This window comes from Proteus vulgaris (genome assembly GCF_023100685.1).
Lineage (GTDB): Bacteria > Pseudomonadota > Gammaproteobacteria > Enterobacterales > Enterobacteriaceae > Proteus.
In genome coordinates this window covers 1,211,100-1,326,442 of record NZ_CP090064.1, presented here as the reverse complement: position 1 = coordinate 1,326,442, position 115,343 = coordinate 1,211,100, and the positions used below count along the sequence as shown (strand labels likewise).

Sequence of the window (115,343 nt, the reverse complement as noted above, 5' to 3'; positions counted from 1 at the left end):
ATTTTATTTCAAGCTTCTGGTGGTATTGGTAATTTACAAGATATCGCAGCACTTCCAGCATCTGGCGTCACTGGTATTATTGTTGGTCGAGCATTATTAGAAGGCAAATTTACATTAAAAGAGGCGATATCATGTTGGCAAAACGCATAATTCCTTGTCTTGATGTTCGTGATGGACAAGTCGTTAAAGGTGTTCAATTTCGTAATCATGAAATTATTGGAGATATTGTCCCTCTTGCTGAACGTTATGCCAAAGAAGGCGCTGACGAGCTTGTATTTTATGATATTACCGCCTCTTCTGATGGTCGAGTTGTTGATAAAAGCTGGGTGTCACGCGTCGCTGAAGTCATTGATATACCATTTTGTGTTGCTGGTGGCATTCGTTCTGTTGAAGATGCAGGAAAAATTCTCTCTTTTGGGGCAGACAAGATTTCGATCAACTCCCCTGCGCTTTCTGATCCAACATTGATTTCACGCTTGGCAGAACGCTACGGTGTGCAATGTGTTGTCGTAGGTATCGATACTTGGTTTGATGAAAAGACAGGTGAATACCTAGTTTATCAATTCACAGGTGATGAGAAACGCACTCAACAAACACACTGGAAAACACTTGATTGGGTACGTGAAGTTCAAAAGCTAGGCGCAGGTGAAATTGTTTTAAATATGATGAATCAAGATGGTGTAAGACAAGGCTATGACTTGAAACAATTAGCTCAAGTGCGCCAAGTTGCAGATGTACCTCTTATTGCCTCTGGTGGTGCTGGCGAAATGTCACACTTTCTTGATGCCTTCAAATTAGCCAATGTTGATGGCGCACTTGCAGCGTCTGTTTTTCACAAACAAATTATTAACATTAACGAATTAAAACAATATCTTGCAAAAAATGACGTTAAGGTAAGAATATAATGAATAGTGAAACATTAGCGCAATTAGATTGGGAAAAAGTGGATAATCTCATGCCAGTTATTATCCAAAATGCCATTTCAGGTGATGTATTAATGCTAGGCTACATGAATAAAGAAGCGCTAGATATGACACTAAAAAGTGGAAATATCACTTTCTATTCTCGCACTAAGCAACGTTTATGGACTAAAGGTGAAACATCAGGCAACTTTCTCAAGTTAGTCAATATTTATCCTGACTGTGATAATGATACTTTACTTATTTTAGCTAACCCGATTGGACCAACTTGCCATAATGGCACTGAAAGTTGCTTTGCTCCTGCACAAAGCCAGTGGGGATTTCTCTATGAGCTGGAGAATATATTACGTGAGCGTAAAAATGCTTCACCAGATAGCTCGTACACTGCCCGTCTTTACGCCAGCGGTACAAAACGAATAGCTCAAAAAGTTGGAGAAGAAGGTGTAGAAACCGCATTAGCCGCCACAGTTAATGACAGAGAAGAGTTAAGAAACGAAGCCTCTGATTTGCTCTATCACTTAATGGTATTGTTACAAGACCAATCATTATCACTCTCTGATGTCATTGGTTGCCTGCAAGAGCGTCATAAAAAAGCCGAATAATTTCTAGCTAATTAATCCTCTCTAGAGCTACCAAACGAGAAAGTAACATATAAACAAAAAAGCACCTCAACGAGAAATTTTGAGGTGCTTTTATTACTTAGTTAAGACATAAAATAACAAGTATCAGTTGTTATTTATGTCTTGAGCATTACATAGCTTGGCGGAATAACTCGATAACATCACTTTCAGTACCCTGAACAGGGTTAGTGATTGCACAAGCATCTTTCAGCGCATTTTCAGCTAATGTTTTGAAATCTTCTTCTTTCACGCCTAATTCTTTTAGACCAGCTGGAATACCCACATCTTTAGCCATTTTACGAATTTCTTCGATACATGCTTGAGCACCTTGCTCATCGCTCATTGCAGAAACATCAACACCCATTGCTTGTGCGATATCTTTTAAGCGACCCGCGGCGGCTTGGATGTTATAAGCTTGAACATGTGGTAATAAAACCGCATTACACACACCATGAGGTAAGTTATAGAAACCACCTAATTGGTGAGCCATAGCATGTACATAACCTAAAGAAGCGTTATTAAATGCCATACCTGCTAAGAATTGAGCGTAAGCCATGTTTTCACGAGCTTGTGCATCACCACCATTATCAACAACTTTACGTAAAGACTCGCTGATCATAGTAACTGCTTTTAATGCACACGCGTCGGTGATTGGGTTTGCAGCGATTGAGACATACGCTTCCACCGCATGAGTTAATGCATCCATACCTGTTGCAGCGGTTAAGCCTTTTGGCATACCAATCATTAATTCTGAGTCATTTACAGATAAGATTGGAGTGACGTTTTTATCAACGATAGCCATTTTGATATGACGCGCTGTATCTGTGATGATACAAAAACGTGTCATTTCTGATGCAGTACCTGCAGTGGTATTGATTGAAATCAGTGGTAATTGAGGTTTAGCTGAACGATCAACACCTTCGTAATCTGCAATTTTTCCACCATTAGAAGCCACTAACGCGATACCTTTAGCGCAATCATGTGGAGAACCACCGCCTAAAGAAATCACACAGTCACATTGATTTTCTTTCAGCAGAGCTAAACCCGCTTCTACGTTCTCAACAGTAGGGTTTGGTGCAGTTCCGTCATAAGTTACGCTAGAAATACCAGCTTCTGTCAGTAACTTACTGACTTTATCAACAACACCCAGTTGATTTAAAATGCTATCAGTGACGATCAACGCTTTATGAAAACCGAAGTCTTTCATTGAACTTACAGCATCAGCAAGGCAACCAGCACCAATTTTATTTACAGAAGGGATATAGAATGTTGAAACTGCCATTATTGACTTCCTTTTTAGTAATTAAATCTACGTTTTAATATGTTCTATTCTTTTTGTTCTTAAATTGATCATCATCAAAATAATGAATAAATATCAATTTGTTTATCATGTTATTACAGGTAATTAAATAAAGAAGCCCAATTACCCTATTAATTCAATAGGATAATACTATTAACATATTATCATTTGTAACAAAATAATTTGAAAAGCTTATCAAAATAATCAAAACCAGCCATAAACATCACAGCAGAATATTTTTTTTAAAGTCGTATAATGACCTTAAATAAATAACTTATTAATCAGGAGTCATTGATGTCTTTGACTATTTTCGAGCAACTTACTGCTTTATTAGATAAAAACCATGCGACTTATCGTGTAATGGAACACCCTACCGCAGGTCGTTCTGAAGAAGTTGCAAAAATTAGAGGAACACAATTAGGACAGGGAGCAAAAGGACTTGTTTGTCATATAAAAGGTAACGGTATTAAACAACATGTTCTTGCGATATTACCCGCCGATAAACAAGCCGATCTATCAAAACTCGCTCATCAAATTGGTGGAACAAGGGCATCTCTAGCAAGCCCTAAAGAAGTTGACGATCTTACCCAATGTGTATTTGGTGCTATTCCTCCCTTTAGTTTTCACCCTGCATTAAAGCTTGTGGCTGACCCTCTACTTTTTGAACGTTTTGATGAACTCGCTTTTAATGCAGGCACATTAGAACGCTCAATTATTCTTAATACACAAGATTACAAACGTATTGCACAACCTGAATTAATTTCTTTTATTCGCGAAGAAAGCGAGTAATAAAAAGAGCTAATTTATTTTTAACAATTACCCTAGCCATTATTCAGTTAAGGGTAATTGTTATCATGATATCGATTCTTATTGTATATATAGATTTACATGCCAAAAGGTAATATTTAGATTATGTGATCAAAAACCTTGCCGATATTTAATACCAATAATAACTTAAAAAGCAGAATTTATCTCACCAATTCCACATTATCTTACCTTTAACGCCAATAAATGTACGAAATAGATTTTTTTACTATTTTTTTCGATTCAGCACTCAATAATTAACTAAATAGATTTTATGTTATTGACCTAAATTACTCATACATTTAAGTTAGCATCAATAAAAATACAATAATGTAAAATTATATTTACATCTCAGTTATTTCTAACATACAAATAAATATATAAATAATGTACCAATAGGTGCAGGGAAATCTTCATGCAAACTTCAACTCAAAAACAACCGCTTTATAAAGTATTATACGTGCAAGTGATTGTTGCCATTTTACTCGGTATCTTACTTGGACATTTTTATCCTGACGTTGGTGAATCTTTTAAACCTCTTGGTGATGGATTTATCAAAATTGTAAAAATGATCATCGCACCAGTTATCTTCTTAACTGTCGTAACGGGTATTGCTGGTATGAATAATATGAAAGCAGTAGGTACAGTTGCGGGTAAATCCATGGCTTACTTCCTGACTTTCTCTACCATTGCATTAATTATTGGTTTAATTGTTGCAAACGTTATTCGCCCTGGTGATGGTCTCAATATTTCCCCAGCCTCATTAGATGCGAGCAAAGTAGAAAGTTATGTAGCAAAAGCGCATGACTCATCAATTGTTGGCTTCTTAATGAATATTATTCCTGACACGGTTATTAGCCCATTAGTTAATGGAAATATCTTACAAGTACTGTTTGTTTCTGTGGTTTTTGGTATTGCCTTAGCGTCTATCGGTACTCGTGGTGAGCCAGTTCTTAAGTTTTTACAAAACTTCTCTGAACCTGTATTCAAAATGGTCGGTATGCTAATGAAATTAGCCCCTATCGGTGCTTTTGGTGCAATGGCCTTTACTATTGGTAAATATGGTATTTCATCAATCAGTAACTTGGTATTACTTGTTCTGACTTTCTATATAACTTCATTATTATTCGTTCTTGTCGTGTTAGGTGCTGTTGCAAAATATAATGGCTTCTCTATTCTCTCTTTAATTAAATATATTAAAGATGAACTTTGGTTAGTATTAGGTACATCTTCTTCGGAAGCTGCTTTACCTAGCTTAATGCGTAAAATGGAAAATGTAGGTTGTAAAAAATCCGTTGTCGGCTTAGTTATTCCAACAGGTTATTCCTTTAACTTAGACGGCACTAACATCTATATGACCATGGCAGCTCTATTTATTGCACAAGCTACTGGTATCGATCTTTCATTAACAGAACAAATTACACTACTTTTAGTTGCAATGATCAGTTCAAAAGGTGCGGCTGGTGTTACTGGTGCAGGCTTTATTACTTTAGCCGCAACCTTATCCGTTGTACCGAGTGTTCCTGTCGCAGGTATGGCATTAATTCTAGGTATTGATCGCTTTATGTCAGAGTGTCGTGCATTAACCAATCTTGTGGGCAATGCTTGCGCTTGTATCGTTGTTGCTCGTTGGGAAAATGCCTTAGATAAAGAAAGAATGAATGATGTCTTTAGTGGCAGAACATCAAGTGAATTTATTGAGGATGCTCCATTAGCTCCTATTGAAATTGAATCTGATAATGCAATTAAAATTCCAGTGAAATAAAGACCATTTTTTATAATCCATAAAAGAGCACATATGTGCTCTTTTATTTTTTATATTCCTTACCACTACGAATAAACACTTATCTTTTTTATAATTTATTTATTATTTTCTCTTTTTCTCATAGATTATTTCCTGCTTATTTTTATAATTTTTTAATTTATAAATTAAGGACAAATTTGTGAATATATTAAAAGATCTGATAAAAAAACAATATTCTCTAAAACTTTTATTTTTCAAATATTGGCTGGGTGGCTCTGCCATAATAATTCTTAGTAGTGTTATTCTTTTTTATACAGCTGTTGTACCACTCATTCAAATTGAAGTATTTTCTTTAAATATCGCTATTTATTTTGTTGCGTTTGCTTTGGCAATAAAAATACTATTTTCTGTAATCACGCTACCTCGTTTTTTTATCTTAGTGAGAGATACTTCAGAGTTTCCCGCAATACTCGCCTTTATTATTGTTCTTTCTGAATGCTTATTTATTTGTTGGTTAGAGTTTATTTATATTGAAGGATTTATCAGTGGTTCATTTTTCCCTTAAAAACAAATGCAATAAAAACAAATAATTGCAAGCCAATTCCTCCTCTACCTCTCACTACCCATATTTTTTACATTTAAATCATTTTATTCACCAAAAATCAAAGCCAAACACACATAATTTTAAAGAAATACAATAAATTAAAACAAACCATAATTTCATTAACTTATTGATTTAAGAAAAATAAATCTCACAAATGGCGATAAATTGAAATTAAATCTAATTTTTTAGATGAAGAGCACAATATTTGATAAAATCAACTTTATTTTATTGACCTGATTTACTCATACCTTTAAGTTACCTGTCACAACAAAATAAATGTAAATAATAATTTACATCATAATTTCTTTTTTATTTAGTCAATATCTTTCAGTTACAGGGAATTTTTATGCAGACTTCATCCCGCAAGCTCCCCTTTTATCGTGTGTTATATATCCAAGTTATTATTGCTATCATTTTCGGTATTCTATTAGGACATTTTTACCCTGATATTGGTGAGTCATTCAAACCTTTGGGTGATGGATTTATCAAAATAGTAAAAATGATCATCGCACCTGTTATCTTTCTAACCGTAGTGACCGGCATTGCTGGTATGAACAATATGAAAGCAGTCGGAAAAGTAGCGGGTAAATCAATGATTTACTTTCTCACATTTTCTACAATTGCACTTGTTATTGGATTAATCACTGCCAATATTATTCGCCCTGGTGACGGTTTAAATATCTCTCCTGAATCATTAGACAGTAGCCGAGTAGAAATGTATGTCACTCAGGCGCACAGCTCTTCTCTTGTTGATTTTTTCATGAATATCATCCCTGATACTATCGTTAGTCCATTAGTTAACGGTAATATCTTACAAGTGCTGTTTGTTTCTGTAGTTTTTGGTCTGGCATTAGCATCAATAGGTTCACGGGGTGAACCTGTATTAAATTTCTTACAGCATCTTTGTGAACCTGTTTTTAAGATGGTTGGTATGCTAATGAAGTTAGCACCTATTGGTGCCTTTGGTGCAATGGCTTTTACGATAGGTAAATATGGTATTTCCTCCATTGGAAATTTAATGTTGTTGGTAATTACTTTTTATTTAACAGCATTACTTTTCGTATTGGTCGTTTTGGGTGCGGTTGCTAAATATAATGGCTTTTCTATTCTCTCTTTAATTAAATACATAAAAGATGAACTTTGGTTAGTATTAGGTACTTCTTCGTCTGAAGCCGCACTACCTACATTAATGAGTAAAATGGAAAAACTGGGTTGTAAAAAATCCGTTGTCGGTTTAGTTATTCCAACTGGTTACTCCTTTAATTTAGATGGCACTAATATCTATATGACCATGGCGGCATTATTTATCGCTCAAGCAACAGGCGTTGATTTGTCATTAACAGAACAAATTACATTACTGTTTGTTGCCATGATCAGCTCAAAAGGTGCAGCAGGTGTTACAGGAGCCGGTTTCATTACTCTTGCAGCAACATTATCGGTTGTTCCTAGTGTTCCCGTTGCGGGTATGGCTTTGATACTAGGTATTGACCGCTTTATGTCAGAATGTCGCGCATTGACCAATCTTGTTGGCAATGCTTGCGCCTGTATTGTTGTTGCTCGCTGGGAAAATGCCTTAGACAAAGAGAGAATGAATGATGTTTTTAGTGGAAGAATATCAATAGAAAACAAGCTAGATACTGATTTAGTATTAGATGAAATAAATGAAAAAACACATTATATAAAAGCATCTGAACAATAGTTTTTATATTTTTTAATAAAAAATAAAAAGAGAGTATTTAAGCACTCTCTTTTTATTAAATAATCGCCATATATTTTTCCGATGATTTGACTGTCATAGGTAAACTTTGTCGTGCTAGTTGGTAATTAACGGATGATGATCCCGCTAAAGAGATCTATCAAAAGATTACACTTGAATATTGGCGATACAATTTTCCTCAATAGTGTGAAGATTAACAAGACATTAATCCTAAACCTGATTTTTAACGCCTATTTTATCAAGTCTAAATAATGTGGTTAGATCAAAGTAAAACTGGCTATCCTAATGAAAAAATTAAGAATATTCACTGCCCTGTGTGAGTCTACCGTGGTGATAATGATATGCTGGTTTCTTTATCTCATTCACAAGAAATCGTTGATAATATTGAACCTGCCTCATTACTGAATGTGCCCTTTATTTCACATGTTGTACATGAGGAAAAACCTCAATGGCTAGCGAATATTTTTAATGATTTTTTTAATTTTCATTATAAAAATAAATAAAATTTTTATAATTGATGTGCTAAACAACACTTTGTTGCCTCATTCATTCTTACCTACCCGTAATTAATAAGTATTTTTTATATACCACATTGGAAATTTTACCTTTAAGAACTTTCTTATGTTTTCATCTCGCAAAACAACTGTATATTTATACAGCTTTATATGGATTTGAAGTTATTTACTAAACAAAGGAATATATTATGAGTAATGAAATTAGTGTATATAAAATGATGAGCAGTTCCCCTTCTATTTATGCAGAAGTGAATGAAAATAGAGGGAAATTTGATCTATCCCTTATGAGTAACAATGAAGTTATTGAAAAAATCAGCGGCATACAGTGCGGACAGACTTTTTATATCAATGCACCTGGAACTTATACCGTACTGGTTAATTATACTGACGGTAAACACACCTCTAATGAAGTCGTTTTTCAGCCATCAGAATTTATTAAGGAAAAAATAACTCCTTTATTTTCAATGCTAGAGAATAAATTATCTTCACTTTCAGAACCAGTGATTAATGAGAATGATAAATTCTCAATTCAAATAAAAATAAATAAAGGAAAAAAATCAAAATTAGATAAATTACTGAAAAAAGAACGTGGATTTTTTGATTTAGAAAAAGTGGTTATTGATTTATCCTCATTTCAAAAAGATCACCCTATTCACAACTTTGAGTATTATACTTTAAAAAGTACGCTCTCTGTTAATGATGTAAAAATTGTCGCAGATAAATTAGAAGCGGACAGTGATATTGTCTATGTCTCTATCACTCCTGATAGTATTAAATTATTAGAATCTAATAACATAAAACAAAGCGCTTTTAATTTAGATAAAGCGACTACTGAAGTGACACCTGATCTTTCTTATTATCAAAAATATCTCGATGAACCCTATCAAGGTATGAATGTACGAAAGGCTTGGGCTAAAGAAAATACAGGTCAATTAGCTGTAATCCGACATATTGATTTTGGTGTTAATAGTTTTCATGAAGACCTTCAAAATAAAAATATTACTGTTGTTACTAATAATGGTACAACCAAAGAAGAAATATTAAAAAATATTCATGGTACAGGTTCTGTTGGTGTTATATCAGCTGAAAATAATGGTTTTGGAATGACGGGCATTGCTCATTCTGCAAAACTATATTCTTATTATATTCACCAAATGAGTACTGTTTTAAGTGATTCCAGACCTGGAGACATTGTTAGTTATGAATACTGTGCATGGAATCATGAAAAAAAAATGGTTCCAGCATCCATGTATAAATCATTCTGGGATACCATTTATAACCTAACTCAAAAAGGTGTTATTGTTCTCAATACCGCAGGTAATTCAAACGTTAATTTATCTGATCCCTCACAATTTATAGATTACGGTGATAATGGTGGCATATTAGTGGGTGCTTGTATGCCTAATGATGGAAGTAAAGCTGGTTTTTCAAATTATGGTCACTCCACCTCATTAGTGAATTCATGGGGCTTTCAAGTAGCAACTACAGGAGGTGGCTCTTTATATAATCGAGATAATGATCCTACTACCACATATACTGCTAAATTTAATGGCACTTCAAGTGCCGCACCTTTATGTGCAAGTGCTCTTGGATTATTACAATCTCATGCCAAAAGTATGGGCATTATGTTAACACCAGAGAGTATGAGAGCATTATTAAAAAAATCCAGTTACACTGAAGGAGTAAAAGATGGAATTGGTGTTAGACCTAATGTCGATCAATTAATGGGAGAGCTAGATAAAGAAATTCTGGCTCCACTCGTAAATATAAATCCCTTTTCATATTCATCTAATTATTTAAATCTTAATTCTTCATTTAAACTTAAGGAATATAAACTAGAAAACCTTCCATTCTATTATCAATATACGGATTTACCACACAATGGTATTATTGCACATTATCCACAACAAGGTCCTTCTAAATTAGAATGGTGGGATCAAAGTAAAACATCAAGCCAAGTGAAAATTCCAATATCTGATAGTGATGGGAATGTATCTGTATTATATTTAACAGTACATAAATGGAATGATTCTGGTTTATTTGCTATGAATACAGCCGCTGCACCTGATAACTCGACGGGCTCAAATTTCAGAATAAGATTGATATATGATCCTGCAAAAAACACACATTTAAATACAACAAAATACAGTGGGGTTTTTCCTGTTTATATTAACTCTTGGGGGCATCGAGAATATAAATTGCCTGTAAGAATTAATATTCATATAGAATAAAATTAATACCCTACCGTTCTGATTTAATTGAGTTAATAAAAAGGTGCTTAATTTAGCACCTTTTATTATATTTATGGCTAAAGCCATTATAAAAAACTTCACTCAATAAAGTAAGGTTTAAATCAAAAACTTAAAATCTAAATATCTGTGATAATTTCACTTTGTGGTAATCTTGATTTTGGCAAATTGTAATTGAAATCATCTTCTTCTCTATAACCTAATGCAACAATTGTCACGGCATGAAGACCTTTATCATTTAAAGAAAATGTTGAATCTATTTTTGATAGATCAAAACCTTCCATTGGAAGAGCATCTATTCCTAACGTTGCCGCACCTAGTAATAATGATCCCATATTCAAATAAACCTGCTTCTCTATCCAATGAGATAAATCGCCAAGTTGTTTTTCATGTAGATTAACAAAAAATGATCTTGCAAGGTTATTTTGCTCTTTAAATTCGACTGCTGGATACCGTCCTGCTTTATCTTCTAATTCAAGCAAATGAGAGAGATATTCTTCAGTTAATGTATTTCTTGCACACATAACTACAACATGTGAAGCACTTAATATTTTCTCTTTATTGAACTCATATCCACCCTCTGTTGAGCTGGCAATTTTCTGCTTCGCTTCATCCGTTTTTGCGATGATAAAATGCCACGGTTGAGTATTCACACTTGATGGGCTTAGTTGTAATAATGCTTTAATTTGTTCTAATTCTTGCTCAGGGATCACTTTGTTTTTATCAAAATGTTTTGTCGCATAACGTGTTTTCAATATATTTAATAAATTCATTTATTACACCTATTCCAAATAAGACACTTGTATCTGTGCCATTTTAATAATAATTTACCATCTCGCAAGTACGTACAATTTATGTATATAGGGTACAAATGGATACTGTTAAAAAGAATAGATATAACGACTACACCTATGATGGATGCCCGGTTGAAGCCTCTTTAGAGCTGATGGGAGGAAAAGGAAAAGGCATGATCCTTTACCATTTACAGGGAAAAATACTGCGATTTAATGAGCTAAAAAGAAAACTTATTTCAATAACACCTAGAATGCTAACTAAACAGTTACGTGAACTTGAATCTGACGGGCTTATCGAGCGCAAAGTGTATGCTGAAATTCCGCCCAAAGTTGAATATAAACTCAGCGAGGATGGAGAATCACTCTCTCACGTTTTAGCAGCACTACAAAGCTGGGGAGAAGAAAGAGCAATTCCTATATTAAAAAGATCTGCCAATAGAAAATGATAACACTTTCCTTAATTAGAATATTAATTTCTTTAAGAAATTAATATTCTTCTATATTTCTGAGAAAAAACATTTAACATCATTTATAAAATTTAATTTAGGAAAATAATACCCATTAAATGGGTAATTTAAATATAAAATAAAATAAAAACAAGTCTTATAATGATGTAATTTAGATAAATATATTACATAAAAAACGAATACATCTTATTTCTCTATCTTATTATGATAAAAACTTTATTTATATAAAATAAAAACATAATTTATTGATTTTCAATCCTTTAATAATAATTACTCTCTTATAGAAATTCACTATTATTAAGTTGATTTATATAGAAAAAACCAATTTCATTTATTTTAAGATGATATATATATTAGTAAAATAACGTAGTTAATCTGTTATAAAATTATATTCTAGTATTTTTATATAAAAACGTGGCTACTACTTTTATTTATTAATTACTATTTTAGAGAGTTTCTATGAAGAAAACTTTTTTGAGTACATCATTAGCTATCGCATTGAGCTTAACAGTAGGTACAGTATTTGCTGACGATAATACGGGTACTATAAATTTTAATGGTCTATTAACAACAACAACTTGTAAAGTTGATATAGAAGGACAAGGACCTAATGCAACCATTACTTTACCTACAGTAAGTACAAATGTATTAACTCAAGCTGGTCAAGTAACTGGCCGGACTGCATTTAATATGAATCTACACGATTGCGAAAATGTAATTCCTACTATTACTATTTGGAGAATGAATTCAGATTCAAGCGATGTTACTCACAGTCTTGTCTCAGCATTTTTTGAAGCAGGGGTCACCGTTGATCCAGTGACTGGACGACTTAAAAATATGGATACCAGTGCTACAGGTGCTACTTTTGTTAATTTACAATTACTAGATGGTAGTAATAATTTTGCTCCAATTAAAGTTGGTAGTACCTCACAAGTCACTAATACATCTTATGTAGACATTGATTCTGATACATTTTCAGCAACATTACCTTATGCTGTTGAATACTACGCAACAGGTACAACAACTGCTGGTAAAGTTAATAGTAGTGTTGTTTATACTCTGCAATATAAGTAATTGGATATTTATTTTCATTAAATAAAAAAGGTGCTGTATTACCAGCACCCCAAAATATTTTAACTTATTGTTTTTAAAACTTACTCCATCCACTCTGTATGAAATACGCCATCTTTATCAGTACGTTTATATGTATGCGCACCAAAGTAGTCACGTTGAGCTTGGATTAAGTTTGCTGGCAACACTTCTGCACGATAGCTATCGTAGTAAGAAATAGCGGCAGAGAATGTTGGAGTTGGAATACCTGCTTGTACGCCATAACAAACAACATCACGTAAAGCTTGTTGGTAATCGTCAGCGATTTGTTTAAAGTATGGCGCTAACAGCAGATTTGCAATGCTTGCATCTTCATTATAAGCATCTGTAATTTTTTGCAGGAATTGAGCACGAATGATACAACCCGCACGGAAAATCTTCGCGATTTCGCCGTAGTTTAAATCCCAGTTATATTCGTCTGATGCGGCTTTCAGTTGTTGGAAACCTTGAGCATAAGAAACGATTTTACCTAAATACAGTGCGCGACGTACATTTTCAATAAAGGCTTTTTTATCGCCAGAGAATGCTTTAGGTGTTGGGCCTGATAATACTTTAGATGCAGCAACACGTTGATCTTTTAATGAAGAGATATAACGAGCAAACACAGACTCAGTGATAAGAGTAACGGGTACACCTAAGTCTAAAGAGCTTTGGCTAGTCCATTTACCTGTACCTTTATTTGCCGCTTCATCAAGAATAACATCTACAAGGTATTTACCTTCGTCATCTTTTTTACGGAAGATATCAGCAGTAATTTCAATCAGGTAGCTACTTAACTCGCCTTTATTCCACTCAGTAAAGGTTTCTGCTAATTCTTCATTAGTTAGACCTAAAGAGTGTTTTAATACTGAATACGCTTCTGCAATCAATTGCATATCGCCATATTCGATACCGTTGTGAACCATTTTCACATAGTGACCCGCGCCATCAGCACCGATATAAGTCACACAAGGTTCACCTTCAGCAACAGCCGCAATTTTTTCAAGGATTGGCGCGACTAATTCGTAAGCTTCTTTTTGTCCACCCGGCATGATTGAAGGGCCTTTTAACGCGCCTTCTTCACCACCAGAAACCCCCGTACCAATGAAGTTAAAACCTTGTGCTGATAATTCACGGTTACGACGAATGGTATCTTTAAAGAAAGTATTTCCGCCATCGATAAGGATATCGCCTTTATCTAAATGCGGTGTCAATGCAGCAATTGTTTTATCCGTTGCTTCACCCGCTTTTACCATTAATAAAATACGGCGCGGTTTTTCTAACGAATCAACAAACTCTTCAATAGAATAATTCGGAACCAGTTTTTTACCTGGATTTTCAGCGATAACTTCGTTGGTTTTATCGCTTGAGCGGTTGTAGATGGATACAGAATAACCACGGCTTTCAATATTTAGCGCAAGGTTACGTCCCATAACTGCCATACCAACCACGCCGATTTGCTGTTTTGACATGAAAATAACTCCCGTCTGAAAATAAACCTGCCAGTATCAATGTACTGACAATTTGTTAACCTGATCACATAGTAACTCACTCTCTCACTTGGTGGTAGTTATTGATGTAATTGGTATCACAATCTTTTAGACAAAATAAAATTATTCCCCTGCAATCGATAATAAATTATTGAAAATTTCCTTCAAATTGCTCATTATTCCCAAGTCGGCATATGCCGTCTTTATAGAAGGTAAAACAAACTGTATGGAATGGATCTTGGATCCGACGATCTGGGTAGGACTTTCCACCCTAATTGTTCTCGAAATCGTACTTGGTATTGATAACCTTGTTTTTATTGCTATTCTGGCAGACAAACTCCCAGCAAAACTAAGAGATAAAGCACGTATAACCGGCTTATTGTGTGCTCTTGTTATGCGAGTTGTGTTGTTATTTAGCCTCTCTTGGCTTATCACTCTGACAAAACCTCTTATTACACTGTTTGATCATCCTTTCAGTGCAAGAGACTTAATTATGCTGCTCGGAGGGATATTCTTGCTGTTCAAAGCCACTATGGAGCTTAATGAACGGCTAGAAGGTAAAGATCACAACGAAGGGAAACAACGTAAAACGACCAGCTTTTGGTCTGTCGTTGCACAAATTATCGTACTGGATGCGGTATTCTCGCTTGACTCAGTGATAACCGCTGTGGGTATGGTTGATCATTTAGGCGTTATGATTGCAGCTGTTACTATCGCAATGTTCTTGATGATCCTGGCAAGTAAACCTTTAACAAATTTCGTCAATAATCACCCAACCATTGTTATCTTGTGTTTAAGCTTCTTGCTGATGATTGGTTTTGCATTAGTTGCCGAAGGCTTTGGTTACGCCATTCCAAAAGGTTACCTGTATGCAGCGATTGGCTTCTCTATCATGATAGAAGTCTTTAATCAGTTAGCACAATTTAACCGTCGTCGCTTCTTATCTGCTTCTCGCTCTTTACGTGAGCGCACAGCAGAAGCGGTGTTACGTATTATTAATGGTAAGTCTGAATCTTCTGAATTAGATCCTCACACATCTGATTTAGTCTCCAGTTCAGAAGAAGTGTTTGATCCTCAAGAGCGCCAAATGATTGTGCGCGTGCTTGGTTTAAGCCAACGTAATGTTAACAGTATCATGACGTCTCGCCATGATGTTGAATACGTAGACTTAAATGCAACACAAGATGATATCCGCCAATTATTGGAAAAGGACCCCCACTCTCGCTTAGTGATTACTGATGAACAACACAGTGATGAACCTGTTGGTGTGGTTAATATTATTCAATTGTTGAATCAACAATTACGTAATGAACCTCTAAACTTACGTTTATTGGTCACACAACCGTTGATCTTCCCTGAAGGTTTATCCTTACTGCAAGCATTAGAACAATTCCGAAGTGCACATACCCACTTCGCTTTTGTTGTAGATGAATTCGGTTCAGTAGAGGGTATCGTCACGTTAACTGACGTAATGGAAACCATTGCGGGTAACTTACCTGTCAGTTCTGAAGAAAACGATTCTCGTCACGACTTGGTTCAAAATGAAGACGGTTCATGGACTGTAAATGGTTTTACACCACTTGAAGACTTAGTGCTTTATATTCCAATCAAATTGGATGAAAAACGTGAGTATGAAACCTTAGCGGGCTTATTAATGGAACACTTACAACGCGTACCAACCGTTGGTGAAAAAATCTTGATTGATGGTATTGAGTTTGAGCCATTAGAAGTGAATAACCATCGAATTAATAAAGTTCGAATTGTAGAACCTACACCTGAAGACGAAGAAAACGTTGACGAAGCGTAATCCCTGTCAAATAGCAAAATATCCGCCTTTATGGCGGATATTTTTTATCTGAAGATTGTGTCTACTGGAAAATAATATGTATACCAATGTCAGCGTTAAAATAGTCTGGTTAACCTCTGTTGAAGGAGGAAGGCTATCACCACCTCCTTTAGCTGGTTTTTATTATCCAACCACTCAACTACCTTACAACCCAAATAATTGGAGCCTTGCGATTGAAATCACTCACACACAGAAAAAGTCAGAACATTGGGTAAGTGAGGGTAATATGCAGTTTTTAGTTGAACATGCCCCTCATCATTTATTAGAAGAATTAGAAAAATTTGAAATTTATGAAGGCGCTAAAAAAGTCGCTGATGTTTTTATTCACTTTAAGTGATCATGTGCTTCACAGCTTTCTTAAAACAAAAAATCAGACTTTGATACGAGTTTAAGTTATTAAAAGTGAATAATGATCGAATTAATAAAATGCTTTCCAGAGATCTTTAGGATTCGTTTTTTCATTTAAGATATAAGGATCATTAGGGTCTATTTTGCACTGCTCTTCTACTTCCTCTGGCCAAATAGGACGGCGACTGGTTAAGATTGCAATATAGCGAGGAATACTAATAATAAAAATAATTGGAGACATCAATGGCATTAAAATTTTCAACATACCTTTAAATAACGTGCTGACATAAAAGAACGTGAATCCATAACTTTCTTTTTTATTGGCTATCGGTAAACAAAATTCAACTTGTTGAATAATATTCTCAGGCCCTTCTTCCATATAACGTCGAATAAACTCCCAATGATATTTCAGTAATTCAAAATTACCAGTGGAGGCAGGAAGGCAAAAGGTATCAACAATAGTTTTATTATCATCAGCAAGAACATGCCCACTAATATAATAGTCGTTTTTCATACTTTTAGCGTAATCAAGTCCCGTGGTGAAAAATACTTTCTTCCAAGGTACTGAAATAATAGAACCATCAGTGCGAAAGGCGTAAACCATTTGATTTTTACGATCAAAACGTAATGGGTAGTGTGTCCATGCAAACCACTCTGTTTTCAGTAAAGAGAACATAAAAAGCCCCATAGCAAGAAATAGAGATCCCATAGTAATAATATATAATATGATTCCTTTAGATAGTGGGCTAAAAAAAATAAAGTGTATAATGATCCATATTACACCTCCCAAGAATGCAATAGTACCTAAAGAAGAAAAAAGACTCACAAACCCTTTTGAAGAATAATATTTATCCACCATTTCTAGATAATGAGAGTTTATTGCAATGACTTTTATATCAGGAATTAACTCTTCATTTTCTAAATCAATACGATTATTTTGGTCCAATTTACCGGCTATTTCTTCGTTATTTAATGGGCGATTAAGCTTAAATTTTTGTAGTAATCCATAAGAGTCCATTTTAATTATCTCTTTATTTGTTTAAATTTTTAATCTAAAAAGATCTTTTCCGGTAAAATAAAATTGCGTAGTTGCAAGAGTGCGATTGGGCCATCGCCCATTTCTGTTCTTAAAGTGTAATTGAGTGACTGTCCATTTAAGGTTTTCCAACTGACAGAGTAACTGCTGGTGCTACCAGCATAAGGGGCGATATTGGCATCCTCCAATAACCGAATGATGCCCCAGACGCCACGATAATCGCCATAAATACGTGTACCTGTATTGGTGGTGATCCAACTCAGCGATGCACCTGAAGCAACGGTATCAGCTGGCCAAACGAAGCGTTGCCATTGCGGTTGTTGGTTATCATAGATAAGAGATTGTTTATCTATCATTAGGTGGGTTTGCATAATGTCTGGTGATGTACCAGGACGTAACTCAAAGTAAAGACGCGCTTCACCATTCGCAAAAACGACATCCCCGAGATAGCTTAGCTTGTCTAAGGCTTTTAAGAACTCAGGGTTAAAGGTTAAGCCCTGTGCATTTGTGGTATCGGGTACCCAGTGCGTACCTTCTTTATGCAAAACGCCGTTAAGGTGAGTTTCAAGGAAGCGTTGAATACGACCATTATCAGGGCGTAGATATTGCGCCATTAAAGGTAATGAGATTTCACTTTGCGTATTTTTGAGTGGATAGCGACCACCGAATGCCCTATTCCAGTCATTAACAACGGCATTTCGCCATTGAGTGTTAATACCTTGCGAAGTGGGCGCTAATAACTGTTGCCATGCTTGAGACATGGGTTGCACAAGCAATGTATCACCAAAGCTATTCCACTCTTGCCCAAAGCTTGCTGCAATCAAACTGCCGTAATCTTGCGTTTCTGATAAATCGACGGTTTTTCCTTCAAAAACACTTCGAGCCAATGCTTGAGACATGGCTTGTGGATCGGGGGCATTAACAACTTGTTGAAGTTTTAAGCGAACTCGAGTCACGCGTGTGAGGTAGGCTTGTAGGCTTAACGCATCACTGTTTTGCGCTGAAGATTGAGGATCGGTGAAGGCAAGTATTGGTGCAAAAACAGGCTCTAGAGGGCCGGTAAATTCCGCCTTTTGACTAATAACCGGCTGTTGTTCTTTGTTTAATAAATCTTTGGCTGAGTTAACAAAAGAGTCTGCTAGTTTTTCTTGTTGGCGCCCCGTTTTACCTTGATAAGAAAGCGTATTCATTAAGGCAATAATGGGGGATTGTCTGACATCGCTCATTAAGGTGAGTTGATCAATGGTATCTGAAAGACTTTGTGTTTCTCGCCACTGCAAACCATTGAGGAAGCTTAACCAACTGCCTGAAAAATCATTAAAATAGCGTTCTGTGAGATTTTGCTGGAGTTTTTCAGGTGAGATATCAATATCGGTCTCTTTTTGTGTGTCACTTAATACCCAATCTATTTCTTCTCGTCTTTCATAAACGGCTTTTTTAATCGCGGGCTCAATCGACTCTTCCCACGCTTTACGGGTAAAAATACCGGGTACGGTTTCAGTGGTACTGAGTAAGAAGCTGACATCGGTATCCCCCGTCATATCATCTAAGCTCATATCTGCAAAGTTATGCTGTGCCTGTTGTAAGATTTTTTGGTAAAGCGCAGATTCGCCATTACGTTGACCAATTTGGCGAATAAGAATGGTTCGGCTTCCTGCCACTAAAGTACGATTAGGCTTGATTGTCCATTCATGGTGATAAGGCAATTGAGAGGCATAGAAGGTTAATAATTCGGTGCCTAATGTCTGCCATTCCCCCTCTTTTAATCCGTTATAGTCAGGCCAAATGCGTAATGCACTTTCAGTGAAGAATGCAGGATCAATACGGGATGGATCGCTCATCATTAAATAGGCTTTTAATGCTTGATAAGCGGATTGAGCACCTTCAATACGTTCTGCGCTTTCTGGTGGGAGTTGCATAAACGCGTGAAGGTAATTTTCAAGGTGTTGTTGGGTTGAATCGCGCAATAACGGCAACATAGATTGGCTATAAACCGGCCATAGATGACTAAGTAATGCGTTATTACTGCTTAAGCCAAAGCGTAGCCAAAATGGAACAGAAGTTTTTTCTCGATGGCTTAATAAACCTAAGGTTTGTTGTAAGCCATATTGTGCCTGCAAGCGGGCAAATTCAGATTGATGATTGTCTGTTGCTAACTGCGCTTGTTGTTGGCTTTGGGTAATTAATTGGCGATTCATAAAATAAGAAACCACCATACCAATCCCCCACAGTGTCATGGCAGTGGCAACGGTATATTGCAAAATACGTTTTGAGTTTAGCCCTAAAGGTGATGCCTTTAGTTGAGGGGGAAGGTGTGAATTTGCCGTGAGAAGCGCTTTCCAATGGGGATTGGATGTCCATTGATTATTTTGTGATAAAGTTGCAGACACGTTATTGTCAACAGGTGTACTAAAGAGCACACCAGCGAACGGCAAGGAGCGATAACCTGATAAAAGCGGTGCCAAAGTATTGGCGATTTTTTCACATCCTTCATGTTGAAGAAAACGCGCTAATGCTAATAGGTAAGTTTGTGTTGGGTTATGCAAGACAGCTAGTGTGCCTTGTTCCACTAGTGCCGGTAAAAGCGTTTTTAAGTCATTAGAAAGCGTTTCAGATGTCGCTTTTAAAGGGGCTGAATAAAGGACTGTGGGTACTTCATTTGTTGTTATTTCACCGTGATTACTGATATTCCAAAGCCAAATGGGGGCTTGCCAGCGTAATTGACGAAATAGCTGGTGGAAATAACGGCTAGCTGTGTCTGTATTGGTCGGATTTAAGTGATTAAATAAGGAATGACCCAGCGGTTGTTGCGATAAGTTATTTTCTGATACCCAAATAACCGCATCGAGCGGACGACGTCGGCGCAGTTGTTTTAAATCTTGAATTAAATTTTCATCAATACTTTGATGGATATCGCCACCATAGATAAGCAACGTGCCGTTGTTTTCTTGCCAGATGTCCGTTGTTAGATTAGGAGTGAGTTTTTCGATAGATGTCGAGGTGCCGATGAGGAGTTGGATTGTTATTTTTCTGCGCCAGAAAGTGCTGTAGTAATTTTTACTATAGTCAATAATATTATTTATAAAGCTGGTATTAGCATAATCCATCTGGACCTGTGACTTGATATTTTTATTTTCCCCTCTAGCATTACTATAGTTAAACTTCCCAATATATCGAGCAATTATAAATAAAAATGCAATACTAAAAAATACAATAACCATTGTAATTAAAGTTTTTTTTAAAAAAATATTTTCTTGAATAGAATATTTTATTGTGTCAATGGCATTTAGTGAGCATAGCAGGATAAATAAAAAACAAATTACACCAATAAACAGTAGCAGTATAATTACCCATGTTTTTTTAAAATATTTCTAAAATAGAAAAACCTCATATCCATGCCTTTGCTCCGCTATAATATTAATAAGCTTTAAGAAAGCTTAGTTTAATGGATTAACAATTAAAATATTTTTTTTATCAATTAATAGTTGTGGAGATTTTTCTTTAATTAATTGAGTTGTAGTGATATAAACATTCACCCAAGGAGATGCATTATGTGTATATCCGATACTACGATTAATATCGTATAATACAGTGTGACGACTAATATCTGATGATAAAATTTTTATTTTTATTTCATTCTCATGATTATCTTGTAAATTTGTTAGCCATATATCTTTTAATTTATTTTTATCAAGATCGCTCCATATCGCTACAGTATTAATTTTTTCATTAAATAGGTCGAAAATATTTTTATTCTCAACCAATTCTGGACGATGAATTTTTGCTATCCCCTTAATTGGATGATAGTTAGAAAAAGAAAATAATTGTGCAGTAGCTACTTCACTATGATAATTAATAGGAGTATCAAAAGAATAAATATTAATTACAAGTAAAAAATCAAATAATTTAGGGCTATCTAACCAATGATCAATTAAATCTATTTTTACCTCTTCTGTATAGCTAACATAATAGGCTCTTTCTATTCTTTGAGCTAATATCTCATCAATCTCTAGTTTTTCATCATCTGAAAAATTAGAATAGTTAGATGATATTATTATATTAAATTTAGCATCATCAGAAATTTGATATATTTTAGATATTAATGATGGTTCTATTAATAATTTATTTAACCTATTTATTATTCTAGTAACATTATTCTCCTTAATATCAGAAAATTGAGAGAAATAAATAACATTGCCATCTAATTGATATGAAGGTAATAACGATGATTTACCAACCACTATTTGAGTCGATAAATCTTTACAATTTTCGAGATAAGGTAATATCATTGTTTGACTTAATAAGGTTATATATCTCTGTCCAATGATAATCAGATTATCTCTATCTTCTTCTCTTTTTTTATCCCACCCATCAGCTATAAATTGATGCAATATATAAAATAAATATCTGAAAAAACAGAGGCCAACCCACACTAAAAAGGTTAAAAAAGATATTTGTAAAACTGATATCTTTTTTATATTAAGAAAAGGAAAGATAAAGTAATTAATAAAATTAATAAAACATAATAAAAAAACAAAAAACTTTCCCCACGTTTTTATGGAGGGCAGTGAATGGCGTTTTGCTTTTGGTGGTAAAGATGATAAATCAACAGGCATAAGTTTATTGACTCACTTTAGCTTTAGAAAGAGAAGAAATTAATGTACAACCACAGCTACATTTATATCCATCGAAAGCAACAGGAATACCATCATCTAAAAATGTGGGATGACCTTGAGCTATTACAACATTATCATGCCCTTTTTTAGGGCAGTAAACAGCATCACCTAAACGTGCAACACCAATACCATTAAATATCATAGAAGATGATCCTGATAATACATAGCCTCCGCTACTATTCTTATCACCGATGCGAATAATTCCTTTCATTATTTAATACCTTAAAATAGTTTTTAATAAAATGCTTTCCAGAGATCTTTAGGATTCGTTTTTTCATTTAAGATATAAGGATCATTAGGGTCTATTTTGCACTGCTCTTCTACTTCCTCTGGCCAAATAGGACGGCGACTGGTTAAGATTGCAATATAACGCGGGATACTGATAATAAAGATAAGTGGAAACATTAATAACATCAGGATCTTAAATAGTCCTTTAAATAAAGTACATATATAAAAAAAGGTAAAACCATAACTCTCTTTTTTATTAGCTATAGGTAAACAAAATTCGACTTGTTGAATAATATTCTCAGGTCCTTCTTCCATATAGCGTCGAATAAATTCCCAATGATGTTGCAATAATGCTGGATTACCTGTGGAGGCAGGAAGACAAAACGTATCAATTACCGTTTTATTATCATCTGCAAGTACATGACCACTAATATAATAATCAGCACTTATATTTTTCACATAATTAAGTCCTGTAGTAAAAAACACCTTTTCCCAAGGCACTGAAATAATAGAACCGTCAGTGCGAAAGGCATAAACCATCTGATTTTTTCGATCAAAGCGTAAAGGATAATGTGTCCATGTAAACCATTCTGTTTTCAGTAAATAGAACATAAAGGATCCCATTCCAATAAGTGGAAGAATCATAAAAAGAGTAAATATTAAATCTTTTTTAGATAATTGATTGGAGAAAATAAGATCTGTTGTAAATAATAATATACCACCTAAACACATTATGGTTCCAAAAGCACCTATAAAACTAAAAATACCTTTTGAAGAATAATATTTATCCACCATTTCTAGATAATGAGAATTTATTGCGATCACTTTTACATCTGGAATTAACTCTTCATTTTCTAAATCAATACGATTATTTTGGTCCAATTTACCAGCTATTTCTTCGTTATTTAATGGGCGATTAAGTTTAAACTTAGGGTGTAATCCGTAATAGTCCATATTAATGTTGTCCTAATGCTTGTTTAAATTCACTCATTTCCATCTCCATAGTTGGAAAAATAGGAGGTAAAATATATTCGGGATTATCGTTAGGTATTTTTTGCCATAAGCATTGTTCCAACCATTTTTGGATATTATCCTGTCCTTCAATGGCGATATAAATAGCTGCTCCTAACATAAGAATAACGGCGACTAGAGTAATAACCAATCCTATAGGGGTTAAACTAGAAGTGAAGATTAGAAAGATAAACCATAATCCTGCAACTCCAGAAACTAAATATGCTACTGCTAGTCCGCTATTATTTTTTCTAACTTCAACCATATGATAAAAATCAAAAGCAACAGTTACAACGCCCGCCGCTAATCCTAAAAATCGTCCCATAATTTTGGATGCTGTTTCTAAAGATTTTAATCCATTGAAAGTGCGAGTTGTTAACAGACTATGAACTCGAACATATTCTTTAATTCCGGTTTCAATCACACCGAATCCAGTGCCAAGAACCGCAGCTGCCCCGGCATAAAATCGACTATTCTCTTCTAATTGATCTTTCGATAATGTTTTTTTATTTCCAAAATCAGCAGAGGAAAGCACAGCTACGGTTTGTAATATTCCAGATAATACACCTGCCCCCATTAAAGTCAGTGCTTTCCCTGAGCCTGTTGTTAGCTGAGTTTTCCACTGAATATGAAGTTTTTCCTTTGATTCTGAAGTGGTAAATAACATTCCAGCCATTGCTTCTTCTTTTGCTTTTTTAGGAAGATTTTTAATATTCTCCCATTCAGTAATATCTATATCTATTAAATAATTTTGGTTTTTTATATTATAAACATCAAGACCTAAACACTGTTTACGTTTTATTTCTGCTCTGACATGAAATTCTAATAAATCTTTATTAGGCGTTACCCCGCCATTATTAATCGTCATCAATTCGGATACAACATACTTGATAAAATGTTTATACTCACCTGATTTACTAAGTGGAATAATTGCTTTTTTTTGAATAACACCAAGAGTGACTAAAAATGGAAATACTTTTTTTGACTCTAAAATGGTATTCGTACTTTTTATAATAGCAGATGAAAAATTTGCTAAATATAGCCCCATTACACTATCAGCATTAAAACCAGGATTGTTTACTTTATCCACTATTTGTTGCATAGCATCAATTAAACCATTCCATGGTACAGATGTCAGATTAGGGGATTGAAATACTGCCTTGTTAATTTTTTGTATTAATGTTTCATGATTAAAAGCAAGCGCTCTAGCGACAATGTTGCTTTTATCTGTCAGATCTTTTAATAAAGCTTTACTAAATAAATCTCTAACCTTTTCTTTATTTGCCATATTTGCGACAGCATAGCAAACGGTCGCAGTGTATTCCATACCACTTGTAATATCATTTTCATCAAAATTATATAAAAAATAATCTGTTAATTTCTGAGATTCAAACCAATCAATATAGAGTTCTATCCTAGGATTTAATATCCTTTGAGTATATTCGGATAGTCTATTTTTAAACTCTTCCTCAAAAGTATCGAATTTTTTAGTATCATAATATTTTTCATATTTAGCCCAATGAGCTTGAGTTTTTTGTTCTATAACTGATTTTGCTAGAAGTTGCTTTATAATATCGCTATCAGGAGCATCTATCGGTACTTTATATGTATTATCACCTTCGGGATATTTATGAACTATACCATTAGTATCTACACGTACAACGTCAACACTTTCACTGAGATCATTATTTTGAATAGTTTTTGTTATATAATCAGTCTGAAACTTGTTTTTTATTCCTTCTTTTAAACTAGAAATGGTAGTATAAAGCATAGTTTCACGCTCAATATCTTTTTTCTTATAAACATCTTTATCAAGTTCATATTGAATAAGTGCGGATAAATCTTTTAAAATTCCAACAGGATCTTGTAATACTAATATTGCACCATTTGAATGAAAGTTACTATTAACTATTTTTTCAATATCTTTCCCTGATGCTTTTGGTGATGCAAGATATTTTTTATTTAAAGCTATTGCACCATAAATAGCATTAGTTAAGATTGAAGCTGTAAATAGAAAAGATGGTGACCACTGTTTTAATTCGCTTTCTCTTGATTTAAGAAAGTATTCAGAGATATATTCATCGGGTTTATCAAGTCGTAATGATTGTTTTTCTTTATTAGTCTTAAGCCATCTATCCATATTAAATAATTGCATATTTTCTTGATAAAAACTGGGTTCTTCATGTTTTTTTCTTACGACATCAGTCCATTTCACTTCAGACCAAGAAAACCAAAAATTTCCATTTTTTAATGGTGCAGGGAAAATAGGGAGAGTAATAAATGAAGCTCTTGCTAATTCTTCTGGTTTATCAATACAAGGTTTTACTTCACCAGAAAGAACATCATCTGGAGCCTCTCCATTTTGTGGAAGCGGGTAATAGAAGCCATCTTTAGTGACATAATAATTTATCCAGGATTGAGCCAATTCATCCCAAATATTCAAATAGCCAGCACGTAATAAACGAAGAGTATATGCAGTTTCGCCCTGATTATTAATCGGTACTTCAATATTATTCGGTATAACAGGAAGTATATCATTTTGAGACATAATTGCGGGTCTAACGGGTAATATCGGAAACCCATATCGCGTACAAAATTTACAGCCTTCTTGTTTGCTAGAAGAGTCCATTTTATTCTCCATAAATTTCAATTAAAGTGGGTGTCTCAGATTTTATTTCATTCCATTTTAAAATATCTATTTTAAGTATCATTCTTGAAAAATATTTAGGATTTTTAGATGACAAATATAATAGTTCTTTAAAATTATTTTGGAGCCAAAATGCACATTGATATGTTACTCCATAAAACGAAAAATTAATGATATCTTCTTGAGCTATCAAACCTAAATTATTTGCTTGAGTAATTAATTTATTAATTATCTTACTGGTTTTTATTCTTTCAGATAATACTGTTATTCTTGGTAATTTATTTATTATTTGATTAATCAAACCTATTTGGTGAATTTGTGTTAATGGTAAATCAGTCGGTGAGCCTTTTTGATAATTAATATGTTCTGGAAAATATAATGTATTCCATTGATTTTCTAATAGGTAAGTCCAGGATTGAATTAAATGCGTTTTTAATAATAATTGTAATTGCCAAGGTGTTAACATCCAAGATAAATGAAATAAAACTCTAGGATCATAATAGCGTAGTACATAATTTTGTTGTTCATAGCTAATTAGCAACATACTTGCCAGCTCATTTTTTATTTCATTTGCTGATAACTGACTTTCTAAGAGTAAACAAATTTTTGCAGAAGATGAAATTTCTGCCGACTGTTGCATTATTTCCGATATTATAGATTGCCATTCAGATGATGAAAGTTCATGTAGTGATATCAGTGCGGGATAAAGATGTGATTGCGGTTTAAGATGTGAAGAAACGATATCTAGCGTGGGATAACGTTCAACCAGCTCATTTGCAAATGCTTTATCTATAACAGCATATTGATGTTCACTAAAACTTTTAGCTTGTGATAAATAATATTCCATATTCATTCCTTAGCTTAAAGGGATAATTCCGTCGCCATTTTGAGCGGCTTCACTCGCCATTACTTCACAAGCAGTAAAATTAGGATAAGGTGTATTTAATGTTGCAACATCAAGATATTGAAGATTAGCGCTTTTTACATTAAAGTCCCCACCAGTTCCATGTTCAATCTGAGTTGCTTCTATTGTGATATAAGATCCCCCAGATTGGAGGGTTATTTTCTTATTAGCACTAATAATAATTTCATCATTTGTACTTGTGATATTAATTGCCTTTTGGGCAATTAAATCAAGGGCATCTGTTTGTGCTTGAATTTCAATTTTACCTGCTACACTTACTAGTTTTATTCCTAACTCATGAGCAAAGAGTACAATTTTTTTCTTCGCTATTAAAAATAAACGCTTAAGAGATGATATTTCGGTATTTCCTACCGCTGAATATATTTGATTACCATTACTGCTATGCTGAATATGCTTAGGTGTAGAAACAACAATTCCCCCTGGAGCTCCAGCAATTATTACAGGCTCTTTTAATTCAGTAATACTATTATCTAAAAAGGTTGCTTGGGTTTCGTTATCTAAAGCGTCAACTTCTGCTTTTTCTAATAGTATAGACAGCGATTCTGCTGTTGATAATGCATCAGAAAGTTGGCGTTTTATTTCAACAATATTAAGTTGTTGCTCATCAGCCTTAGTTTGTTCTTCTGCCGTAAGAAGTAATCCTTTACCTGCTCTTATTGCTCCCCAACTATCAGTGCGTAACTCAAAACCTTCACCACGTTTATCACGATTGGCATCGACAATATGACCTAAGCTTAACTGAGATTTACCACCATATTCGGTGCTGAGTTTAATATGCTCCTGTCCACGTTTATCCTCCATTCGCAATTTATTATTTGCAGGGGTACGAATCACATTACGAGTGTTGTTTCTATCCGTTACATGATCGGGATGACGCGAATCATGCAATACATGGGCGATGTAAGGCCGGTCTGGGTCGCCCTCATGAAAGGCGATAGCGACTTCAGTACCTTGAATTAACGGAAAATGCATCCCGTAAGTGTCACCGGCATAAGGTTTTGCCAAGCGTACTGGCATACTTTCATAGCCCATGGGTTTTTCATCACGGTCAGCATCAAATTTTACCCAATAAAAACCGTGTTCATTTTGGTGAGCGTAAATATCGTTATCTTTTGCACTCGTAATACGCGCAGTCAGTGTGCCTGTAATAATTGGACGAGGTTTAACAACTGGACGCCAACAAAGTGTTTCACTATAAGGAATGGCATTAAACCGCACTTGTAGTGCTTTTTCTCGACCACCACTAAAGCGTAAGCGAGTGATTAAAATCGGTGATTGAAACACAGACGGTAATGATGAAGGTATTGCGTTATCCGTGATAGAAAGCACTTGTAGTGGTGATAAAAAGTCAGCATTGCTTTCACCTTTTAAGCGAGTTTGTCGAGTCAGAAAACGTTCATGATCGAGTCTTGCCCAAAAGTTAGCAGTTTCTGCTTCAGGTGTGAGTTTATCGCCACGAGTAAGATGTCTTGCTTGGTAATGATAAACTTCACCATAGTGAATTTCATCACCTTCACCACGTGTCATATCCGTTACTACTGAAATCAAGGTGTCTTGCGCTTGACGATGGTTATAGTCTTTGGTGAATACATTCTGTTCGACCACTTGATGGTGTAATGATAATCCCCATACGCTTTCTTGGTGGTTATCGTTCATACCGGAAGGGCTATTGAGAGGTAATGTTTTATCAAAGATATAAGCACTTTGGCGATCGGCAAAACGGATGACTTCGGTTTGTGTTTGGTCTTGCAAATAGAATGAGTAAAAAATACCAACTTCACTTAATAGTCGTTCTATAAATTGACGATCACTCTCATTGTATTGATTAACTTGCTCACGCTTGGGATATTCATTTTTAAGTGTAAATTCAAATTCCCAATCTTTAAAATTATGCTCACGTAAAATTTGGCTTACAACATCAGGCACAGATTGATTGAGGAAAAATCGATGAGAGCGGATTTGATGACGTAATAATGCAAAGACAGGCTCAATAACGAGTTGATAACGCGCTTCATCCACCGAACCTGATAAACGCCGAAATTGTGTGATAACACCATGAACTTGCTTAGTGATGGGCTCTTGCGTTGCCAAATCGGTAATACTGTTAATTGGCGGTGTAAAAGATAGCGTTGCACTACGGCGCAAGAGTTGTTGTGGCTGTAAATCTTGAGTTTGGCAAGTAAAGGTAATTTGATAATGGTAGGTATCACTTATTGCTTCGCGTCCAGTGAAGTGTTCTACATCAAATAAAACATCACATCCTTGTACATTAAGATAATAGCGATTTTGTCCATTGTACCTGGCCATATTCTCCATTTTTACATTCTCTTTTTTATGTATTTAATTGATCAGTAGTGTATTTTTTAGTGGTTATTCACTGTGAATTACCCTATTAATCACCATAAAACACGCTACCGCCCTTTGCTGTAAACCAAAGCACATAAGGCGTGATTATCAATTCATTATCCATAGCATCATTTTTAGCCAATAAAAAAGCGTATTTAATAATACTTACCAGTGATTTAAGCCAAACATACCACGATACATAAAATAAATTAAACCTATTTATTTTTAAATGTGATTTAACAGTAAAAAAATAGGAATAAATAAGTAGTTACTCTTATTTATATTAGTAATATATTTACAGTTAATTTTTTACTAAATTTTATCAAAAAATAATGTTACCAATTAAATACAATCAGTTACAAATAAAACAATACAAATTTAATACAACATGGGATATTAATAGAGTATTTAAAATAAAATTTAATTATATATATAGAATTTTGAATATAAAAATATTTAATCACTCCAAATAGGAGTAGAATAAGATTTATTATATTTATTTATATATTTATGAGTGTGATGAGAAAGAATAAGGCAGAATTTTTAAATTTTATTCAATAAAAAACGGGCTTTGTTCAATTACAAAACCCGCCAATAAAATTTAAAACAATAAATTTAGATTAATTTAATAAGTTAATAATTAACCTAATGTACTTGGTACAAGAATTTCAGTCGCAACAATAACAATAACCAGTCCTACTAATACTGGTACAGAAACACGTTTCATCACTTCAAACGGTGAAATTTTCGCCATACCTGATACCGCAACCACAACACCAGAAACCGGTGATAATGTACGGCCTAAGTTTGAAGCTTGTAACATTGGAATAGTTAAATAAGCTGGGTTAACACCCATATTGCTTGCTAAACGAGGAATTAATTCAACGAAAGCATAGAATGGCGCGTTACCAGAGCCTGTTGTCATCGCCGCTAACATGGTAATTAATACCAGTGCAATCATCATCACAATCGCACCTGAACCTAATGACTGAGCACCTTCGATTAATGCATTAATAAAGCCAACTGTTGTTAAACCTTGAGCAAATACCCCTGCTGCGACTAATAACATAACAACTTGAGCAAATGCATCTGCCATACCGCGGTAAGCAACTTCTAAACCTTCAAAAACTTGTTTTGCGCTAAAGCTACGAATAAATTCGATCACAGCCGCTAAAATCATACAGATAATAATAATGGCAACAATATGAAGCTCTGGTAACCATTTACCATCAAAAACGAGAACACCGATAATTGGTGTAAAAGGTAAAATCGCATAGAAACTTGGTGCGTGAGTTTTGATTTCATTCACGTCTAACATTTCAGTTTCAATGTGCTCTTTGCGGTCAAGGTAACGTTGCCAGAAGAAGTGCGCAATGCACATACCAATAATTGCAGCAATAGAGATAGGCAATGTGGTTTTAAATGCGAAGTCAATCAGCGGCATTTGAGACGCTTCAGCGGCTAAAATAACATCACCTGATGTTGGCGCTAAAATAATTGAGGCTGGAGACGCACAAATTGCAGCAGCAGCACCGCGACTAATTCCCATATTCACCATGACAGGGAACAGCGTTGCCATTAATAACACACCTAAACCTGTTGCCGATGAAACAGCCAGTGACATCAAACATGCAACAATGTAAGCCGCAACCATCAGCAGATAAGGTGAGTTGATCATTTTCAGCGGGCGTGATGCTAATTTAACAACAACATCATTAGCACCGATGTGTGTCATATAAGAAGCAAAACCACAAAGTATCATGATCATCATACCTAAATCGCCACCACGGCTCATTAGTAGATTTTTCACATACTCAACAATATCGATTAAGCCATAGCCTGTCGCAGTTGCACTTGCAGGTAAAACAGCTCTTCCCATAATAACGCTGATGATCAGTAATAACAGACCACCTGTCATTAGAACACCGGTTGGTGAATAGCCTTTTACAATATAACGTCCAACGCCTACAGCAACTAAGGCGCCGATAAGAATTTCAATCATTTATTTATCCTGTCTAAAGTAGTCATTTATAAAATGAAGTTTTTTATTTTTTATCATCATTTTTGCGTTTAGTGCGATTGACACACTCTGCCCAAAGGCAACGTTGCAGTGTATGACATATATCAAAAAAAACGACTATTTTTTTGCATAGGTATAGCACGAATGCTTACTTTTCATTCAAAACATAAATTAAATGATAGATATAAAGCAAAAAGCACACAATTATCAAAATTGTGTGCTTTTATTAAGAATGTGATGAAGTTAAAAATCGTGAAATTAAATTTTCTTCAATAGCTGATTAAGTGCTTTTACTTCTGGGCTTTCAGCATCTTGCTTATTCAGCCAATTATCGATGGCTTGTTTCGCTTTTTGCTGTAATTGATCGCGCAATAATTTTTCAACATTGAGTTCATATTGCACCGCATTCCAATCTCCATAAAGCCTTAATGGAATATCAATTTTAGCCAGTTGGCGAATAAATTCATTTTCTTTACCCCACCCTTTTTTAATATTAACCAATAATGTTACATCAAGATCATGACGCTGAAGGTTAACTTTACCCTGCCCTTTAATTTGATAAGCATCCGCTTGGGCATCAAGAGAATTAACCGTCAATTGTCCTTTGGGTGTTAATTTAAATTGGGCAATGACATTATCTGCTTGGGTGTAACTTTCTATATCTTCAGGATAAATCACTTTATCTGTCGCTTGAGCAACTGATTGCTGAATAACCTGCGGTACATTTAATCCCTGCATTTTAAATTGGCTAACAGATGTATTGAGCGTACCTTGCCAATAATTATAAAAGGCTTTTCGGTTATATCCTGCACCTTCTAAATTCCCTTTTGCCGAAATTAATCCACTGAAATTTTCAGGTTGATTAAACACACGCAATAGTGGCTGTAATGGAATATTGTTCATTGTGACATCCATGCTGATATGTGCTGGCACAATGCTTGTAGAGATAACTGTTGGAAGTGAGAAATCACCTTGAAGGACTTGTCCTGTCAAGGTTTGAATATTTAGCGAATTAGGATTATTTAGCGCATCAAGTTTAAAATTATTAATCTCTAACTCTTTATAAAGCAGCTTATTCAATGCCAATTTCAGCGTAAATTCAATATCACCCCAATGCGTTAAATCATATTCTTTATTTTCAATAGTCACTGAAGTAATAACTGGCTTGGCCATAATCGTGGCATTAGGTGCTGGAGCCGCGTGTGCAGTATTAAATAATGAAAATGATGATAGTGTCTTATTATCTTTAAGGGACAATAATGCAGTTTCAGTTGTTTTAGCCGTTGCTAACTCTGGTAACAACGTATTTAAATTTAATTGTTCACCTTTTAAATCAACTTGATAACGTGTTTTATTTGCAAACTCTGCACTAACACTACCTTGTAATTGACTGTCATTAGCAGTTAGATTTAGATTATCAAATGAAATTTTTCTCACACCCTCATTTTGGATCATAAAATCTGAGGTTAAACTTCCTGTTATGCCATTTTCAGGGATTTCCACACCGGATAATGCATAATCTAGCTGTGTGATCGTACCGTTGATTTGGTAAGGATAGCTGTTCATATCAGCATTAGCGGCAACATTTAGCGTTATCTCACGACGATCACGATTTACTTTCGTGCTCATCTCTAGATTAATTTGTTTTTTATCATCTGTTTTCAGCGATAAATTAATATCACGCAAATTAAGTTGCTCACCATCTTTCATCTGCCAAATAATTAAGCTGTCTGAAATTTTGACTTTGGCAATATTTAACTGCCAATTATTCGCTCTTGTTTCAATCACAGGGTGAGAAACATCTTTAGGCGTAGAAGGAGAAACTATTTTAGGGATAGCCTTACTTTCAGGTGTTTGACGTACTACAGCACCTTTAAGCATGACTTCTTTTACTTCAAGTTGATGAGAAAGAAGCGGTAATAACTCAACATCCAGACGCATATTATCCGCAGTAATTAAAGGCATTTCAGCACCAGGTGCTGTCAATGACATTTTACCACTGATAATGCTCAGTTTTGGCCAAACATGCCAACGCATATCATCTTGTAATGTGAGTTTATAACCGCTTTGTTTTTCAACTCGCTCAACAAGATATCCACGGAAATCATTAGGGTTAATGAGTAAAACTAATGCTGTTAAGCCTGCCAAAATAACCACAAGCAAAATAGCCAGTGTTGTCAAAAACCTTTTCATATAATTACCCGTTTAGTAAAATCTGATAATGATGATTATAAAGATAGTTAATCTTCACTAATTCGACTACCTACCGCACCTTGTTGATTTTTATATTTAGCATCTTGACGACGATTATAAGGTCTATCGGCGGGGCCAGACATAGGTTCAAAACTTAATGCACCAATCACCATGCCCGGTCTTAATGCAAGAGGCAGTTTACCTGAATTAAAGAATTCTAATACGATTTGCCCATGCCAACCAGGATCAATACGATGTGCAGTAACGTGCACCATCAAGCCTAAACGTGCTAATGATGAGCGTCCATCTAGCCACCCCACCACATTATCAGGTAATGTGACTGATTCTAGTGTCACAGCCAATGCTAATTCACCAGGATGTAAGTAAAACGCCTCACCTTCAGGTAAAACAATCTCATCACTCATCACACGTTCTAATGCAGCATTCACTTCAGCTTTTGGACCACTCAGATCAATATAAGCGGCAGTATGTCCTTGGAAAACACGAAACTGGTTTCCTAAGCGAACATCTGCTGTTGCGCCGTTAATTCGCTCGACAGGCGGGCGAGGCTCAATGACTAATTTACCTTCATCCAGCCACTGAATAATATCACGGTCGCATAATCGCATTTTATTTCCTTCTTCAAGTTAATTAGGCAGTTTCATCATGCATGAAAGCTGCCCATAAATGAACCTATTATTCGCAGAACTGCCCAATTTTTGCTTTCAGAATATCAATCGCAACGCGGTTTTTACCCCCTCTTGGCACAATAATATCGGCATATTGTTTAGAAGGTTCAATAAACTGGAAGAACATCGGACGAACAGTTTTATTATATTGTTCAATGACTGAGTCTAAGCTACGTCCACGTTCATTTACATCACGTTTAATTCTACGCATTAAGCAAATATCTAATGGCGTATCAACAAAGATAGAGAAATCCATCTCTTCGCGCAGGCGCTTATCTGTTAATAACAAGATGCCTTCAATAATAATAACTTTTTTAGGCTTAAAAGGGATGGATTCTGTTTTGCGAGTGTGAGCAACGTAGTCATACTGAGGGAGTTCGATGGCATTTCCTGCTTTTAGTTCACACAAATGCTGGTATAAAAGTGCATGATCCATCGAATTTGGGTGGTCATAATTGACCTTATATCGTTCTTCCATCGTTAAATCACTTTGGTCACGATAATAACAATCTTCTGGTATCACACCGATATTATGATCACCTACTTGTGCTCTTAATTCACGGTAAAGCGTACTTGCAATAAGACTTTTACCCGAAGCAGAAGCTCCAGCGATACCTACAATTGTGCACTGATGTGCTGTGTCAGCCATAATCAAAAACCTGGTTTGAAATAAAAAGAGGGATAACGTAATAATATGTAAATATTACGCTAGCGCAGATTATAGTTTTGAAATCACTCTGGTTCCAGCGTAAAACCAGAAATCTATTTGTTTTTTATCAAAAACAGCCGGAAATCACATGTAAAAAATGGAAAGCCAAATGACTCTCCATTTTAATCAGCAAATAATATCAGGCATTATTTTACTGCGATTACACTGCGCGGAAAGAAATTTCCGTTGGAATTGCATCACCATCCCAATACATTTGAGCAGAAACGGTTGACGCTATTTCACGATAAATATCAGCAAATTCACCTTCTGGATCACGCATCACTGTTGGCTGTCCACGATCTAAATCTTCACGTAAAGAGATATGAAGAGGAACTTGACCTAATAATTGGCAATGATATTTCTCCGCCAATTTCGCCGCACCACCTGTACCAAAGATAGGTTCAAGGTGACCACAGTTGCTACAAATATGCGCACTCATGTTTTCAATAATACCTAATACAGGCACATTGACTTTCTTAAACATGACAATCCCTTTCATTGCATCCACCAGCGCAATATCCTGAGGTGTTGTTACCACAACGGCTGCAGTTACAGGGATATTTTGGGATAAGGTTAATTGAATATCACCTGTTCCTGGTGGCATATCGATAACGAGATAATCTAAGTCAGGCCACAACGTATCTTGGAGCATTTGCATTAACGCTTTGCTCGCCATAGGACCACGCCATACCATCGCATTATCATCAGTCACTAAATAACCAATAGAGTTAGACGCTAATCCATACGCCATAATTGGCGCCATATGTTGTCCATCAGGAGACGTTGGACGCTCCATTGTGGTACCTAACATATTAGGAATAGATGGACCATAAATATCCGCATCAAGAATACCTACTTTAGCGCCTTCTTGTGCAAGGGCTAATGCAAGATTAACAGCAGTACTTGATTTACCTACGCCACCTTTACCAGAACTCACCGCAAGAATATTACGTACACCATTAACGCCAGGCAGATCATTTGCACGACGTAAGGTTGAAATATTATGCTTGAGTTTCCATTCAATTGCTTTTGCGCCTGTGATGTCACGAAGTTCAGTTGTCTTTTCTTCGATTAGCACTTGGAAAGGTTTTTTCCAAACAAATGGCATCACTAATTCGATATGAAGAACATCGTCAATCATCGCACATTGATGTAATGCTTTTAGAGAAAGCAGATTACGTTTCAATGTCGGGTGTTCAAAAGTAGACAAGACACCTGAAACTTTTTCGTTCAGAATCTCAGGGGTGGTCTGCTCGGGGGATTTATCACTCATCCCGGCTCCTCTCGTTTTCATTATTTATTAAATATATGAGTGTATCTATCATATCAGATAGTAGATGACTACGATAATGCCTTACCTCAATTTGCCAACTGAAATTTCTCTTGCAAAAACTCCATTATTGCCCTAGCGACATCATGACGGATCGGTTACCATCAAAGTCCCTTTTATTAATTTTATGGAAGTAAGATCCTTACTATGTCTCACGTCGCGAATAAATTATTGGTAACCTGCGCGTTACCTTATGCTAACGGTTCAATTCATCTCGGTCATATCCTTGAGCACATTCAGGCAGATATCTGGGTCCGTTATCAACGAATGCGCGGCAAAGAAGTTCATTTCATCTGCGCTGACGATGCCCACGGCACCCCAATTATGCTGAAAGCTCAACAATTGGGTATAACTCCAGAAGCCATGATTGAAGAAATGAGCAAAGAGCATCAGCAGGATTTTGCAGGCTTCAATATCAGTTATGATAATTATCACTCTACACACAGTGAAGAAAGTCGCGAATTATCGACAAAAATTTATCTAGCACTGAAGAAAAATGGTCACATCAAAAGCAAAACAATTTCTCAGCTTTATGATGAAGAAAAAGGCATGTTCCTACCTGACCGTTTTGTAAAAGGCACGTGCCCTAAATGTAAAGCACAAGACCAATACGGTGATAACTGTGAAGTATGCGGCTCAACATACAGCCCAACAGAATTAATTAATCCACGCTCTGTCGTTTCAGGATCAACACCTGTAATGCGCGAAACAGAACACTACTTCTTTGACTTACCTGCATTTAGTAACATGCTACAAGCATGGATCCGCTCAGGCGCACTGCAAGAACAAGTTGCGAATAAAATGCAAGAATGGTTCGACAGTGGTTTACAACAATGGGATATCACTCGTGATGCGCCTTATTTCGGTTTCGAAATTCCAGATGCACCGGGTAAATATTTCTATGTATGGCTAGATGCACCGATTGGCTACATGAGTTCATTCTTAAACTTATGTGAAAAACGAGGTGATTTAAGTTTTGATGAGTTTTGGAATAAAGACAGCAAAGCTGACCTTTATCACTTTATTGGTAAAGATATCGTCTATTTCCACAGCTTATTCTGGCCAGCTATGTTAGAAGGCAGTGAATATCGCAAGCCGACAAACCTGTTTGTTCACGGTTATGTCACTGTAAATGGCGCCAAGATGTCTAAATCTCGAGGCACCTTTATTACAGCTCGTGCTTATCTTGATCATTTTGATGCTGATTGCCTGCGTTATTACTATGCAGCAAAACTTTCATCACGCATTGACGATATTGACCTAAACTTAGAAGACTTTGTTCAACGTGTTAACAGTGACATTGTTAATAAAGTCGTTAACCTTGCATCGCGTACAGCAGGTTTCATCAGCAAGCGATTTGATGGCAAATTAGCGGATTCTTTAGATGATGCTAAACTTTATCAACACTTTGTTGATATGCAAGAAACTATCGCACAGTCATTCGAAAATCGTGAATTTGGTAAAGCTGTTCGCGAAATTATGGCATTAGCTGATGAAGCTAACCGTTATATTGACGAAAAAGCACCTTGGGTAGTGGCTAAACAAGAAGGTCAAGATGCTCAGTTACAAGCAATCTGTACTATGGGAATTAACTTATTCCGCATACTGATGACGTACCTGAAACCAGTTTTACCTTCACTGACAGAACGTTCAGAAGCATTTTTACAAACCCAATTAACATGGGATGCACTTGAACAACCACTGTTAGGCCAAGAGATCACTAAATTCAAAGCATTGTTTAACCGCATTGAAATGGATAAAGCCAATGCAATGGTTGAAGCATCAAAAAGCACCATTGCACCTGTAAAAGAAGTCACAGGCCCATTAGCTGATTCACCGATCCAAGAAACCATCAACTTTGATGATTTTGCAAAAATCGATATGCGTATTGCTGAAATTAAACAAGCCGATTTTGTTGAAGGCTCAGACAAACTACTGAAATTAATTTTGGACTTAGGTGGTGAAACTCGCCAAGTATTCTCAGGTATTCGTACGGCATACCCAGATCCTAAAGTGTTAGAAGGTCGCTTAACGGTAATGGTGGCAAATTTAGCACCTCGTAAAATGCGTTTTGGTATTTCAGAAGGCATGGTAATGGCAGCAGGCCCTGGCGATAAAGATATCTTCTTACTCAGCCCAGATTCTGGTGCAAAACCGGGTCAACAAGTGAAATAACAACCAAGATTCATTTGCCAAATAAATAAATGGCGGGGTTCTATTAGAGCCCCGCTCTTTTTTTATTGTGATCCATAGCACACTTTCAAAATCGGTGTATGATAATTCTGTTAGTTGATTTGGGACACTTACTTATGAAATCTAAACGGGCACGATTGCAGATTACACTTTGGCATTATCTACGATCTTTTTTGGTTCTTTATCTTTGTCTTTTTGCAGGTAATCTTATTTCAGCCCTTCTACCCTTCGCGGTTCCTGGTAGTATTGTTGGCTTATTGATCCTTTTTGGTTTACTTGCTTTCCAGCTTATTCCGTTACGTTGGGTTAAACCTGGCGCCAATATCCTGCTAAAAAACATGTCATTGCTGTTTATCCCTATCGGGGTAGCCGTAATGAATTATTATGATTTACTTAGTCAGCAGCTCTTCCCTATCGTTTTAGCCTGTGTAGTCAGTACCTTTGGTGTTATGGCACTGGTTGCTTACTGTTCACATTATGTCCATCGTGAGCGTATTATCGTAGGTTCAAAACCAGATCTAGTTGAAGATGTTATTGAAACAAAAGAAAAAGATGATGATAAAGCATTAAGTGAGAAGAAAAAATGTTAGTGTTAATGAATATATGGTGGTCACTTCCTTTAACCATAATTATCTTTTATTTATCACGTAAACTTGCTGCTCGTTATAAATTACCTATATTGAACCCTTTACTTATTGGTATTGCGGTTATTATTCCTATCCTGTTAATTACACACACTCCTTACGAACACTATTTTGCCGGTAGTCGTATTTTAAATGATTTATTACAACCTGCCGTTGTTGCTTTAGCTATCCCGCTTTATCAGCAATTACACCAAATTCGCGCACAGTGGAAATCACTGATAAGCATTTGCTTTATTGGTAGTGTTGCAGCCATGGTCAGTGGTACTGCGATTGCCTTATGGGCGGGCGCAACCCCAGAAATTGCCGCATCAGTCTTACCTAAATCAGTCACAACACCTATCGCAATGGCAGTTGCAGACTCCATAGGTGGTATTCCTGCAATCAGTGCTGCATGTGTTATTGCAGTAGGTATTTTAGGTGCCATTTTTGGTCACACTCTATTCAAGATATTGCGAATTCCAACTCACGCCTCTCGGGGTCTAGCGATGGGAACCGTTTCACATGCAGTGGGAACAGCAAGAGCTGCTGAAGTGGATTATATCGAAGGTGCTTACAGTTCATTAGCATTAATGACCTGCGGGATTATTACCTCTTTACTTGCTCCATTTATCTTCCCTATTATTTTGCATCTTTATAGTTGATATCTTTCTTACTCTCCATTCTTAAATCCCCGATTTAATTAAATTTATTTCGGGGATTTTTACTATAAATTTGAGATACATCTCTCAATTAATGAATTTGTTGCAATTGTTTCATTGAAAATATGATTTTCATCACATATAAGAATGGGTAAAGATGCCTAGAATCTTATAATACAGAAAGATTAATGGGAGACTCATGTATGCATACTCGTTTTCAGGCAGTTTGGTCAGATTTATCCCCTCAGTTACAACACGCACTTGCTCCTTATCTTGAGCAGGATGAATTCCCTGCAATGTTTACGGCAGAGCAGGTCAACGCCATAAAAACACAGTTACAATGTAATGATGATGCCTTAGCCCTCGCACTTTTACCGGTTGCTGCAGCTTGTGCTGTTGCACCTATCTCTAACTTCAAAGTAGGTGCAGTTGCGCGTGGTGAAAGTGGTAATCTCTACTTCGGTGCCAATATGGAATTTGCTGGCGCACCATTACAACAAACAGTCCATGCCGAACAAAGTGCGGTAACTCATGCATGGCTACGTGGTGAATCTCGCTTAATTTCAATCACCGTTAACTATACACCTTGTGGTCATTGTCGCCAGTTTATGAATGAACTCAACAGTGGCACCCATATTCAGATCCAATTACCTGGTAGAAAAGTAGCGACATTGGGGGATTATTTACCTGATAGCTTTGGTCCGAAGGATCTCAATATCACTTCTTTATTAATGGATAAAGTTAATCACAGTTACAAAATTGATAACCCTAGTGAATTAGCACAACAGGCGCTACAAGCCGCCAATCGTAGCCATGCACCTTATAGTGAGTCTCACAGCGGAATTGCTGTTCAAATGAAAAATGGCAAAATTTTCCAAGGTAGCTACGCAGAAAATGCCGCATTTAACCCAAGCTTACCACCATTACAAGCCGCATTAATTTTATTAAATATGGCGGGTGAGAGTGTGATGGAAATTGAATCTGCGGTCTTAATTGAAAAAGCAGAAACAATTTTAACGCAATGGGATGCAACTCAAGCCACATTAACGGCTTTAGGTTGTCGCCAGATGCAACGCATCACTTTGTAAAAAGTTTTAACTTATTCCTCTAAAAATCTCTCCTAAAAAAGCATCAGCATGTAAATTTTGCTGGTGCTTACCAGAAAAAGTTGTAACAACTGTATCTATCTCTCATTTCTAAGCATAAAAATCATAAAAAAATAACATAAGCTGTACATATTTTTATTATTTTGTAGGATCTACTATTGTCATGTGACTAACTGCCTTACAAGAGTATTTTTCATGGAACTGGAACACGAAAGTAAACGCCCTCTCTACATCCCGTATGCAGGCCCAATCCTGCTTGAATTTCCCCTGTTAAATAAAGGTAGTGCTTTCAGCGAAGAAGAACGCAGCACCTTTAACTTACATGGTTTACTGCCTGAAGCAGTTGAAACCATTGAAGAGCAGGTTGAACGCGCTTATCGCCAATATCTTGATTTCAAAAACGATAACGACAAACATATTTACCTAAGAAACATCCAAGACACCAATGAAACTCTGTTTTACCGTTTATTGGAATCTCACCTTACTGAAATGATGCCAATCATTTACACACCAACAGTGGGTGAAGCTTGTGAACATTTCTCTGATATTTATCGTCGTGCTCGTGGTTTATTTATCTCTTACCCTAACCGCGCCAATATCGACGATATGCTGCAAAACGCCACTAAACAAAACGTAAAAGTCATTGTTGTCACTGATGGCGAACGTATTCTTGGTCTAGGTGACCAAGGTATCGGCGGTATGGGTATTCCTATCGGTAAACTCTCTTTATATACTGCGTGTGGGGGTATCAGCCCGGCGTACACACTGCCTGTTGTACTTGATGTTGGTACTAACAATCCACAACGTTTAAACGATCCACTATATATGGGATGGCGCCATCCTCGTATTACTGGTGATGAATATAACGAATTCGTTGATGAATTTATTCAAGCTGTTAAACGTCGCTGGCCAAATGTTTTACTGCAATTTGAAGACTTCGCGCAAAAAAACGCGATGCCTTTACTAAACCGTTATCGTGATGAATTATGTTGCTTTAACGATGATATTCAAGGCACTGCGTCTGTTACCTTAGGTAGTCTTATCGCGGCTAGCCGTGCTGCGGGTCGCCAATTAAAAGACCAAACCGTCACTTTCTTAGGTGCAGGCTCTGCAGGTTGTGGCATTGCTGAGCAAATCATTGCCCAAATGAAATCTGAAGGCTTAAGTGATGAGCAAGCGCGTGAGCGTATCTTCATGGTTGACCGTTTTGGTTTATTGACAGACAAACTGCCAAACTTACTTGATTTCCAAAGCAAACTTATCCAAAAAAGTGAAACCATTGCTGATTGGGAAATAGAAAGCGATGCTATTTCGCTGTTAGAAGTGGTGAAGAATGCAAAACCAACTATTTTGATTGGTGTTTCAGGACAAGCAGGTTTATTCACTGAAGAAATTATTCGTGAAATGCACAAACACTGTGAACGCCCTATCGTGATGCCATTATCTAACCCAACTTCACGTGTTGAAGCACGCCCTGAAGATATTATCAATTGGACAGATGGCCAAGCTTTAGTGGCAACGGGTAGCCCATTTGCACCTGTAAAATACAAAGATAAAGAGTATCCAATTGCACAATGTAATAACTCTTATATCTTCCCAGGCATTGGGTTAGGTGTTATTGCCTGTGGTGCTAAACGTGTGACTGATGCCATGTTAATGGTTGCAAGTCGTGCATTAGCTGATTGTTCACCAATGGCAAAAGAGGGAGATGGCTCACTATTACCTTTACTGGCTGATATTCAACAAGTTTCGCGTTATATAGCAAAACAAGTTGCAAAAGAAGCACAAGTTCAAGGTGTTGCTACTGTTACCTCAGATTCAGCATTAGAAGAAGCCATTGAACGCAACTATTGGCAGCCTGAATACCGTATTTACAAAAGAACGTCATTCTAAATCGTTTTAAATACTAAGTACCATTCTGAAAAGCGCATCATTACTTAATATGAGGCGCTTTTTTCTTGCTTCCCTATCTTTGCTCAAGTAGCCTTAACTATTATGAAAATCATTTTTTATTTGCGTCATTAAGGCAAGGACATGCTAAAACGCCTCATTTATCTTTTTCTCACACTTTTTATTCTACTTGCAGTCACTTTGATTGCCTGCGATCGCTGGATCGGGTGGAAAACAAACCCTTATATTTTTGAAGATATTGATAAATTACCCGCCAAAAAAGTGGGCATGGTGTTAGGCACATCAAAATATTATACCAGTGGTTACATTAATCAATTTTATCAATATCGCATCCAAGGCGCAGTTAATGCCTATAACAGTGGTAAGATCCAATATTTATTATTAAGCGGAGATAATGCAAAGCATAGCTATAATGAGCCTAATACGATGCGTAAGGATCTCATTAAAGCGGGTATTCCGGCTTCTCGTATCGTAATGGATTTTGCAGGATTCAGAACACTTGATTCTGTTGTGCGGACAAAAGAAGTCTTTGGTACTGATGGTTTTACTATTATTACGCAACGTTTTCACTGTGAACGAGCCGTTTTTATTGCTCTAGAAAAAGGAATTGATGCGCAATGCTTTGCGGTTGCATCCCCTAAAAGCATGTTTAAAGTACGTATACGTGAGGTGTTTGCCAGAGCAGGTGCAATGATTGATGTATATATTTTAAATCGAGAACCACGCTTTTTAGGGCCTCCAGAAACAATTCCCGCGATACAATCTATTCCTGATAGCATTAAAGGATATCCCGCAGTTTCACCAGAGGAAGTTGAATCACTTCCTCTAAGTGACAATAATAACGAGAAAATCTAAAAGAATTGCGCTAATTTTGCGGCTGATTTACGCCAAATCCACTCTATTGGGCCTTGTGGAAAATAGCGTAGCCAAATTACGGCAAAAGCAATGTTGATTGCCCAAATAACGACTACAAAAGGCATCAGTTCAGGTAAGGTAAATTGGTTAAATAAGCCCATCCGCTGAAACAGGATAATACCGATAAGACTTTGCATTAAATAGGTCGTCAGCGCCATTTTTCCTACACAACGTAAAGCATAGGCAAAATAAGAGTGGCGAATTATATTCCAACTCCAATAAAATAACGCAATATATCCCAAGCTTTGTATAACTTGGATCAACATAGTTAAAGGCTGTGCCCAAACCGCTGCCCAGCGATAATTCCAATCAGAAAAATAATCCACCAGCACAATCATTGTTTGTAAGCTTAAACTGATTGAGAGAAAACAAAGTGCCACATAACCATAATGTGTACGACTAAATTTCTGTTGTAACCAGCCCGATGCCATTAGCGCAGCACCCATCAGCATTGCGCCAAATAAAAACCAACTATATTGACGCACCAAATTAAAAACGAAAATACTTAACTCATTCAAGCGATAATAAATACTATTTAAATAAGGCCCTGTTTTCCAATCGGATTCAAGCAGTTGGGAATATGGTGTGCTGTACCAAACCGTATCAATAAAATCACGATAATAATAAAACAACATACCTAAAATAAATGCACCACAAAAATAGAGTATCGCCCCCAATATAAATTGGTTCTTTATCGTTATTGATTTGATAAAGACAAAAACAAATAAACCACATACACTATATGGAAATAAAATATCACCTTCCCAAATAAATAGCGTGTGAATAACACCAATCAACGCTAACACAACTAACCGCGATAAATTAAAGCGTGTTCCTTTACGTAGTAGCAGGTAAAGCGTACCACCAAATAGTAATGCAAAAATAAAGAGGAACTTACCTTGGGCAAAAAGGTTTAATGCCATCCATGTTATACGATCACCAAAAGAGGCTTCTCCCGAATGTAACGGATTAAATGAAGCCACTCTTAATAAAGCAAAACCTGAAATATTGAGCAATAAAATGCCAAGGATCGCCATTCCTCTCAACGCATCAAGTGATTCGATACGTTGATGAGACGATTCATTCATTTATTTGAAATCTCAAAGGTGACGAACAGCGCGTAAAAATTCCTGACGCGTATTTTGACTTGATTTAAATAACCCACCTAACGAGGTTGTTGTGGTTGCACTAGTAGCATCACGAATACCACGAGCTTTAACACAATAATGAACCGCATCAATAGAAACAGCCACATTTTTTGTGCCTAGTAACGTTTGTAATGCAATAAGAATTTGCTGGGTTAAACGTTCTTGAACTTGAGGACGTTGAGCAAAGAATTGCACTATACGATTAATTTTTGATAAACCAATCACTTTATCTTTTGGAATATAAGCCACAATCGCCTTGCCATCAATGGTAACAAAGTGATGTTCGCAAGTACTGGTTAATGTGATATCTCGTACTGTCACCATTTCATCAACTTGCATTTTATTTTCAATTAGTGTGATTTTTGGGAAGTTGTGATAATCCAGCCCTGAGAAAATTTCATCAACATACATTTTAGCAATACGACGAGGCGTTTCAGCTAAACTATCGTCGCTTAAATCTAGATTTAACAGCTTCATCACTTCTGTCATATGATGTTCAATTTGCTGTTTACTCTCACTTGGAGATAGCTTTGATTCACGAAGAGGCGTTTCCAAACCGCGTTCAACTAACGCAGCATGCACCCATTGCGCCTCTTTACTTAATGATGACATTGGACTCTCCGATAAACACATTAATGAAGTATCTGTTTCGCTGTCAGCGACAACAGCCTACACTTTAGATGACATGAATCACATTATCCAGCGATACCGCATTTTTCGTTATGAAATTATTGCATTTTTGTATGAACTATTTTTAGATTAAGCCTGTTTTTTCTCTTTTAAACACACCAGAAAACCACCGATTATCAACACAATAAAAGCGACATAAAGCGCAGGTTCTAATTTTCCAGTTAATGCCGTTGAAAGCGAAGAAACAACAGGACCAACCAATTGCCCAATAGCATAAAAGGTCGTGAGTAACCCCGCCATATAACGCCCATGATCAGGAGCTAACTCTCTACCTCGTAAAAAAGCAAGTTGTACCGCACACATCAAACCGCCACCAATTAAAAAGGCACCTATCGCAAGCCCTGTTATTGTCGGGAACCACTCTGCGATCAAAATACCTAATGCTTGTAACCAGAGTGTAATAGCTAAGCGTAACTGTGTGTTTAATACATTACGCGTTAAAATAGCAATTCCGATACATAATGCAGCAGATGCACCAAATACGGGCCAAACAAATTGTGCGATTAAGCTCCCAGGAAAGCGCTCTGCTGCCATTTGAGAAAGAAATGTAGCTGGTAAAATATAACCAAAACCCGCAAAGGTATAACCCCAAATTAACTTTTTCATTGCTGGTGTCAGTGTTAAAGGTGCCACTTTAACTTCTTCTCGATTCATCGCCCAAGGTTTAGGAAGGTGATAACTCACATATATTGCACAAATAAAAGCAAGCGAACCGTAAATAAGCCAGCCAGTCATCGCATTCATTTGCCATTTCATAATTAATACAGCGAGCATACCGCTAATAAATATGCCTGCTCCTGTTCCAGCATAAACAGCAACGCTTAATGCAGGGCGATTAAGGCGAGCCAATAATTCATTGGCCCATGATGCCACCAGTACCAACGTCCAACCACTTGCCCAGCCGATAAAAAAACGAGCAATGCTGTGTGTAAATGCATCATTTAAAAAAGCAGACAACAGAGTGATTATCACTGCTCCCCAAAGCCCTGCCCACAAGCGATATCCCACACCTTTAACAGCTTTCATTGCATCGTAGGAACCAGCAAGATAACCAAGATAATTAAATGCAGCGACAATGCCCGCACTTGTTAGCGTTAATTGATATTCTGCAATCATCAATGGCACTTGTGGTGTAAAAGTAAAGCGCCCTATCCCCATTGCAACGACTAAAGCAAGAAAACCACTAAACGCGATATGAAAAGCTTGCGCTGAATGGCTTTGGTGATTTGAAGTATTCATTGATATCCATTATTTTGTTTTATCGTTTTATACATTTTAAATGTGTTGTTCATTAATAACAGAACACGCAACACATTAACCCCAAATAGTTAACATTTTTGCAATAAGATGTTTCATTTCTTTCTAGTCACAAGATGATCTCTGACATGATGATGTTCATCGTGATAGATTAGTATCATGAAATAAAACAGAACATTTCGATAGATCTTGGAGTATATGATGAGTCAATGTCACGTTAGCGGTTTATTATCTCTTGATGAAGCGCTAGAAAAACTACTTGAAAAACCGCTGGCAATTACCGATACCTTTAACATCCAATTAAATAATGCAGCCGATTATATTCTAAGTGCAGATATTACATCTCCACTCAATGTTCCTCCTTTTGATAATTCTGCAATGGATGGTTACGGACTTCGTTACGCTGACTTAGACACTCAAACTCCTCTTCCGGTGGCCGGAAAATCATTCGCTGGTATTCCTTTTGAGGGAGAGCTTCCTGCTGGTCAATGTGTACGCATTATGACAGGGGCAATGGTTCCTGCTGGTGTTGATACTGTCATTATGCAAGAAGAAGCTGAAGTCACTGAACATGGTGTTCGTTTTTCACAGCCCGCTAAGAAAGGCCAAAATATTCGCCGTATTGGTGAAGATATTAAAGAAAACGATATTGTATTACCTGCTGGCACTAAGCTTTCAACTGCACAATTGCCATTAATCGCTTCTTTAGGGATCGCCACAGTACCAGTTTATCGACGCTTAAAAGTTGCCGTTTTCTCAACAGGTGATGAATTACAAACTATTGGCCAGCCATTAAAAGCGGGTCAAATTTATGATACTAACCGTTTTGCTGTGCGCTTAATGCTTGAAAAATTAGGTTGTGAAGTTTTAGATTTAGGCGTTATTCCTGACTCACCTGAAAAACTCCGTGAAACCTTTAAAAAAGCAGATCAAGAAGCAGATTTAGTGATCAGCAGTGGCGGTGTTTCTGTAGGTGAAGCTGATTACACCAAACAAATTCTTGATGAAATTGGGGAGATTGGTTTTTGGAAATTAGCCATTAAACCGGGAAAACCATTTGCATTTGGTCGATTACACAATGCATGGTTCTGCGGTTTACCGGGTAACCCTGTCTCGGCAACCGTCACATTCTACCAATTAGTTCAGCCTTTGATCGCACGGTTATCAGGCTTTAGTCACTGGAAAGCACCACAACGTTTCCAAGCCGTAGCACAATCATCATTGAAAAAATCAGTGGGTCGTCTTGATTTTCAACGTGGTATCGCAAGTATTAATGCGGAAGGTGTGTGGCAAGTAGACACTTCTGGTCACCAAGGTTCACACGTTTACAGCTCCTTTAGTGTCGCGAACTGCTTTATCGTCTTAGAACGTGAACGCGGTAAAGTGGCTGCAGGCGAAACGGTCACAATCGAGCTATTTAATTCTCTGTTAAAAAGCGAATAGTTTTTATGAGTATCGAATTAACCGATGAAGAAACACTGCGCTACAATCGCCAGATTGTATTAAGAGGTTTTGATTTTGATGGTCAAGAGGCACTGAAAAGTGCCTCTGTATTGATTGTTGGCGCAGGTGGCTTAGGATGTAGTGCTTCGCAATATCTTACAGCTGCAGGTGTAGGAAAACTCACACTATTAGATTTTGATACTGTTTCTCTTTCTAATCTTCAGCGCCAAATTCTTCATCGTGACGCTACGATTGGCCAACCCAAAGTACTCTCTGCAAAAACAACATTAGAAGCAATTAATCCTCATGTCACAATAGAAACTGTTGATGCATTACTTGAAGATGAGGCTTTAGCTAAACTTATTAGCCAACATAATATCGTAATGGACTGTACGGATAATGTGGCAGTACGCGAGCAACTTAATCGCCTCTGCTTTCATCAGAAAAAACCACTAGTATCTGGTGCAGCTATTAGGATGGAAGGTCAAATCAGCGTATTCACTTACCAAGATGACGAGCCTTGCTATCGTTGCTTGAGCCATCTTTTTGGCAATAACGCTTTAAGTTGTGTTGAAGCGGGCATAATGGCACCTGTTGTGGGTACTATTGGCACATTACAAGCAGTTGAAGCCATTAAATTACTCACTGGCTATGGTGAAAATCTGCATGGCAAGGTATTAATGTTTGACGCAATGCGAATGCAGTTTCGTGAATTCAAGTTACCTAAAAATCCACATTGCGAAGTGTGCTCTGCCAATTTACCCGATAACTAACCACTTTCTATCCTAGATAAGGTAAGTCTAACTTTTTTAAACTTACCTTATCACCTTTCAAAGAGAGAGGTATTCACTCTAATGTAATTATCTTAAGCATAAACTCATCTAAATTACTCAAGAAAGTATCTAATCTTGAAAAGATAAATTCAGAGTGTTCATCACTTAGTTTCACATTCCCAGAACAACGTACATTAAAGTTTATTTGTAGGCATTTAGCTTCATTGGCAAGATAATCAACGGCACTGACAAATTTATCAACATATAAAATATCTAGATTTGTCTCTTCTTTTATTTCACGTTTAAGTGCTTGAAGCATGGATTCTCCCTCTTCAATACCACCTGAAGGTATTTCCCAAACATTAGGCATAAATTCATGCTGAGAACGTTTTAGAAAAAGTACTTTATCGTTTATGTCATCAACTTTAATGATGCCACCAACTACGATACGATCATATTTATCCAAAGAATTTAATATGTTATAAGGAACTAAAGGCTCAATCATTTTTTATATAACTCCGCAACAGTTCTAATAATGGATAAATAGTTATCAATAAAATTGTAGCGTTCTTCACCATACCAAGCATCTAATTTGAACATACTATTATGAAATTTAATGGCATTCTCGAAATGACATTTTTGAATGCGTACTTTTTACAATAACTTTGAGATATCTTCTGTGGAGAGTGAAATAAAAAATAATTATTAAGTGGGCAAGTTGTTCCCGGAATATCAGCCTCTACACATGGAATCCCCCACCTTTTGTCTTACTAGTAATTAAAGCTTCTACAGCCTTAGGATCAACATTGCCATTATCTCCACAATCAGCAAATTTCAATTCTGCTCCCAGTTGATAAAGGGGCGCACAAGTTGCAAAAAAAGTATATATAGTAAGAATAGATTAGAATTTCATGATTAAGGATTTCTTTAGCTTGATTAATATTATCTGAAGATATATCACACAAAGCATGAATTTTAACACCTAATAAAACCATTACAGGTAAGTGTTCTTTAATACAATGCTCCCACAACCAATTACTGCCATTTTCATTACAAACTCCTTCCTTGTAAAAATTAAATACATTTAAATTATTTAATTTTAAAATAATTAGATGGTAATAAAAATCTCATTCACACAATAAAAAACCCTATGAAACCCACTATACAAACAAATTAATTAAACAAGTAAAAATATAAATAACAACCTCATAATTAATTATAAAATTATTGTATTTATTTCATTTCAATTAAAATATTTTTAACATTACTTTATAAGTCTAAATTATTTTAGCTTATAAAAATAAATTAAATAATAAAAAATAAAATTAGAAACATTAATAAAAGTAGGTTGTACTCTTATACATACCTGTTTTATATTGATTAATTATTTATGGCATATTTTCAAAATATTATCGCCCGCGTCAAAACGCAACAGGATGCCCTATAAGCAGAATAATCATTTAAGCACGCGTTTTATGTGCTAAAAAAGCAATACAAGGTAGAAGAATGACATTTCAAATTGCAGACACTCTCTATTACAACGGCCTTATTTATACCGCTGATCGTAATAACAATATTGTTGATGCTATCGCGATCAGCCAAGGTGTAATTATTGCTTCAGGTAAAAAAGAGGGGTTACTTTCTTTCTGTAATGAAAACACTGAACAGATTGATTTACAGGGAAGAATGGTCATGCCAGGCATTATTGATGCGCATATGCACCCATTTTGGGGAGGTGCAACGTTGGCAGGTTGCCATCTTGATTATCAATCACTCTCTATCGATGACATTTTATCGCGGATTCAAAAATACCTTGATGAAAACTTTATTGATAATGATACCGAATGGTTAAAAGTCTCTGCATGGTATCGTGAAGGCATGCAACCAGAAGGTGTGCAAATGACACGTTATCACCTTGATACCTTAAATACGGCTCGTCCTATTCTGCTCTTTTCTAGCGATTGCCATAGTGTGCTTGCCAATTCTCGGGCTTTAGAACTATTAAATATCACAGCAGAAACCCCCGATCCACCAGATGGAAATATTGAACGTGATGGTGACAGAACACCTATTGGTATTCTTGAAGATGCACCTGCAATGCAAGCCATTGATAGTTTGCCACCACTCACTGAAGCACAAAACCTACAAATCGCCCGTCATGTTCAAAAACTATTAAATAAACAAGGTGTAACCACTATTATGGATGCGCGTGTGGGTGAGCCTCAATTACGCGCTTTTAATACATTAAGAAAAACCAGTGAACTGACCCTTCGTGTTGAAAATGCCGTTGAAATTACACCAGATGATGTGCCATCTATTGATGATATTCCAAACGCTGTACGCCATGCTGCAACTCGTTTTTCACAATGGCATCAAATCAACGAAAATGCTCAACCCAGCGTTGCTATCCGTCACATTAAACTTTTCCTTGATGGTGTATTACAAGCACCGATTATGACAGCACGCTTACATGCACCTTATCGTATTAATGTTGGCACCGATGACACTCCGCATTGGCAAACATCTGACCATGTTGGTGACCTCTATTTTTCACCTGAAATCTTAACGCCATTAATAACAGAAATTGCTCGTGCGGGTTATCATCCTCATATTCATACCGTTGCTGAGGGTGCAATCAGTACAGCACTGGATGCTATTAGTGAAATGCGTAAAGTCTTACCTGAGAAAGACATTAGACCAGGGCTTGCGCATAATGAATTGATGTGTGAAAAAGATTACGCTCGTTTTACACAATTAAAAACCTACCCTTTTCTCTCTTTTCAATGGGCAGCTGTCGATCAGAACAATATCGAGAAAGATATTGAAATGCTGGGTAAATCTCGCTGTGACTATTTGGAGACAGCTGGGAAATTTATTGATGCGGGTGTCACTGTTGCTTTTGGTAGCGACTGGCCAATTGATCCACTTAATGAATGGTACGATTTTAAAGTTGCGATGACTCGCCAAAAAGATGCAACAAGCCCACGTCTTGATAACGACCGTAATCTGACATTAGTGGAAGTCTTACGTGCGGCCACCATTAATGCGGCAGAAGCTTTGGATATGGATACTCAAATTGGATCATTAGAAGTCGGAAAATTTGCCGATTTTATTGTATTAGATAGAAATCTGTTTGAAATATCGGCAGAAGATGTTGAAAATGTCAGGGTATTGTGTACGATCATTGCGGGGAAACCCACAATTTAGCTGAATAATATAAGTAATAAACCCGCATTAAGCGGGTTTATTTTTATCTATGCACTTAATTCTATGAGAATTAACGTAAATTGGATCTGCTATAAAGCAATAGCCATTACTGTGCTCACTTCTTTTAATCCTTCACGTTCGTAAAAACGTTTTGCTGCACCATTTTCAGCTAATACCGATAACTCAAGATGCGTCATTTTTTCTGATTTTGCCCACTCTTTCATTGCAGTTAGTAACAAACGACCGACACCTTGGTTACGTATCGTAGGATCAGTAACAATATCGTAAATATAGGCATATTTACGTTGAACTAAGCAGTTAAACAGAGGCGTTTCTTGAATTTGTGCAATGCTAAATCCAATCACCTTGCCATCTAAATCTGCGACCAAAAGATGAAACTTATTATTTTTTATTCCATTAATAATAAAAGCTTCGTCTTGTTTACCTGGTTTTAATCGATCGGGTTGTAAATTCGCCATTTCATTAAATAAATGGGTGTAAAGATCATTAATTTCTTCTACATCAGACAAAATTGCTTTTCTTATTATTATCATTTTTTACCTTTATTTGTTGTAGGTTTTTACAGGGGGTGCAATATATGTTTCAAATTTATCTAATAATTGAATAGGACATTGTTCTACAATTGCCATATTGCGGTATTTTTCATGTAAGAATTGTTCGTCCGCCATTTTATCAATCATCATTAATAATGGTGAATAAAACTGATTGATATTAAGTATGCCCAATGGTTTTTGATGCAAACCAATTTGGCTCCATGTAAAGACTTCACTAAACTCCTCTAATGTACCAAAACCACCAGGTAAAGCGACAAAACCTTCTGCCAGTTCTATCATTTTACTTTTGCGCTGATGCATGGTCTCAACAATATGCAGTTCAGTCAGATTTTTATGAGATATTTCACGCCCTTCTAATAGCGTAGGAATAACGCCAATCACCTTTCCGCCTTCAGCTAATACTGTATCGGCGAGTGTGCCCATAATTCCTACACTTGCACCACCATAAATTAAGGTGATATTACGTTTAACCAGCTCTTTGGCAAAAATAATGGCCTGTTCTTTATAAATAGATGAAGCACCTAAACTAGAGCCACAATACACTGCGATAGATTTTATTTTATTCATTTTTATTCTCATTTAGCTAGTTAAAACGAACTTTGAATTATACTTAAGCTTACTTTGATAAAAAAGGTTAAAAAAAGTGTTTTTGCACTTTTTATCGTACATATATTGTTAATTATTATTAAATCTAATATTTAAATCATCCTGATTTTTATTTTACTAATTATTAATAAACTTATATTTTAGCTAAGTTTATTCAACTAAATTTAACTAAAAACATTTATTAATAAATAACTATATTAAAGCACGTAATTTTATCCTATATTATGCGATCCTTTGTTATCTCGCTAACAGAGCACACATACGATTGATTATTGACGAGGTTTTATAGGATGTTGTCAGCCAGACACTCAGCTAAATTACAGGTGTTTTACCCTGTGCTTCTTTTGCTTCTTTCTATGCTTTCGATACAAAGCGGCGCATCCCTTGCTAAAAGCCTATTTCCAGTTATTGGTGCCCCTGCGGTAACGGCGTTACGTCTATTATTGGGGACTTTGATCCTATTTTTTATCTTTAAGCCATGGCGACTCAAATTTAATCGCGAGTCTATTATGCCACTGTTTTTATATGGCTTATCTTTAGGGGCAATGAATTACCTTTTCTACCTTGCACTTGAAACTATCCCGCTAGGTATTGCTGTAGCCCTTGAATTTACAGGCCCTTTAGCCGTTGCAATGTTTTCATCACGCAGAGCTATCGACTTTTTATGGATAATTTTAGTCATTGCTGGCTTAGGATTATTGCTACCTATTGGTGATAACATCCATGGTCTTGATCCACTTGGTATTCTTTATGCATTAGGTGCGGGTGTAGGTTGGGCTTTATATATCGTATTCGGACAACGTGCAGGAAAAGGCTATGGTGCGGCAACCGTATCAATTGGTTCATTAGTAGCAGCTTTTATTTTTGTGCCTATCGGTATGTTACAAAGTAGCCCTGATATTATGTTTAGCTGGTCTATTTTACCTATTGCCTTAGCTATTGCGATTTTATCAACCGCGTTCCCTTATACCTTGGAAATGATCGCACTTACGCGCCTGCCAGCTAAAACATTTGGTACTTTAATGAGCTTAGAGCCGTGTATGGGTGCCTTTATTGGTATTATTTTCCTACATGAACATTTGACGTTAATACAATGGGTTGCCTTAGCTTTTATTGTTTTAGCTTCTATTGGTTCAACAACGACAATGAAAAGCAAAACTAAAATTGAAGAAGTAAAATAGATATTTAACTCATTTTACTCAGCAAGAAGTAAATATTAATTTAAAAAGGATCTTATGATCCTTTTTACTTATTAAATAATAACTTTACTGACCTATCATTGCTATTTTGCGCTCATTGTCTTACCCTAAATAGACTATTTCGATAGATTAGATTTTTTTAATAGATGACCTATCAATTTAATAGTATCAATCGATAAGACTAACCATTAATAATTCACTATCATGATTAACAGAAATTAAGATATTGAGTTATTAATTATTTAGGGAGAACGATTATGAGTACTGCTAAATTAGTCAAATCCACACCTTCAACCCTGCTTTATACCCGTAATAATCTCGATGACAGCGTAAAACTGCACGCTATCGAGTTACTGCAACAGATGGTGACGCAGTTTATCGACCTATCTCTCATCACAAAACAAGCTCACTGGAATATGCGTGGTAGAAACTTTATTTCTGTTCATGAAATGGTTGACGGCTTCCGTGACACCATAAATGAGCACACTGATGAATTTGCAGAGCGTATTGTTCAATTAGGTGGCACTGTATTAGGCACTGCACAAGTTGTCAGCAAGAAAACTCCATTGAAAGCTTATCCTCTGGATATTCATGATGTACAAGACCACTTAAAAGCACTGGCTGATCGTTACGCTATCGTTGCAAATGATATTCGTAAAGCCATTGATGAAGTTGAAGACGAAGATACCGCCGATATGTTTACTGCAGCATCACGTGATCTTGATAAATTCTTATGGTTCATTGAAGCCAATATTGAGAATTAATCTACGTATAAAAAATACGTTATTAATTACATTGTTAATAATGAAAAAGGCTGTCATTTTAGGCAGCCTTTGTCTATTTTACTCTTGGATTAAAATTTATAGACGATACCAGCGTTAACGCTAAAACCATTTCCAGGGAAAAGTAAGGCATCGTTTTTATTCACAGTTGGATTAGCTAACGTACTTGCTGCATAGCGCTTATTTGTAATATTGTCCAAATTTAGGTAAGTCGACCACTGATTATCATATTGATAATGTGCATTAAACCCGAATAATGCGTATGGCTTACTTTTTTGAATATTAAGGTGATTACCATGATCAACTGCAACATTGGTTGGTGACCAATACACTGTGGGACCAAATCTCAATCCTTTTACTTGGTAATAAACTTCACCTGAAATAAGATTTCTAGGAACACCTGCAATATATTTTCGGTTATATTCCCCACCCATAAAACGAAAATCATTATAAGTCCATGTTGCTCGATAAAGAATATCGCCCATTGGAAGTGGTTGAATTGCATTTAAACCTAGTTCTACACCTTGGTGGCGTGTTTTTGCTGGATAATTATATATATCAACAATATTCCCATCTACATCATGTGAAGTGATATATTCGTCTTTAATCAAGCTACGATAGAATACTGCACTCAAACTTATGTTGTCAGTTAATTCCATATCACTACCTACCTCAAAACTGGTTGCTTTTTGAGGTGATAGCTTTAAAAGGTTCACTTTATTTAATGGCGCTTTAGGATTAATAATATCATTAAAAGAAGCAGGTTCATGGCTCATACTGACATTAGCAAATAAACGTGTTTGATAATTAGGATACCAAATAAGCCCAACTTTCGGTGTTAAAAAATTAAATGACTGCTCAAGCTGATTTTGGATAGAAAACAGATCTCTTCTTGCATGAGTACCTTTTAAATCAAGGTTAACTAATACGCTATTTGTAATATGTATTCCCACACCTAAAGAAGCATAAATATTTTCAGCTCGACCATCGAATCGCCCTAACCAACCTTGAGGATTTTTTTCGATATCATCTTTCATTACCGAATGATCCCATGCCAATGCAGTACGATAGCTAATAATCTCTGTCTCTAATTTATAATTAAATTGAGCTCCTTTAGTGTAATAATTTACAAATTGATAATGGCTAGGTGTTTTAAAATTATCGTGTGTTTGTGAATACCACCAGCCAAATTGAATATCGTGAACACCACTATTCCATGTCGATTTATTAGCTATACGTAATTGCTCGATATTTCTATGAGGATCTTTTTTCTTGATTGCAGGTAATATCGCTTTAGGATCATCCTCAAGCATTTGTGAAGTTGCTGGGCCAGGAACATCAAAACGTAAATCTGTCCAATTGATCCATGTTCTGTTTTCAAAATTATCTAATGTATAACCCAATGTTGAACGCATAGCTTTACGCTGAGAAGCTGAATGCTCACGGTAACCATCATAATGGTCATAGCTTAGGCTTATTCTGGCATCAATCGGATAATTTTCACTTTCACCGCCCAACGCCATTTGCATACCTTGACGCCCAAAAGAGCCTTGCTCATAACGTAATTGATTATGGCTCTCTTTTCCTGTGTAAGTAATAAAATCAAGCTCACCACCTAAATTATTACTTTGTAATTGAGTGCTGTTAGCTCCCCGGCGAATACTAACAAATTGAACGTCACGCACGTCAATCATACTTGAATGAAAACTGCCATCCGCTTCATTAAGTGGTAAACCATCTTGCAGTAATAATACCCCTCTGGAAAGAGGCGCACTTTGAACACCCGATCCTCTAATGCTTAAACGAGGTTGATCTAATCCACCAAATAAACTTTGTATAACAATGCCAGGTTGGTTTTTTAATGCATCATTAAGTGTTAATAAGCGATTTCCCTTATCTACCGCAATTAAATTCGTTCCTCCAGCAATATTACTTATTTTTTCAGTTTCAATATTATAAGTATGATTAGAGATATTCTCTGCTTTTGATCCACTCACAATAATACGTTCAGGTTTATCTTCATTCGATTGAGCATAATTAAATATTGTTGTTATCGAAAGCAAAGAGGATGAAATAAACCATAAGATTTTTTTTAAAATAGGCATATTTATAGTTCTACTTATCGTTAAATAAAAATGCCCAACGTTGAATTGGGCATTTAATCTGTTAATGATTGGTTTCATCATGTTCAATAATACGGAAATTCTCACAGATAAATAAATAAGCAAGAACCCCCATCGCAACAAGACCAATAGTGATGGTTAATTCTGGTAATGATGGCCAATAGGATACGCCTGTTGATGTAACCATGCCTGTCACCACAACGTTATAACGATTTAAAATAACGCCAGAAGCCACTAAAGCACCAAATGTAGCAACCCAACCACGACGTTTTATTAATGGAGAAAAACAGATAATTAGTGGGACAATAACGCCAAAACCGACTTCAATCCAAAAGAATAAAGATTCAAAACTACCTTCAAAAAGGTAACTCACTTTACCTTCAGCAATAATACTGCCGAATTTTAGAGCCAAATAAACAAGCATTGCATAACCTGAAATTCGAATTAATCCACTTAATACAGACATGGGTACTTTATGATTAAATGCTCTACCTGCTAATGCAGTTTCAACAGCTATCATTGCAGGACCAACAAAGAATGACGATATTAAAAATTGAAAGAAGATAATTGGCGACCACCACAATGGATGTAATTTATCTACCATTAATAAATAAAGCGCACCGAGTGATGATTGGTGCATTGATGGAATAGCAATACCGATTACTAATAATACAGGTAATATTTTTCGGAAAAACTTATGATATTTACGCCCAATCCGTTCAGTGGCAACTTCGCCAAATTCAATTAATTGCACACTGGTATAAACGGAAACGCAAATAAAAACTTCAAAAAGTACTGAACTATGTCCTTGAGAAACTAGTGGCCGCCAAAAATTCCACCATTGCCCAATATCAAGGAAAAGCCCTACCATCACCAATAAATAGCCAATTAATGAGGTTAATGCAGCACTACGCGCAATACTTGAAAATTGTTCTTGTTTAAAAACATAAACAATTAATGCAGTACCATATCCCCCACCAGCTAGCGCTACACCACACATCACGTCAAACGAGATCCAAAGGCCCCAAGGCCACTCATCGTTAAGATTGGTTACTAATCCCAATCCAGTGACTAAACGAAATAAAATAAGTCCAACTGCAATCAAGCTAATGACAACAAGTACCCAGCGTACAGGTGTCATAGGAAAACGCCACTTACCAAAGCTGGTCGTATTATCGATAACACTCATTCTGATCTCCTTGTTTCATCATCCTTACTATTTTTCTTCGGTTCTTGATGCAATTGCTCATCGTGAATGACCCTATCTTTTCGGTGATTAAACATTGCAATACCACCAAGGATCACCGCCCAAGTTGCCCCCGCAATTGGCGTATATTTCATAAAATCAGAAGTATAAGAAGAGAGTGGTTTTTCAGTTAAGCCTGTTTTAAATCCAAGTTCATTAAAAGGCACATCAGAGATGTAGAGCCATTCAGTTCCTCCAACTTCTTTTTCACCATAAATATGTTGAACATAGTTAGAGTTATTCGTAATGGTTTCTTTCGCTTTTTCTAATAAGGTTTGCCTATCACCAAAAACTAAAGCCTGTGTTGGGCATACTGCGACACAAGCCGGAGATTGCCCTTCTTCTACACGCGAAGAACACATCATGCATTTAGTGACATAAGGAAGTGATTTTTCCCATTCATATTTAGGAATATCAAATGGACATGCCACCATACAATAACGGCATCCTACACAGAGATCGGGATAATAAACCACGGGCCCCGCGGGTGTTTTTTGGAATGCTTTTGCAAAACATGCTGAAGCACAAGCAGGATCAATACAGTGAAAACATTGCTCTTTAACGTAACGCCAAACCGCTTTATCTTCTTTTTCAACAGTAACCGTTTTTATAACCGTCCAGTTTTCATCTGCTAATTTTGCATTTTCGCCACTGGTAGGTTGCCTTTCTTCTATCCATTTATTTTCGTTGTACATTTTACATGCAACTGTACAACTACCACAGCCGATACACTTAGTAAGATCGACTAATACACCTTTAGACATAATGTGTTTCCTCAATCTTTAAGCTTTCTTTTTGTTAAAATGAATACTGCGATCTTGATAATGCGTATGAAGCAATTGATGAGCACGTTCACCACAAGGCTCGCCTAAAAATTGTTTATAAATGCTTTGAATTTCACTATTTTCATAACTTAAGCGAATGGTGGCGCGTTCATCTTTGCTATACAGCGCTTTCATGCGTAATGCTCGAATTTCATCAGAAGGTGGTAATGCAGAACGAGGTTGACCGCCACCAGCAATACATCCTCCTGGGCATCCCATAAACTCGACGAAATGCCACGCTTTTTCCCCTTTTTGAATGGCTTCTAAAACGGGACGAGCATTTCCCATACCAGAACAGACTGCGACACGAATTTCACCGACACTTGGTATATTTAAAGTAGCTTCTTTAATACCTTCTAATCCGCGTACAGGTTGTAAATTAAATAAAGGTTCTGGTGGTCTTTCGCCTGTAATAAAGTAATAACTGGTTCTCACTGCGGCTTCCATAACACCGCCAGTGACACCAAAAATAGCGCCAGCACCGCTATATTCAGACATCAAACGGTCATAATTTGCGGGCTGAAGTGAGGTTAAATCGATATTGTGACTTTTGATTAATCTTGCGAGCTCTCTTGTTGTTAGAACGATATCAACATCACGAAGATCGGGCTTTTCCCATAACACACTTGCACCATTCATTTCGGGACGAGCCGCTTCTGATTTTTTAGCAGTACACGGCATAATGGCAACAGAAACAATTTTACTAGGATCGATATCTTGCTCTTTGGCGTAATATGTTTTTATCATCGAACCAAGCATTGTCATTGGTGACTTTGCAGAAGAGAGATTAGGAATTAATTCTGGATAAAACATTTCACAAAATTTCACCCAACCTGGAGAACAAGAAGTGAATTGAGGCAATACACCATTATTTTTAATTCTTTGCAGTAATTCTGTGGCTTCTTCCATAATGGTTAAATCAGCAGAAAAGTTAGTATCAAAAACTTTATCAAAACCTAACTTTCTAAGTGCCGCTACTTGAAGTAACTCAATGTCCTCACCAGGCTGCATTCCAAACTCTTCACCTAATGCAACTCTTGTAGCTGGCGCGGTTTGTACAACAACATGCAAAGTCGGATCTAACAACGCTCTAATAACTTTATCTGTGTCGTCAACTTCTGTTATTGCCCCCGTTGGGCACCAAAGAGTACATTGACCACAATCGATACAAGGAACACTATCAATTAACGGTAAATCATAGTTTCCCATTACGGTTTGTACTTTTTCACACACTTCAACGCATTGGCCACATAAAATACATTTTTTGTCATCACGGCAAATGGCGACATTGTTAGGATCAATAGGAATACGGCCTCTTACTTGGACGGGGAAAGTACCTTTAGCATTATATTGCTCAGGAACCCAACCTGTACCACCAGAAATATTGCCATCACATCCCGCTGTGACAGCGGTTACCCCAGCGGCAAGACTTACCTTTCCAGCAAATGAAAAGAAAGAACGTCGAGATAATAATTTCTCGTCACTTTCTTCTTTTGTAGGAAGAAGAGATTTCATTTTTTACAATGCTCCTGCTTTAATATATGAATAAAATTACCTATTAAAGGTAACAATATATAAAGAGTTGAATTTTATTTTTGTTAAAAATATTTGTATTATTTAATTAATAAAAACCAATACTTAAAATAAGTATCGAGTTAATATAAAATGAATTATTTATGTAAAAAACACCCTATCAGCAATCATCGTTTCATTTAAGAAAATCAGGAGAGATTTTTTTAATTCAATAAGTGATAGGGTGTTTATGAGAGATATTGTACTGAAAGGGGATTTAAAAAAAACAGCTTTCAACCTTATTAATTAAATATAATTAATTTTATTGACACATATCAAAATAAAAATAAAAGCACAAAAAAAAATCTATAAAAACAGATGAAAAAACCAATAAATAAAAATAAAAAACAATTAAAAATCAATAAATTAAATGCATTGTTATTTTTTATAAATTTATTGAGCGTTTATCTAAACTAAATAAAAAAGGTTCATTTCATAAAATGAAATAAAAAAATATATAATTTAAAAAATATCACATGAATAATATCTAAATAAAGTATACACTTTTTCTAAATAAATAAAAATAAGCATTTTATTATATGAATATTTATTTTGTTATAATTATATTAATTTATGTGAATTAATTATTATATTTTAAACATAGTGTATTTTTATTTTTTAAATATTAATAAGATTCATAAAAAATACAAGTTAATAATATTAGATACATTAACACCTAAAAAAACAAGGAAATGATTAAGTAATTTTAACTATAAAGTGAGATGTGTTTTTTAATAAAAAAATACAACCTCACTTTTATTAAAAATAAAAAGTTATAGTAAATAGCCTCTATTTATTGATAACGCGTTAATAACCAGATAAAAACAAGTTATGGATGCATAAATCACTAATAAAAATGAGAGTTCTATAAAGTAATAAAAAATTATTTCTCTTTAGGCATCTCAGGTTGATAAATAGGGAAAACAGGTAATGCTGTTAATAAACGCGAACCATAATTTTTTGTTAGCAAGCGTCTGTCATAAATGATAATTTCACCGTGGCAATGATGGCTACGGATAAGACGCCCAACTTGCTGAATTAAATTAAACGATGCACTTGGCAAGCTCTGCACTTCAAAAGGATAACGTTTCAGCGATTTAAGCCATTCCCCCTCTGTCACAATCACCGGATCAGTCACGGGTGGAAAAGCAATTTTATGAATATGCACCTGCGTTAAATAATCGCCTTTTAAGTCAAGTCCTTCGGCAAATGATTGCAAACCTATCAATACACTATTATCACCTGCATCAATGCGCTTACAATGTGTTTCTACCAATCTATAACGAGGCTGATCCCCTTGTACCAATAAGCATAAACGTAAGTCTTTCACTTCTTCTAAAAAGCCTTCCATTGCCCGTTGGCTACTAAATAGAACCAATTGTCCTCGATGGTTATTCTCTTCCATGCTTTGACGAAAATAACGCGCCATCTCTTTTAAATGTTCGCGCTCATGGCTCATGGTCGGTTCATAGCGCATTTTAGGAATAACTAATCTACCTTGATCTTTATGTTCAAAAGGTGAAGATAACGTAATAAAGCGATCATCAAAATGCTCACTTAATCCTGTTAGCTCTTGAATGCGAGAATAGCTATTTAATGAGCGTAACGTTGCAGATGTGATAACCACATGTGGGATATTTTTCCATAACAATTGTGTCAGCTGTTCGCTGACTCGAATACCTGCGCAATGAAAATAAAGATGAGACTGCTTTTTATCGTAACGGCGAGTGAGCCATTTCGATACAGGCGCTTTTGAGGTTTGCTCTAATGTGGCTAAGCGCCACAATTTTGCCATATTCTCTAAATAACCGACCATTCTACTGGTCGTTAAAATGGCACTATGTAAACGCACAACATCTTCTTTTGCTGTACGCTCTGTTAAATCATTTAACATGGCTTCACCCAGCATTTTTAAACCATCCGTTAGCTTAAATAATGTCTGGCAACTTAACAGAAGTTGTTCAGGTAATTCGCCTAATGGAAAGAGATATTCATCTTGTTCACTACGTTCTGGTAATAACGCACGCGTAAATGTATCAACCTCTTGATAAGCCTCACGTAACTTAGCAATATGAGCATCAAAACGAATAGGGTCAGCCAATTTAGGTGGTCTTACAGGAATAAATTGCGCTAAATATTGACTAACATGACGAGTAATATTATCCAGCTGATTATTAAGGGTAGCTAAGGTTATTTCCCCTTCAACTTCAAGCGCATCTCGCGCAACATCAGGAATATGATGACCTTCATCCAATACTAATAGCAGATTTTTTGCATCAGGTAATACTGATTCACTTTCCATTGCTGCCATCACTAAAGCGTGATTGGTAATAACCACATCTACTTCATCAATTTCACGGCGTGCAATAAAAAAAGGGCAGCGATGATAATATTGGCAATTACGTCCTAAACAGTTCATTTTATCGGTGCTAATTTTGCGCCATAAGCTGTCTGTTAATGCCCGTTTATGGTGATCACGCAAACCATCCCAACCGAAACTGGTAAAATCATTTTTTAGCTCTTGGCAAATTTCTCTTTCTGCACTAGTCGCCAGATCCACTTTATCCTCAAGCAAAAACATTAAGTCGATTTGTTCACCTTCTGTTGCACAAATCGCGTCTAAATTACGTGGACATAAATAGCGCCCACGGCCAAAAGCCCCCGTGAACGTGAGATCTGGGATGATTTTTTTAAGTAATGGGAGATCTTTGCTAAAAATCTGATCTTGCAGTGCCACATTGGCCGTACTGATAATCAGCGGTTTTTTTTCATCGCGGCTAATAGCAATACCTGGAATAAGATAAGAAAGTGTTTTACCTATCCCAGTTGGAGCTTCAATCACTAGATGTCGTCCCATTTCATCAGAAAAAGTCTTAGCCACTTCAGCTATCATTTCACGCTGTGGCGCACGCGGAATAAACCCTTCAATATGCTCTGGTAGGGCTTTATACCACTGACTTATTTGATTTTTGACTGATTGAGAAAGAGACATAACTACTCTGTGACTGATTTTAAGAAGGGCGCTATTGTCTCATAACACTGTATAAAAATCAGTAGTTACCTTCATTTGCTCTCTTCTTTCATCAAAGAATGGATAACGCCTCGAAATTATTGAGCTTTGTTATAGATTATTAATCCAACTCTTCATAGTATGAGTATTGATTACGTAACTTCTAAAAATAGCCTTATAAAAAATAGTATTTTTTGTTTGATTAAATACAACAACACCAGTTAAGAGACACCATAATGACCTCTACAAAGCGCCCTATTTTTAACTTAGAACTTGATTTACTCCGAACCTTTGTTGCTGTTGTCGATGGGAATACCTTTGCCGCAGCCGCTGAATCGGTTTGCCGCACTCAATCTGCAGTAAGCCAGCAAATGCAACGCCTTGAATCGTTGATAGGCAAAGATCTGTTTGCTCGCCAAGGTCGAAATAAAACACTGACAGAAGCGGGTACACAACTACTTAATTATGCTCGCCGTATTTTGCGCCTAAATGACGAAGCTTGTCTTTCATTGATGCATGAAGAAATTGATGGGATCTTAAAAATTGGCTCCCCCGATGATACGGCAAACACAATTTTACCGGAACTACTTGCGCGTTTTTCAGGGGCGTATCCCCGTCTTATTATGGAAATCATTGTTAAACGTAGTCCGTTTTTAATGTCGATGTTAGAAAATAACGAGCTTGATTTAGCCATTTCTACCGAAGAACATGTGGGTTATCCCAAAATTGTACTGCGTGTTTCCCCTTCCTTATGGTATTGCGGAAAACACTTCCGATTTGATCTTGATGAACCTTTGCCATTAGTCGTATTAGATGAACCCAGTACATACCGCGATATGATGATAAATCACCTTGATCAACAAGGTATTCGTTGGCGAATCGCTTATATTGCTACAACGCTTTCAGGTGCAAGAGCCGCCGTACGTGCGGGATTAGGTATTATGGCGCGTTCAATTGAGCTTTCAGGTGACGACTTGCGTATTTTAGGCGAAAAAGAAGGCTTACCTCCTTTACCAGCAATTAGTTATAACCTGTATCTCAATGCCAATAGCCCAGGAAAAGCAGCACAAATACTGTTTGATTCATTAAAAAATGAACAAAATGAAGTGATTAATCATGCTGATATTACACTTCAACAAGAATAGAGATTTTAAAGCCCTTAAACAGTGTTAATAACCAAAGCAATAAAATATTAAAACCATAAACCAGGACACCGATTATGACTCAATTCCATGGTATTTTTCCTTACCTTGTTTCCCCTGTTAATCAAACTAAAGGCACCATTCTTGAATCTTCATTACGTCGTTTGATCGAACATTTGATCTCGTGTGGCGTTCATGGTTTAAGCCCGTTAGGTAGCACAGGTGAATACGCTTATCTCTCTCAAGCCCAACGTAATGAAATTGTGCGTATCACGGTTGATCAAACTGCGGGGCGAGTGCCTGTTATTGCAGGTGTTGCTGGATTTTCAACCGCAGATGCTTGTCATCAAGCTGAACAATACGCCCAATTAGGTGTAGATGGCATGGTGCTGATTTCACAAAAAATGTACCCGTTAAGTGAAACCGCACAAGCAGGTTATTTCCAAACTATCGCTGAAGCATTTCCTGAAAAATCCATGACTATTTATACCAATCCTGGACTTTTGGGTGATGTTCTTCCTATCTCTTTATTCAATGAACTTAGCTATATCTCGAATATTGAATATATTAAAGATGCATCAAGCAATACAGGTCGCTTACTCACCATGATCAATACATTTGGTGAACGCGTTAAAATCTTCAGTGCTTCTGCACATATTCCATTGTTAGTATTAAAACTTGGTGGTGTAGGTTGGATGGCAGGCCCTGCTTGCGTATTACCAAAACAGTGTGTCGAACTTTATGAATTAGCCACCAAAGGTGATTTTGATACAGCATTAGCAAAACAAAAAGAGATGTGGCAAATCAACGAAGCCTTTACTAAATATTCGTTAGCATCATGTATTAAAGCCTCTTTAAATATTCAAGGTTTTGATGTGGGCTCACCTATTTTACCGCAAGAGCCTCTAAATGAAGCTGCAATGAACGATCTACGCCAAATTATTGCTCACCTTGATTAATAAGCTATTCTTATTTAGAAATAACAAAGACTAGATTTTTCTCTATTCTGGTCTTTGTTATCTGTTTAATTAAAGTTTCTCATCCTTAAATGCAGACCAACACTGTACGACATTGAATAAGAATGAAATAATAGCCACCATTGTTGCAAAATCGTGTTTACTCTATCACCATAACGAGGAGAGAATGTATGCCCATTTCCGTCAGTGAAATAATGGAAATCTTACCTCATCGTTATCCATTCTTATTAATTGATGGTGTTATTTCTGAACCAGCTGAACTTGCTAGTGGTAAATTAATCGCAATTAAAAATATCACCACCAATGACACAGTTGTTTTTGGCGAATTTTACCCTCCCTTACTGCTCCTTGAAAGCATGGCTCAAGCCGCTGGAGTTCTTGCACATTACTATCTTTCTCCCATGGAAGAAGGTCAGCAATGTTATTTTGCCAGTATAAAAAATGCACGTTTTTATGATGCAGTAAAAGCAGGCGATCAACTACTTATTGAAATCGAATTTCGTCGTCAACGCCGTACTATTGTTAGTTTTTCTGGTGTTGTTCGTATTGGTGAGAAGATTGTTTGTACATCTGAATTTATGTGTGCAAGGCAATAAAAAAGGATTGGTAGCTCAAACCAATCCTTCATATCATCATCTTATTGACATTATGTTTAACTTAATGGGCCGCTTCTTCAATACGCAATAATTGTGTTATCTCAGAAAGAGTGTTCTTTTCAAAATTCAATACTTTTTCAACGAGTTGAGCCGATTGTTTATCCTCTATTACTAATGAGGCATTATCGTAAAATTTGCTGATAACATCTTTGTCAGTCATTGGATTTTGTGGGTTACCATATTGAATATCTAACCTCTCTGTGATCATCTCACCATTCTTTAATGCCACGAAAATTAATCCTGGAAAATACGTAGGGAATGGAATTTCGCCTTTTTCGGGATAGCGATAACTCACTTTTTTCGCTAACCTTTGAATATCTTCACGTTGTAAATTTTCTAGAGATAACGATGATAATGTTAACGCATTGTCTAAAAATCCGACTGCAAATAGCCACGGCAAACTAAATTTTGCCCCATAAGCTGTTTTAGGCGCCCATTTTGTTTCAAGTGGCTCGCAAATTAAAGCGGCTGCGACAGGATCAACCACGCACTCCACGCTTTCAATATCATCAGCCGTGATCCCTTTTTTCAGCAAATTACGGCCACAATCAATAGTGGCATGAGCAAAATGACACACAGGATAAGGCTTAATAGAAACATTTAAAAATTCCCATTTTTCACCTAATCCTAAGGCTACTTGTTCGGGTTGTGCTTGCTCTCGAATACCATGGGTTTGATAAAGGCTATAGCGACCTTCAAATATCGTTTCAGGGCCCGTCATTCCACCTTTTGCCAATGATGCAGCAATAATACCTGATTGCGCAGCCCATCCCGCATGAAAGCATTTAGAAGAGGAACTGTTAGCAAGGTATTCCGCCACACCTCCTGCTTGGCTTCCTGTTAATCCTAATGCATTCACAGTTTGTTCAGGTGTTAATTTTAATAGTGAGGCTGCACAAGCTGTTGCCCCAAAAATACCAGCAATCGCGGTGGCATGAAAACCACGCTGATGAAATCCACTATGGCTAGCCAGTCCTACTCTTGCTGCAACTTCCCAACCAATCACCCACGCCGTTAAAATATCTTGTGATGATGCGCCGATAGACTCACCTAATGCAAAAGCAATCGGCGTTAATACCGCGCTGCCATGTGCAATAGAATCAGTATGTGTATCATCAAAATCTAATGCATGTGATGCAATACCATTTGTCAATGCAGCAACTGTTGTACTTGTTGTGAGTGAACTGCCCCAAATTGGAATAGTGCCTTGGCTATCAGGTAAAAAAGTAATGCCCTGACGACTTTGGATCGCACTTTGTTGCGCACTACCCGCAAGTGCAACGCCTAATGTATCTAATAAATGAATTTTAGCGCGCTCTACAACTTGAGCAGGTAAATCAGAAAATGTTGTTGTGGTAATAAATTGGGCTAATTGCTGACTCAATGTCATAAACACCTCGAAATAGATAAGAAAAAGCCAGCATTTCACCGGCTTTTAGATAATAAGAAGGTTAGATGTAATTAAGTCACTTAGTCATTTAGCCAGCCAGAGGCTTTAGTTTGAGCAACAACACGATCAACTTGGGCTGGTGCATTTCCTACATAAGTTGTTGGATCTAAAAGTGCATCAAGCTCTTCTTGAGTAATGTGATCACGAATACGGGTATCACGATTAATTGCTTCAACAAAAGTTATACCTTCTTCTTGCCCTGACATTGATGCTTCATACACAATTTCATGTGCAGTTTGTTTACCTGCTTTATCAGATAGTGCAAACATCACACGCTCTGCCAACATAAAGCCACCCAAAATATCCATATTTTCGCGCATTTTTTCTACATGCACATTTAATCCACCTAATACTGTTTTCATATTATCGAAGATAACAGACAGCATCAGGCACATTTCTGGCATGATTTTCCATTCCATTTTCCAAATTGCGCCATCACGCTCATGCTGATGTTTCATCATATCCGTTAATACAGACAGATTGGCTTTTAGGGTATTACTTACACAAGCCGCATTTTCCACAATGGCAGGATTACGTTTATGTGGCATAGTCGAAGAGCCTACCTGTCCTTTACTAAACGGCTCAGATAATTCATCAATTTCGTTATGCGCTAATAGTAGGATTTCATTGGCAATTTTACCTAGCGTACCGCTAATTAAGCCGATTAACATGCCATATTCACTGAATCTATCACGCGCAGGTTGCCATGAAATTTCAGGTACACCTAAACCTAAGCGTTGTAATACACGGGCTTCTAATTCATCAGCTTTATCGCTTAAAGAGGCTTTTGTCCCCACAGCACCGACCACACTACCCACAAATAAGCGAGGCTCGATCTCTTTAAGACGTTGATAATGACGTGCTAATTCTGTTAACCAAATTGCAGTTTTATGACCAAATGTAATTGGCAGAGCTTGTAATGCTAATGTACGCCCAACCATTGGTGTGTTGCGATGTTGTTCACTTAATGAAAGCAATGCACGACCTAATACTTTGATATCACGTAAAAAAGTATGATGAGCATCTTTTAGTTGTAATACAAGGCCAGTATCAATTACATCTTGTGTAGTTGGACCAAAATGAACATATTCCCCATAATGTTCTGGACAAGCATGTTCTAAACCACGGATTGTTGGCACTAATGGATGGCGAGTAAGACGCACTTGTTCTAATACATAATCCATATCGAGCTTTTCAAGTTTCGCGGTGTCTGCAATAACTTTTGCCGCCTCTTTCGGGATCAAACCTAATTCAGCTTGTTCAATAGCTAATGCCGCTTCATAATCAAGCCAATTTTGCATTCTTGTTTTATCAGAAAAAATAGTTCTCATCTCTTCTGTTGACCATAAATTCTTTAATAAAACTGAATCAAAAACGCTGGTTCCCATAATTATTTCCCCTGTTAAAAAAATAATAAAAAAATCGTTTTTTTAATCAAACGACTTGTTAGATTGTTATTTTATTTATGCAATATAATCTCAAAAAAAACACTTTGATAATTTTAATCTAATTTCAAATATTTCTTATCAATTAAAAAATAACACTAATTCAATGCGTTATAAATAACTCTTTATTTATTAGTTATAACTTTTGAATCTTAAATAACATTTAAGATTTAATTAGAATAATTAATGCTAAAAAGTTAGAGGAAGATCATCATTTTTAGAAAATAGCTATTTTAAAAATAAATAAGTTTGTTATAAATAATAGAAACAAAATAAGCGCGAACAGTAATTAATCATTTTATTTAATTACCGGGGAACTCTATTTCTATATTCGGAGATATTAATAATGAAACAAAATAAACAAACAAAATTGATACACAGCGGACGTCAAGAAATTAAAACTTCTGGCCCCATTAATCCACCAGTTATGAGAGCCAGCACTATTGTTTTTGACTCAATAAAAAGCTGGCGTGATGTGCGTGATCGTCGTGCAACAGAACGTGTATTGAGTTATGGCGCTCGTGGCACCGAAACCGCTTTTGCATTAGAAGCATTAGTAACTGAATTAGAAGGCGGCCATCGTGCACAGTTATTCCCTACTGGATTGGCAGCTATCGCTGTAACCATCATGGGATATGCGCGCAGTGGTGGACATGTTTTATTTGCAGATTCTGTTTATGAACCTGTGCGTAAAATCGCATCGGCTTTCCTTGAACCCAATAACATTGCTTATAGCTTCTTTAAAACAGATGGTTCAGATTTTGAGCAAAAAATTCAACAAAATACACAGCTTATTTTTGTAGAATCACCAGGATCACTTCTTTATGAAATGCTCGATTTACCTGAGATCTGCCGTATTGCTCATGAAAGGAATATTCCTGTCGGTGTTGATAATACATGGGGCTCTGCGTGGCTTTATAACCCGCTAGAATTAGGCGCTGATGTCTCTGTTATTGCAGCAACTAAATATTTGTGCGGTCACTCTGATGTGATGATGGGCATTATGGTTGCGAATGAAAAAGCATGGGAAAAAATTGGTGCATTACCTGAAGCATTAGGCCAAGCCAGTAGCCCTGATGATGCAGCACTCGTACTTCGCGGAATGAGAACATTAGGTCAACGTATTGCTGCTCATGGTAAATCAGCTTTGACTATCGCACAGTGGCTAGAAACTCGTCCTGAAGTTGAAAAAGTATGGTTCCCTGAATTACCTAATCACCCTCGTCATGATTTATGGAAACGTGACTGCAAAGGCAGCAATGGTCTATTAACCATTGAATTTAAACAAGAGTTTACCGCAAAACAATCAGAGCAATTTATTGATGCACTTGAACTATTTGGTATTGGTGCATCTTGGGGCGGATTTGAAAGCCTTGCATTACCCGCCAATGTCGTTGGCGCAAGAACAGCATCTAATTGGCGTGAAGGTCATGGTCCTTTTGTCCGTTTACATGTTGGCCTTGAAGCAACGGATGATCTTATTGCAGATATTACACAAGCTTTTTCAGCATTAAACCAATAACAAAAAATATTGCATCATTACCGGGGAATTCTCTATGACAGGTTTAATCATTGCCGCGCTGGTAACTGCGTTGGTGGTTTATTTACTGGCGCGAGGTTATAAACCTCAACCAGTATTATTACTCGGGGGCTTGTTGTTATTGCTCCTAACTGCTTCTCTCGACCTTAATCCGTTATTACCTGAAAATAAGACAACTCAATTTAAGTATTTTGATGTCTTTCAAATTTTCACGGATATTATGAGTTCTCGTCTTGCTGGCCTTGGTTTAACGTTAATGGCTATTGCGGGTTTCTCTCGTTATATGGAACACGTAGGCGCAAGCCGTGCTTTATTTGCGATTTTTGAAAAACCATTAAAAGCCATAAAATCACCTTACTTATTATTAGTGATTTCATTTCTAGTCACCCAAATCTTGGTTATTTTTATTCCTAGCCATGCTGGTTTAGGTATGCTGTTAATGGTCACTATGTATCCGATATTAATTCGTTCTGGTATTAGTCCACTTTCCGCTTTAGCCGTTATTGGGTGTTGCCAGTTTATCGACCATGGTCCTGGCTCTGGTAATGTGATTATGGCTGCAAAAACAGCGGATATTGAACCTGCCGTCTATTTTGTTCAGCACCAGTTACCCGTTACTATTCCTATTATTATTGCGGTTGCTATCACTCACTTTTTTATTCAACGCTGGTGGGATAAACGTGAAGGATTTGTTTTTGACCCAACAACCATTGATGTTGTAAAAGAAGAAGGTAATAAAATTCCACTGTCTTATGCTCTATTACCAGTGATCCCTTTAATTCTGATTATCGGTTTCAGTCCTTTGCTACACCCTTATATTAAATTAGAAGTTACCACGGCAATGATTATTAGTACCGTAATTGCACTTCTTTTCGAATATGTTCGCTTACGTGATGCAAAAGCAGTGATGAATAGCTTTATGCTGTTCTTTGAAGGGATGGGTAAGCAATTTGTCTTAGTGGTCTCGTTAATTGTGTCTGGTGAGTTCTTTGCTAATGGTTTACTTAAAAGTGGTGCCGTCGATACGCTAATTAGTTCTGCTCAAGATGCAGGTTTCGGCATTGCCGCAATGATCATTGTAATGAGTGCCATTCTTGCATTAGCGGCCTTTTTAATGGGATCTGGTAATGCAGCATTCTTTTCATTTGCAGCTTTAACACCAAAAATTGCCGCTTTCTTAAAAGTAGATGTCATTACCTTAATTTTACCAATGCAAATAATGACTAGCTTTGGTCGTACTGTTTCACCAATTACCGCCGCCATTGTTGCCATTGCAGGTATTGCAAATGTCTCACCATTCCAAATAGTTAAACGTACTGCCATTCCTATGGCTGTCGCAGCTATTGTGAACTTAGCAATGACATTCTGGTTTTTATATTCCTAATTAAGTTGTGTTACCCCTTGCCCTTAAACTCATTTACTCCTGAGTTTAAGGGGTTTTTTCTTATCATTGACTGTAACCTTTGATTGAAATAATTAACGCCAACACCAACTTTACTCAGGCTATTTATAAAAAATAAATAGCCTGTTTATTTATCTATTCATCTCTTTTTTAACCACTATCATTTGTCGATTAAACTGACTTAGCACTTGTTTCAACTTCATATCTAGATATACTTTTGCGCAACATTCATCTGCAAATGAACATTATGAAAAAAATAATTATTGTTATAATCGCACTACTTGCCTTCGGTTCTATCGGTGGTGTTTTCCTTGCGGGCTTAAATATCTATACACGCTCCACAACCCCCATAGAAACAGAACAAACTCAACCTGAAACATCACCTGCACAGCAATTTCCAGCTATCCCAGACAGCTCACCTTCTGCTAAATAAATGAGGTCGCACCGTGGAATACGATTACTTTGTTACACCCAAATGGCTATTTGAACATCAACATAATACTGATGTTGTGATCCTTGATGTCAGCGCACCTATGCCAACTCAACAGATTGACTATCAAGCACTTTACCTTGAACGTCATATTCCACATGCTTATTTTTTTAATCTCGATGAAATCGCAGATAAAACGACAACATTGCCACATATGTTGCCATCTGATGCGCTCTTTTCAGAAACGCTAACGCAATTAGGTATCTCTAATACCACAACTGTTATTCTTTACGATCAAGGCAACTTATTTTCCGCACCTAGAGGTTGGTGGACATTAACAACTCTAGGTTGTCATAATGTGCGCATTCTTGCTGGCGGTCTGCAAGCATGGGTTGATGCTGGATTTGCTATAGAACAAGGTGATGCTATCAAGACACCAGCACAATCTCCATTTGTAGTTGAACGTCACGCCCAGCGTTATGCCAATAAACAACAACTTCTTGATAATCTAGCGACAAAGCAAAAACAGATGGTTGATGCACGTTCTGCAGATCGCTTTTATGGTAGAGCACCAGAACCCCGCCCAGGTTTGCGCAGTGGACATATCCCCGGCAGTAAAAATGTGCCTTGGAATGAATTAGTTATAGATGGGCAATTAAAAGATAAAACTGAATTAAAGCAAATATTTGAACAGGCCGGTGTTGATTTATCACAACCCATTATTGTTACCTGTGGCTCAGGTATGACTGCAGCAATTTTATTTTTAGCATTAACCGTATTAGGTTGCCAATCCATCGCACTTTATGACGGCTCTTGGGCGCAATGGGGTGCTGAAAGTGCCCTTCCCTGTGAATGCTGATTTAATCAATCCTCGCTTTAAAAAGTAAACCCGCATTACGCGGGTTTATTATCAATATCTATTTGGTGTGAAGGCATTAACTTGCAAATATTTTTGCAAGATAGAGCACTACAATGGCACCAATCACAGCGACAACAAAGCTACCGAAATTAAATCCATCCACTTTACCTTTGCCAAAGAAGCTACTAATTGCACCACCGACAACCGCACCTACAATACCAAGAATACAAGTCCATATCAGACCAATATCATAAGAGCCTGGCATTAAGAATTTCGCCAAAATACCTGCGATTAAACCAAAGATAATCCAAGCAAGAATTCCCATATTTCCCCCTAAAATAGTCATGATATAAACAACATACCTAAAAAATGTCACTTATTGAGTGTAAGTCGAAAAAGTGATTTTTTCCAATTATTAGAAATAAATTACACAATATTTAGGATAAATAGATGGATTGTTTCTTAATGAATAAAAAAATAGCGCTGATTAATTAGCACTATTTTTTATTGGATAAGATTATTTTTAAACTACAGAGCCTCTATTGCCACTGCAATTTCTGGCGACGTTTTTAATGTTCTAATTTGTCTAAATAACTCATCAGCTTCTGGATACTCTTTGCGTAAATAACTAAACCACTGTTTAATGCGTGATGCATGATAAATTGTCGTATCACCACGCTTTTCTAAGCGAACATAGCGCTTTAATAATTCAATCACCTCAGACCAAGGCATCCTTGTCTCTATGCCTTTAACAACACGGCTTAAGTTAGGTGTATTCATTGCACCACGGCCAATCATTATCGCATCACAACCTGTTGTGGCTAAACAGGCCAATGCATCTTCACGGTTCCAAATTTCACCATTGGCAATCACAGGTATTGAGAGCCTTTGGCGAATATCACCAATGGCCTGCCAATTGATTTTTTCAGCATTATAGCCATCTTCTTTTGTTCTGCCATGTACTGTGATTTCTGTTGCACCACCTTGTGCTACGGCATCAGCAATTTCATAACTATATGCAGAAGAATCCCAACCAAGTCTGACTTTTACTGATACGGGCAATTCTAAAGGTACTGCATTACGCATTGCTTTTGTCGCTTGATAAATAGTTTCTGGCTGTTTTAAAAGTGAAGCACCACCACCACTACCATTAACCGTTTTTGAAGGGCAACCACAGTTTAAATCAACACCCCAAGAGCCTAAAGAAACAGCTCTAAAAGCATTTTCAGCCAACCATTGTGGGTGTTGTCCTAATAATTGCACTCGCACCAGTGTTCCACTTTTAGTACGACTTTCTGTCTGCAATTCAGGACATAAGCGATAAAAAGCTTTCGTTGGCAGTAATGAATCTACAACTCGTACAAACTCTGTAATACAGAGATCGTAATCGTTAATCGAGGTGAGTAACTCTCTCACTAGGGGGTCTAAAACCCCCTCCATTGGCGCTAATAGAACTCGCACTTTTTAACCTCAAAACTCTTTTCTAGCTTTTGACCAAGGGTTTTGATTATCACTACCTTCATCACTTTTACGTGAACGACGAGGCCCTAATTTACCAGTACGTGAGCCATCTTTATTACGGTAGTTTTCTTTACTTTTATTGCGTCCAGACTCTTTACCTTCACTATCGCTGTCTTTACGACTATTGTTGCGATTGTCTTTACCACGAATATCTGCACGACCACCACTTCTACGCGGGGCATTATTCTTTGGTTTTTTATGCAAAGGCGCGGCTTTAATTGAAGGGTCAGGATCGTAACCATCTAACGCTAAACGTGGAATTTCACGTTTTAATAGACGCTCGATATCAGCTAATAATCCATGCTCATCAACACAAACCAGTGAAATAGCCTTACCCGTTGCAGCAGCGCGACCAGTTCTACCAATACGGTGAACATAATCTTCTGCCACTTGCGGTAATTCAAAATTGACGACATAAGGCAGTTGGTCGATATCAAGACCACGAGCTGCAATATCTGTTGCAACTAATGCTTTTAATTTACCATCTTTAAAGTCAGCTAAAGCACGAGTTCTCGCACCTTGACTTTTATTGCCATGAATAGCGGCTGATTTAATACCATCGGCATTTAAATGTTCAGCAAGTTTATTCGCACCGTGCTTTGTACGTGTAAAAATAAGCACTTGTGACCAGTTTTCTAAGCCAATTAAATGTGACAACAACTCTGTTTTACGTTTTTTATCCACTAAATGGACATATTGATCAACAGATTCAGCTGCTGAATTTTTTGGTGCAACAGAAATACTCACAGGATTATTTAACAGCGAGTTGGCAAGTCCTGTGATCTCTTTAGAGAATGTTGCAGAGAACAATAAATTTTGACGTTTTTTAGGTAATTTATTGATCACACGGCGAATATCATGAATAAAGCCCATATCTAACATACGATCAGCTTCATCAAGCACTAAGACTTCAACATGAGAAAGATCAACCGCATTTTGATGTTCAAGGTCGAGTAAACGTCCAGGCGTTGCTATCAATACATCAACACCACCGCGCAATTTCATCATTTGTGGGTTAATACTCACACCACCAAAAACCACAAGTGAACGGATTGGCAAGTAACGGCTATAAGCTTTCACATTCTCAGCAATCTGCGCAGCGAGTTCACGGGTTGGCGTTAAAATTAGCGCTTTAACTGGTTGACGGCCTTTAGTTTTTTCTGCAGATTGAGCTAACTTTTCCAAGATCGGCAATGTAAACGCCGCCGTTTTTCCGGTCCCTGTTTGCGCACTGGCTAATACGTCTTTACCCGCCAAAATCGGCTCAATCGCCTGTTGTTGAATAGGGGTTGGGGTTTTATACCCTTGTTCATCAATAGCGCGGAGAAGCGCCTCACTTAAACCAAGCGATGTAAAATCGGTCAAAACAGTAGTCTCCTACAACCAGAACGTATAACACGGTGATTGAAATTAAAAATGACGGGCTTTCATGCTGTCAATCTATAGGTATTATTACTCTATAGGTACTACCATTTAGTCGGTAAGACAGTGATGAAAGAGAATGAACCTTGCTAGGTTAACCTAATAACCCCTATTTTAACAGTTTTTGCTATATTCAGAATACAAAAATAATTTTCAATAATAGATAGCGTTTTTTTTTATTACAAAACATATTACAAAACACCTTTATTTGATTATTTATTACAAAATTTCCCTATTGTTCAATATCATCTAATATAATACTCCTTGTTATCGCTGTTTTTAATATCATTGGTTTTGTTACATTTTACTTAAGTAAGGTATCTTCTATTATGTCAGAAACCCATCAGAAGACGACTCGTGGTGAACTAGCAAAACGACAATTATTGGAAGCGGCATGTGAGATCTTTGGTAAAAATGGCCCTGATGTCGCCACCACACGCCAAATTGCACAAGCTGCTCAACAAAATATTGCCGCTATCGCTTATTATTTTGGTTCTAAAGAAGGGTTGTATCTCGCCGTTGCACAACATATTGCTGATCTTATCCGTCTTGATTTTGAACCAACCGTTGCCATTATTGACGAATTTCTTGAACAACCCAATCCCACAGAGCATTTACCATTGCTACAAACGCTGATCACAGATAGCTTTTTACAATATGCTCAACTGGTACTTGATAAAGCCAATATTCATATTAGTCGTATCATGGCAAGAGAACAGCTTGTTCCTACCGAAGCGTATTCCCTTATCCACCAGCAAGCATTATCACCACTTTTAACTCGTGTGAATAAATTATTAGCTATCTATATTGGTTTAGATCCCACACTTCCGACGACAATGCTACACACTCACGCTATTTTAGGAGAAGTGCTATCATTTCGTTTAGTGAGAGAAACCATTCTAAGACAAACAGGATGGGATAGAATTGGTAAGAATGAATATCAAATTATCTCTAATACTTTAAAAACACATATTACGTTATTACTCAATGGATTAAGAGAGATTTATACTCACCCACATCATGCATAAATAGAGTTATTATGAAAACTAAAAAAATCAGTTTCTTTATCATCTTAATGATTATTATCGGTGTTATTGCAGGTATCTATTATTACGAAGAAAACAAAGAGTCTGAATTAGTACTCTATGGTAATGTCGATATACGTACTGTTAACCTGAGTTTTCGTGTTGCAGGGAAATTAGATTCATTACTCGTTGATGAAGGTGCCCCAGTCAAACAAGGGCAATTGTTAGGAAAGCTTGATGATGCCCCCTATCGTAATGCACTAAATAAAGCTTATGGTGAGCGTGATAGTGCTATTGCTGCATTAGCGTTAATGGAAGCCGGTTATCGCAGTGAAGAAATTGCACAAGCCCAATCTGACGTGTCATTAAAACAAGCAGCTTGGCAATATGCCGACAACTTTTATAAACGCCAGCAAGATTTGGCTAACCGAAAGGTAATTTCAGCCAATGATTTAGATAGCGCGAGAAATAATCGCAATCAAGCAGCCGCGGCCTTAAAAGCAGCCCAAGATAAATTAAATCAATATCAAAATGGTTATCGAAAAGAAGATATTGATGCTGCTAAAGGGCAAGTTATGCAGGCAAAAGCCGCCGTTGCTCAAGCAGAGTTAAACCTTCAAGACACACAGTTAGTCTCACCTTCACAAGGTACAGTATTAACAAGGGCCGTTGAACCAGGCACTATTTTATCTGCTGGTAATCCCGTATTTACAGTGTCTTTGACTAACCCTGTTTGGGTTAGAGCGTATATTAGTGAAACCCACTTAAGTGAAGCAATCCCTAATAAAGAAGTCTATCTCTACACTGATGGGCGCAAAGATAAGCCTTATCATGGCACTATCGGTTTTATTTCACCGACAGCAGAATTTACGCCAAAGAGTGTCGAAACACCGGAATTAAGAACTGACTTAGTTTATCGACTCCGCGTTGTTGTGACGGATGCTGACGATGCATTACGCCAAGGAATGCCCGTGACTTTAAAATTTGCACCCACTCATTAAGTGGGAGGCGAAATGGAACACACTGATTACACTATCGAACTACAAGGCGTTGAAAAACGCTTTACCGGTCTAGAATGCCCGGCGGTTTCTGCATTAACAGCCACCATAACGGGTGGCTCTGTCACAGGTTTAGTCGGCCCAGATGGTGCGGGTAAAACCACATTAATTCGTATGCTTGCTGGGCTATTAAAACCAGATGCAGGTGATATTCGTATTTTAGGAATGGATCCGCAAAAACAAAGCGTGGATGTCCGAGCTATTCTTGGCTATATGCCTCAAAAATTTGGTCTCTATGAAGATTTAACGGTGTTAGAAAACCTTAATCTTTATGCCGATTTAAAAAATGTTATCGGTGAAGAGCGCAAAAAAGTTTATCAACAATTGCTCTCTTTTACCGATCTCACACGCTTTACCTCTCGCCTTGCAGGTAATCTTTCAGGAGGTATGAAACAGAAACTGGGGCTAGCTTGTACTTTGTTAGGTAGCCCTAAAGTCTTGCTACTTGATGAGCCAGGCGTCGGCGTTGATCCCATTGCACGCCGTGAGCTTTGGCAAATGGTACATGCCTTAGCCAGTGATGGTATGTTGATACTGTGGAGTACCTCTTATCTTGATGAAGCAGAACAATGTAAAAATATTCTCTTACTTAATAAAGGAGAGTTACTTTATAGTGGTATTCCACAAGACTTAACAGCGAAAATGGCAGGCCGTTCTTTTCTACTTGATGTTGAAGGCCATCAGCGAAGAAAAGTATTACAACAAGCTATTATTCAACCCCAAGTGACAGATGGTGTTATTCAAGGACAATCGGTTCGTTTGATATTGAAAAAACAAAGTAATCAATCCGAATTACTCAATGCCTTGGGTAAACCTGATGCTAAACTTATTCCAGCAACACCGCGCTTTGAAGATGCTTTTATTGATTTATTAGGAGGTGGTCCTTCTCATAAATCTGAATTAGCTGAAATTATGCCTCAAATTCCTCCCACCCCCAATGAAACCGTTATTGAAGCACAGCAACTAACCAAAATGTTTGGTCAATTTGCGGCAACCGATCACGTTGATTTTCAAGTTAAACGAGGTGAAATTTTTGGGTTATTGGGGCCTAATGGTGCAGGAAAATCGACAACCTTTAAAATGATGTGTGGTTTATTAGTTCCCACCAGCGGTAAAGCGCTGGTATTAGGTATGGACTTAAAAGAGAGCTCGGGTAAAGCTCGCCAACATTTAGGTTATATGGCACAAAAATTCTCACTTTATGGCAACCTTAAAGTGGGACAAAACTTGAAATTCTTCTCTGGTGTTTATGGCTTACACGGCAAACAACAGCGAGATAAAATCAACGATATGATAACTGCCTTTGGTTTACAACCAATGGTAAATCAAATCACTGAAACCTTACCTTTAGGTTATAAGCAGCGCCTTGCTCTTGCATGCTCATTGATGCATGAACCCGATATTCTCTTTTTAGATGAACCCACATCAGGTGTAGATCCCTTAACACGTCGAGAATTTTGGCTACATATTAATGGCATGGTTGATAAAGGAGTAACCGTAATGGTGACCACTCACTTTATGGACGAAGCAGAATATTGTGATCGTATTGGTTTAGTTTATCGCGGAAAAATTATTGCTGCAGGAGAACCAGATTCTCTCAAAAAAATGGTTGCCAGCGACGATAATCCAACACCTTCAATGGAAGATGCGTTTATAGGTTTAGTGTTGGATTACGATAAAAAACTTGAACGTGAAAATGATAAAGGGAGCGAAAAACATGCGTAATTCAGCTCAATCCTCTCATGCCCGTTTTTCTTGGCGACGTTTGTTCGCGTTATGTTTAAAAGAAACAAAACAGATCACCCGTGATCCCAGTAGCGCCCTCATCGCTTTTGTGATCCCCCTCACTTTGTTGTTTATTTTTGGCTACGGTATTAACTTGGATTCGAGTAAGTTAAATATTGGCATTTTGACTAATCAACAAAGCCAACCTGCACAAGAGCTCGTTTACACTTTTACCAATTCACAGTATATCAACGCAACTATTAGCGATAATCGACAATTATTGATCGATAAGATGCAAGCAGGACAAATTCGGGGCATTGTGGTTATTCCTGTGAACTTTGCTGAATTACTGACCCGACAAGATACCCAAGCACCCATTCAGGTGATCACCGATGGTAGTGAGCCTAACACTGCAAACTTTGTACAAGCCTATACCAAAGGGGTTTGGCAAATCTGGCTACAACAACAAGCTATCAGCAAGGGGATTGATACTACACCACTAATTGAAGTAGAACCGCGCTATTGGTTTAACCCTGCGGCAATTAGTCAGCACTATATTATTCCGGGTGCCGTTACTATTATTATTACCGTTGTCGGCGCAATTCTCACTTCGTTAGTAATAGCTCGTGAATGGGAACGTGGCACAATGGAAGCCTTACTTTCAACCCAAATCACACGTACCGAGCTCTTACTTTCAAAACTTATTCCTTACCAAGTTTTAGGCAGTTTTGTCATGGTACTGTGCATGGTGGTAACCGTCTTTGTGTTAGGGGTACCTTATCGAGGATCACTTTGGATTTTAGGGGGGATCACCTCGCTCTTTTTAGCCACTGCCTTAGGTATGGGATTACTCATTTCAACACTGACTCGCAATCAATTTAATGCCGCCATGATCGCCCTAAATGCTGCTTTTTTACCTGCGATTATGTTGTCGGGTTTTGTGTTTGAAATTGATAGCATGCCATTTTTTATTCAGGTGGTGACTTATTTCATTCCTGCACGTTATTTTGTCAGTAGCTTGCAAACGCTATTTTTAGCAGGCGATATTCCATTGATATTAATATTAGATATGTGGTTGCTGATCGTTTCTGCCCTATTTTTTATTGGCTTAACTGCATTAACAACACGACGTCGATTAGATTAAAGGGAGAGTATTTATGTTTTATCGTCTTCTCACCCTAATAATGAAAGAGCTACAGTCATTATTACAAGAGCCTCAGACTCGTATTATTTTGATAATGCCTGTTATCTTTCAAATGATCTTATTTCCTTTTGCCGCAACATTAGATGTTACCAATGCCTCTATCGCAATTTTTGATGAGGATAATGGTAAACAATCTATTGAGTTAACCCAACGTATTGCCAAAGCGAGTGCATTTTCTCAAACATTATTACTGAAAAATGAACATGAAATAAAAGAGACCATTGATAATCGTAAAGCTCTTTTATTGGTTCGGTTTCCACAAAACTTTAGTGCTAATTTAGAAAGCCAAATCCCTGTTAAATTGCAATTAATCTTAGATGGACGAAATTCTAACAGTGCGCAAATTGCAGCTAGTTATGTACAACAAATCGTACAAAATTATCAAACTGAATTAGCAGGGCATACACCGTCTTTACTGAATAAAACAGAACTTGTTGTTCGTAATTGGTATAACCCAAATTTAAATTATAAATGGTTTATTGTGCCCTCATTAGTAGCATTGATTATCACCATTGGCGTGATGATAGTCACTTCACTTTCTGTTGCTAGAGAGCGAGAGCAAGGTACCTTGGATCAACTACTAGTTTCCCCTCTATCAACATGGCAAATTTTTGTGGGTAAAGCGGTTCCGGCAATGGTTGTTGCCGCCATTCAAGGCTCTATTGTATTGATTATAGGCATATTTTGTTATCAAATACCCTTTTCAGGTTCATTATTATTGTTTTACTTTACCATGCTAATTTATGGTTTATCGCTGGTGGGTTTTGGATTATTAATATCAGCATTAAGTTCGACACAACAACAGGCTTTTATTGGCGTTTTTGTGTTTATGATGCCAGCCGTTTTATTATCAGGTTATATTTCTCCCGTAGAAAACATGCCAGTTTGGCTACAACATGCCACATGGATAAACCCAATTCGTCATTTCACCGATATTACAAAACAGATTTACCTTAAAAATGCAGATATCACAGTAATATGGCACAGTTTATGGCCTTTATTAGTGATTACAGCAGGCACAGGCTCCTTTGCGTATTATCTTTTTCAAAGGAAGATTGTTTAAAACAATGGTAATTACTTTAGAGGAACTTTTATGACTCCTTTTATTTCTGGTATTAACATTCTCTTTGTTGCGGGTTTTGGCCCAATTACTTGCGATAATGCACAAAGCCAAACATTTTATAAAGATGTGCTTAATCTGCCGTTAAAACCAATGGAAGGTAACAGTGATTATTTATCGATATCAGAAAGTGAATTAAAAGGCGTTCAACATTTTGCACTGTGGCCTTTAGAGCAGGCAGCTATGTCTTGCTTTGGCAAAAATAAATGGGCTGACTCTCTGCCAGTGCCACAATACTGGGTTGAATTTGAGGTGGAGGATATTGATAGTGCAACTCAAACTTTAAAACAAAAAGGCTATCAATTGTTAGTTGATAATCGTGTTGAACCTTGGGGACAAACAGTTACTCGCTTATTGAGTCCTGAAGGCGCTTTAATCGGTTTAACTATTACACCTTGGTTGCGAGATAATTAAACTTTATTCTATTTAAATTATGTGCAACAGAAAAATTCTCTTAACAAAAACACAAAAAAAATCCCACAACTTATAAAGTTATGGGATTTATTTTTTATGCTGTTTTTAAACTACGTTTATCCGCAGATACCGTTAAAATTAACGACGATCGCCTAAAATACGCAGTAACATTAAGAACAGATTGATGAAATCTAAATAAAGCGTTAATGCACCCATAATTGAGTAACGGCGCATATTTTCTTTATCTTCTTGGTTAATCTCATTACCCATGTCTTTTAATTTTTGTGTGTCGTAAGCCGTTAAACCTGCGAAAATTAACACACCTGCGTAAGAGATAACCATGCTCATCATTGAGCTTTGCATAAAGATATTAACGATAGATGCAATAATGATACCGATAAGCCCCATAAACAGGAAGCTACCCATACCCGTTAAGCTACGCTTAGTGGTGTAACCGTAAATGCTTAATGCACCAAACATTGCCGCACAAATAAAGAATGTGCTCGCAATTGAAGATGCAGTATAAAGCAGTAATACACTTGAGATAGTCACACCCGTTAGCACGGAATAGAGCATAAATAATGAGGTTGCCATTGCACCACTCATTTTATGGACCATACCTGATAACACGAAAACTAACCCTAATTGAGCAATGATCAGACCAAAGAAGACGATCTTGCTTGAGAAAATCATTGATAATAATGCTTCGCTTGATGCAACGTAGAATGCAACAAACGCAGTTAATAGCAGACCTACAGTCATCCAACCATAAACCTGAGCCATAAAGGTTTGTAGGCCAGAACCTGTGCGCTGTACGATTGAATCATTTGAACGTGAAAATCGATCCATGATGATTACCCTTTAATCATAGTGATAACGTTAGGTTTAACGATAACGTTTATTTCAGTAAAGAGCCCATTATGGACTCATTAGAATTTAATTTTATCACACTGATTTTACATTTCCATGAAATAAACCGTATGAAATGTCATCACAAAATAAATTTAGGTAAAGTAATGTAGCGATTAATTGAGCGTAATGATTTATTCCCAACGCTCCGCTGAATCATAATCACTTTGGCGCGCATCGACCCATCTATTTTTATTTTCAGAGAGCCCTTCTTTTTTCCAAAATGGCGCGCGTGTTTTTAAGAAATCCATAATAAATTCAGCAGATTCAAACGCGCTATTACGATGGGAACTAGTGACACCCACAAACACTATTTCTTCACCAATATTCAATGTGCCCACTCGGTGAATAACACTGACTCGTTGTAAAGGCCAACGACCTCGTGCTTCATTAACAATGTCATTAAGCGCCTTTTCAGTCATACCTGGATAATGTTCAAGTGTGAGCGTACTTACTTCATCCCCTAAATTGTGATTACGCACTTTCCCTGTAAAGGTCACAACTGCGCCATCACTGTCACACTCAGAAAGCCATTGGTATTCATCACCAACACTAAAATTTTCGGTTTGTACTGAAATACGAGTTGATGCGCTCATTTTATCCTCCTGTAACAGGTGGGAAAAAGGCGATTTCATCACCATCATTAATAATGTGAGAACCTTGAACAAAGGATTGGTTTACTGCCGAGAGTAACTTGCCATCTTCTAACGCCAGTAACCAACGTTCACCTTTGGTAATTAATGCCTTACGCAAATCGTCTACTGTGTGGTATTCACAATCTAATTCAAGAGAATCAACACCGACTAACTCACGGACTTGAGCAAAAAAGAGAACTTTAATCATGCTTCCACCTTAAAGTGACCAGATTTGCCACCTGTTTTTTCTAATAAACGTACAGGCCCTATCACCATATCTTTTTGAACCGCTTTACACATATCATAAATCGTTAACGCAGCTACCGATGCCGCAGTTAATGCTTCCATCTCAACCCCTGTTTTACCGGTTAAACGACAAACAGATTCAATGCGTACACGATTAGATTCAGTGAGTGCTTCTAAACGCACTTCAACTTTAGTTAATAACAGCGGATGACATAACGGGATTAATTCCCATGTTCTTTTTGCTGCTTGAATACCTGCAATTCTTGCTGTCGCAAATACATCACCTTTATGGTGTTTACCTTCGGTGATCATACTTAATGTTTCTGCTGACATTTCAACAAAGGCTTCAGCACGCGCTTCTCGCACTGTTTCAGCTTTAGCGCTAACATCTACCATGTGAGCTTCACCGGCAGCATTAATATGAGTTAGTTGAGACATGCACAACTCCTGAAATTAACGAAATAACAGAGCGAAAAACTACCCACCAATAACAGATAAGTTCGGTGTAATACCGCTATCACCTTGATGAAGAAAATGGGTTTCTCGTTTATGAAGAAGGCCACCCTGAATACGCTGTTGTAATGCCTCTTGTTGACTATCGTCAGCAAGTAGGTCACGTAACGGAATACCATTTTCACCAAATAGGCAAAGATGGAGATTACCAATAGCTGAAACACGTAAACGGTTACAGGTTAGGCAAAAGTCTTTCTCATAAGGCATGATCAGACCAATTTCACCTTGATAATCAGGATGGGTAAATACTTGAGCAGGCCCGTCACTACGGGCGCGAGGAATTTGTAACCAACCTTCATTGAGTAAGCGCTGGCGAATAACTTCACCAGACAAATGAAAGCGGTTGAAAATATCACTACCGTCACCAGTTTCCATTAATTCAATAAAGCGCAGCTGAATAGGCCTGTATTTGATCCAATTAAGAAAATCAGGAAGATTTTTATCATTCACATTGCGCATCAACACAACGTTAACTTTGACTTTTTCGAACCCTGCGGTAAATGCAGCATCAATACCTTCCATCACTTGGCTAAATTTATCTTGTCCAGTAATAGCGTGGAATTGACGAGGATCGAGACTATCAACGCTCACATTAATCGCACTCAAACCCGCGTCACGCCATTGTGCAACATCTCGTGATAAACGATAACCATTGGTTGTCACTGCGATTTTTTTAATTGCGGCATTATCTTTGATTGTCGCGATAATATCAGTAAAATCGCGGCGCATTGTCGGTTCACCACCCGTTAAGCGGATTTTTTCTGTCCCTAATGTGGCAAAAGATTGTGTCAGTCTGCTGATTTCATCTAATGAAAGAAATGATTTATGACCGTTAGGCTTATAACCATTAGGTAGGCAATAAGTACAACGGAAATTACACACGTCTGTAATTGAAAGACGTAAATAGAAAAACTTGCGGGAAAACGCATCAACGAGTTGTTGCATAATAACACCTTTCCAAATCGGGAGATGCTGGCATTTCTACCTTGCACCCTGGTGACTTGTTTCGTCACGGCCAGAACATCATATCTTGTCAATACACGACTTAGACGTTAAGGCTAGGAGTTTATCTTTACCTGTTTTTCACAGGTTTCTAATACCTATATATTTATTGTGGATTCTACCTGTTAATTATGTAAAAAGCGAATAATGTTTTCGCTATATAATTTATAATACAACGACTTACAACACTTTAGTCACGCTAATAACATAAACAAAAACACTTTCATTGGTTAAATATTAGCCTATCAAAAGTGAAATTAAACTAGGAATGTGATGAAATCACGTCGTGATCATAGGCTTAAAATTTAATTGTGATAAATTAGCGGCAAATTTTTAAAGATGAGTAGAACAAATATGCGAAATCGCACGCTAAGTGATTTAGATCGTGTTGTTGCCCTTGGTGGTGGTCATGGCCTTGGACGTGTGCTTTCAGCACTCTCCTACTTAGGCTCTCGCCTTACTGGTATTGTCACAACAACAGACAATGGCGGTTCTACTGGCCGTATTCGTCAAGAAGAAGGCGGCATTGCGTGGGGTGATATGCGCAATTGTATTAATCAGTTAATTACTGAGCCTTCTGTTGCTTCTGCAATGTTTGAATACCGTTTTTCTGGTACAGGTGAACTGGCTGGACACAATTTAGGAAATTTAATGCTAAAAGCGTTAGATAACTTAAGTGTTCGGCCTTTAGAAGCGATTAATCTTATTCGTGGATTATTAAGAGTCAATGCGCATCTTATTCCTATGTCTGAACAAGCCGTTGACCTAATGGCAATAGACGACCAAGGTAATGAGATTTATGGTGAAGTTAACGTTGATATTTTGCCTAAGATCCCACAAAAACTTGATCTTTATCCTAAAGTACCAACGACAAGAGAAGCCATTGAGGCCATTGAGCAAGCGGATCTTATCTTAATTGGCCCTGGTAGTTTTTTTACCAGTTTAATGCCTTTGTTATTATTGCCAGAGCTTGCACAAGCATTACGCCGCAGCAGTGCAACAACAATTTACATTGGTAATTTAGGCAAAGAATTAAGCCCTGCGGCTGCCAGTATGACGATGTCTGATAAAATTGCCATGATGGAGAATTATATTGGTTTACAAACAATAGATGCGGTGATTATTAGCCCTGAAACACAATATGAATCGATGAAAGGTCGATTAATTGTACAAGCTCAATTGGAAGCCAAAGATATTCCTTATCGTCACGATCGCCATTTATTAGGTAAAGCTATTGAGTTAACACTGCAGCAATTAGGGCAACGTAACACATCAGCTCAAGCCGTTAAATAAAATTCAACCACCTAACTTAACAGCCTAATTTCATAAAACAAACCGCATCTGTAATAAACAGAAAATGCGGTTTGTTTGTTGATAAAAACGTAATATTACTATTGGTTTTCAGCGTATTATTAACTATTAAGGTGTTTTAACGTAATACGTTGGCTGATGGTTTCTTCAATTTCAGAAAGTGTCATTGGCATATCATTTTTCATTAAACCGAGGCCAGCCACAGTTCGAGAGAAAGATGTTAAATCCAATGGCGGTAAATCCATTATCCAATTTTCTTCTGTTGCCAACGTATCTTCTGCATTAAGAATATTTTGTATAACATCCGTAAAAGCTTGATGAGAAGAAACCCAATCTTGATCACCACTCGCCCAAAACCAACGCGCCGCAATAAAGTTTTTCCACATATCTTCCCAGCCATCGTAAATTCGACGTAACATTGAGGCACTCATTAGTGACCATGTTTGTGCTTCTTGCTGGGTAATATAACCTTGCTGACACCCTTCTAAACAGAGCTTGTTAAAACGGCAGAGATCCCAAATAAGATATTTCACATTTTGAATATTCATACGATTAGTGCTCATCATATCGATTTGCCATAAACGCTCGTTTTTATCATGTTCCGTTAACTCTGAAAGCAAAATATCATTTTTTAACGATTGAATATCTTCCTCTTTACCTTCTAAAATCTGATCGCGCAGTTGGTAAAAATCATTGGTATGGCCTTGGGTGAGTAACCAAAACAGTTGATAGACTAAATCCCAACGATCGTTAATTCCCCAGCCTGCAGATAATCCACCATCATCTTTGCCTTGGTCATACTCGTTATATGCCCATTCATTCATCACAGCGTAAGGTGCTGCTACATATAATCCCCATTCATGAGGTAATAATTGATCTGTTGTATTTTCTACTTCAGATAAAATGGGCTCCTGCCCTGCTGTTGATGGTTTTGATAATTCACTATCTTGTACAGCAAATTTGCGTAACCATTTAAAAAGCAAAATAAGAAGAATAACACCAATAATGACCCCTGCAGAGCCGGGAAACCCTGCATAAACATAACCACTCATTCACTGTCCTTAATATCTTTTTTATCTTTGTAAATAATTGACGCTTGTTTGTGGTGATATTTAAACAGTTGAACGCCATTAAGGGAATATAAAACTAGGGAAAAAGTGAAAGATAAAAGGGAAAAAGGGATAATCCGGAGTAAATATACAGATATCCCTTTATTGTGCTGGTTTAAATTCTATTATTAAGAGTTCGCAATAAATTGAGCACGCAACGCTTGTAGTTTATCTCGCGTACTTGCGGCTTTTTCAAACTCAAGATCTTTGGCATGTTGGTACATTTCAGCTTCTAAACGCTGGATCTCTTTTTCCAATTCAGCAGTCGATAATAATGGGTAATTTTCATGAATATCTTTTGCTTTATGCCCTTTCTTGTTACGACCTTGAGAAGGTTGACCAATCTTAAGAATATCCCCGACTTTCTTGTTTAACCCTTTAGGTACAATGCCATGTTCAAGGTTAAATTGTTGCTGTTTCTCACGACGACGTTCAGTTTCACCAATTGCTTTCGCCATTGAGTCCGTAATTCTATCGCCATATAAAATTGCTTTACCTTCAAGGTTACGAGCCGCACGACCGATAGTCTGAATTAATGAACGCTCTGAACGCAAGAAACCTTCTTTATCTGCATCCAAAATGGCCACCAAAGAGACCTCTGGCATATCCAACCCCTCTCGGAGTAAGTTGATACCGACTAATACATCAAACTCACCAAGGCGCAAATCACGAATAATTTCAACACGTTCAACAGTATCGATATCAGAGTGTAAATAGCGAACTCGCTCACCATGCTCTTCTAAATATTCTGTTAAATCTTCTGCCATCCGTTTTGTTAATGTGGTAACCAATACACGTTCATTTTTCTCAGCACGAATACGAATTTCAGAAAGCAAATCATCAACTTGTGTCGTAACAGGTCGCACTTCAATAATCGGATCAAGTAAACCTGTTGGTCTTACAACTTGTTCGACAATTTCATCACCTGATTTTTCAAGCTCATATTTACCTGGTGTTGCTGAAACATAAATCGTTTGTGGTGCTAACGCCTCAAATTCTTCGAAACGCAATGGACGGTTATCAAGCGCAGAAGGTAAACGGAAGCCATATTCAACTAAGGTTTCTTTACGCGAGCGGTCACCTTTATACATTCCACCAATTTGAGGAATAGTAACGTGTGATTCATCAATCACTAATAAACCGTTAGCAGGAAGGTAATCAAACAGGGTTGGAGGTGGCTCACCGGGGCCTCTACCCGATAAATAACGTGAATAGTTCTCGATACCGGAGCAATACCCCAACTCATTCATCATTTCGAGATCAAATTGAGTACGCTGTGTTACGCGTTGCTCTTCAACAAGTTTATCGTTAGCTAAAAGTACTTTACGTCTCTCTGCGAGTTCTTTTTTGATTTCTTCCATCGCTTCAAGTATTCGTTCACGCGGGGTGACATAGTGCGTTTTAGGATAAACGGTAAAACGAGGCACATTATAGTGAATTTGCCCAGTTAAAGGATCAAACAGTGAAAGACGTTCGACTTCTTCATCAAAGAGCTCAACACGTAATGCATAATCATCAGATTCAGCAGGAAAGATATCAATCACTTCACCACGGACACGAAATGTCCCGCGCTGAAAAGCTTGATCATTACGAGTATATTGTAGATCAGCGAGACGACGCAAAATTGCACGTTGGTCGATTATCATGCCGTTTGTAAGGTGAAGCATCATTTTTAAATAGCTATCAGGATCACCTAAACCATAAATCGCAGAAACGGATGACACCACAATCACGTCTTTACGCTCTAATAGGGCTTTAGTGGCAGACAGACGCATTTGTTCAATATGTTCGTTAACAGAAGCATCTTTTTCAATAAAGGTGTCAGAACTTGGTACATAGGCTTCTGGCTGATAATAATCGTAATAAGAAACAAAGTATTCCACTGCATTTTCAGGAAAGAATTCTTTCATTTCACTGTAAAGCTGCGCTGCTAAGGTTTTATTTGGCGCAAGCACCATCGTAGGCCGATTTAAGTTGGCTATCACATTAGCAATAGTAAAAGTTTTACCTGAACCAGTTACCCCTAAAAGGGTTTGATGTGCAAGCCCATCGTCTAATCCTTCACAAAGTGAAGCTATAGCCGTAGGTTGATCACCAGCAGGCTTAAATTCAGAATACAGTTTAAAAGCTTTGCTCATATTTTCTTCTCCTCGCTGACACTCCTTATGATACTGGATAAAAATCCAGCTTCAATCTCTATCTACTAAAATTTATCTGAATAATTAGCATAAGTTATCCCCAGTTTTAGAACTGGGATTTTTTCAAAAAGCAAGCCCCTATTTTGTGAATTATTCAAAGAGACACGTCAACAACATTCGCTCTATTGATTTTATTTAATTAATTGATATATAAGAATTAAAAATAAAAGTTGAGAATAACGCCAATCTTTAGCAATGCCTTGTATTCTCTCTATTCAGAGTATTTTTATAATGGTAATACACAAGGTTATCCACAGGAATAGTGGATAACTACACAAAGTTGTTATCTCTCGGTAGGTTACGTCTTTTTTTCCAGCTTAAAATATCCCTCAAAATTGGCAAAATTTATTTTTTTTATTTTTTTATTGGCATAAAAAATAGACTTTTATCATTTACCCAATAATGGCTTATCAACCTAGTTTTAAACAAGAAAGATCGAGGTAAGGCGTAAAGTTATGCTCTTTTACTTCATTTAAATAGGGTATTTTGCCTAAGAACGGTGCTTTAATATGCTGCTTTAATGTTGCCAGATATTCCTTCTGATATCGCCCTGCGGGTTCAACCTCATTGGCAACCCAACCCGCCAATGTTAAACCAGATTGAATAATTGCTTGTTGCGTTAATAACGCATGATTAATACAACCCAATTTAACACCTACTGTTAAAATAACGGGAAGCTGTTCATTAATAACCCAATCAGAAAAAAATTGTTTTTCTGATAGTGGCGTAAACCAACCACCAGCCCCTTCAACTAAAATCCAATCGGCCTGCTGTTTTAAATACGATAAACCTTCTGACATTACATTAAAATCAATAGGCTGATTCATTTCATCGCTGACAATATGAGGCGATGTAGGTGTTTCAAAACAGTAAGGATTAACACGGTGATAATCTAACTTTACCGTACTGAATTTTTGCAATGTAAGTGCATCTGAATTACGTAAACCTTCATTTAGCCACTCACTTCCCGAAGCAACTGGTTTATAGCCCGTGGTTTGATATCCTTGATGCGCTGCACATTGTAACAGAGCACTACTTACCACGGTTTTACCTACTTCTGTATCTGTACCTGTTAAAAACCATGTCTTAGTCATGTAATATTTTTCCTATAACAATTTGATAAGTAAGTAAATATTTACCAAATTCTATTTTCCATACCTTTTCTAGTGCACGAAATTTCTGTCGTGTCATTAACCCTTTTTGTCGATCACCCTGCACAAAATTGGCACCAACGCCCTTCAAAGAAGCAAAGAGCGCATGTAATGAGTCATATTGTTCTGTGACAGTTTCAATAGAAAATTGACAATGAAAACCACGACACGCTTTCTCAATATCGTGAAGCGATAAAAAAGGATTAACATGGGGATGTTTATCAAGAGATTGCCAAGCATCTCTGACTTCTTGCAGTGTCAATGTAGTGAGTGTTGAGAAATAAAGTGCACCTTTTTTATTTACTGCTTTCATGAGTGAGTTAATCGCAACGGATAAATCATCACACCATTGCATCGCTAAATTACTAAACACGATATCCACACTTTGTGACGTAATTGCACAATGTTCTATATCACTTTGTAGATAACCATCTGCCCGTTGTTGTTGTTTTGCCACTTGTAGCATCCGATGTGATAAATCAAGTGCAATAACAAACTTGCCTTGCTGTTTCCATTTTTGGCTGAAATACCCTGTTCCACATCCTGCATCTAACACAATATTGCCACTATCATGACGTGCTAAATCCATTAATTTATTACCACTGTAGCGCTGAATATTAGCGTGATTATCGTAATGAACAGCGGCTTTACCAAAGGTTTGAGCTATACGTTGTTTATCTGTTTTGACTAAAGAATGCATGAAGCGTCTCGATTAACAGCTTAATATCTGAAAGGTGATGGCGAGTGGTTAACGTTATTCGTAAACGTGCACTATGAGGTGGAACTGTAGGTGGAAAGATAGCTTTTACCCAAAGCCCTTTAGATTGCAGATAATCTGAAAGTGTTTGGCATAATTGCTCATCACCAATAATTACTGGCTGAATAGCCGTTTGTGAAGGCAATAATTTAATAGGAAGTGAAATAACGCCTTGCCGAAAGGTATCAATTAATTGTTGAAGATATTCCCGTTCATTATTCGCTTGCTTAATAACATTCAAAGCAGAGTTTAAGGCTATAGCTTGTGCCGGTGGCATTGATGTACTGTAAATAAGATGACGAGCATATTGTTCAAAAAACTCTGCGGTTGGCTTATTACAAAGCACAGCCGCCCCACTGACACCAAAAGCCTTACCAAAAGTCACCACTAATAGCTCAGGTTTGATACCCGCTTCATCACAACTACCTCGACCTTCTTTACCTAAAACACCAATACCGTGTGCGTCATCGACCATTAACCATGCATCATGTTGTTGGCTTATTGTTGCTATTTCTGTTAATGGTGCTTGATCTCCATCCATGCTAAATACCCCTTCTGTAACCACCAAGGTTTTACTAGCCGACGTTTTGTTAAGTCGTTGAGATAAAGAGTCAGAAGAGTTGTGTAAAAAACGCCATAATGTGGCGGGTGATAATACGGCGGCTTCCATTAACGAGGCATGGCATAGTTTATCCGCAATGATAGCATCGTCTTTTTCAAGTAATGCTGAAATAACACCTTGGTTAGCGCTATAGCCAGATGAAAATAACAATGCATTATCGTAACCCAGCCAATCTGCGAGATGCTGTTCTAATTGCGCATGAGCTTGTGTAAATCCAGTGATATGCCCTGATCCACCGCTACCTACACCGTACTCATCAGCACCTTGTTGCCATGCTTTAATAACGTCTGCATGCTGGCTAATGCCTAAATAATCATTGCCGGAAAAATTAAGGTATTTTTCACCGGATGTGGTGATCAAAAAGCGTCCCTCCGCCTGTTTGATCACTTTGCGTTTTCGCCATAATGGCGTATTTCTACGCCCATTAAGTTGTTTATCTAAATAGGTTTGCCAACTCATTACAGTGCCGCGTTATAAAATTGTTCAGTGTCTTTATTGGCAACAGCTTGTATCAAAGCTTCTTCTTGCTGATTGTCGCCCATAGATACTGCTAATCGTTCAGGATTTAAGCCTAATTTACGGAATAATTGGTGATCTTTATCTTCGGTTGGATTGGTTGTTGTTAATAATTTGCAACCATAGAAAATAGAGTTCGCCCCAGCCATAAAGCAGAATGCTTGTGTTTGTTCACTCATTTGCTCACGACCGGCAGAAAGACGTACATAAGAGCGTGGCATCATGATACGAGCAACGGCGATAGTACGAATAAAATCAAAAGGATCGACATCTTCATTATCAGCTAATGGAGTACCTTTGATTTTGGCTAACATATTAATCGGCACACTTTCAGGAGGCTGTGGCAAATTGGCTAATTGCACTAACATTGCGGCACGATCTTTCACTTCCTCGCCTAACCCTAAAATTCCACCCGAACACACTTTAATACCAGCATTGCGCACTTTATCAAGTGTATCTAAGCGATCTTGATATGTTCGCGTTGTCACGATACTGCCATAAAATTCAGGTGAGGTATCAAGGTTGTGGTTATAAAAATCCAGTCCTGCATCTGCTAATCGGTTAGCTTGTGAATCATCTAACTTGCCCAAAGTCATACAAGTTTCCATACCTAATGCTTTGACTTCTTTCACCATCTGTTCAAGATAAGGCATGTCACGTTCATGAGGATTTTTCCAAGCGGCTCCCATACAAAAACGCGTTGAACCTGTTGCTTTCGCTTTTTTTGCCGATTCAATCACTTGCTGCACTTCCATTAAACGCTCTTTTTCTAATCCCGTTTTATAGCGCGCACTTTGAGCACAATATTTACAATCTTCAGGACAAGCCCCTGTTTTAATAGAAAGCAAAGTACTCACTTGGATCTGTGAAGGGTCAAAATGTTGACGATGCACTTGTTGTGCTTGAAAAACCAAATCTAAAAATGGCATATCAAACAATGCTCTGGCTTCTTTTAATGTCCAGCGTTTTAGTGTGCTCACAATACAATCTCCTGTTTAAAAGTGATTGCCAGTTTAAATAATAGGGTTATCATGTCAACTAAAATTGATCACCATTGGTTTACATGATTAAGTGAAAAATAGAATGACACCTGAAGATATCGCTTTCGATTTACGCCACATTTGGCATCCATACACCTCAATGAGTAATCCGTTACCTGCTTACCCTATCGTCAGTGCAAAAGGCGTTGAATTAGTCTTAGCTGATGGTAGAAAACTGATTGATGGAATGTCTTCATGGTGGGCGGCAATTCATGGATATAATCATCCTGAACTTAATAATGCGGTTACCACACAACTAAACAATATGTCTCATGTTATGTTTGGTGGCATTACTCATCCCCCTGCAGTATCACTTTGTCGAAAATTATTAGCGATAACACCAGAGCCTCTTGAATGCATATTTCTAGCAGATTCAGGTTCGGTTGCCGTTGAAGTTGCTCTGAAAATGGCCTTGCAATATTGGCAGGCTAAAGGTGAAAAACGTCAACGTATTGTGGCGTTAAAACAGGGTTATCATGGCGATACCTTTGGCGCGATGTCAGTGTGTGATCCAGATAACTCCATGCACAGTCTGTACAAAGGTTACTTACCTAATCATCTCTTTGTAGATGCACCTAAAACAGGCTTTTATGAAGAGTGGGAGCCAGCTGATATTAACTCATTACGCTCAACACTAGAGCAACATCATCAAGAAATTGCCGCCGTTATGCTTGAACCAATTGTCCAAGGTGCGGGCGGAATGCGAATTTATCATCCTGAATATTTAAAACACGCAAGAGCCCTGTGTAATGAATTTGATGTGTTATTAATTGCAGATGAAATTGCCACTGGTTTTGGTCGAACAGGTAAGCTATTTGCCTGTGAACATGCTGAAATATCGCCAGATATTATGTGTGTAGGTAAAGCATTAACAGGTGGATATATGACTTTATCAGCCACTTTAACTACACGTCATATCGCAGAAACTATCAGCCAAGGTGATGCAGGATGCTTTATGCATGGCCCTACTTATATGGGAAATCCTTTGGCTTGTGCTGTTGCTGATGCCAGTTTATCTCTATTAGCAAAAGGCGATTGGATAAACCAAGTTGCAGAAATTGAAAAACAGCTAAAACGCGAGCTATTACCGTTAAAACAGACTAAAAGTGTCAAAGATGTGCGGGTTTTAGGGGCGATTGGCGTGGTCGAAATGAACGAGCCCGTTAATATGGCAAAATTACAAAAAATCTTTGTAGAGGAAGGGGTTTGGATCAGGCCTTTTGGCAAACTGATTTATATTATGCCACCATTTATTATGCCACCAGCAAGCCTCGCTAAACTCACTCAAGCTATTGAAAAAGTGGTTAATCTTTCATAAATCTTTCATCAAAATAAACCTCTAGCAAGGTAATGTTTTGCTAGAGGTTCACAGTGTTTTTTATACTGTGACAGTTATTTTGTCACAACGGTAACCCACATTGCGCCTTTACCTACTGGGTAACAAGCTAATTCAGTTAATACGCCGGTGTGTTTATCAATACGAGAAACAGAAGCAAAATCTGATTTTTGACCACAAGAAATCAGATAATTGCCTGTATTATCAAGATTAAAACCACGAGGCTGTGTCTGTGTTGAGTAATGCCCCACAGGTTGTAAATAGTCGCCCGCTTCTGAAATTGCCATCGCACAGATAAAGCTTTCAGAGCGTTCGCTGGCATAAAGAAAACGGCCATCAGGTGTGATATGAATATCTGATGCCCAACGAGTACTGTTAAATGTTTCAGGGACAATATCGACCGTTTGCATTAAACGATATAAATCCCCCATACGACGATATACATTGATTGTCGCATCTAATTCATTAAGGCAATAGAACACATCCCCATTAGGATGAAACGCCATATGACGAGGGCCTGCATTTTGTGCTGTTGTCAGCTCTTCAGTTCCCGCCTCGGTTAAACGACCGTCTTCTGATAAATTAAATAAACGAATATGATCTTCACCTAAGCAAGGAACAATTAGTTGTTTATTATTCCAATCGATATTAGATGAGTGAGGCTTATTTAATCCGTCAATAATTTGAATAGGTGATTGAGGGACCCCCATCTCATTAATAGGCAAAACAGCCAAATTGCCTTGATGATAGGAAGGAACAAATAAGAAACGCCCAGTTTTATCTAAGCATAAATGAACAGGAGTACTTGGAATGGAAGTGATAGCCTTTTGTTCTAACTGACCATCGGCTGCTATCGCAAATGTCACTACACTAAAATGAGGACGAATACCTACATAAAGATATTTTCCATCCGCACTTGCAATCATCGGTTGTACTTGCCCTGCAACCTCAACAACCTGCAATAAATCCATTTCACCTTCAGTATTTAATGAATAAACATGGATTTGCTGACTCTCTGGACTTGCTACGTAGACTAGCTGTTTCATCCCTTCTCCTTAAAACAGATTACCCATTGATTTATAAAGAATAATAGAAAAACTAACGTTTGGTTGTCACGATTAAGCTAGTTTATCTTTTATTAGTTAACGTGTACCATCAGCAACATTGCATCTTAATACTATCAAGGGGCTTATTTATGTCATATCGCGTTATTGCTTTGGATCTTGATGGCACACTGCTTGATGACCAAAAACGTATCCTGCCAGAATCTTTAGAAGCACTCAATCTTGCAAGAAAAGCAGGTGTTAAAGTCTTAATTGTAACAGGTCGCCATCATGTTGCTATTCATCCATTCTATCAAGCACTCGATCTTGATACCCCTGCGATCTGCTGTAATGGGACTTACCTTTATGACTATATTGGTAAAAAGGTACTGGAATCCGATCCATTAACTACCCAAGAAACCAGCGCAGTATTAGATCTCGTTAAACAAACAGATGTACATCACTTAGTTTATGCTGATGATGCAATGATGTATGACCAACTATCAGCCCCAGTACAACGTACTTTAAAATGGTCAGAAACATTGCCTACCGCACAGCGTCCAAATTTAATCAAAGTCGATGATTTCTATAAAGCCATGCATGATGTTAATGCTATTTGGAAAATTGCGACAACAACGCCTGATCATGATGAATTACGCACTTTAGTTGAAAAAATTGAGCAACAAGTCGGTTTAGAATGCGAATGGTCTTGGGTTGATCAAGTTGATATCGCCAAAAAAGGCAACAGTAAAGGTCGCCGTTTACAACGCTGGGTTGAAGCGAATGGCATGAATATGAGTGACGTTATTGCCTTTGGTGATAATTTTAATGATCTTAGCATGCTAGAGCATGTTGGCTTAGGTGTTGCAATGGGTAATGCTTCAGATGAAGTGAAAGCTCGCGCTAAAATGGTCACCAAAGTAAATTCACAACCAGGTATTGCAGAGACTATTCATAAATATATTCTGTCTTAGTCCTATTTTTATATCGCCCAAAAGAAAAAGACCTCACTTAAAATGAGGTCTTTTTTATCGACAAATGTAACTGATAACTCAAAGATGACGACTTAGCGAAATACTCTTTATTTGCGCATAAAGCCACTGCCCTTCTTGAATATTCAATTCATCTTTTGCCCAAGGCGTGATCCTTGCCCATAAATAATTACCATCATTGACAAGTTTCACATCAACTTGGCCATCATTTTTAATGGTTTCAACCACTTTCATATGCAAAATATTACGAATACTGCTATTTGATGGACGAGTCGTTGTTAATGACACATCAGAAGCATCAATACGGACACGCACATCACGACCAATTTTAGTCTCGATTTGAGGCAGCCACAACACTTGGTTACCAAAAGCCGTTGCGGTCATATCGTAATGGCTATGGTGTTCTACAACCATTACATTGGCGATACTGCTTAATGTCTCTTTTTGTAACCAAGGACGTAATGCACTGCTTGCCCAGACATCTTCAAGTTTACCTGTCGCCTTAATTTTTCCTGCATCCATCACAATGACGTTATCTGCAAGTCGAATAATTTCATCAAGACTATGGCTCACATACAAAATAGGAATTTGTACATCTTGTGAGAGCTTTTCTAAATATGGCAGTAGCTCACGTTTACGCGGTAAATCAAGCGATGCTAAAGGCTCATCCATTAGCATAATATCAGGTGCTGTTAACAACGCTCGCCCTATGGCAACACGCTGTTTTTCACCACCTGATAAGGTGATCGGAAAACGAGAGAGTAAATGACCAATCCCTAACAAATGAATAATGCGATCAAACTGCACTTTCATTGTCGGCGACATACCGTAAAGCAGATTTCCTTTTACGGTGTAATGAGGAAACAGCCGCGCATCTTGGAATACATAACCCACTTTACGTTTTTCAGGTGGCAGATAAATTTTCTTTTCAGTATCAACCAGTGTGTGATTGTTTAATACAATCCGCCCTGAATCTGGTTTTGTTAAGCCGCCAATCACATTAATCAGTGAGGTTTTGCCCGCTCCGGATAAACCAAAGACAGCGGTAATACTTTCTGTTGGTAGTTCAGTATTGACTTCCAGACGCAGTGATCCTAGCGTCTGTTTAAAATTCATCTCTAGCATACGCCCCCCAATCTTTTACGACCCCAACGAGTTAGCCACTCTGAAGCCATTAAAGAGACGAGCGCCAAAATAATTGCAATAACACATAAACGAGCGGCATCCATTTCCGCTCCCGGTGTTTCAATCAAGGTATACATTGCCAGAGGAATAGTTCTTGTTTCCCCCGGAATATTGGAGACGAAAGTGATTGTTGCGCCAAATTCTCCCAATGAGCGCGCAAATGCCAACACAATTCCTGCGATGATCCCTGGCATAGACAAAGGTAATGTTATGGTAAAAAAGACGCGTATCGGTGAAGCCCCTAAGGTTCTCGCCGCTTGTTCCATACGTTGATCGACAGCTTCTAATGCTAATCTGATCGCTCTTACCATCAGTGGAAATGCAACGACTGCGGATGCAAGTGCTGCGCCTCGCCAACTAAAGGTAAAGCTAAAACCAAACCAGTCATACAGCCATTCACCAATAAATCCACGTCTCCCCATACTGATCAGTAAAAGATAACCGACCACAACAGGAGGTAGAACTAAAGGTAAATGGATAATGCTATCAAGCAATGATTTACCGGGAAAACGTACCCTAACTAAAAGCCAAGCCATAAAAATACCAAAAGGTAGACTAATAATAACTGCTACAGTCGATACCTTAAGGCTTAGTATAATGGCTTGCCATTCGTATTCACTTAACATCTCCAAAAGTATAATTCCTACAGTGGGCTAAAGCCGTATTTCTTAAAGATTTCTGCGGCTTGAGGTGTTTTCAGATAGTCATAAAAATCACGAACTGCTTTATTGTCCTGACCTTTTACAACTGCCATTGGATACTCAACAGGTTTGTGGCTATCAGCTGGGAATACGCCGACCACTTTCACTTTATCACTCGCAACCGCATCAGAACCGTATACGATACCTAATGGTGCTTCATCACGTTCAACCAGCGCCATACCGCTACGTACGTTATTAGTACGCGCCATATCTGGGCTTACTGTATCCCATGCACCTAAATATTCTAATGATTCTTTTGCATAGATACCAACAGGCACATGGTCAGGATCGCCAACGGCTAGTTTTCCGCCATTAAGTAAGGATTTCCATTTAGTTTCCTTATTAATAACAACGTCATTTAATTTACTATCTTTAGGGGCAATGAGTACTAAATCATTACCTAATAGTGTATGACGTGAATCTGCAACCATTAAATTTTTATCGATTGCGTAGTCCATCCACTGCTGGTCTGCTGAAATAAACAGATTTGCAGGTGCGCCCTGTTCAATTTGGCGAGCCAGCGTTGAAGAAGATGCATAAGACGCAACAACTTCAGCTTGTTTCTCTTGCTTATATTGTGCCGAAATTTCATTAAGAGCATTGGTAAGAGAAGCGGCAGCAAATACCGTTACTTTTTCCGATGCAAAACTTTGGCTTACTAAAGCAAAAGAGATAACTGCGCCAGCAAGTAACTTGCCTGATAATTTTTTCATGTTCTAATTCCACTTAAATTAAAGGATGACACGCTGTATATACCAAGATACAGCGTAAAATGAAAGGATTAGATGTTAGAAACTGGTTATATATCAATAAATATAACCATTAAAAAGAAACAGAAAATGAAGATAGGTAAACTTATATACTCTAAATAATTCAAGTCACAGCTAGGCGACAAGTGAATGAGTCACTAGGAGCATATAACCTGTGACCAAAAATAAAATTTATTAATAAATCAATGCATAACAAGTCGATACTCTAAATAATTCAAGTCACAACTAGGCGGCAAGTGAATGAGTCGCTAGGAGCATATAACCTGTGACCAAAAATAAAATTTATTAATAAATCAATGCATAACAAGTCGATACTCTAAATAATTCAAGTCACAGCTAGGCGACAAGTGAATGAGTCACTAGGAGCATATAACCTGTGACCAAAAATAAAATTTATTAATAAATCAATGCATAACAAGTCGATACTCTAAATAATTCAAGTCACAGCTAGGCGACAAGTGAATGAGTCACTAGGAGCATACACAAGTATGTGACTAGTGCGAATGAACGCAGTCAACAACGCTGTGGCTTGAAGTATGACGAGTATCATGAGTATGTGGCTAGTGCGAATGAGAACACAGTCAACAACGCTGTGGCTTGAAGTATGACGAGTATCATGAGTATGTGGCTAGTGCGAATGAGAACACAGTCAACAACGCTGTGGCTTGAAGTATGACGAGTATCATGAGTATAAAAAAACAGCCCTCTACAAAATAAAGGGCTGTTCTAAATCAGGAAGGGAGAAATTATGATTTTTTGTCTGCTTTTGGCTGACTTGGTGAAATCAAGTTAAACACTTCACCTAAACCATAAATGATGCCCATAATCAGTACCATAACAACAGGTACCATCAAGAGAGCAAACCCTAAACTTTTCAATAATTCAAGCATGATAACCTCTTTATCATGGTATATTCGGAAAGCCAGAGTTGGCATTTCTTCACGAATGACGAATAATAACGCTATAGATGTATATATTCTAGAGAATTATCGCTTTGTGTCGGCACAAAAAATGCGATAAACACACAAAAAAAGAAGAAGCCTATCATTATGCAAGCAGAAATATTATTAACTCTTAAACTTCAAGATAAGCTCTTTGCCGATCCTCGCCGCGTTGCGCTGTTAAAACAAATCAAAGCGACGGGTTCAATTAGTCAAGGGGCAAAAATGGCAGGCATTAGTTATAAAAGTGCCTGGGACGCCATTAATGAAATGAATCAACTCGCAGACGAACTTCTTGTTGATAGAGCAACAGGCGGTAAAGGTGGCGGTGGTGCAACTCTCACACATTATTGTGAGCGCTTACTTCAACTTTACGATCTGCTCGGTCAAATTCAGCAAAAAGCCTTTGATGTATTGAAAGATGATTCACTCCCTCTTGATAGTCTTTTAGCCGCTATTTCTCGTTTTTCATTACAGACCAGTGCTAGAAACCAATTTTTTGGTACGATCATTGAGCGTGATAACCTACAAGTTCAACAACATGTTAATGTGCTACTTGCAGATAGAAAAACGATCATTCGTGCTGCTTTGACAGAGAAAAGCGCTGATCGCCTAGGACTTAAAAAAGGTAAAGAAGTACTGATTTTAATTAAAGCACCTTGGGTCAATATTGAAAAAGGAACTTCTTTAACACAGCAATATGACAATGCGCTTTCAGGCACACTCACTCAAATTGAGACAGGTAGTGAAAACAGCGAATTAGTGGTGACATTAGAAGGTGGACAAGAAGTTTGTGCCACATGTTCTAATCAGCATGTTAAAGAGCAAAAACTGCATATTAATGACAGCGTAACCGCTTTATTTAATGCTGATCAGGTGATTGTTGCAACACTGTGTTAATCATTAATATGATTACTTTTAAATAAAAAATAAAACCATCACTTAGTTATTATTTTAACAATAATATTAAGTGATGGTTTTTAATTAGGAATAACATTTACATAAATCAATTTTATTCTAATAAGCTTCTAATTAACGTATGATGCTAACGTTTTCCAGCTTGACTGAACTTTCAGGTCTATCGCCTAATTGTATGATAACAGGAACAAAAACATTAAAGTCTTGTAACCAAGCTTGTTTGCTACTGATTTTCAATTGTCCTTGATGAGTTTCGTGACACTCAACTAACAGATATTTTCCACTAAACTCAGATGCAATGCTACGCGCATCTCCTTCGCTTATCACATTACAACGTATTGATGAAGCTATTACTTCTTTTTTGGAATCAATGCTTTCCCACTGTGCTTGATATTGCTGACCAACTACTAATGGGAATCTCAAATCTGTCTGTAACTTACGGAGCACTGAAATATCGTGGCTAATAGACATGGCAAACTTTAATTGTAATTGATTAGCCAGTGTTAAACGTTGCACTGTCCAGATACCATAATCTTCTAGCTTACGTATATAGCCATCTGGTTGTGCAACCAGTTGTACATTAATCTTAGCGTACTCGTTTACTATGGTATAACTGATCTGTTTAAAATGAGGAAGAGCCAATGGTTTTACCAATGATTGAGTTTTATTATTAATTGCCTTAGAAAGTGGAAATTTATTAAGCCAGTACGGGTTATTATTACTTAAATCAGGCATTGTTAGCCTCATCAATGTTGATGCAGGCTTATTAATAGCAGGTACAAAGTGTCCTTCAGCAGTAAACTTTTTTCCTTCTGGTAACTGACATAATTGATTGAAAAGTTGCCTCATTTTAAGATCTATTTTGAAACTATCTTTACGACGAATAATATCATCAGTGATCAGCGAATCAGTAACGTACCCTTCACGATCTAAGTTCATTGCAACTATAGCGTCGCCCTGATGAGTTTTACAATTATATAAATAGTGCTCAATCTTTAGCTCAAGAGGTGCATCATAAGGAGGTTCCCAGATGGTTTCTGCAAAATCATATCCTGTACGTACTGATAATATGTCGCCAATATGCTGAATACTATTAATATCAACAAGATCCGTTATACCGCTCATAGATGTGTCAGATAATTTTTCCCATAGCGCTTCTTTTATTGGAAATTGACAAATCATACGAATATTCTCTGATGCCATCAGCTTATTATCTTGAGCTGGTGCATAGCGAAAATAACTATTACCGTAATAACGAGCTTTGGTTAGCCCATCTTCATTCAATACATCCTTATATAAAAACTGAGCCTTGTTCTGCTTACAATCAACAGAATGCCAATGTTGAGTTTTTTCTCCATTATTATCTGTTAATGACACCATGTAATTCACACGATCATGGTTCCTAACTATAGACAATGGATTAATTTCATTATTTATTAATAATAGCTTATCCGTTGCATAGACAAAAGAAAATAGCAAATAAGGTAGAAATAAAAATAAAATAATTAAAAAACGCAGGCTGTGCATATATATCCCTTCACTGATTGATTATTTTTTATATTTAATATGGCAGAAAATTACTATGTATATTGCTAATACTAATTAGTTCTATTTCTTAGAGTAATTATTTAGTAATATCAGTAGAATAATAAATTTAAACTTTCCGACTAATACAACGCGTAAATGCTTCTTTTATTGAGGCACCTAAAACCTCATCACTACAATTGCTTTTTAATGTAATAATTGCACTATCAGGTATTCCCTCGCCGACCCAATGATCCATACGTAAGATGTTATTTGTGGTTTACACTCAATATCAAAGCTAATTTTTTATAGTCTCAACAAATCACCTGAAAAATAAACTGGTGTAGGAGTTATAAAGCTCTCGTTATAAGAGCTAATTATATGTCCTAGATATTCATTAAAATTTTTATCTAATGCTCTTACCTTATATTCATTTTCATCATAATGATAAACTAAGTTAGGCTGATCTGAGTACGTTAACAGAAAATAATATTGAGTTTCTGATTCTATTGAAATAAAAAATGGCTTTTGCTCTAACATATCCCACAACTCCAGATTATATAACTCCTCTCTTAAGCTGTATTGGAATAGAACATGCCCTCGTATAAGCCATTCTTTGTAAAAAATGAGAGGATCATTCCCAAAAAAACCACCACTACAACGCCCAATACAATTCAAAAAATCATAAAGTTGATCAGTTGCTTTAATATCATAAAGACGTTCAATTTTTTTATCTCATCATCAGAATACCCCTTTATTTTATGAATATTGATAGGAAGCTCTGGATAGACAGAATGTAAATAATTTATTAATTGATTATTATTCATATAATGAAAAATCACCTTACTCATAATTATCATAAGATTATTTTATTTAGCATCCATTTAAACTTTTCGACTAATACAACGTGTAAATGCTTCTTTTATTGAGGCACCTAAAACCTCATCATTACAATTGCTTTTTAACGTAATAATTGCGTTGTTAGGTATGCTTTTACCAATCCAATTATCCAATCGTAAGTGATCATAAGGAATAATAGATATGATACCATCAGTCACATTTACACTACATAAGTTCATATTTTTGAATAGTGTCGTTTTATTTTTATAATCATACTCTTTAATTATTTTCTTTATCCATTCAGAATATGATTTTTCATCATTACGCATTTCATGATATTCAGATGAATTAGCATCTAATATTTCGCTTTGGATTAATGCATTTCTTGTAAAAAAACCCAAATCAGCATCAAGTGGATCTTTGGATAAAACCTTATAACCTTTTTTAAAATCCATCAAATAAATACCACTTTTTGAAAGGGTTATTATAATATAATAATCATTGTTAAAATAGACATTTGCTCTTGAATTATTTTTTTTTGATATAGACACTATTTACTCCTCAACTATTGTAATATTAATCTTAATATTTTTTGAAGATGCATTTTTGATAGAATTATTTATTGCATCCCATTGTTCTTTGGTTGTTCTTGCAGGAACACCTAGTTCTAGAGTTTTTGATTTAACATCACTTGGTAAAATCTCAGCTCTTCCCTTTCTTTCTCCCGAATATTTATCTATAGTTGAAATATATGTATTTAATGTATTTTCTATTGATTTTGGATTTTTAATCCTTGAGGCTGTTTGGGTATTTAATGTCTTTACACTAATATATTCACCTGTATTAGCATCATAATGAGAGGATCATCCCCAAAAAAACCACCACTGCAACGCCCCATACAACTTAGAAAATCATATAGTTGTTCTGTTACGTTAATACGATATAAACGTTCAATTTTTTTATCTCATCATCAGAATACCCCTTTATTTTATGAATGTTGATAGGAAGCTCTGGATAGACAGTATGTAAATAATTTATTAATTGATTATTATTCATATAATGAAAAATCACTTTACCCATAATTATCATAAGATTATTTTATTTAGTATCCATTTAAACTTTTCGACTAATACAACGCGTAAATGCCTCTTTTATTGAGGCACCTAAAACCTCATCACTACAATTGCTTTTTAACGTAATAATTGCACTATCAGGTATTCCTTCACCGACCCAATGATCCATACGTAAATGGTTTAGAGGACTAATAGTAATTTCATCATCTGTAAGCTCTAAGCCACATCGATTCATATTATTAAAAAGTGCTGTTTTATTTTTATAATCATACTCTTTAATTATTTTTTTTATCCAATCTTGATAAGATTTTTTATCCTTATACATTTGATTAAATTTATCTGAACTTCCTTTAATTTGTTCACTTTTAATCAGAGCGAGTTTTGCATAACAACCTAATTCTTCATCAAGAATATCATTAGGTAAAACTTTATAACCTTTTTTTAGATCCATTATATAGATAGAATAGCCAGAAAAAGTTAATAAAATATAATGAGCGTCATTATAATAAACACTTGCTCTTAATTTATTATTTTTTAATTTAAACATTAATTATTCCTCAATAATCGTAATATTAACTTTTATATTTTTTGAAGATGCATTTTTGATAGAGTCATTAATAGCATCCCATTGTTCTTTAGTGGTTTTTTCTGGAACTCCTAATTCTAATGTTTTTAATTTTACATCTTTTTTAGAAATTTCTGTAGTTCCACGTCCATCGCCACTATATTTATCCATAGTTGAGATATATGTATTTAATGTATTTTCTATTGATTGTGGATTTTTAATCCTTGAGGCTGTTTGGGTATTTAATGTCTTTACACTAATATATTCACCTGTATTAGCATCATAATGAGAGGATCATCCCCAAAAAAACCTCCACTACAACGCCCTATATAATTCAAAAAATCATAAAGTTGATCAGTTACTTTAATATCATAAAGACGTTCAATTTTTTTATCTCATTATCAGAATACCCCTTTATTTTATTTATAGGAAACTCTGGATATATAGCGTGTAAATCATTTATTAATTGATTATTTTTCATAGAAAAATTCATATAATAAAAAAATCACCTTACCCATAATTAGCATAAGGTAATTTTATTTAGTATCCATTTAAATTTTACGACTAATACAACGCATAAAAGCTTCTTTTATTGAGGCACCTAAAACCTCATCATTACAATTGCTTTTTAACGTAATAATTGCACTATCAGGTATTCCCTCGCCGACCCAATGATCCATACGTAAATGGTTTTGAGGCTTAATAATAATTTCATTACCTACAATACTTAAACCGCATAGGCTCATATTCTAAAATAGAAGATGGATTAATATTAAGCATTAGTTAAATCTAATTTGATACTATTCAAAATAGTCATAAAATCATCTAAAGTAAATTTATACTTTACATCTTCACTTAAAAATCGGCTATCATTAAAAATTCAATTTCTATTTTATCGATTCCACTATCTTTATTTAATTGACAAAGTATTTATTTTTTCATGAAATTTCGATAGTAATATTCTCATATTTATTGTTACTTACAAAGTCGATTTTAAAGTTAGAATCTATCATCTTTCCCCTTTAATTTATGAATAACATTATAAAAAATTCTAGATAACAGGTCCATCCCATCGTAATTGGTTACGTAATTCATTAGGAACCAAATCAAATAACATTTTTATATACTTTACATTGCCATCATACAATATACTTATTTTTGAACTACATTTCTCAGTATATGTTTTAGCTTGAAAATTTAAAAATGAAATATCACTTTTATCAAAATCTTGATTAAGTATTTTTTTAGGTAAATTATGAATTAACTGTAATTCATAATAACAAGATTTATCTTTTGCTTTTGCTATCACTCCTCTAGATTGAATATTTCTTAATTGGGGTAAAATCCAATACATCATATCTATGTATATTTCATTTTTAGTCATTAACACTTAACTCCTTAATACAGAAGCAATATAAATTATTATGATTTTAATCCTAAAAAATTATAATTTCCGACTAATACAACGCGTAAACGCCTCTTTTATTGAGGCACCTAAAACCTCATCACTACAATTGCTTTTTAATGTAATAATTGCACTATCAGGTATTCCCTCGCCGACCCAATGATCCATACGTAAATGGTTTTGAGGCTTAATAATTTCATTACCTATAAAGCTTAAACCACATAAGTTCATATTTTCAAATAGAGCTGTTTTATTTTTATAACTATATTCTTTAATTATTTTTTTTACCCACTCTGAATAATATTTTTTATCATTATACATCTCATTAAATTCTTGTGAGTTACTTTCTATTTTTCTACTATTACTTAAAGAAATTTTTGAATAATAACCTAACTTATCATCAGTGATATTCTTAGATAAAACGTTATATCCATTTTTCAAATCCATAAAGTGGATATAGTACCCCGAGATAGTTACTATAATATAGTAATCATAATTAAAGTAAATATCTGTATATAAATTATAGCCCTTCGATATAATCATTAACTATTCCTCAATTACAGTAATATTAAACCTAATATTCTTTGAAGATGCATTTTTGATAGAATTGTTAATTATTTTCCATTGATTAATTTCTGTCATTCAGTAATTTATAATCATCTTTACTTCCCTTTTTATAAACAACTTAGATAATTATCGTTAAATAAAAAACCATCACCTAATTGTCATATTAAGCAATAGTTTTTGGATTAAATAATTTTCTCATTAAAATTTAGTAACTAAAATTATTTTGAGTACATACGAGTAAAATAATCATTAATCTTATTATTATCGAGTAATCTATCTTTAGTAAAATCAATATTATCAGAGACTACAACATATTTTCTTAAATCTTCAGGAATATCTTCAATCGAAGCATAAATACTAGGGACAATAAAACGAAAATAATCACCAATTTTATTTTCTCCTTCATACCCTACTGGGCGGTACTCATATAATTCATTAAAAACTCAAAAAAGAAAAATCCCTATCAATTCAATTAAAAAATCAAATTAAAAACATTTAATTATTTATTGCCTAATAATTCACATATATATTATATTTCAATTATACAAAAATACTCACTTTCATTAAGTTAAAATCTCTTCGTAGTACACCGACTAAATGCAAGCCGAATACCCAAACCTATCTCATCAGATGAGCTATCTAGCGATAAAATAACCTTATGGGATGCCCCTATTCCTTCCCATCCTTCAAGACTTGAATGGTGAGAAGGTGAAATTAATATTTTGTTATTAGAAAGATAAACAGAACAATTTAGCATATTAGCTAAAAGTTGACGTTTTGAGCGATAGTTATATTTATACTGTAATAATTCTAGCCATGAATCCCAGTTTTTTTTTATATTTTCCTTTTTAAAGAGTTTGTCATATTCCTCATCTTTGAGCTGAGTTCGACTATTCTCTAAAACTTTAATTAAACTTTCGCCAAGCTCCTTATTTGAACATGTTAAAGAAAGTATAATTGATGAAAAATTAGGATCGAGTGTCATTAGCCCATAGCCAGATTCCGTATTTAAGCAAAAAAATTTATCTGTCATTACTATCAAAGCACAATACTCATTATCGTTAATAAACGTCATCATTTTACCTGCGTTATTTTTACTTCAATATTCATACTTTCTCCATAAGCTACCGCACGATTAATTTCAATCCATTGGGCCTTTGTTGTCGATTGTGGTACAGCAAGCCAAATTTCTCGTTTTGCTATCATTTCTGAATGTAAATTAACTCCTGACAATCTATAACCTTCAAATTTTGCAGCATCATCTATATTACCTTTAATTGTATTATAAATTTGTTTTGGTCGATTAAGTTTACTCATCGTTTGAGTATCTAGGCTTTTTGCACTTATTGCTACTTTATCTTTAGCAATATAAAAATCAAATGTTTTAAAATTTTTTGGCAACCTAGTGTGAACAGGTAAGCTTTTCGCAATAGAGTTTTCCCATGACATTCCTTGTGTATTTATATTTCCTCCCCCAGAAGACCATTTCATACCAATTTCAGAAGCAGAAATTGTTTTACTTGCTGAATTTCTACCAAAATATCTAATAGCAAAATCGCTTAATTCTTTAACTAAAAAACCAGCACTAACAAGAAAAAACTGGTTATCTGGCTCTGAGATCCACGATGAAAACTTTAACCAAGAAGGAGTGTTTACATCTATTTTATCTAAATCTTGCGAATTCCAATATTGAACATATTGTTTAGCTATCTCAGTTTGCATTGTATCAGCACCAAGATAGCTAGCCCAATATGGTCTTTTAGTTAATTCAAGTGCATTTTCAATTCTTTTTTTCTTGATCTCTATAACTGCTAACGGATTAGTATTTAATTCAACATCTAGTTTTAAACTATTTTCATTGCTAAAAACTGTATATTTGTCGATTATCTTTGATAGGCATTCAGCATTAGACCCACATTTATGTATTTCTCGATCGAAATCCATCGAAATATCATGAAATAAATGGTTGAAACGGAATATATTCTCAGCTGAACTAGCACCACTATATACACCACCTGGCTCACCAGTAAAAACACCGCCGGCAATACCACCAAATAATCTAACAAATTGCGCTTGTGATTCTGATTTTCTCTGCCATTCCTCAGCCTTAATAGTGTTATCACCCAATGAAATAGCCGCAATTTCAGCAGCTAAGCTACCTATAACTGCACCATTAATATTTCCTCCACTAATTTGGGCAGATAAACCAGATAATGTTGCATGGCTTAAAACCTTTCCTGCATGACCTAATACCGCGCCATTATCACCAATTAAATTGGCACCTTCGGCATGAAGCTGACTACCGATATTGCTTAATAGCGCGGTTTTAAAATTATCAATAAAACTGCCACCTTGAATGGCAGTGCCCAATGTTGAACTGACAACTGAATGAGAGGCAACGCGTTGTGCAACTTGATTCCATGTTGCGCTATCGGTCGCAAGTAACTTGCCTGTTGAAGGTAATGTTCCACCTTGGATTGCCTGATCCCAACCCATAAATTGGTCAAGACCCTGAAGTGCCCCTGCAACCACCATACTCGTCACCACAGACTTGACCGTGTCGCTACGCCCCAGTGATTCAAGTGTTTTAGAGATGTTGCCTTGGTTTTCAGCTAAAGAGACCGCCGCTTGCGAAACTAAAGAGGCAAAACCTGCTTGTGCTGCAACCGATGCCGTTGAAGCCACGCTTGCTGAAGCACCCGCCGCAATGGTTGCTTTACTTGCCATTCCACCAATAGTTGCCGCGGTTGCTGTACCGTAAGTGGCAACTCCCACTGCAATAGCGATAACCGCACCAACAACAGGATTTAATTGTTTTGTTTTATCATCCCAATCAGAATAGGTATCCTTAACTAAATTCCAATTGACGTTTTGATGATGTTGAAGATCTTTAAGCCATGCATATTCTGGAGTGTTACTTAAAACTGTTAATGCTTGTTCTAGTGATTGTCCTTTTTGAACTTTAATATCAGCAGATATTCCTTTAGGCGCATCAATAGTCAGTTTTCCACCAATATAAAGTGTTGGTAATGCCCAACTCTCTTTGATATAACCCTGATTGCGCTGAGTAATATAAATATCTTTTGAATTAGTAATAACTTGCTTAAATGCTGTATTTTTAACTGCTTTAAAATTAACTTTTCCTGTTTTACTGGTTAATTTTGCATTCTTCGCTGTTTCTAGTTTGCTCGCTTCTAAGGTAATATCATCTTTAGCAAATAAATTAATATCGCCATTAGCGATAAACTCGGTAACTTTATTATTTGTATTATGACGTTTTTTCGTGTATTTCTTTTTGGTAGTACATAAAGTCCACGGATTACATTTTTTCTTCTCCTCTTCGTAATAACTCGATTCCTCCATCGCTTGTGCGTAAAGAAATCCACCTTTAGCAGCAATATCTATCTCTTTATTGGCAATCAATTTTGATGCCTGAAATAAAATACTGCCTTCAGATAATAGAGTTAAATTATTACCACTATTAATTTCAGTACTGACTTGTTTGCGAAGTTCTTCTAACTTAGAACCCGACTCTTTACGAAAATATGTTTTTACCGATCCTAATTGAATATTACCACCACTGGATATCGTAATGTTACCGTCTGATTTGAGTGAGCTACCTTCTGTTATTAACGTACCTGATGACGCAATAGAAATGCCTTTATTTCCTGTAATAGCCGATGTGCTATACTGAATATCTTGAGAATCTTCGTGGGGATCTTTGATGGCGGAATAAGCATTTGCACCCAGCTTTATATTCCTACCAGCTAATACAATGACTTTATCTTTTGAATTTAATACTGTTGAACTTAAATCAACATCACGCGCTGCATTTAAGATAAGGTTATCATCTGAAAATAACTTAGATTGTAATTGAGGATAATAAGTATCACTAAAGAAAGGATCGGCTTCTTTTATTGATTTTGAGGCAAGGAAAATATCCTGCCCGGCATTAAAGGTTATAGCTTTATCGCTGTGATATTTTATTCCTTGACTAATAATATCTTTACCAGCCGTAAATGTAATATCACCTCGCGTTTTCCAGCTTTCCGTTTTTGATAATGCAGACTCTTTATTATACAAATGAAAATATGGTAATATCTTAAAAAGTTCCGATTCATTTCTCTGAATTTTTATATCACCTTGTGAAATTAAGCTTAAGAAGTTAGCATTATTAATTTCAATATTATTAAAAGTTATATCTTTTCCAGATTGAAATAAAATAGAATCAGAGACATTAATAGCCGGTGGAGTTAGAACATTATTTTCATTAAATGCAGAAATGGGATTTAATGTATAATCAATGTTTCCATTCTTAGCAAGAACAACACCGTCTTTTGCTGTTAGATCTACTTGGTTAAGCTCTATATTTTTATTTGAAATTAAGCTTAATGATTTTTTAGATGAGAGGTGTGAATCTTTTACAATAATATCTCCACTAGAGATAACAGATAGTTCATTATTTGAATTTATATTTGACGATATATTAATAGAATTAGAATTAATCAATATGTTATTAGCTAAAAAATTATAACCTGAGTGTAACTTGTTTATTGATTTTTTTATTGGTAAATACTTAGATGGGGGATTTGCTTCTATATTGATACTATTTTTAAAATCTAAAACCAAATTACCTTTCGATAATATCGTAGAAAAACTTTTTCTATCAGGTGACCAAGAATAAAACTTATTAAGTAGTTCAAATTTCAACGGCTCCCTTACATAAAGAATATCATAATTACCATCGTCATCCTCTTCATCTACATATACACCGAGATCTTTATATGAAGTCTTATACCTATACCATAAATTTAACTCTCCAGGCATTAAATTTGAAATAACAGCATTACTTCCTGTCAAAATAGTATTTTCATTACTATGTATCACACCTAGGTTATTAATCAATTCATTAGCATTAATGTAAATGTTTTTTCCTGAATCAATATGTCCTATAAAATCACTATAATTATATTTATATCTTTCTGTATTAATAATATCTGTACTTGTTAAATCTAGGTAACCAAACCATTTTTCATATGGAAAATTTTCCAACACAGGATAATATGTATTTATAGAAACAACGCCTTGGCTATTTCCCCAATATGATGCAACAAAACTTTTTCTAGCAGTAGAGTTTGCTTCGACATTTAAAAAAGTTGGTAATTCATTTAAAGATGTATTAACCAATTTCTTAGTTCTAATAATCAAATCACCCTTTTCTGTTTTTATCGTGGCTGATTGATTTTCAATTAAAGTGCTTGGGTCACCCTGCGCATTTTTCTGTATCCATAAATTATCTTTCGCTTGAATAATCGCTTTTTCGCCTTTATTCGTGAGTTTATCTGCGAATAAACGCATATCTTTCTCTGAGATAACTTCACTATGATTAATCAGCGTATTAGTTGCTAAAGTAATATCTCTTTTTGCTTTTAACTTTGTATTACTATTAATTTGTAGTTCTTTACTACTAACATTAATATCTCGCTCAGATTGAATATTGCCATTAAAGGTAATTTTTCCATCAACAGTTATATTCACACTGTTTTGATTTGTCTGAATATTACTTAAATTAACACCAATACCTTTTTCTGTACTGACTAGACGGATTTGATTGGCATACATTCCACCTAGCGCTTTAGTATCAATAGAAAGTATGGGTTTAACACCTTCACCATTAATGCTATTTACTGTACCTTTATCAAAATCGATACGGTTATTTCCTTGCATTAAAGAAAGGTTTTTAGCGTTAAATTTTCCATTTAACTCAATACTACGGCTGATAATGTCGGCATAATCCTGAGCTTGGAGATCTATACCTTGCGTGCCAATAACAACACCGCCTTTTTTCACTTCTATTGCCGAATAGGCGCCTTGAGGATTAAAAAGAGGTTTTCCTGTTGTGAGC

General features: G+C 36.5%; 101 protein-coding genes, 1 pseudogene and 1 riboswitch (2 of these 103 cut by a window edge). Of the genes and pseudogenes, 41 read left to right on the top strand and 61 right to left on the bottom strand.

Annotation, left to right across the window (positions count from 1 at the left end; all coding sequences use genetic code 11):
• The 3 genes in view from hisA to hisIE are tightly spaced (each overlapping or abutting the next) and all read left to right on the top strand, a layout consistent with a single transcriptional unit that may run on beyond the window.
• Positions 1-150, top strand: the 3' end of a protein-coding gene (gene hisA, locus LW139_RS06240; RefSeq protein WP_109410082.1) for a 1-(5-phosphoribosyl)-5-[(5-phosphoribosylamino)methylideneamino]imidazole-4-carboxamide isomerase. 588 nt of this gene lie to the left of the window's left edge; only the last 150 of its 738 coding nucleotides appear in the window; its start codon lies beyond the left edge, outside the window; its stop codon occupies positions 148-150.
• Complete coding sequence (gene hisF / locus LW139_RS06235; RefSeq protein ID WP_109410083.1) at positions 132-905, top strand: imidazole glycerol phosphate synthase subunit HisF; 774 nt, start codon at positions 132-134, stop codon at positions 903-905. Before hisA ends, hisF begins: the two co-directional genes overlap by 19 nt.
• On the top strand, positions 905-1,522 hold the full coding sequence (gene hisIE / locus LW139_RS06230; protein WP_413685624.1) for a bifunctional phosphoribosyl-AMP cyclohydrolase/phosphoribosyl-ATP diphosphatase HisIE: 618 nt from the start codon (positions 905-907) through the stop codon (positions 1,520-1,522). Before hisF ends, hisIE begins: the two co-directional genes overlap by 1 nt.
• Positions 1,523-1,670: 148 nt before the next feature.
• Here hisIE and yiaY read toward each other — a convergent pair whose 3' ends face one another.
• Positions 1,671-2,822, bottom strand: a complete 1,152-nt coding sequence (gene yiaY / locus LW139_RS06225) for an L-threonine dehydrogenase (RefSeq protein WP_166539071.1) — start codon at positions 2,820-2,822, stop codon at positions 1,671-1,673.
• 312 nt (positions 2,823-3,134) lie between these two features.
• Here yiaY and LW139_RS06220 point away from each other — a divergent pair, with 312 nt between their 5' ends.
• From LW139_RS06220 to LW139_RS06195, 6 genes are all read left to right on the top strand, one after another.
• The gene (locus LW139_RS06220; protein ID WP_166539070.1) at positions 3,135-3,629 is read left to right on the top strand and encodes a YbaK/prolyl-tRNA synthetase associated domain-containing protein; all 495 of its coding nucleotides are present in this window, start codon (positions 3,135-3,137) and stop codon (positions 3,627-3,629) included.
• Positions 3,630-4,059: 430 nt separating this feature from the next.
• Positions 4,060-5,409 carry a dicarboxylate/amino acid:cation symporter gene (locus LW139_RS06215; RefSeq protein ID WP_227336627.1) on the top strand — a complete coding sequence of 450 codons (1,350 nt, stop codon included), beginning with the start codon at positions 4,060-4,062 and terminating at the stop codon, positions 5,407-5,409.
• 178 nt (positions 5,410-5,587) lie between these two features.
• Complete coding sequence (locus LW139_RS06210) at positions 5,588-5,953, top strand: hypothetical protein (protein WP_227336626.1); 366 nt, start codon at positions 5,588-5,590, stop codon at positions 5,951-5,953.
• A gap of 385 nt (positions 5,954-6,338) precedes the next feature.
• On the top strand, positions 6,339-7,691 hold the full coding sequence (locus tag LW139_RS06205; protein ID WP_208105077.1) for a dicarboxylate/amino acid:cation symporter: 1,353 nt from the start codon (positions 6,339-6,341) through the stop codon (positions 7,689-7,691).
• A 359-nt stretch (positions 7,692-8,050) separates the two neighbouring features.
• Positions 8,051-8,212 carry a hypothetical protein gene (locus LW139_RS06200; protein ID WP_166539067.1) on the top strand — a complete coding sequence of 54 codons (162 nt, stop codon included), beginning with the start codon at positions 8,051-8,053 and terminating at the stop codon, positions 8,210-8,212.
• A 200-nt stretch (positions 8,213-8,412) separates the two neighbouring features.
• Positions 8,413-10,455, top strand: a complete 2,043-nt coding sequence (locus LW139_RS06195; protein ID WP_247850778.1) for a S8 family serine peptidase — start codon at positions 8,413-8,415, stop codon at positions 10,453-10,455.
• A 137-nt stretch (positions 10,456-10,592) separates the two neighbouring features.
• Here the strand turns inward: LW139_RS06195 and nfsB are convergent, their stop codons facing one another.
• On the bottom strand, positions 10,593-11,246 hold the full coding sequence (nfsB, locus tag LW139_RS06190; protein ID WP_227336623.1) for an oxygen-insensitive NAD(P)H nitroreductase: 654 nt from the start codon (positions 11,244-11,246) through the stop codon (positions 10,593-10,595).
• A gap of 98 nt (positions 11,247-11,344) precedes the next feature.
• On the opposite strand from nfsB, the gene LW139_RS06185 reads away from it, so the two are divergent.
• On the top strand, positions 11,345-11,713 hold the full coding sequence (locus tag LW139_RS06185; RefSeq protein ID WP_109410089.1) for a winged helix-turn-helix transcriptional regulator: 369 nt from the start codon (positions 11,345-11,347) through the stop codon (positions 11,711-11,713).
• A gap of 480 nt (positions 11,714-12,193) precedes the next feature.
• Entirely contained in the window at positions 12,194-12,808 is a 615-nt protein-coding gene (locus LW139_RS06180; RefSeq protein ID WP_166539064.1) for a fimbrial protein, read from the top strand.
• An 80-nt stretch (positions 12,809-12,888) separates the two neighbouring features.
• Here LW139_RS06180 and gndA read toward each other — a convergent pair whose 3' ends face one another.
• On the bottom strand, positions 12,889-14,295 hold the full coding sequence (gene gndA, locus LW139_RS06175) for an NADP-dependent phosphogluconate dehydrogenase (protein ID WP_023581264.1): 1,407 nt from the start codon (positions 14,293-14,295) through the stop codon (positions 12,889-12,891).
• Between the two features lie 244 nt (positions 14,296-14,539).
• Here gndA and LW139_RS06170 point away from each other — a divergent pair, with 244 nt between their 5' ends.
• Together LW139_RS06170 and LW139_RS06165 are read left to right on the top strand one after the other, a co-directional pair.
• Entirely contained in the window at positions 14,540-16,120 is a 1,581-nt protein-coding gene (locus LW139_RS06170; protein ID WP_247850776.1) for a TerC family protein, read from the top strand.
• Positions 16,121-16,196: 76 nt separating this feature from the next.
• Positions 16,197-16,496: a hypothetical protein gene (locus LW139_RS06165; RefSeq protein ID WP_247850774.1), complete on the top strand. Its 300-nt coding sequence runs from the start codon at positions 16,197-16,199 to the stop codon at positions 16,494-16,496.
• 81 nt (positions 16,497-16,577) lie between these two features.
• On the opposite strand, the gene LW139_RS06160 is transcribed toward LW139_RS06165, so the two are convergent.
• The 13 genes from LW139_RS06160 to apbC form a co-directional block, all read right to left on the bottom strand.
• Positions 16,578-17,525, bottom strand: a complete 948-nt coding sequence (locus LW139_RS06160) for a DUF6708 domain-containing protein (RefSeq protein WP_247850772.1) — start codon at positions 17,523-17,525, stop codon at positions 16,578-16,580.
• 29 nt (positions 17,526-17,554) lie between these two features.
• Positions 17,555-20,650: an ImcF-related family protein gene (locus LW139_RS06155; RefSeq protein ID WP_247850771.1), complete on the bottom strand. Its 3,096-nt coding sequence runs from the start codon at positions 20,648-20,650 to the stop codon at positions 17,555-17,557.
• Between the two features lie 330 nt (positions 20,651-20,980).
• Positions 20,981-22,159, bottom strand: coding sequence for a hypothetical protein (locus LW139_RS06150; RefSeq protein ID WP_247850770.1), 1,179 nt, complete (start codon positions 22,157-22,159; stop codon positions 20,981-20,983).
• A 4-nt stretch (positions 22,160-22,163) separates the two neighbouring features.
• The gene (locus tag LW139_RS06145) at positions 22,164-22,430 is read right to left on the bottom strand and encodes a PAAR domain-containing protein (protein ID WP_109409733.1); all 267 of its coding nucleotides are present in this window, start codon (positions 22,428-22,430) and stop codon (positions 22,164-22,166) included.
• A gap of 23 nt (positions 22,431-22,453) precedes the next feature.
• Positions 22,454-23,401, bottom strand: a complete 948-nt coding sequence (locus LW139_RS06140) for a DUF6708 domain-containing protein (protein WP_247850769.1) — start codon at positions 23,399-23,401, stop codon at positions 22,454-22,456.
• A 1-nt stretch (position 23,402) separates the two neighbouring features.
• A complete protein-coding gene (locus LW139_RS06135) occupies positions 23,403-26,087 on the bottom strand; it encodes a T6SS effector BTH_I2691 family protein (RefSeq protein WP_247850768.1) in 2,685 nt (894 codons plus the stop codon).
• Between the two features lies 1 nt (position 26,088).
• Positions 26,089-26,952: a DUF4123 domain-containing protein gene (locus LW139_RS06130; protein WP_247850767.1), complete on the bottom strand. Its 864-nt coding sequence runs from the start codon at positions 26,950-26,952 to the stop codon at positions 26,089-26,091.
• A gap of 9 nt (positions 26,953-26,961) precedes the next feature.
• Entirely contained in the window at positions 26,962-29,337 is a 2,376-nt protein-coding gene (locus tag LW139_RS06125) for a type VI secretion system Vgr family protein (protein ID WP_247850766.1), read from the bottom strand.
• A 679-nt stretch (positions 29,338-30,016) separates the two neighbouring features.
• Positions 30,017-31,378 carry an anaerobic C4-dicarboxylate transporter DcuC gene (dcuC, locus tag LW139_RS06120; protein ID WP_109409728.1) on the bottom strand — a complete coding sequence of 454 codons (1,362 nt, stop codon included), beginning with the start codon at positions 31,376-31,378 and terminating at the stop codon, positions 30,017-30,019.
• A 276-nt stretch (positions 31,379-31,654) separates the two neighbouring features.
• Positions 31,655-33,589, bottom strand: a complete 1,935-nt coding sequence (asmA, locus tag LW139_RS06115; RefSeq protein WP_247850765.1) for an outer membrane assembly protein AsmA — start codon at positions 33,587-33,589, stop codon at positions 31,655-31,657.
• A gap of 47 nt (positions 33,590-33,636) precedes the next feature.
• The gene (gene dcd, locus LW139_RS06110; protein ID WP_072070520.1) at positions 33,637-34,218 is read right to left on the bottom strand and encodes a dCTP deaminase; all 582 of its coding nucleotides are present in this window, start codon (positions 34,216-34,218) and stop codon (positions 33,637-33,639) included.
• 67 nt (positions 34,219-34,285) lie between these two features.
• Positions 34,286-34,927, bottom strand: a complete 642-nt coding sequence (gene udk, locus LW139_RS06105) for a uridine kinase (RefSeq protein WP_036938247.1) — start codon at positions 34,925-34,927, stop codon at positions 34,286-34,288.
• 220 nt (positions 34,928-35,147) lie between these two features.
• Positions 35,148-36,260 carry an iron-sulfur cluster carrier protein ApbC gene (gene apbC, locus LW139_RS06100; RefSeq protein WP_247850764.1) on the bottom strand — a complete coding sequence of 371 codons (1,113 nt, stop codon included), beginning with the start codon at positions 36,258-36,260 and terminating at the stop codon, positions 35,148-35,150.
• 204 nt (positions 36,261-36,464) lie between these two features.
• On the opposite strand from apbC, the gene metG reads away from it, so the two are divergent.
• The 6 genes from metG to sanA all read left to right on the top strand — a co-directional run bounded on the left by metG (position 36,465) and on the right by sanA (position 43,664).
• The gene (gene metG, locus LW139_RS06095) at positions 36,465-38,492 is read left to right on the top strand and encodes a methionine--tRNA ligase (RefSeq protein ID WP_166541091.1); all 2,028 of its coding nucleotides are present in this window, start codon (positions 36,465-36,467) and stop codon (positions 38,490-38,492) included.
• A gap of 134 nt (positions 38,493-38,626) precedes the next feature.
• Positions 38,627-39,100 (top strand): CidA/LrgA family protein, encoded by a 474-nt coding sequence (locus LW139_RS06090; RefSeq protein WP_109409722.1) that lies wholly within the window; start codon positions 38,627-38,629, stop codon positions 39,098-39,100.
• Positions 39,094-39,795, top strand: coding sequence for a CidB/LrgB family autolysis modulator (locus tag LW139_RS06085; protein WP_192876265.1), 702 nt, complete (start codon positions 39,094-39,096; stop codon positions 39,793-39,795). Before LW139_RS06090 ends, LW139_RS06085 begins: the two co-directional genes overlap by 7 nt.
• Before the next feature lie 200 nt (positions 39,796-39,995).
• Positions 39,996-40,880 (top strand): cytidine deaminase, encoded by an 885-nt coding sequence (gene cdd / locus LW139_RS06080; RefSeq protein ID WP_166541090.1) that lies wholly within the window; start codon positions 39,996-39,998, stop codon positions 40,878-40,880.
• Between the two features lie 213 nt (positions 40,881-41,093).
• Positions 41,094-42,791 carry an NAD-dependent malic enzyme gene (locus LW139_RS06075; protein WP_166541089.1) on the top strand — a complete coding sequence of 566 codons (1,698 nt, stop codon included), beginning with the start codon at positions 41,094-41,096 and terminating at the stop codon, positions 42,789-42,791.
• A 141-nt stretch (positions 42,792-42,932) separates the two neighbouring features.
• Complete coding sequence (gene sanA, locus LW139_RS06070; RefSeq protein WP_109409719.1) at positions 42,933-43,664, top strand: outer membrane permeability protein SanA; 732 nt, start codon at positions 42,933-42,935, stop codon at positions 43,662-43,664.
• Here the strand turns inward: sanA and yeiB are convergent.
• The 3 genes from yeiB to LW139_RS06055 all read right to left on the bottom strand — a co-directional run bounded on the left by yeiB (position 43,661) and on the right by LW139_RS06055 (position 46,801).
• Positions 43,661-44,812: a DUF418 domain-containing protein YeiB gene (yeiB, locus tag LW139_RS06065; RefSeq protein WP_227336608.1), complete on the bottom strand. Its 1,152-nt coding sequence runs from the start codon at positions 44,810-44,812 to the stop codon at positions 43,661-43,663. The genes sanA and yeiB overlap by 4 nt on opposite strands.
• Before the next feature lie 12 nt (positions 44,813-44,824).
• Positions 44,825-45,484, bottom strand: a complete 660-nt coding sequence (gene folE, locus LW139_RS06060) for a GTP cyclohydrolase I FolE (RefSeq protein WP_036938265.1) — start codon at positions 45,482-45,484, stop codon at positions 44,825-44,827.
• 147 nt (positions 45,485-45,631) lie between these two features.
• Positions 45,632-46,801, bottom strand: coding sequence for a YbfB/YjiJ family MFS transporter (locus LW139_RS06055; RefSeq protein ID WP_247850763.1), 1,170 nt, complete (start codon positions 46,799-46,801; stop codon positions 45,632-45,634).
• A 219-nt stretch (positions 46,802-47,020) separates the two neighbouring features.
• Between LW139_RS06055 and moeA the strand changes: the two genes are divergently transcribed.
• The gene (gene moeA, locus LW139_RS06050) at positions 47,021-48,262 is read left to right on the top strand and encodes a molybdopterin molybdotransferase MoeA (protein ID WP_247850762.1); all 1,242 of its coding nucleotides are present in this window, start codon (positions 47,021-47,023) and stop codon (positions 48,260-48,262) included.
• A 5-nt stretch (positions 48,263-48,267) separates the two neighbouring features.
• Positions 48,268-49,035 (top strand): molybdopterin-synthase adenylyltransferase MoeB, encoded by a 768-nt coding sequence (gene moeB, locus LW139_RS06045; protein ID WP_109409715.1) that lies wholly within the window; start codon positions 48,268-48,270, stop codon positions 49,033-49,035.
• Between the two features lie 73 nt (positions 49,036-49,108).
• Here the strand turns inward: moeB and LW139_RS06040 are convergent, their stop codons facing one another.
• Positions 49,109-49,540 carry an NUDIX hydrolase gene (locus LW139_RS06040; RefSeq protein WP_247850761.1) on the bottom strand — a complete coding sequence of 144 codons (432 nt, stop codon included), beginning with the start codon at positions 49,538-49,540 and terminating at the stop codon, positions 49,109-49,111.
• Between the two features lie 234 nt (positions 49,541-49,774).
• Complete coding sequence (locus LW139_RS20680; protein WP_432652204.1) at positions 49,775-49,873, bottom strand: hypothetical protein; 99 nt, start codon at positions 49,871-49,873, stop codon at positions 49,775-49,777.
• Positions 49,874-50,541: 668 nt separating this feature from the next.
• On the opposite strand from LW139_RS20680, the gene LW139_RS06035 reads away from it, so the two are divergent.
• Entirely contained in the window at positions 50,542-52,242 is a 1,701-nt protein-coding gene (locus LW139_RS06035) for an amidohydrolase (RefSeq protein WP_166541084.1), read from the top strand.
• A gap of 89 nt (positions 52,243-52,331) precedes the next feature.
• On the opposite strand, the gene LW139_RS06030 is transcribed toward LW139_RS06035, so the two are convergent.
• A complete protein-coding gene (locus LW139_RS06030) occupies positions 52,332-52,796 on the bottom strand; it encodes a GNAT family N-acetyltransferase (RefSeq protein WP_166541083.1) in 465 nt (154 codons plus the stop codon).
• A gap of 9 nt (positions 52,797-52,805) precedes the next feature.
• Positions 52,806-53,384 carry a TIGR00730 family Rossman fold protein gene (locus tag LW139_RS06025; protein ID WP_109409709.1) on the bottom strand — a complete coding sequence of 193 codons (579 nt, stop codon included), beginning with the start codon at positions 53,382-53,384 and terminating at the stop codon, positions 52,806-52,808.
• Positions 53,385-53,713: 329 nt separating this feature from the next.
• On the opposite strand from LW139_RS06025, the gene rhtA reads away from it, so the two are divergent.
• Together rhtA and dps are read left to right on the top strand one after the other, a co-directional pair.
• Positions 53,714-54,604 (top strand): threonine/homoserine exporter RhtA, encoded by an 891-nt coding sequence (rhtA, locus tag LW139_RS06020; RefSeq protein WP_109409708.1) that lies wholly within the window; start codon positions 53,714-53,716, stop codon positions 54,602-54,604.
• A 275-nt stretch (positions 54,605-54,879) separates the two neighbouring features.
• Complete coding sequence (gene dps / locus LW139_RS06015) at positions 54,880-55,386, top strand: DNA starvation/stationary phase protection protein Dps (RefSeq protein ID WP_072070537.1); 507 nt, start codon at positions 54,880-54,882, stop codon at positions 55,384-55,386.
• Positions 55,387-55,475: 89 nt separating this feature from the next.
• Here the strand turns inward: dps and LW139_RS06010 are convergent, their stop codons facing one another.
• The 5 genes from LW139_RS06010 to dinG form a co-directional block, all read right to left on the bottom strand.
• Positions 55,476-57,509 carry a TonB-dependent receptor domain-containing protein gene (locus LW139_RS06010; RefSeq protein ID WP_247850760.1) on the bottom strand — a complete coding sequence of 678 codons (2,034 nt, stop codon included), beginning with the start codon at positions 57,507-57,509 and terminating at the stop codon, positions 55,476-55,478.
• A 61-nt stretch (positions 57,510-57,570) separates the two neighbouring features.
• The gene (nrfD, locus tag LW139_RS06005; RefSeq protein ID WP_109409707.1) at positions 57,571-58,716 is read right to left on the bottom strand and encodes an NrfD/PsrC family molybdoenzyme membrane anchor subunit; all 1,146 of its coding nucleotides are present in this window, start codon (positions 58,714-58,716) and stop codon (positions 57,571-57,573) included.
• Complete coding sequence (locus LW139_RS06000) at positions 58,713-59,537, bottom strand: 4Fe-4S dicluster domain-containing protein (RefSeq protein WP_247850758.1); 825 nt, start codon at positions 59,535-59,537, stop codon at positions 58,713-58,715. Before LW139_RS06000 ends, nrfD begins: the two co-directional genes overlap by 4 nt.
• Before the next feature lie 18 nt (positions 59,538-59,555).
• A complete protein-coding gene (locus LW139_RS05995) occupies positions 59,556-61,112 on the bottom strand; it encodes a [FeFe] hydrogenase, group A (RefSeq protein WP_227336602.1) in 1,557 nt (518 codons plus the stop codon).
• A 940-nt stretch (positions 61,113-62,052) separates the two neighbouring features.
• A complete protein-coding gene (gene dinG, locus LW139_RS05990; protein ID WP_247850757.1) occupies positions 62,053-64,161 on the bottom strand; it encodes an ATP-dependent DNA helicase DinG in 2,109 nt (702 codons plus the stop codon).
• A gap of 254 nt (positions 64,162-64,415) precedes the next feature.
• Here dinG and LW139_RS05985 point away from each other — a divergent pair, with 254 nt between their 5' ends.
• The 3 genes from LW139_RS05985 (at position 64,416) to fabZ (ending at position 66,894) form a co-directional block, all read left to right on the top strand.
• A complete protein-coding gene (locus LW139_RS05985) occupies positions 64,416-65,324 on the top strand; it encodes a LysR family transcriptional regulator (RefSeq protein ID WP_166541079.1) in 909 nt (302 codons plus the stop codon).
• Between the two features lie 74 nt (positions 65,325-65,398).
• On the top strand, positions 65,399-66,280 hold the full coding sequence (locus LW139_RS05980; protein WP_166541078.1) for a dihydrodipicolinate synthase family protein: 882 nt from the start codon (positions 65,399-65,401) through the stop codon (positions 66,278-66,280).
• 188 nt (positions 66,281-66,468) lie between these two features.
• Positions 66,469-66,894 carry a 3-hydroxyacyl-ACP dehydratase FabZ gene (gene fabZ, locus LW139_RS05975; protein WP_166541077.1) on the top strand — a complete coding sequence of 142 codons (426 nt, stop codon included), beginning with the start codon at positions 66,469-66,471 and terminating at the stop codon, positions 66,892-66,894.
• 61 nt (positions 66,895-66,955) lie between these two features.
• Here the strand turns inward: fabZ and LW139_RS05970 are convergent, their stop codons facing one another.
• A complete protein-coding gene (locus LW139_RS05970) occupies positions 66,956-68,344 on the bottom strand; it encodes an MmgE/PrpD family protein (protein ID WP_247850756.1) in 1,389 nt (462 codons plus the stop codon).
• An 80-nt stretch (positions 68,345-68,424) separates the two neighbouring features.
• Positions 68,425-69,792, bottom strand: a complete 1,368-nt coding sequence (gene purB, locus LW139_RS05965) for an adenylosuccinate lyase (RefSeq protein ID WP_166541075.1) — start codon at positions 69,790-69,792, stop codon at positions 68,425-68,427.
• Between the two features lie 403 nt (positions 69,793-70,195).
• On the opposite strand from purB, the gene metC reads away from it, so the two are divergent.
• From metC to sseA, 4 genes are all read left to right on the top strand, one after another.
• Positions 70,196-71,371 carry a cystathionine beta-lyase gene (gene metC / locus LW139_RS05960; protein ID WP_166541074.1) on the top strand — a complete coding sequence of 392 codons (1,176 nt, stop codon included), beginning with the start codon at positions 70,196-70,198 and terminating at the stop codon, positions 71,369-71,371.
• 34 nt (positions 71,372-71,405) lie between these two features.
• Entirely contained in the window at positions 71,406-72,773 is a 1,368-nt protein-coding gene (dcuC, locus tag LW139_RS05955; protein ID WP_072070545.1) for a C4-dicarboxylate transporter DcuC, read from the top strand.
• Positions 72,774-73,038: 265 nt separating this feature from the next.
• The gene (locus tag LW139_RS05950; protein WP_109409697.1) at positions 73,039-73,224 is read left to right on the top strand and encodes a hypothetical protein; all 186 of its coding nucleotides are present in this window, start codon (positions 73,039-73,041) and stop codon (positions 73,222-73,224) included.
• 13 nt (positions 73,225-73,237) lie between these two features.
• The gene (sseA, locus tag LW139_RS05945; protein ID WP_247850754.1) at positions 73,238-74,080 is read left to right on the top strand and encodes a 3-mercaptopyruvate sulfurtransferase; all 843 of its coding nucleotides are present in this window, start codon (positions 73,238-73,240) and stop codon (positions 74,078-74,080) included.
• A 76-nt stretch (positions 74,081-74,156) separates the two neighbouring features.
• Here the strand turns inward: sseA and LW139_RS05940 are convergent, their stop codons facing one another.
• The 3 genes from LW139_RS05940 to rhlE all read right to left on the bottom strand — a co-directional run bounded on the left by LW139_RS05940 (position 74,157) and on the right by rhlE (position 76,966).
• Positions 74,157-74,405: a GlsB/YeaQ/YmgE family stress response membrane protein gene (locus LW139_RS05940; protein WP_036938310.1), complete on the bottom strand. Its 249-nt coding sequence runs from the start codon at positions 74,403-74,405 to the stop codon at positions 74,157-74,159.
• 203 nt (positions 74,406-74,608) lie between these two features.
• A complete protein-coding gene (dusC, locus tag LW139_RS05935; protein WP_247850753.1) occupies positions 74,609-75,541 on the bottom strand; it encodes a tRNA dihydrouridine(16) synthase DusC in 933 nt (310 codons plus the stop codon).
• A gap of 9 nt (positions 75,542-75,550) precedes the next feature.
• Complete coding sequence (rhlE, locus tag LW139_RS05930; RefSeq protein ID WP_247850752.1) at positions 75,551-76,966, bottom strand: ATP-dependent RNA helicase RhlE; 1,416 nt, start codon at positions 76,964-76,966, stop codon at positions 75,551-75,553.
• Positions 76,967-77,352: 386 nt separating this feature from the next.
• Between rhlE and cecR the strand changes: the two genes are divergently transcribed.
• Genes cecR through LW139_RS05900 form a run of 6 tightly spaced genes read left to right on the top strand, consistent with a single transcriptional unit; the run spans position 77,353 to position 83,569 of the window.
• Complete coding sequence (cecR, locus tag LW139_RS05925) at positions 77,353-78,051, top strand: transcriptional regulator CecR (protein ID WP_247850751.1); 699 nt, start codon at positions 77,353-77,355, stop codon at positions 78,049-78,051.
• An 11-nt stretch (positions 78,052-78,062) separates the two neighbouring features.
• On the top strand, positions 78,063-79,049 hold the full coding sequence (gene hlyD / locus LW139_RS05920; protein WP_247850750.1) for a secretion protein HlyD: 987 nt from the start codon (positions 78,063-78,065) through the stop codon (positions 79,047-79,049).
• Positions 79,050-79,061: 12 nt separating this feature from the next.
• A complete protein-coding gene (locus LW139_RS05915) occupies positions 79,062-80,831 on the top strand; it encodes an ATP-binding cassette domain-containing protein (protein WP_247850749.1) in 1,770 nt (589 codons plus the stop codon).
• The gene (locus tag LW139_RS05910) at positions 80,824-81,975 is read left to right on the top strand and encodes an ABC transporter permease (RefSeq protein ID WP_166541067.1); all 1,152 of its coding nucleotides are present in this window, start codon (positions 80,824-80,826) and stop codon (positions 81,973-81,975) included. The genes LW139_RS05915 and LW139_RS05910 overlap by 8 nt, the downstream gene beginning before the upstream one ends.
• 13 nt (positions 81,976-81,988) lie before the next feature.
• Entirely contained in the window at positions 81,989-83,098 is a 1,110-nt protein-coding gene (locus tag LW139_RS05905) for an ABC transporter permease (protein ID WP_166541066.1), read from the top strand.
• Between the two features lie 30 nt (positions 83,099-83,128).
• Entirely contained in the window at positions 83,129-83,569 is a 441-nt protein-coding gene (locus LW139_RS05900) for a VOC family protein (RefSeq protein WP_247850748.1), read from the top strand.
• Between the two features lie 138 nt (positions 83,570-83,707).
• Here LW139_RS05900 and LW139_RS05895 read toward each other — a convergent pair whose 3' ends face one another.
• From LW139_RS05895 to moaA, 5 genes are all read right to left on the bottom strand, one after another.
• A complete protein-coding gene (locus LW139_RS05895; protein WP_072070555.1) occupies positions 83,708-84,418 on the bottom strand; it encodes a Bax inhibitor-1/YccA family protein in 711 nt (236 codons plus the stop codon).
• Positions 84,419-84,612: 194 nt separating this feature from the next.
• Complete coding sequence (gene moaE, locus LW139_RS05890) at positions 84,613-85,074, bottom strand: molybdopterin synthase catalytic subunit MoaE (protein ID WP_109409684.1); 462 nt, start codon at positions 85,072-85,074, stop codon at positions 84,613-84,615.
• A gap of 1 nt (position 85,075) precedes the next feature.
• Entirely contained in the window at positions 85,076-85,321 is a 246-nt protein-coding gene (gene moaD, locus LW139_RS05885; RefSeq protein ID WP_109409683.1) for a molybdopterin synthase sulfur carrier subunit, read from the bottom strand.
• Entirely contained in the window at positions 85,318-85,797 is a 480-nt protein-coding gene (moaC, locus tag LW139_RS05880) for a cyclic pyranopterin monophosphate synthase MoaC (RefSeq protein ID WP_072062889.1), read from the bottom strand. Before moaC ends, moaD begins: the two co-directional genes overlap by 4 nt.
• A gap of 39 nt (positions 85,798-85,836) precedes the next feature.
• Positions 85,837-86,817, bottom strand: a complete 981-nt coding sequence (gene moaA, locus LW139_RS05875) for a GTP 3',8-cyclase MoaA (RefSeq protein ID WP_247850747.1) — start codon at positions 86,815-86,817, stop codon at positions 85,837-85,839.
• Positions 86,807-86,949, bottom strand: a riboswitch (molybdenum cofactor riboswitch). It overlaps the preceding gene by 11 nt.
• A 279-nt stretch (positions 86,950-87,228) precedes the next feature.
• Between moaA and yvcK the strand changes: the two genes are divergently transcribed.
• Positions 87,229-88,167, top strand: coding sequence for a uridine diphosphate-N-acetylglucosamine-binding protein YvcK (gene yvcK, locus LW139_RS05870; RefSeq protein ID WP_109409682.1), 939 nt, complete (start codon positions 87,229-87,231; stop codon positions 88,165-88,167).
• A gap of 119 nt (positions 88,168-88,286) precedes the next feature.
• Here the strand turns inward: yvcK and LW139_RS05865 are convergent, their stop codons facing one another.
• From LW139_RS05865 to bioB, 6 genes are all read right to left on the bottom strand, one after another.
• Positions 88,287-89,237, bottom strand: coding sequence for a DUF1266 domain-containing protein (locus tag LW139_RS05865; protein ID WP_166541064.1), 951 nt, complete (start codon positions 89,235-89,237; stop codon positions 88,287-88,289).
• A gap of 185 nt (positions 89,238-89,422) precedes the next feature.
• A complete protein-coding gene (gene uvrB, locus LW139_RS05860; RefSeq protein WP_247850746.1) occupies positions 89,423-91,432 on the bottom strand; it encodes an excinuclease ABC subunit UvrB in 2,010 nt (669 codons plus the stop codon).
• 470 nt (positions 91,433-91,902) lie between these two features.
• Positions 91,903-92,586, bottom strand: a complete 684-nt coding sequence (gene bioD, locus LW139_RS05855; RefSeq protein ID WP_227336594.1) for a dethiobiotin synthase — start codon at positions 92,584-92,586, stop codon at positions 91,903-91,905.
• Positions 92,579-93,343: a malonyl-ACP O-methyltransferase BioC gene (bioC, locus tag LW139_RS05850; RefSeq protein ID WP_247850745.1), complete on the bottom strand. Its 765-nt coding sequence runs from the start codon at positions 93,341-93,343 to the stop codon at positions 92,579-92,581. Before bioC ends, bioD begins: the two co-directional genes overlap by 8 nt.
• Positions 93,318-94,481: an 8-amino-7-oxononanoate synthase gene (gene bioF / locus LW139_RS05845; RefSeq protein ID WP_247850744.1), complete on the bottom strand. Its 1,164-nt coding sequence runs from the start codon at positions 94,479-94,481 to the stop codon at positions 93,318-93,320. Before bioF ends, bioC begins: the two co-directional genes overlap by 26 nt.
• Positions 94,481-95,518 carry a biotin synthase BioB gene (gene bioB / locus LW139_RS05840; protein WP_247850743.1) on the bottom strand — a complete coding sequence of 346 codons (1,038 nt, stop codon included), beginning with the start codon at positions 95,516-95,518 and terminating at the stop codon, positions 94,481-94,483. The genes bioF and bioB overlap by 1 nt, the downstream gene beginning before the upstream one ends.
• A gap of 103 nt (positions 95,519-95,621) precedes the next feature.
• Here bioB and bioA point away from each other — a divergent pair, with 103 nt between their 5' ends.
• Complete coding sequence (gene bioA, locus LW139_RS05835) at positions 95,622-96,896, top strand: adenosylmethionine--8-amino-7-oxononanoate transaminase (RefSeq protein WP_227336592.1); 1,275 nt, start codon at positions 95,622-95,624, stop codon at positions 96,894-96,896.
• A 74-nt stretch (positions 96,897-96,970) separates the two neighbouring features.
• Here bioA and pgl read toward each other — a convergent pair whose 3' ends face one another.
• The gene (gene pgl, locus LW139_RS05830) at positions 96,971-97,960 is read right to left on the bottom strand and encodes a 6-phosphogluconolactonase (RefSeq protein ID WP_227336591.1); all 990 of its coding nucleotides are present in this window, start codon (positions 97,958-97,960) and stop codon (positions 96,971-96,973) included.
• 149 nt (positions 97,961-98,109) lie between these two features.
• On the opposite strand from pgl, the gene LW139_RS05825 reads away from it, so the two are divergent.
• Positions 98,110-98,931, top strand: a complete 822-nt coding sequence (locus tag LW139_RS05825; protein WP_166541057.1) for a pyridoxal phosphatase — start codon at positions 98,110-98,112, stop codon at positions 98,929-98,931.
• Between the two features lie 78 nt (positions 98,932-99,009).
• Here LW139_RS05825 and modC read toward each other — a convergent pair whose 3' ends face one another.
• From modC to LW139_RS05805, 4 genes are all read right to left on the bottom strand, one after another.
• Positions 99,010-100,074, bottom strand: a complete 1,065-nt coding sequence (modC, locus tag LW139_RS05820) for a molybdenum ABC transporter ATP-binding protein ModC (protein WP_088493389.1) — start codon at positions 100,072-100,074, stop codon at positions 99,010-99,012.
• Entirely contained in the window at positions 100,068-100,760 is a 693-nt protein-coding gene (modB, locus tag LW139_RS05815; protein ID WP_036938363.1) for a molybdate ABC transporter permease subunit, read from the bottom strand. The genes modC and modB overlap by 7 nt, the downstream gene beginning before the upstream one ends.
• Positions 100,761-100,777: 17 nt before the next feature.
• The gene (modA, locus tag LW139_RS05810) at positions 100,778-101,548 is read right to left on the bottom strand and encodes a molybdate ABC transporter substrate-binding protein (RefSeq protein WP_166541056.1); all 771 of its coding nucleotides are present in this window, start codon (positions 101,546-101,548) and stop codon (positions 100,778-100,780) included.
• An 803-nt stretch (positions 101,549-102,351) separates the two neighbouring features.
• Positions 102,352-102,495, bottom strand: coding sequence for an AcrZ family multidrug efflux pump-associated protein (locus LW139_RS05805; protein ID WP_071788544.1), 144 nt, complete (start codon positions 102,493-102,495; stop codon positions 102,352-102,354).
• Between the two features lie 159 nt (positions 102,496-102,654).
• Between LW139_RS05805 and modE the strand changes: the two genes are divergently transcribed.
• Complete coding sequence (modE, locus tag LW139_RS05800; RefSeq protein WP_247850742.1) at positions 102,655-103,446, top strand: molybdenum-dependent transcriptional regulator; 792 nt, start codon at positions 102,655-102,657, stop codon at positions 103,444-103,446.
• 132 nt (positions 103,447-103,578) lie between these two features.
• On the opposite strand, the gene LW139_RS05795 is transcribed toward modE, so the two are convergent.
• The 12 genes and pseudogenes from LW139_RS05795 to LW139_RS05745 all read right to left on the bottom strand — a co-directional run.
• Positions 103,579-104,991, bottom strand: coding sequence for a hypothetical protein (locus LW139_RS05795; protein WP_247850741.1), 1,413 nt, complete (start codon positions 104,989-104,991; stop codon positions 103,579-103,581).
• Between the two features lie 127 nt (positions 104,992-105,118).
• Positions 105,119-105,259 (bottom strand): annotated as a pseudogene (locus tag LW139_RS20675) (contact-dependent growth inhibition system immunity protein); the annotation flags it as partial.
• Between the two features lie 35 nt (positions 105,260-105,294).
• Positions 105,295-105,528, bottom strand: a complete 234-nt coding sequence (locus LW139_RS05790) for a hypothetical protein (protein WP_247850740.1) — start codon at positions 105,526-105,528, stop codon at positions 105,295-105,297.
• A gap of 344 nt (positions 105,529-105,872) precedes the next feature.
• Positions 105,873-106,379 carry a contact-dependent growth inhibition system immunity protein gene (locus tag LW139_RS05785; protein ID WP_166541053.1) on the bottom strand — a complete coding sequence of 169 codons (507 nt, stop codon included), beginning with the start codon at positions 106,377-106,379 and terminating at the stop codon, positions 105,873-105,875.
• 3 nt (positions 106,380-106,382) lie between these two features.
• Positions 106,383-106,658, bottom strand: a complete 276-nt coding sequence (locus LW139_RS20670; protein ID WP_337958122.1) for a hypothetical protein — start codon at positions 106,656-106,658, stop codon at positions 106,383-106,385.
• Positions 106,659-106,941: 283 nt separating this feature from the next.
• Positions 106,942-107,448 carry a contact-dependent growth inhibition system immunity protein gene (locus LW139_RS05775; protein ID WP_247850739.1) on the bottom strand — a complete coding sequence of 169 codons (507 nt, stop codon included), beginning with the start codon at positions 107,446-107,448 and terminating at the stop codon, positions 106,942-106,944.
• Between the two features lie 3 nt (positions 107,449-107,451).
• Positions 107,452-107,727, bottom strand: coding sequence for a hypothetical protein (locus LW139_RS05770; RefSeq protein WP_348983688.1), 276 nt, complete (start codon positions 107,725-107,727; stop codon positions 107,452-107,454).
• A 290-nt stretch (positions 107,728-108,017) separates the two neighbouring features.
• Positions 108,018-108,212: a contact-dependent growth inhibition system immunity protein gene (locus LW139_RS05765; RefSeq protein WP_227336585.1), complete on the bottom strand. Its 195-nt coding sequence runs from the start codon at positions 108,210-108,212 to the stop codon at positions 108,018-108,020.
• A 305-nt stretch (positions 108,213-108,517) separates the two neighbouring features.
• Entirely contained in the window at positions 108,518-108,850 is a 333-nt protein-coding gene (locus tag LW139_RS05760) for a zinc ABC transporter substrate-binding protein (protein ID WP_247850737.1), read from the bottom strand.
• A 60-nt stretch (positions 108,851-108,910) separates the two neighbouring features.
• Positions 108,911-109,414 (bottom strand): contact-dependent growth inhibition system immunity protein, encoded by a 504-nt coding sequence (locus tag LW139_RS05755; protein WP_227336583.1) that lies wholly within the window; start codon positions 109,412-109,414, stop codon positions 108,911-108,913.
• Positions 109,415-110,006: 592 nt separating this feature from the next.
• On the bottom strand, positions 110,007-110,513 hold the full coding sequence (locus LW139_RS05750; protein ID WP_036938372.1) for a contact-dependent growth inhibition system immunity protein: 507 nt from the start codon (positions 110,511-110,513) through the stop codon (positions 110,007-110,009).
• Positions 110,513-115,343, bottom strand: the 3' portion of a protein-coding gene (locus tag LW139_RS05745) for a DUF637 domain-containing protein (protein WP_247850736.1). 464 nt of this gene lie beyond the right edge of the window; the window shows 4,831 of its 5,295 coding nt (coding positions 465-5,295); its start codon lies beyond the right edge, outside the window; the stop codon is at positions 110,513-110,515. Before LW139_RS05745 ends, LW139_RS05750 begins: the two co-directional genes overlap by 1 nt.

What these genes read in the sequence shown, in the direction of transcription:
- hisF (WP_109410083.1), top strand. Translation starts at nt 132, where the DNA reads ATGTTGGCAAAACGCATAATTCCTTGTCTTGATGTTCGTGATGGACAA.
- hisIE (WP_413685624.1), top strand. Translation starts at nt 905, where the DNA reads ATGAATAGTGAAACATTAGCGCAATTAGATTGGGAAAAAGTGGATAAT.
- yiaY (WP_166539071.1), bottom strand. Translation starts at nt 2,822, where the DNA reads ATGGCAGTTTCAACATTCTATATCCCTTCTGTAAATAAAATTGGTGCT.
- LW139_RS06220 (WP_166539070.1), top strand. Translation starts at nt 3,135, where the DNA reads ATGTCTTTGACTATTTTCGAGCAACTTACTGCTTTATTAGATAAAAAC.
- LW139_RS06215 (WP_227336627.1), top strand. Translation starts at nt 4,060, where the DNA reads ATGCAAACTTCAACTCAAAAACAACCGCTTTATAAAGTATTATACGTG.
- LW139_RS06205 (WP_208105077.1), top strand. Translation starts at nt 6,339, where the DNA reads ATGCAGACTTCATCCCGCAAGCTCCCCTTTTATCGTGTGTTATATATC.
- LW139_RS06200 (WP_166539067.1), top strand. Translation starts at nt 8,051, where the DNA reads ATGCTGGTTTCTTTATCTCATTCACAAGAAATCGTTGATAATATTGAA.
- LW139_RS06195 (WP_247850778.1), top strand. Translation starts at nt 8,413, where the DNA reads ATGAGTAATGAAATTAGTGTATATAAAATGATGAGCAGTTCCCCTTCT.
- nfsB (WP_227336623.1), bottom strand. Translation starts at nt 11,246, where the DNA reads ATGAATTTATTAAATATATTGAAAACACGTTATGCGACAAAACATTTT.
- LW139_RS06185 (WP_109410089.1), top strand. Translation starts at nt 11,345, where the DNA reads ATGGATACTGTTAAAAAGAATAGATATAACGACTACACCTATGATGGA.
- LW139_RS06180 (WP_166539064.1), top strand. Translation starts at nt 12,194, where the DNA reads ATGAAGAAAACTTTTTTGAGTACATCATTAGCTATCGCATTGAGCTTA.
- gndA (WP_023581264.1), bottom strand. Translation starts at nt 14,295, where the DNA reads ATGTCAAAACAGCAAATCGGCGTGGTTGGTATGGCAGTTATGGGACGT.
- LW139_RS06170 (WP_247850776.1), top strand. Translation starts at nt 14,540, where the DNA reads ATGGAATGGATCTTGGATCCGACGATCTGGGTAGGACTTTCCACCCTA.
- LW139_RS06165 (WP_247850774.1), top strand. Translation starts at nt 16,197, where the DNA reads ATGTATACCAATGTCAGCGTTAAAATAGTCTGGTTAACCTCTGTTGAA.
- LW139_RS06160 (WP_247850772.1), bottom strand. Translation starts at nt 17,525, where the DNA reads ATGGACTCTTATGGATTACTACAAAAATTTAAGCTTAATCGCCCATTA.
- LW139_RS06155 (WP_247850771.1), bottom strand. Translation starts at nt 20,650, where the DNA reads ATGGATTATGCTAATACCAGCTTTATAAATAATATTATTGACTATAGT.
- LW139_RS06150 (WP_247850770.1), bottom strand. Translation starts at nt 22,159, where the DNA reads ATGCCTGTTGATTTATCATCTTTACCACCAAAAGCAAAACGCCATTCA.
- LW139_RS06145 (WP_109409733.1), bottom strand. Translation starts at nt 22,430, where the DNA reads ATGAAAGGAATTATTCGCATCGGTGATAAGAATAGTAGCGGAGGCTAT.
- LW139_RS06140 (WP_247850769.1), bottom strand. Translation starts at nt 23,401, where the DNA reads ATGGACTATTACGGATTACACCCTAAGTTTAAACTTAATCGCCCATTA.
- LW139_RS06135 (WP_247850768.1), bottom strand. Translation starts at nt 26,087, where the DNA reads ATGGACTCTTCTAGCAAACAAGAAGGCTGTAAATTTTGTACGCGATAT.
- LW139_RS06130 (WP_247850767.1), bottom strand. Translation starts at nt 26,952, where the DNA reads ATGGAATATTATTTATCACAAGCTAAAAGTTTTAGTGAACATCAATAT.
- LW139_RS06125 (WP_247850766.1), bottom strand. Translation starts at nt 29,337, where the DNA reads ATGGCCAGGTACAATGGACAAAATCGCTATTATCTTAATGTACAAGGA.
- dcuC (WP_109409728.1), bottom strand. Translation starts at nt 31,378, where the DNA reads ATGATTGAAATTCTTATCGGCGCCTTAGTTGCTGTAGGCGTTGGACGT.
- asmA (WP_247850765.1), bottom strand. Translation starts at nt 33,589, where the DNA reads ATGAAAAGGTTTTTGACAACACTGGCTATTTTGCTTGTGGTTATTTTG.
- dcd (WP_072070520.1), bottom strand. Translation starts at nt 34,218, where the DNA reads ATGCGATTATGCGACCGTGATATTATTCAGTGGCTGGATGAAGGTAAA.
- udk (WP_036938247.1), bottom strand. Translation starts at nt 34,927, where the DNA reads ATGGCTGACACAGCACATCAGTGCACAATTGTAGGTATCGCTGGAGCT.
- apbC (WP_247850764.1), bottom strand. Translation starts at nt 36,260, where the DNA reads ATGAGTGATAAATCCCCCGAGCAGACCACCCCTGAGATTCTGAACGAA.
- metG (WP_166541091.1), top strand. Translation starts at nt 36,465, where the DNA reads ATGTCTCACGTCGCGAATAAATTATTGGTAACCTGCGCGTTACCTTAT.
- LW139_RS06090 (WP_109409722.1), top strand. Translation starts at nt 38,627, where the DNA reads ATGAAATCTAAACGGGCACGATTGCAGATTACACTTTGGCATTATCTA.
- LW139_RS06085 (WP_192876265.1), top strand. Translation starts at nt 39,094, where the DNA reads ATGTTAGTGTTAATGAATATATGGTGGTCACTTCCTTTAACCATAATT.
- cdd (WP_166541090.1), top strand. Translation starts at nt 39,996, where the DNA reads ATGCATACTCGTTTTCAGGCAGTTTGGTCAGATTTATCCCCTCAGTTA.
- LW139_RS06075 (WP_166541089.1), top strand. Translation starts at nt 41,094, where the DNA reads ATGGAACTGGAACACGAAAGTAAACGCCCTCTCTACATCCCGTATGCA.
- sanA (WP_109409719.1), top strand. Translation starts at nt 42,933, where the DNA reads ATGCTAAAACGCCTCATTTATCTTTTTCTCACACTTTTTATTCTACTT.
- yeiB (WP_227336608.1), bottom strand. Translation starts at nt 44,812, where the DNA reads ATGAATGAATCGTCTCATCAACGTATCGAATCACTTGATGCGTTGAGA.
- folE (WP_036938265.1), bottom strand. Translation starts at nt 45,484, where the DNA reads ATGTCATCATTAAGTAAAGAGGCGCAATGGGTGCATGCTGCGTTAGTT.
- LW139_RS06055 (WP_247850763.1), bottom strand. Translation starts at nt 46,801, where the DNA reads ATGAATACTTCAAATCACCAAAGCCATTCAGCGCAAGCTTTTCATATC.
- moeA (WP_247850762.1), top strand. Translation starts at nt 47,021, where the DNA reads ATGAGTCAATGTCACGTTAGCGGTTTATTATCTCTTGATGAAGCGCTA.
- moeB (WP_109409715.1), top strand. Translation starts at nt 48,268, where the DNA reads ATGAGTATCGAATTAACCGATGAAGAAACACTGCGCTACAATCGCCAG.
- LW139_RS06040 (WP_247850761.1), bottom strand. Translation starts at nt 49,540, where the DNA reads ATGATTGAGCCTTTAGTTCCTTATAACATATTAAATTCTTTGGATAAA.
- LW139_RS06035 (WP_166541084.1), top strand. Translation starts at nt 50,542, where the DNA reads ATGACATTTCAAATTGCAGACACTCTCTATTACAACGGCCTTATTTAT.
- LW139_RS06030 (WP_166541083.1), bottom strand. Translation starts at nt 52,796, where the DNA reads ATGATAATAATAAGAAAAGCAATTTTGTCTGATGTAGAAGAAATTAAT.
- LW139_RS06025 (WP_109409709.1), bottom strand. Translation starts at nt 53,384, where the DNA reads ATGAATAAAATAAAATCTATCGCAGTGTATTGTGGCTCTAGTTTAGGT.
- rhtA (WP_109409708.1), top strand. Translation starts at nt 53,714, where the DNA reads ATGTTGTCAGCCAGACACTCAGCTAAATTACAGGTGTTTTACCCTGTG.
- dps (WP_072070537.1), top strand. Translation starts at nt 54,880, where the DNA reads ATGAGTACTGCTAAATTAGTCAAATCCACACCTTCAACCCTGCTTTAT.
- LW139_RS06010 (WP_247850760.1), bottom strand. Translation starts at nt 57,509, where the DNA reads ATGCCTATTTTAAAAAAAATCTTATGGTTTATTTCATCCTCTTTGCTT.
- nrfD (WP_109409707.1), bottom strand. Translation starts at nt 58,716, where the DNA reads ATGAGTGTTATCGATAATACGACCAGCTTTGGTAAGTGGCGTTTTCCT.
- LW139_RS06000 (WP_247850758.1), bottom strand. Translation starts at nt 59,537, where the DNA reads ATGTCTAAAGGTGTATTAGTCGATCTTACTAAGTGTATCGGCTGTGGT.
- LW139_RS05995 (WP_227336602.1), bottom strand. Translation starts at nt 61,112, where the DNA reads ATGAAATCTCTTCTTCCTACAAAAGAAGAAAGTGACGAGAAATTATTA.
- dinG (WP_247850757.1), bottom strand. Translation starts at nt 64,161, where the DNA reads ATGTCTCTTTCTCAATCAGTCAAAAATCAAATAAGTCAGTGGTATAAA.
- LW139_RS05985 (WP_166541079.1), top strand. Translation starts at nt 64,416, where the DNA reads ATGACCTCTACAAAGCGCCCTATTTTTAACTTAGAACTTGATTTACTC.
- LW139_RS05980 (WP_166541078.1), top strand. Translation starts at nt 65,399, where the DNA reads ATGACTCAATTCCATGGTATTTTTCCTTACCTTGTTTCCCCTGTTAAT.
- fabZ (WP_166541077.1), top strand. Translation starts at nt 66,469, where the DNA reads ATGCCCATTTCCGTCAGTGAAATAATGGAAATCTTACCTCATCGTTAT.
- LW139_RS05970 (WP_247850756.1), bottom strand. Translation starts at nt 68,344, where the DNA reads ATGACATTGAGTCAGCAATTAGCCCAATTTATTACCACAACAACATTT.
- purB (WP_166541075.1), bottom strand. Translation starts at nt 69,792, where the DNA reads ATGGGAACCAGCGTTTTTGATTCAGTTTTATTAAAGAATTTATGGTCA.
- metC (WP_166541074.1), top strand. Translation starts at nt 70,196, where the DNA reads ATGAAACAAAATAAACAAACAAAATTGATACACAGCGGACGTCAAGAA.
- dcuC (WP_072070545.1), top strand. Translation starts at nt 71,406, where the DNA reads ATGACAGGTTTAATCATTGCCGCGCTGGTAACTGCGTTGGTGGTTTAT.
- LW139_RS05950 (WP_109409697.1), top strand. Translation starts at nt 73,039, where the DNA reads ATGAAAAAAATAATTATTGTTATAATCGCACTACTTGCCTTCGGTTCT.
- LW139_RS05940 (WP_036938310.1), bottom strand. Translation starts at nt 74,405, where the DNA reads ATGGGAATTCTTGCTTGGATTATCTTTGGTTTAATCGCAGGTATTTTG.
- cecR (WP_247850751.1), top strand. Translation starts at nt 77,353, where the DNA reads ATGTCAGAAACCCATCAGAAGACGACTCGTGGTGAACTAGCAAAACGA.
- hlyD (WP_247850750.1), top strand. Translation starts at nt 78,063, where the DNA reads ATGAAAACTAAAAAAATCAGTTTCTTTATCATCTTAATGATTATTATC.
- LW139_RS05915 (WP_247850749.1), top strand. Translation starts at nt 79,062, where the DNA reads ATGGAACACACTGATTACACTATCGAACTACAAGGCGTTGAAAAACGC.
- LW139_RS05910 (WP_166541067.1), top strand. Translation starts at nt 80,824, where the DNA reads ATGCGTAATTCAGCTCAATCCTCTCATGCCCGTTTTTCTTGGCGACGT.
- LW139_RS05905 (WP_166541066.1), top strand. Translation starts at nt 81,989, where the DNA reads ATGTTTTATCGTCTTCTCACCCTAATAATGAAAGAGCTACAGTCATTA.
- LW139_RS05900 (WP_247850748.1), top strand. Translation starts at nt 83,129, where the DNA reads ATGACTCCTTTTATTTCTGGTATTAACATTCTCTTTGTTGCGGGTTTT.
- LW139_RS05895 (WP_072070555.1), bottom strand. Translation starts at nt 84,418, where the DNA reads ATGGATCGATTTTCACGTTCAAATGATTCAATCGTACAGCGCACAGGT.
- moaE (WP_109409684.1), bottom strand. Translation starts at nt 85,074, where the DNA reads ATGAGCGCATCAACTCGTATTTCAGTACAAACCGAAAATTTTAGTGTT.
- moaD (WP_109409683.1), bottom strand. Translation starts at nt 85,321, where the DNA reads ATGATTAAAGTTCTCTTTTTTGCTCAAGTCCGTGAGTTAGTCGGTGTT.
- moaC (WP_072062889.1), bottom strand. Translation starts at nt 85,797, where the DNA reads ATGTCTCAACTAACTCATATTAATGCTGCCGGTGAAGCTCACATGGTA.
- moaA (WP_247850747.1), bottom strand. Translation starts at nt 86,817, where the DNA reads ATGCAACAACTCGTTGATGCGTTTTCCCGCAAGTTTTTCTATTTACGT.
- yvcK (WP_109409682.1), top strand. Translation starts at nt 87,229, where the DNA reads ATGCGAAATCGCACGCTAAGTGATTTAGATCGTGTTGTTGCCCTTGGT.
- LW139_RS05865 (WP_166541064.1), bottom strand. Translation starts at nt 89,237, where the DNA reads ATGAGTGGTTATGTTTATGCAGGGTTTCCCGGCTCTGCAGGGGTCATT.
- uvrB (WP_247850746.1), bottom strand. Translation starts at nt 91,432, where the DNA reads ATGAGCAAAGCTTTTAAACTGTATTCTGAATTTAAGCCTGCTGGTGAT.
- bioD (WP_227336594.1), bottom strand. Translation starts at nt 92,586, where the DNA reads ATGACTAAGACATGGTTTTTAACAGGTACAGATACAGAAGTAGGTAAA.
- bioC (WP_247850745.1), bottom strand. Translation starts at nt 93,343, where the DNA reads ATGCATTCTTTAGTCAAAACAGATAAACAACGTATAGCTCAAACCTTT.
- bioF (WP_247850744.1), bottom strand. Translation starts at nt 94,481, where the DNA reads ATGAGTTGGCAAACCTATTTAGATAAACAACTTAATGGGCGTAGAAAT.
- bioA (WP_227336592.1), top strand. Translation starts at nt 95,622, where the DNA reads ATGACACCTGAAGATATCGCTTTCGATTTACGCCACATTTGGCATCCA.
- pgl (WP_227336591.1), bottom strand. Translation starts at nt 97,960, where the DNA reads ATGAAACAGCTAGTCTACGTAGCAAGTCCAGAGAGTCAGCAAATCCAT.
- LW139_RS05825 (WP_166541057.1), top strand. Translation starts at nt 98,110, where the DNA reads ATGTCATATCGCGTTATTGCTTTGGATCTTGATGGCACACTGCTTGAT.
- modC (WP_088493389.1), bottom strand. Translation starts at nt 100,074, where the DNA reads ATGCTAGAGATGAATTTTAAACAGACGCTAGGATCACTGCGTCTGGAA.
- modB (WP_036938363.1), bottom strand. Translation starts at nt 100,760, where the DNA reads ATGTTAAGTGAATACGAATGGCAAGCCATTATACTAAGCCTTAAGGTA.
- modA (WP_166541056.1), bottom strand. Translation starts at nt 101,548, where the DNA reads ATGAAAAAATTATCAGGCAAGTTACTTGCTGGCGCAGTTATCTCTTTT.
- LW139_RS05805 (WP_071788544.1), bottom strand. Translation starts at nt 102,495, where the DNA reads ATGCTTGAATTATTGAAAAGTTTAGGGTTTGCTCTCTTGATGGTACCT.
- modE (WP_247850742.1), top strand. Translation starts at nt 102,655, where the DNA reads ATGCAAGCAGAAATATTATTAACTCTTAAACTTCAAGATAAGCTCTTT.
- LW139_RS05795 (WP_247850741.1), bottom strand. Translation starts at nt 104,991, where the DNA reads ATGCACAGCCTGCGTTTTTTAATTATTTTATTTTTATTTCTACCTTAT.
- LW139_RS05790 (WP_247850740.1), bottom strand. Translation starts at nt 105,528, where the DNA reads ATGTTAGAGCAAAAGCCATTTTTTATTTCAATAGAATCAGAAACTCAA.
- LW139_RS05775 (WP_247850739.1), bottom strand. Translation starts at nt 107,448, where the DNA reads ATGTTTAAATTAAAAAATAATAAATTAAGAGCAAGTGTTTATTATAAT.
- LW139_RS05765 (WP_227336585.1), bottom strand. Translation starts at nt 108,212, where the DNA reads ATGAGCCTATGCGGTTTAAGTATTGTAGGTAATGAAATTATTATTAAG.
- LW139_RS05760 (WP_247850737.1), bottom strand. Translation starts at nt 108,850, where the DNA reads ATGACTAAAAATGAAATATACATAGATATGATGTATTGGATTTTACCC.
- LW139_RS05755 (WP_227336583.1), bottom strand. Translation starts at nt 109,414, where the DNA reads ATGATTATATCGAAGGGCTATAATTTATATACAGATATTTACTTTAAT.
- LW139_RS05750 (WP_036938372.1), bottom strand. Translation starts at nt 110,513, where the DNA reads ATGACGTTTATTAACGATAATGAGTATTGTGCTTTGATAGTAATGACA.